This window comes from Sphingosinicella sp. CPCC 101087 (assembly GCF_004151485.1).
Classification (GTDB): domain Bacteria; phylum Pseudomonadota; class Alphaproteobacteria; order Sphingomonadales; family Sphingomonadaceae; genus Allosphingosinicella.
This window is the reverse complement of record NZ_SBFF01000002.1, coordinates 57,672-169,126: the sequence shown is the minus strand read 5'-3', so window position 1 is coordinate 169,126 and position 111,455 is coordinate 57,672. Positions and strand designations below refer to the sequence as shown.

General features: G+C 67.9%; 110 protein-coding genes (2 of these 110 cut by a window edge). 54 read left to right on the top strand and 56 right to left on the bottom strand.

Annotation, left to right across the window (positions count from 1 at the left end; all coding sequences use genetic code 11):
- Nucleotides 1-2,449, bottom strand: partial view of a YdbH domain-containing protein gene (locus tag EKM57_RS04045; protein WP_129791195.1) — the 5' portion only. The gene continues 725 nt to the left of window position 1, outside the view; 2,449 of the gene's 3,174 nt are visible here — the first part of the coding sequence; its start codon is at nt 2,447-2,449; its stop codon lies off the left edge, out of view.
- Nucleotides 2,450-2,752: 303 nt separating this feature from the next.
- Here EKM57_RS04045 and radC point away from each other — a divergent pair, with 303 nt between their 5' ends.
- The 3 genes from radC to purB all read left to right on the top strand — a co-directional run bounded on the left by radC (nt 2,753) and on the right by purB (nt 5,973).
- A complete protein-coding gene (gene radC / locus EKM57_RS04040; protein WP_243450899.1) occupies nt 2,753-3,451 on the top strand; it encodes a DNA repair protein RadC in 699 nt (232 codons plus the stop codon).
- 167 nt (nt 3,452-3,618) lie between these two features.
- On the top strand, nt 3,619-4,557 hold the full coding sequence (locus EKM57_RS04035) for an alpha/beta fold hydrolase (RefSeq protein ID WP_129791193.1): 939 nt from the start codon (nt 3,619-3,621) through the stop codon (nt 4,555-4,557).
- A gap of 96 nt (nt 4,558-4,653) precedes the next feature.
- Entirely contained in the window at nt 4,654-5,973 is a 1,320-nt protein-coding gene (gene purB, locus EKM57_RS04030; RefSeq protein WP_129791192.1) for an adenylosuccinate lyase, read from the top strand.
- 2 nt (nt 5,974-5,975) lie between these two features.
- Here the strand turns inward: purB and EKM57_RS04025 are convergent, their stop codons facing one another.
- Nucleotides 5,976-6,893 carry an alpha/beta fold hydrolase gene (locus EKM57_RS04025; protein ID WP_129791191.1) on the bottom strand — a complete coding sequence of 306 codons (918 nt, stop codon included), beginning with the start codon at nt 6,891-6,893 and terminating at the stop codon, nt 5,976-5,978.
- Nucleotides 6,894-7,057: 164 nt separating this feature from the next.
- On the opposite strand from EKM57_RS04025, the gene EKM57_RS04020 reads away from it, so the two are divergent.
- Entirely contained in the window at nt 7,058-7,762 is a 705-nt protein-coding gene (locus EKM57_RS04020; protein ID WP_129791190.1) for a glutathione S-transferase N-terminal domain-containing protein, read from the top strand.
- Nucleotides 7,763-7,799: 37 nt separating this feature from the next.
- Here the strand turns inward: EKM57_RS04020 and EKM57_RS04015 are convergent, their stop codons facing one another.
- A complete protein-coding gene (locus EKM57_RS04015; protein WP_129791189.1) occupies nt 7,800-9,245 on the bottom strand; it encodes an aminotransferase class V-fold PLP-dependent enzyme in 1,446 nt (481 codons plus the stop codon).
- A gap of 362 nt (nt 9,246-9,607) precedes the next feature.
- Here EKM57_RS04015 and EKM57_RS04010 point away from each other — a divergent pair, with 362 nt between their 5' ends.
- On the top strand, nt 9,608-10,936 hold the full coding sequence (locus tag EKM57_RS04010; protein WP_129791188.1) for a DUF2254 domain-containing protein: 1,329 nt from the start codon (nt 9,608-9,610) through the stop codon (nt 10,934-10,936).
- Nucleotides 10,937-10,969: 33 nt separating this feature from the next.
- On the opposite strand, the gene dnaJ is transcribed toward EKM57_RS04010, so the two are convergent.
- Together dnaJ and dnaK are read right to left on the bottom strand one after the other, a co-directional pair.
- The gene (dnaJ, locus tag EKM57_RS04005; protein ID WP_129791187.1) at nt 10,970-12,100 is read right to left on the bottom strand and encodes a molecular chaperone DnaJ; all 1,131 of its coding nucleotides are present in this window, start codon (nt 12,098-12,100) and stop codon (nt 10,970-10,972) included.
- A gap of 76 nt (nt 12,101-12,176) precedes the next feature.
- Entirely contained in the window at nt 12,177-14,108 is a 1,932-nt protein-coding gene (dnaK, locus tag EKM57_RS04000) for a molecular chaperone DnaK (RefSeq protein ID WP_129791186.1), read from the bottom strand.
- A gap of 133 nt (nt 14,109-14,241) precedes the next feature.
- Between dnaK and EKM57_RS03995 the strand changes: the two genes are divergently transcribed.
- From EKM57_RS03995 to EKM57_RS03970, 6 genes are all read left to right on the top strand, one after another.
- A complete protein-coding gene (locus EKM57_RS03995; protein ID WP_129791185.1) occupies nt 14,242-14,694 on the top strand; it encodes a copper chaperone PCu(A)C in 453 nt (150 codons plus the stop codon).
- Nucleotides 14,681-15,163: a vgr related protein gene (locus EKM57_RS03990; RefSeq protein ID WP_243450878.1), complete on the top strand. Its 483-nt coding sequence runs from the start codon at nt 14,681-14,683 to the stop codon at nt 15,161-15,163. The genes EKM57_RS03995 and EKM57_RS03990 overlap by 14 nt, the downstream gene beginning before the upstream one ends.
- A 60-nt stretch (nt 15,164-15,223) precedes the next feature.
- Nucleotides 15,224-15,670, top strand: a complete 447-nt coding sequence (locus EKM57_RS03985) for a DMT family transporter (RefSeq protein WP_129791184.1) — start codon at nt 15,224-15,226, stop codon at nt 15,668-15,670.
- An 8-nt stretch (nt 15,671-15,678) separates the two neighbouring features.
- The gene (guaD, locus tag EKM57_RS03980) at nt 15,679-16,989 is read left to right on the top strand and encodes a guanine deaminase (RefSeq protein WP_129791183.1); all 1,311 of its coding nucleotides are present in this window, start codon (nt 15,679-15,681) and stop codon (nt 16,987-16,989) included.
- Nucleotides 16,990-17,067: 78 nt separating this feature from the next.
- Nucleotides 17,068-17,910, top strand: a complete 843-nt coding sequence (locus EKM57_RS03975) for a cytochrome b/b6 domain-containing protein (protein ID WP_129791182.1) — start codon at nt 17,068-17,070, stop codon at nt 17,908-17,910.
- Nucleotides 17,907-18,650, top strand: a complete 744-nt coding sequence (locus EKM57_RS03970) for a molybdopterin-dependent oxidoreductase (protein WP_129791181.1) — start codon at nt 17,907-17,909, stop codon at nt 18,648-18,650. The genes EKM57_RS03975 and EKM57_RS03970 overlap by 4 nt, the downstream gene beginning before the upstream one ends.
- A gap of 24 nt (nt 18,651-18,674) precedes the next feature.
- On the opposite strand, the gene EKM57_RS03965 is transcribed toward EKM57_RS03970, so the two are convergent.
- Nucleotides 18,675-19,670, bottom strand: a complete 996-nt coding sequence (locus tag EKM57_RS03965) for a YafY family protein (protein ID WP_129791180.1) — start codon at nt 19,668-19,670, stop codon at nt 18,675-18,677.
- 85 nt (nt 19,671-19,755) lie between these two features.
- Between EKM57_RS03965 and EKM57_RS03960 the strand changes: the two genes are divergently transcribed.
- The 3 genes from EKM57_RS03960 (at nt 19,756) to EKM57_RS03950 (ending at nt 21,784) form a co-directional block, all read left to right on the top strand.
- On the top strand, nt 19,756-20,403 hold the full coding sequence (locus EKM57_RS03960; protein WP_165357164.1) for a LysE family translocator: 648 nt from the start codon (nt 19,756-19,758) through the stop codon (nt 20,401-20,403).
- Nucleotides 20,404-20,409: 6 nt separating this feature from the next.
- Nucleotides 20,410-21,201 (top strand): NIPSNAP family protein, encoded by a 792-nt coding sequence (locus EKM57_RS03955; RefSeq protein WP_129791444.1) that lies wholly within the window; start codon nt 20,410-20,412, stop codon nt 21,199-21,201.
- A 79-nt stretch (nt 21,202-21,280) separates the two neighbouring features.
- Nucleotides 21,281-21,784 (top strand): PH domain-containing protein, encoded by a 504-nt coding sequence (locus EKM57_RS03950; RefSeq protein ID WP_129791178.1) that lies wholly within the window; start codon nt 21,281-21,283, stop codon nt 21,782-21,784.
- Nucleotides 21,785-21,868: 84 nt separating this feature from the next.
- Here EKM57_RS03950 and EKM57_RS03945 read toward each other — a convergent pair whose 3' ends face one another.
- The 4 genes from EKM57_RS03945 to EKM57_RS03930 form a co-directional block, all read right to left on the bottom strand.
- Nucleotides 21,869-22,144: a hypothetical protein gene (locus EKM57_RS03945; protein WP_129791177.1), complete on the bottom strand. Its 276-nt coding sequence runs from the start codon at nt 22,142-22,144 to the stop codon at nt 21,869-21,871.
- A gap of 148 nt (nt 22,145-22,292) precedes the next feature.
- Nucleotides 22,293-22,844 (bottom strand): nucleotide exchange factor GrpE, encoded by a 552-nt coding sequence (gene grpE / locus EKM57_RS03940; RefSeq protein WP_129791176.1) that lies wholly within the window; start codon nt 22,842-22,844, stop codon nt 22,293-22,295.
- Nucleotides 22,841-23,905 (bottom strand): heat-inducible transcriptional repressor HrcA, encoded by a 1,065-nt coding sequence (hrcA, locus tag EKM57_RS03935; protein ID WP_129791175.1) that lies wholly within the window; start codon nt 23,903-23,905, stop codon nt 22,841-22,843. The genes grpE and hrcA overlap by 4 nt, the downstream gene beginning before the upstream one ends.
- Nucleotides 23,906-23,948: 43 nt before the next feature.
- Complete coding sequence (locus tag EKM57_RS03930; RefSeq protein ID WP_129791174.1) at nt 23,949-24,437, bottom strand: DUF6438 domain-containing protein; 489 nt, start codon at nt 24,435-24,437, stop codon at nt 23,949-23,951.
- Nucleotides 24,438-24,626: 189 nt separating this feature from the next.
- Here EKM57_RS03930 and rph point away from each other — a divergent pair, with 189 nt between their 5' ends.
- From rph to hemW, 3 genes are all read left to right on the top strand, one after another.
- Complete coding sequence (rph, locus tag EKM57_RS03925) at nt 24,627-25,343, top strand: ribonuclease PH (RefSeq protein WP_129791173.1); 717 nt, start codon at nt 24,627-24,629, stop codon at nt 25,341-25,343.
- Nucleotides 25,340-25,984 (top strand): RdgB/HAM1 family non-canonical purine NTP pyrophosphatase, encoded by a 645-nt coding sequence (gene rdgB / locus EKM57_RS03920; protein WP_243450877.1) that lies wholly within the window; start codon nt 25,340-25,342, stop codon nt 25,982-25,984. The genes rph and rdgB overlap by 4 nt, the downstream gene beginning before the upstream one ends.
- Before the next feature lie 68 nt (nt 25,985-26,052).
- Nucleotides 26,053-27,231 (top strand): radical SAM family heme chaperone HemW, encoded by a 1,179-nt coding sequence (hemW, locus tag EKM57_RS03915; RefSeq protein ID WP_129791443.1) that lies wholly within the window; start codon nt 26,053-26,055, stop codon nt 27,229-27,231.
- Between the two features lie 491 nt (nt 27,232-27,722).
- Here hemW and EKM57_RS03910 read toward each other — a convergent pair whose 3' ends face one another.
- Nucleotides 27,723-28,877 carry a penicillin-binding protein activator gene (locus EKM57_RS03910; RefSeq protein ID WP_129791171.1) on the bottom strand — a complete coding sequence of 385 codons (1,155 nt, stop codon included), beginning with the start codon at nt 28,875-28,877 and terminating at the stop codon, nt 27,723-27,725.
- A gap of 64 nt (nt 28,878-28,941) precedes the next feature.
- Between EKM57_RS03910 and rsmI the strand changes: the two genes are divergently transcribed.
- From rsmI to EKM57_RS03885, 5 genes are all read left to right on the top strand, one after another.
- Nucleotides 28,942-29,784 carry a 16S rRNA (cytidine(1402)-2'-O)-methyltransferase gene (gene rsmI / locus EKM57_RS03905; protein ID WP_129791442.1) on the top strand — a complete coding sequence of 281 codons (843 nt, stop codon included), beginning with the start codon at nt 28,942-28,944 and terminating at the stop codon, nt 29,782-29,784.
- Nucleotides 29,781-30,170: a hypothetical protein gene (locus tag EKM57_RS03900; protein ID WP_129791170.1), complete on the top strand. Its 390-nt coding sequence runs from the start codon at nt 29,781-29,783 to the stop codon at nt 30,168-30,170. Before rsmI ends, EKM57_RS03900 begins: the two co-directional genes overlap by 4 nt.
- Entirely contained in the window at nt 30,167-30,523 is a 357-nt protein-coding gene (locus EKM57_RS03895; protein WP_243450876.1) for a YraN family protein, read from the top strand. Before EKM57_RS03900 ends, EKM57_RS03895 begins: the two co-directional genes overlap by 4 nt.
- Before the next feature lie 72 nt (nt 30,524-30,595).
- Nucleotides 30,596-31,546, top strand: coding sequence for a glutathione synthase (gshB, locus tag EKM57_RS03890; protein WP_129791168.1), 951 nt, complete (start codon nt 30,596-30,598; stop codon nt 31,544-31,546).
- A 16-nt stretch (nt 31,547-31,562) separates the two neighbouring features.
- A complete protein-coding gene (locus tag EKM57_RS03885) occupies nt 31,563-32,186 on the top strand; it encodes a DedA family protein (RefSeq protein WP_129791167.1) in 624 nt (207 codons plus the stop codon).
- A 2-nt stretch (nt 32,187-32,188) separates the two neighbouring features.
- On the opposite strand, the gene EKM57_RS03880 is transcribed toward EKM57_RS03885, so the two are convergent.
- The 8 genes from EKM57_RS03880 to EKM57_RS03845 form a co-directional block, all read right to left on the bottom strand.
- A complete protein-coding gene (locus EKM57_RS03880; RefSeq protein ID WP_243450875.1) occupies nt 32,189-33,127 on the bottom strand; it encodes a tyrosine recombinase XerC in 939 nt (312 codons plus the stop codon).
- Complete coding sequence (locus tag EKM57_RS03875) at nt 33,112-33,672, bottom strand: DUF484 family protein (RefSeq protein WP_129791166.1); 561 nt, start codon at nt 33,670-33,672, stop codon at nt 33,112-33,114. Before EKM57_RS03875 ends, EKM57_RS03880 begins: the two co-directional genes overlap by 16 nt.
- Before the next feature lie 95 nt (nt 33,673-33,767).
- Entirely contained in the window at nt 33,768-34,517 is a 750-nt protein-coding gene (locus EKM57_RS03870; RefSeq protein WP_129791165.1) for a FadR/GntR family transcriptional regulator, read from the bottom strand.
- Nucleotides 34,518-34,617: 100 nt separating this feature from the next.
- A complete protein-coding gene (locus EKM57_RS03865; protein WP_243450874.1) occupies nt 34,618-37,548 on the bottom strand; it encodes a TonB-dependent receptor in 2,931 nt (976 codons plus the stop codon).
- Between the two features lie 193 nt (nt 37,549-37,741).
- Nucleotides 37,742-38,494 (bottom strand): SDR family NAD(P)-dependent oxidoreductase, encoded by a 753-nt coding sequence (locus EKM57_RS03860; protein WP_129791164.1) that lies wholly within the window; start codon nt 38,492-38,494, stop codon nt 37,742-37,744.
- A 32-nt stretch (nt 38,495-38,526) separates the two neighbouring features.
- Nucleotides 38,527-39,795, bottom strand: a complete 1,269-nt coding sequence (locus EKM57_RS03855; protein WP_129791163.1) for an MFS transporter — start codon at nt 39,793-39,795, stop codon at nt 38,527-38,529.
- Nucleotides 39,792-42,026, bottom strand: a complete 2,235-nt coding sequence (locus tag EKM57_RS03850) for an alginate lyase family protein (RefSeq protein ID WP_206185287.1) — start codon at nt 42,024-42,026, stop codon at nt 39,792-39,794. Before EKM57_RS03850 ends, EKM57_RS03855 begins: the two co-directional genes overlap by 4 nt.
- A complete protein-coding gene (locus tag EKM57_RS03845) occupies nt 42,023-44,263 on the bottom strand; it encodes a polysaccharide lyase 6 family protein (protein WP_243450873.1) in 2,241 nt (746 codons plus the stop codon). Before EKM57_RS03845 ends, EKM57_RS03850 begins: the two co-directional genes overlap by 4 nt.
- A gap of 297 nt (nt 44,264-44,560) precedes the next feature.
- Between EKM57_RS03845 and EKM57_RS03840 the strand changes: the two genes are divergently transcribed.
- Nucleotides 44,561-45,415, top strand: coding sequence for an alpha/beta fold hydrolase (locus EKM57_RS03840; RefSeq protein ID WP_129791162.1), 855 nt, complete (start codon nt 44,561-44,563; stop codon nt 45,413-45,415).
- Between the two features lie 181 nt (nt 45,416-45,596).
- On the opposite strand, the gene fsa is transcribed toward EKM57_RS03840, so the two are convergent.
- Entirely contained in the window at nt 45,597-46,250 is a 654-nt protein-coding gene (gene fsa / locus EKM57_RS03835) for a fructose-6-phosphate aldolase (RefSeq protein ID WP_129791161.1), read from the bottom strand.
- Between the two features lie 88 nt (nt 46,251-46,338).
- Here fsa and EKM57_RS03830 point away from each other — a divergent pair, with 88 nt between their 5' ends.
- The 9 genes from EKM57_RS03830 to EKM57_RS03790 all read left to right on the top strand — a co-directional run bounded on the left by EKM57_RS03830 (nt 46,339) and on the right by EKM57_RS03790 (nt 58,457).
- Nucleotides 46,339-47,826, top strand: a complete 1,488-nt coding sequence (locus EKM57_RS03830) for a M20/M25/M40 family metallo-hydrolase (protein ID WP_129791160.1) — start codon at nt 46,339-46,341, stop codon at nt 47,824-47,826.
- Nucleotides 47,827-47,851: 25 nt separating this feature from the next.
- A complete protein-coding gene (locus tag EKM57_RS03825; RefSeq protein ID WP_243450872.1) occupies nt 47,852-49,180 on the top strand; it encodes an MATE family efflux transporter in 1,329 nt (442 codons plus the stop codon).
- Between the two features lie 79 nt (nt 49,181-49,259).
- Nucleotides 49,260-51,461 carry a TonB-dependent siderophore receptor gene (locus tag EKM57_RS03820; protein ID WP_243450871.1) on the top strand — a complete coding sequence of 734 codons (2,202 nt, stop codon included), beginning with the start codon at nt 49,260-49,262 and terminating at the stop codon, nt 51,459-51,461.
- Complete coding sequence (locus EKM57_RS03815; RefSeq protein ID WP_129791158.1) at nt 51,458-52,288, top strand: alpha/beta hydrolase; 831 nt, start codon at nt 51,458-51,460, stop codon at nt 52,286-52,288. The genes EKM57_RS03820 and EKM57_RS03815 overlap by 4 nt, the downstream gene beginning before the upstream one ends.
- Nucleotides 52,285-52,557: a hypothetical protein gene (locus EKM57_RS03810; protein WP_129791157.1), complete on the top strand. Its 273-nt coding sequence runs from the start codon at nt 52,285-52,287 to the stop codon at nt 52,555-52,557. The genes EKM57_RS03815 and EKM57_RS03810 overlap by 4 nt, the downstream gene beginning before the upstream one ends.
- Entirely contained in the window at nt 52,554-52,847 is a 294-nt protein-coding gene (locus EKM57_RS03805) for a hypothetical protein (protein WP_129791156.1), read from the top strand. Before EKM57_RS03810 ends, EKM57_RS03805 begins: the two co-directional genes overlap by 4 nt.
- A complete protein-coding gene (locus EKM57_RS03800; RefSeq protein WP_129791155.1) occupies nt 52,844-54,439 on the top strand; it encodes a PepSY domain-containing protein in 1,596 nt (531 codons plus the stop codon). Before EKM57_RS03805 ends, EKM57_RS03800 begins: the two co-directional genes overlap by 4 nt.
- Nucleotides 54,440-54,645: 206 nt before the next feature.
- Nucleotides 54,646-56,817, top strand: a complete 2,172-nt coding sequence (locus tag EKM57_RS03795) for a primosomal protein N' (RefSeq protein WP_129791154.1) — start codon at nt 54,646-54,648, stop codon at nt 56,815-56,817.
- Nucleotides 56,818-56,942: 125 nt separating this feature from the next.
- On the top strand, nt 56,943-58,457 hold the full coding sequence (locus EKM57_RS03790) for a S1C family serine protease (protein WP_129791153.1): 1,515 nt from the start codon (nt 56,943-56,945) through the stop codon (nt 58,455-58,457).
- A gap of 331 nt (nt 58,458-58,788) precedes the next feature.
- Here EKM57_RS03790 and ada read toward each other — a convergent pair whose 3' ends face one another.
- Both ada and EKM57_RS03780 read right to left on the bottom strand, forming a co-directional pair.
- Nucleotides 58,789-59,880, bottom strand: coding sequence for a bifunctional DNA-binding transcriptional regulator/O6-methylguanine-DNA methyltransferase Ada (gene ada, locus EKM57_RS03785; protein WP_129791152.1), 1,092 nt, complete (start codon nt 59,878-59,880; stop codon nt 58,789-58,791).
- Between the two features lie 3 nt (nt 59,881-59,883).
- Nucleotides 59,884-60,351 carry a DUF1203 domain-containing protein gene (locus tag EKM57_RS03780; RefSeq protein WP_129791151.1) on the bottom strand — a complete coding sequence of 156 codons (468 nt, stop codon included), beginning with the start codon at nt 60,349-60,351 and terminating at the stop codon, nt 59,884-59,886.
- A 383-nt stretch (nt 60,352-60,734) separates the two neighbouring features.
- Between EKM57_RS03780 and EKM57_RS03775 the strand changes: the two genes are divergently transcribed.
- From EKM57_RS03775 to EKM57_RS03750, 6 genes are all read left to right on the top strand, one after another.
- Nucleotides 60,735-61,289, top strand: coding sequence for a F0F1 ATP synthase subunit delta (locus EKM57_RS03775; RefSeq protein WP_129791150.1), 555 nt, complete (start codon nt 60,735-60,737; stop codon nt 61,287-61,289).
- 32 nt (nt 61,290-61,321) lie between these two features.
- Entirely contained in the window at nt 61,322-62,851 is a 1,530-nt protein-coding gene (gene atpA, locus EKM57_RS03770; protein WP_129791149.1) for a F0F1 ATP synthase subunit alpha, read from the top strand.
- 100 nt (nt 62,852-62,951) lie between these two features.
- Complete coding sequence (locus tag EKM57_RS03765; RefSeq protein WP_129791148.1) at nt 62,952-63,836, top strand: F0F1 ATP synthase subunit gamma; 885 nt, start codon at nt 62,952-62,954, stop codon at nt 63,834-63,836.
- Nucleotides 63,833-64,129 carry a hypothetical protein gene (locus EKM57_RS03760; RefSeq protein ID WP_129791147.1) on the top strand — a complete coding sequence of 99 codons (297 nt, stop codon included), beginning with the start codon at nt 63,833-63,835 and terminating at the stop codon, nt 64,127-64,129. Before EKM57_RS03765 ends, EKM57_RS03760 begins: the two co-directional genes overlap by 4 nt.
- Nucleotides 64,130-64,257: 128 nt before the next feature.
- A complete protein-coding gene (gene atpD / locus EKM57_RS03755) occupies nt 64,258-65,742 on the top strand; it encodes a F0F1 ATP synthase subunit beta (protein ID WP_129791146.1) in 1,485 nt (494 codons plus the stop codon).
- 146 nt (nt 65,743-65,888) lie between these two features.
- Complete coding sequence (locus EKM57_RS03750; protein ID WP_129791145.1) at nt 65,889-66,155, top strand: ATP synthase F1 subunit epsilon; 267 nt, start codon at nt 65,889-65,891, stop codon at nt 66,153-66,155.
- Nucleotides 66,156-66,325: 170 nt separating this feature from the next.
- On the opposite strand, the gene EKM57_RS03745 is transcribed toward EKM57_RS03750, so the two are convergent.
- Complete coding sequence (locus EKM57_RS03745; RefSeq protein WP_243450870.1) at nt 66,326-67,237, bottom strand: DMT family transporter; 912 nt, start codon at nt 67,235-67,237, stop codon at nt 66,326-66,328.
- Nucleotides 67,238-67,350: 113 nt separating this feature from the next.
- Between EKM57_RS03745 and EKM57_RS03740 the strand changes: the two genes are divergently transcribed.
- On the top strand, nt 67,351-68,874 hold the full coding sequence (locus EKM57_RS03740; protein WP_206185286.1) for a CpaF family protein: 1,524 nt from the start codon (nt 67,351-67,353) through the stop codon (nt 68,872-68,874).
- A 42-nt stretch (nt 68,875-68,916) separates the two neighbouring features.
- On the opposite strand, the gene EKM57_RS03735 is transcribed toward EKM57_RS03740, so the two are convergent.
- Entirely contained in the window at nt 68,917-69,108 is a 192-nt protein-coding gene (locus EKM57_RS03735; RefSeq protein ID WP_129791144.1) for a hypothetical protein, read from the bottom strand.
- A gap of 43 nt (nt 69,109-69,151) precedes the next feature.
- Here EKM57_RS03735 and EKM57_RS03730 point away from each other — a divergent pair, with 43 nt between their 5' ends.
- Nucleotides 69,152-70,066, top strand: a complete 915-nt coding sequence (locus EKM57_RS03730; protein WP_206185285.1) for a class I SAM-dependent methyltransferase — start codon at nt 69,152-69,154, stop codon at nt 70,064-70,066.
- Nucleotides 70,067-70,155: 89 nt separating this feature from the next.
- On the opposite strand, the gene EKM57_RS03725 is transcribed toward EKM57_RS03730, so the two are convergent.
- The 4 genes from EKM57_RS03725 to phaR all read right to left on the bottom strand — a co-directional run bounded on the left by EKM57_RS03725 (nt 70,156) and on the right by phaR (nt 72,507).
- Complete coding sequence (locus EKM57_RS03725) at nt 70,156-70,923, bottom strand: SDR family NAD(P)-dependent oxidoreductase (protein WP_129791143.1); 768 nt, start codon at nt 70,921-70,923, stop codon at nt 70,156-70,158.
- Between the two features lie 8 nt (nt 70,924-70,931).
- Nucleotides 70,932-71,408, bottom strand: a complete 477-nt coding sequence (locus EKM57_RS03720) for an SRPBCC domain-containing protein (RefSeq protein ID WP_129791142.1) — start codon at nt 71,406-71,408, stop codon at nt 70,932-70,934.
- On the bottom strand, nt 71,401-71,742 hold the full coding sequence (locus tag EKM57_RS03715) for a helix-turn-helix transcriptional regulator (RefSeq protein ID WP_129791141.1): 342 nt from the start codon (nt 71,740-71,742) through the stop codon (nt 71,401-71,403). Before EKM57_RS03715 ends, EKM57_RS03720 begins: the two co-directional genes overlap by 8 nt.
- Nucleotides 71,743-71,952: 210 nt before the next feature.
- Entirely contained in the window at nt 71,953-72,507 is a 555-nt protein-coding gene (gene phaR / locus EKM57_RS03710) for a polyhydroxyalkanoate synthesis repressor PhaR (RefSeq protein ID WP_129791140.1), read from the bottom strand.
- Between the two features lie 91 nt (nt 72,508-72,598).
- On the opposite strand from phaR, the gene EKM57_RS03705 reads away from it, so the two are divergent.
- Both EKM57_RS03705 and EKM57_RS03700 read left to right on the top strand, forming a co-directional pair.
- The gene (locus EKM57_RS03705; RefSeq protein ID WP_243450869.1) at nt 72,599-73,585 is read left to right on the top strand and encodes an alpha/beta hydrolase; all 987 of its coding nucleotides are present in this window, start codon (nt 72,599-72,601) and stop codon (nt 73,583-73,585) included.
- Nucleotides 73,586-73,644: 59 nt separating this feature from the next.
- Complete coding sequence (locus tag EKM57_RS03700; RefSeq protein WP_129791138.1) at nt 73,645-74,820, top strand: acetyl-CoA C-acetyltransferase; 1,176 nt, start codon at nt 73,645-73,647, stop codon at nt 74,818-74,820.
- A 31-nt stretch (nt 74,821-74,851) separates the two neighbouring features.
- On the opposite strand, the gene EKM57_RS03695 is transcribed toward EKM57_RS03700, so the two are convergent.
- From EKM57_RS03695 to EKM57_RS03675, 5 genes are all read right to left on the bottom strand, one after another.
- Complete coding sequence (locus EKM57_RS03695; RefSeq protein WP_129791137.1) at nt 74,852-76,093, bottom strand: TCR/Tet family MFS transporter; 1,242 nt, start codon at nt 76,091-76,093, stop codon at nt 74,852-74,854.
- A gap of 298 nt (nt 76,094-76,391) precedes the next feature.
- A complete protein-coding gene (locus EKM57_RS03690; protein WP_129791136.1) occupies nt 76,392-77,240 on the bottom strand; it encodes a metallophosphoesterase in 849 nt (282 codons plus the stop codon).
- Nucleotides 77,241-77,296: 56 nt separating this feature from the next.
- Nucleotides 77,297-78,331, bottom strand: a complete 1,035-nt coding sequence (locus EKM57_RS03685; protein ID WP_129791135.1) for an alanine racemase — start codon at nt 78,329-78,331, stop codon at nt 77,297-77,299.
- Between the two features lie 31 nt (nt 78,332-78,362).
- Nucleotides 78,363-79,988: an MFS transporter gene (locus EKM57_RS03680; RefSeq protein ID WP_129791134.1), complete on the bottom strand. Its 1,626-nt coding sequence runs from the start codon at nt 79,986-79,988 to the stop codon at nt 78,363-78,365.
- 133 nt (nt 79,989-80,121) lie between these two features.
- Entirely contained in the window at nt 80,122-80,745 is a 624-nt protein-coding gene (locus EKM57_RS03675; protein ID WP_129791133.1) for a TetR/AcrR family transcriptional regulator, read from the bottom strand.
- A gap of 38 nt (nt 80,746-80,783) precedes the next feature.
- Between EKM57_RS03675 and EKM57_RS03670 the strand changes: the two genes are divergently transcribed.
- Nucleotides 80,784-81,233, top strand: coding sequence for an abscisic acid-deficient protein Aba4 family protein (locus tag EKM57_RS03670; RefSeq protein ID WP_129791132.1), 450 nt, complete (start codon nt 80,784-80,786; stop codon nt 81,231-81,233).
- Nucleotides 81,230-82,063: a hypothetical protein gene (locus EKM57_RS03665; RefSeq protein ID WP_129791131.1), complete on the top strand. Its 834-nt coding sequence runs from the start codon at nt 81,230-81,232 to the stop codon at nt 82,061-82,063. Before EKM57_RS03670 ends, EKM57_RS03665 begins: the two co-directional genes overlap by 4 nt.
- Here EKM57_RS03665 and EKM57_RS03660 read toward each other — a convergent pair.
- Both EKM57_RS03660 and EKM57_RS22640 read right to left on the bottom strand, forming a co-directional pair.
- A complete protein-coding gene (locus EKM57_RS03660) occupies nt 82,060-82,437 on the bottom strand; it encodes a GFA family protein (RefSeq protein ID WP_129791130.1) in 378 nt (125 codons plus the stop codon). The two genes, EKM57_RS03665 and EKM57_RS03660, sit on opposite strands and share 4 nt — an antisense overlap.
- Before the next feature lie 91 nt (nt 82,438-82,528).
- Nucleotides 82,529-82,654 carry a hypothetical protein gene (locus EKM57_RS22640; protein ID WP_256386854.1) on the bottom strand — a complete coding sequence of 42 codons (126 nt, stop codon included), beginning with the start codon at nt 82,652-82,654 and terminating at the stop codon, nt 82,529-82,531.
- A 93-nt stretch (nt 82,655-82,747) separates the two neighbouring features.
- On the opposite strand from EKM57_RS22640, the gene EKM57_RS03655 reads away from it, so the two are divergent.
- On the top strand, nt 82,748-83,287 hold the full coding sequence (locus EKM57_RS03655; RefSeq protein ID WP_129791129.1) for a DNA-deoxyinosine glycosylase: 540 nt from the start codon (nt 82,748-82,750) through the stop codon (nt 83,285-83,287).
- On the opposite strand, the gene EKM57_RS03650 is transcribed toward EKM57_RS03655, so the two are convergent.
- The gene (locus EKM57_RS03650; RefSeq protein WP_129791128.1) at nt 83,272-84,000 is read right to left on the bottom strand and encodes a 3'(2'),5'-bisphosphate nucleotidase CysQ; all 729 of its coding nucleotides are present in this window, start codon (nt 83,998-84,000) and stop codon (nt 83,272-83,274) included. The genes EKM57_RS03655 and EKM57_RS03650 overlap by 16 nt on opposite strands.
- A gap of 281 nt (nt 84,001-84,281) precedes the next feature.
- On the opposite strand from EKM57_RS03650, the gene EKM57_RS03645 reads away from it, so the two are divergent.
- Nucleotides 84,282-85,409 (top strand): FAD-binding oxidoreductase, encoded by a 1,128-nt coding sequence (locus EKM57_RS03645; protein WP_129791127.1) that lies wholly within the window; start codon nt 84,282-84,284, stop codon nt 85,407-85,409.
- Nucleotides 85,410-85,495: 86 nt separating this feature from the next.
- Nucleotides 85,496-87,490 (top strand): transglycosylase domain-containing protein, encoded by a 1,995-nt coding sequence (locus EKM57_RS03640; protein WP_129791126.1) that lies wholly within the window; start codon nt 85,496-85,498, stop codon nt 87,488-87,490.
- A gap of 16 nt (nt 87,491-87,506) precedes the next feature.
- Here EKM57_RS03640 and EKM57_RS03635 read toward each other — a convergent pair whose 3' ends face one another.
- Complete coding sequence (locus tag EKM57_RS03635) at nt 87,507-87,713, bottom strand: hypothetical protein (protein ID WP_129791125.1); 207 nt, start codon at nt 87,711-87,713, stop codon at nt 87,507-87,509.
- A 92-nt stretch (nt 87,714-87,805) separates the two neighbouring features.
- On the opposite strand from EKM57_RS03635, the gene EKM57_RS03630 reads away from it, so the two are divergent.
- A complete protein-coding gene (locus tag EKM57_RS03630; protein WP_206185284.1) occupies nt 87,806-88,843 on the top strand; it encodes an AI-2E family transporter in 1,038 nt (345 codons plus the stop codon).
- 54 nt (nt 88,844-88,897) lie between these two features.
- On the opposite strand, the gene EKM57_RS03625 is transcribed toward EKM57_RS03630, so the two are convergent.
- Nucleotides 88,898-91,219 carry a transketolase gene (locus EKM57_RS03625; RefSeq protein WP_129791124.1) on the bottom strand — a complete coding sequence of 774 codons (2,322 nt, stop codon included), beginning with the start codon at nt 91,217-91,219 and terminating at the stop codon, nt 88,898-88,900.
- 173 nt (nt 91,220-91,392) lie between these two features.
- On the opposite strand from EKM57_RS03625, the gene EKM57_RS03620 reads away from it, so the two are divergent.
- Nucleotides 91,393-92,412: a sensor domain-containing diguanylate cyclase gene (locus EKM57_RS03620; RefSeq protein WP_129791123.1), complete on the top strand. Its 1,020-nt coding sequence runs from the start codon at nt 91,393-91,395 to the stop codon at nt 92,410-92,412.
- Nucleotides 92,413-92,514: 102 nt separating this feature from the next.
- Here the strand turns inward: EKM57_RS03620 and EKM57_RS03615 are convergent, their stop codons facing one another.
- Genes EKM57_RS03615 through EKM57_RS03605 form a run of 3 tightly spaced genes read right to left on the bottom strand, consistent with a single transcriptional unit; the run spans nt 92,515 to nt 96,164 of the window.
- Nucleotides 92,515-93,867 carry a dihydrolipoamide acetyltransferase family protein gene (locus EKM57_RS03615; protein WP_129791122.1) on the bottom strand — a complete coding sequence of 451 codons (1,353 nt, stop codon included), beginning with the start codon at nt 93,865-93,867 and terminating at the stop codon, nt 92,515-92,517.
- Between the two features lie 6 nt (nt 93,868-93,873).
- A complete protein-coding gene (locus EKM57_RS03610; RefSeq protein ID WP_129791434.1) occupies nt 93,874-94,878 on the bottom strand; it encodes an alpha-ketoacid dehydrogenase subunit beta in 1,005 nt (334 codons plus the stop codon).
- A 5-nt stretch (nt 94,879-94,883) separates the two neighbouring features.
- A complete protein-coding gene (locus EKM57_RS03605) occupies nt 94,884-96,164 on the bottom strand; it encodes a 3-methyl-2-oxobutanoate dehydrogenase (2-methylpropanoyl-transferring) subunit alpha (RefSeq protein ID WP_129791121.1) in 1,281 nt (426 codons plus the stop codon).
- A gap of 117 nt (nt 96,165-96,281) precedes the next feature.
- Between EKM57_RS03605 and EKM57_RS03600 the strand changes: the two genes are divergently transcribed.
- Entirely contained in the window at nt 96,282-96,800 is a 519-nt protein-coding gene (locus EKM57_RS03600; protein WP_129791120.1) for a phosphoglycerate mutase family protein, read from the top strand.
- 153 nt (nt 96,801-96,953) lie between these two features.
- Here EKM57_RS03600 and EKM57_RS03595 read toward each other — a convergent pair whose 3' ends face one another.
- The 15 genes from EKM57_RS03595 to glmM form a co-directional block, all read right to left on the bottom strand.
- Complete coding sequence (locus EKM57_RS03595) at nt 96,954-97,187, bottom strand: hypothetical protein (RefSeq protein WP_129791119.1); 234 nt, start codon at nt 97,185-97,187, stop codon at nt 96,954-96,956.
- 234 nt (nt 97,188-97,421) lie between these two features.
- Nucleotides 97,422-97,760 carry a PspC domain-containing protein gene (locus EKM57_RS03590; RefSeq protein WP_129791118.1) on the bottom strand — a complete coding sequence of 113 codons (339 nt, stop codon included), beginning with the start codon at nt 97,758-97,760 and terminating at the stop codon, nt 97,422-97,424.
- Entirely contained in the window at nt 97,757-98,056 is a 300-nt protein-coding gene (locus tag EKM57_RS03585) for a hypothetical protein (RefSeq protein ID WP_129791117.1), read from the bottom strand. Before EKM57_RS03585 ends, EKM57_RS03590 begins: the two co-directional genes overlap by 4 nt.
- Entirely contained in the window at nt 98,053-98,718 is a 666-nt protein-coding gene (locus EKM57_RS03580; protein ID WP_129791116.1) for a PspA/IM30 family protein, read from the bottom strand. The genes EKM57_RS03585 and EKM57_RS03580 overlap by 4 nt, the downstream gene beginning before the upstream one ends.
- 77 nt (nt 98,719-98,795) lie before the next feature.
- On the bottom strand, nt 98,796-98,960 hold the full coding sequence (locus tag EKM57_RS21760; RefSeq protein WP_165357163.1) for a hypothetical protein: 165 nt from the start codon (nt 98,958-98,960) through the stop codon (nt 98,796-98,798).
- Nucleotides 98,961-99,132: 172 nt separating this feature from the next.
- Entirely contained in the window at nt 99,133-99,366 is a 234-nt protein-coding gene (locus EKM57_RS03575; RefSeq protein ID WP_129791115.1) for a hypothetical protein, read from the bottom strand.
- Between the two features lie 70 nt (nt 99,367-99,436).
- On the bottom strand, nt 99,437-99,736 hold the full coding sequence (locus EKM57_RS22395) for a hypothetical protein (RefSeq protein WP_243450868.1): 300 nt from the start codon (nt 99,734-99,736) through the stop codon (nt 99,437-99,439).
- Nucleotides 99,737-99,857: 121 nt separating this feature from the next.
- Nucleotides 99,858-100,856, bottom strand: a complete 999-nt coding sequence (locus EKM57_RS03565; RefSeq protein ID WP_129791114.1) for a DUF2891 domain-containing protein — start codon at nt 100,854-100,856, stop codon at nt 99,858-99,860.
- A gap of 55 nt (nt 100,857-100,911) precedes the next feature.
- Entirely contained in the window at nt 100,912-101,862 is a 951-nt protein-coding gene (locus EKM57_RS03560; protein WP_129791113.1) for a DUF979 domain-containing protein, read from the bottom strand.
- Nucleotides 101,859-102,533 (bottom strand): DUF969 domain-containing protein, encoded by a 675-nt coding sequence (locus tag EKM57_RS03555; protein WP_129791433.1) that lies wholly within the window; start codon nt 102,531-102,533, stop codon nt 101,859-101,861. The genes EKM57_RS03560 and EKM57_RS03555 overlap by 4 nt, the downstream gene beginning before the upstream one ends.
- A 220-nt stretch (nt 102,534-102,753) precedes the next feature.
- Nucleotides 102,754-103,890, bottom strand: a complete 1,137-nt coding sequence (locus EKM57_RS03550) for a site-specific DNA-methyltransferase (RefSeq protein ID WP_129791112.1) — start codon at nt 103,888-103,890, stop codon at nt 102,754-102,756.
- 232 nt (nt 103,891-104,122) lie between these two features.
- Entirely contained in the window at nt 104,123-104,758 is a 636-nt protein-coding gene (locus tag EKM57_RS03545) for a ribonuclease HII (RefSeq protein ID WP_129791111.1), read from the bottom strand.
- A gap of 55 nt (nt 104,759-104,813) precedes the next feature.
- Nucleotides 104,814-105,632, bottom strand: a complete 819-nt coding sequence (gene thiD, locus EKM57_RS03540; protein WP_129791110.1) for a bifunctional hydroxymethylpyrimidine kinase/phosphomethylpyrimidine kinase — start codon at nt 105,630-105,632, stop codon at nt 104,814-104,816.
- Entirely contained in the window at nt 105,629-105,880 is a 252-nt protein-coding gene (locus EKM57_RS03535; protein ID WP_129791109.1) for a DUF1272 domain-containing protein, read from the bottom strand. The genes thiD and EKM57_RS03535 overlap by 4 nt, the downstream gene beginning before the upstream one ends.
- A gap of 16 nt (nt 105,881-105,896) precedes the next feature.
- Complete coding sequence (gene glmM / locus EKM57_RS03530) at nt 105,897-107,231, bottom strand: phosphoglucosamine mutase (RefSeq protein ID WP_129791108.1); 1,335 nt, start codon at nt 107,229-107,231, stop codon at nt 105,897-105,899.
- Nucleotides 107,232-107,353: 122 nt separating this feature from the next.
- On the opposite strand from glmM, the gene EKM57_RS03525 reads away from it, so the two are divergent.
- From EKM57_RS03525 to EKM57_RS03510, 4 genes are all read left to right on the top strand, one after another.
- Nucleotides 107,354-108,625 (top strand): dicarboxylate/amino acid:cation symporter, encoded by a 1,272-nt coding sequence (locus EKM57_RS03525; protein WP_129791107.1) that lies wholly within the window; start codon nt 107,354-107,356, stop codon nt 108,623-108,625.
- A gap of 100 nt (nt 108,626-108,725) precedes the next feature.
- Nucleotides 108,726-109,133 (top strand): DUF4383 domain-containing protein, encoded by a 408-nt coding sequence (locus EKM57_RS03520; protein WP_129791106.1) that lies wholly within the window; start codon nt 108,726-108,728, stop codon nt 109,131-109,133.
- A gap of 204 nt (nt 109,134-109,337) precedes the next feature.
- A complete protein-coding gene (locus EKM57_RS03515; protein WP_129791105.1) occupies nt 109,338-110,621 on the top strand; it encodes a L,D-transpeptidase family protein in 1,284 nt (427 codons plus the stop codon).
- A gap of 117 nt (nt 110,622-110,738) precedes the next feature.
- Nucleotides 110,739-111,455, top strand: the 5' portion of a protein-coding gene (locus EKM57_RS03510; protein WP_129791104.1) for a nuclear transport factor 2 family protein. 138 nt of this gene lie beyond the right edge of the window; only the first 717 of its 855 coding nucleotides appear in the window; it begins with the start codon at nt 110,739-110,741; its stop codon lies off the right edge, out of view.

Sequence of the window (111,455 nt, the reverse complement as noted above, 5' to 3'; positions counted from 1 at the left end):
CGACGCCGCTGCGGACGATATCGACCTCGGCCACCTGCCCCGGCGCACTGACCAAGCCGAGCAGGTCGGTGAACTCGACCGTCGTGTCCAGCCCCTCGACCGGCCCGAACGGCGCCGCCAGGTTCATCCCGGCGGTGCTGAAAGTGCCGGTGCTGCGCACGCCGGCCTCGTCCCAGGCAATCCGGCCGCGACCCGTGACGTTGCCCTCGACCAGGGCGACGATCCCGACGGTGAGCGGCGTGAGCGTATCGGGCTGGAACCCCTCGCCGAACGCCAGCCCCGGAACGTCGAGCACGGCCTCGCCGGCCCCGGTGCCGAGATGATGGTCGATCGTGGCGCGGGACACCCGCGTGCCGCTCGCCGGATGGCTGAGCCAGCCGACGGCATGGATCCGGCTGTCCTCCAGCGTCAGGCGGAAATCGTCGCTCGTCAGTGGATGAAAACGCGGCGGAACCTGCTCGTCGGCGACCTGAAGGCCGCCTTCGAGCAGCAGGTTCCCGCCCGCGAACTGCCAGCGCCCGGCGCCCTCGCCGATCAGCAGCGGGACGTTGACGAGCTTCCCCGCCGCGCCCTCGAACGTCCCGGCGACACCGCCGCTTGTGAAGCGCCCGCTCAGGCTCGCAAGATCGAGCCGACTGGTCGCTTCGGTCGCGCCGAGCCGCACCGCCACGGCCGACGCCGCAAATCCGTCGAGATCGATTCGGACGCCTTCGGAGGCCAGCGTGACGGGCGATTCGCCGAGCCGCCCGGCGAGCCGCGGTCCGCGCAGCGCCGCACCGGCCTGCAGGGGCCCGCCCGGCGCCTGCCACACCAGGGCCCGTCCGGTGGGGCAGAGCGGCAGGCGAGTGGGCCCGATCCTCAGGCCCGCAATCTCGAGCGTCCGGAAAGCCGCAGTCACGCAGCTCTCGCCGATCGCCAGCCCGCCGCGTCCGAAGCGGCCGCGCACCGGCACCGTCAGCCCGGTCACCCGGCCATCGCCCAGCGGACCGTCCAGCCGAACCGCGGTCTCGAACCGGCTTATCCCGTCCGGCGCAGCGGCGAACCGGATCTCGCCGAGCGCGAGCCGCGCCTCGCCCGCTGCCATCGGCGCGATGCGCGCGATTCCTTCGAGCGCGGCTCCGGCACGCGCTTGGCGCAGGCTCAGCCGGGCATCCGGAAAGCCGCCGCCCGAAAGCGCATATTCGCCGTCGACGCCAAGGACGCCGCCCGGCCAGTAATAGGTCAGCCCCTTCCCGCCCGCCGATCGAAGCGCCAGACCGCTGTCCGCCGCGAACCGAAGCCGCTCGATCCGTACCGCACCGAAGCCGTCGCCATTGACCAGGCGGACGCCCGCCGAGGCCTCTCCGCCGCCGCGAACGGCACGGTCGAGCGCGCCGGCCAAAGCCGATCCGATCGGGCCGACCGGCGTCCCCTCGGCCGAACGCAGCATTCCGGTGAGCGCCGCGGCCGAGGCGCCCGCGAGGGTCAGGCCCTGGACCCTGGCGTCGCCACTCAACTTCAGGTCGCCGCTCGACGAGACGGCATAACGGCCGGCGAATCCGGTACGCCGGGCGGCAAAGACATCGATCGCGGCCGCTGCTGACCGGACGTCGACTTGTCCCTGGGTATTGCGGGCATTGCCGGCGAAGCTCACCCGCCCTTCCAGTCCGGCGAGGCGCTGGGCCCCGGCCTCGAACCGTGCGGCGCGGACCGCCGTCTCGCCGCGCCAGCTGTCGAGCGCCGGAGCGAACGTGGCATCGAGGGCGAAGAGCGGCCGCTCGATGGCGAGATCCGTGCCGCAATTGACCGCTTCGAGCGCCATTGGCCCAACGAAGCGGGGACGAAGATCCGCGACGCTGACGGCAACGTTCGCGCGAGGTCGAGCGATCGTGCATTCGCCGACGGCGAGCTGCGGTGAAACGAAAGCGAGGCGTCCGCGGAACCCGTCCGCCAGATTGCCTTGTCCCTCCACGCCCACGGCCACCGGCCCGGCCGGCGTTTCGAGCGCGATCGCCGCGTCCGCGATGTCGACCCTCTGGTCGGGCAGTCGGAACGGCAGGCCGCTCGGCGGCGGCAGCAGCCGGTCGATTTCGCCCAGGGTCAGCCGTCCATCGCGGATCCGGCCGACCATCCGCACGCCGCGCGCCGTGATCAGCCCCACTCTCGGACCCGTGACCCCGATCAGGATCTGCACCTCGACGCGGCGGGCGACGGCGTCGGGTCGGCTCGGATCGCCGATCACCAGATTCTCGAGCACCTGGGTGCCGAAGCCGATTCGCCCGATGTCGTAGCTCGCCTCGACGCCGCGGCGCTCCAGCTCCCGGTCGATATAGGTAGTGGCGAGGCGCACTCGCATTGCCCACAGGACGATGAGGCCGCCGACGAGCAGCACGAGGATGATGGCGAGCGCGACCCGCCACCGGCGCAGCCGTGGGCGGCGCTTCACCGTCTCGATTTCCTGCTCGTCCACCAGTCTCGCTTCCGCCCAACCTTCATCAAGCCGCGTTCCGCCGCCGTCACGAACATGCGAGGCGTAGCGGTTGGGCCTCGCCTGCGAAAGGCGCTCGCGGCGATCAACAGAACACTTGAAATGAACGCCGCCTTGTGTTCAACATTTGTTCCGAATGGCCATGCTCGCTTGAACCGGAGCCCGACGGTGGATGATCCTGCACCCGATAGCCGGCCGAACGGCTGGCCGGAACCGCGTGGCGATCACGTCGGCGAAGCTCCCCTCCCCGGCCTCGACCCACGCCCGTTCGAACTTTCGGAAGCCATTCCCGATCGCCTCGCGCCCGAGGCACGGCACCATGGCAAGGGGCACCGCACGCGCCTGCGCCAGCGGCTGATCGAAGGCGGCCCCGACGCCCTGCTCGATCATGAGCTGGTCGAATATCTGCTCGCGCTCGCAATCCCTCGCCGCGACACCAAGCCGCTCGCGAAGACGCTTCTCGATCGGTTCGGCGGCTTCGGCGCTCTCCTCGCCGCGGACGCCGGGGCGCTCGTGCGGGTCGGCGCCCTGAGCGAATCGGCGGTCGCCGCGCTCAAGATCGTTCAGGCCTCGGCGTTGCGCCTGCTCAAGGAACAGGTGAAGGATCGGCCGGTGCTCGGCTCCTGGCAGGCCCTGCTCGACTATCTCCACGCCGATATGGCGCATGAGGCGATCGAGCGCGTGCGCGTGCTATTCCTCAATTCGAAGAACTTGCTCATCCGTGACGAACCGATGTGGGAGGGATCGGTCGACGAATCGGCCGTCTATATCCGCGAGATCATGCGTCGGGCGCTCGATTGCCACGCCACCGCGATCATCATCGTCCACAACCATCCGAGCGGCGATCCCACGCCCAGCCAGCAGGACATCCGCCTCACCCGCGATCTCGCCGAAGCGGGCCGGCACCTCAGGATCACATTGCACGACCATGTCATCATCGGCGCGAAGGGCCATTCGAGCCTAAGGGCGATGGGGGTGATCTGACGACCGCCGCCTGATCGTGAACATATCGTCGGGGGCCGAGCACGCACGACCGCGGGCGCAATCACATCGGACGACAGCACGGCGAAAAAAATTCCGGGTGTCCGCCGGATGGTGTCGGATCGGGCCCTCGTCTGTCGTCCTGGAGCGGTGAAGCAGAGGAGACCGTCATGACCATCACCCAGTCGACCCGACATGATCACCCCGGCATCAGCCGGCGCACCGTGCTCGGTGCCGGCGCGGCGGCCGCGGGATTGGCCCTGAGCGTGCAAGGAAGTGCCATGCAGCCGACGCCGTCGAGGACGCCGGTCAGCGGCTATGCGCCGGTGGACGGATTGAACGTCTATTATGAGATCCACGGCGGGCCGCTCGCACCCGGCGTCACGCCGACGGTGCTGATTCATGGGGGGATGATGGCGATCGAGACCGCCTTTGCCGGGCGCAGCCTGTTGCGACTGCTCGCGGCGAAAGCGCCGGCGATCGCGTTGGAGCTGCAGGGTCATGCCCACACCGGCGACCGTCCGGGCCCGATCACCGTCGAGCGGCTCGCCGACGACGCGGCAGGCGTGTTGGCGCACCTCGGGGTCCAGCGCGCTCATTTCGTCGGCCACAGCCTGGGCGGCATGACCTCGATCGGCGTGGCGGTGCGGCATCCCGAGCGCGTCGCCAGCCTCACCGCCATCAGCGCCATGTACCAACTCGAGGGTTTTCTGCCCGAGCTTGTGACCATGCAGCGAAATCCGACTCATACGCCGTCGGCCGAGCTGGTGCCGTTGCTGCCGACCGAGGCCGACTTCATGGCCTGGAAGGCGCATTACGACAGGGTCGCGCCCGATCCCTCGGCCTTCGAGCGGGTGCTGGGCAGGCTCAACGCCATGCTGGCGCAGTGGGAGGGCTGGTCGCCCGAACAGCTCGGCGCCATCCGCGCGCCGACTTTGCTCGCGATCGGCGACAACGACTTCACTCGCGTCGAGCATGCCGCCGAGATGAAGCGCCTGATCCCGAACGCCCAGCTCGCGGTCCTGCCGGGCACCACGCACATGGGTATCATCGATCGGGGCGAGTGGCTCGCACCCATGGTGGAGGCGCGGATCACATCAGCGGGCTGATCCGGCTGCCGCGGGACGCCTGGATGGGTCGGCACCATCCCTTCCGGCGAGGAAGGGCGGTTGCGCCGCCTCCCCCGTCCCCATAAAGGCCGCGTCATGGTTCCCCGCTACGCCCGGCCCCGGATGACCGCCATCTGGGAGCCTGAAAACCGCTACCGGATCTGGTTCGAGATCGAGGCCCATGCGCTGGACGCCATGGCCGAGCTCGGCATCGTGCCGAAGGAAGGCGCCCGCAAGATATGGGAATGGTGGGCGACCGAACCGAAGATCGACGTCGAGCGGATCGACGAGATCGAGGCGGTCGTGAAGCACGACGTCATCGCCTTCCTCACCTGGGTCGCCGAGCAGGTCGGGCCGGAAGCGCGCTTCCTCCACCAGGGCATGACCAGCTCCGACGTGCTCGACACCTGCCTCGCGGTCCAGCTGAAGCAGGCCGGCGAGCTTCTGGTCGAGGATGTCGACGCCTTGCTGGCGGTGCTCGAGCGGCGCGCCCGGGAGCATAAGCTGACGCCGACGATCGGCCGCAGCCACGGAATCCATGCCGAGCCGGTCACCTTCGGACTCAAGCTGGCCCAGGCCTATGCGGAGTTCCGCCGCAACCGAAGCCGCCTGGCCGAGGCCTGCGCCGACGTCGCCACCTGCGCGATTTCGGGCGCGGTCGGAACCTTCGCCAATGTCGATCCGCGGGTCGAGGCGCATGTCGCCGCAAAGCTCGGGCTCGACATCGAGCCCATCTCCACCCAGGTCATCCCGCGCGACCGCCACGCGGGCTATTTCGCGACGCTGGCGGTGGTCGCCTCGTCGATCGAGCGGCTGGCGACCGAGGTCCGGCACCTCCAGCGCACCGAGGTGCTGGAGGCCGAGGAATATTTCTCGCCCGGCCAGAAGGGCAGCTCGGCCATGCCGCACAAGCGCAATCCGGTGCTGACCGAGAATCTCACCGGCCTCGCCCGGATGGTCCGCGGCTACGCCATGCCGGCGCTGGAGAATGTCGCGCTCTGGCACGAGCGCGACATCAGCCACAGCTCAGTCGAGCGCTTCATCGGCCCGGACGCGACCATCACCCTCGACTTCGCTCTCGCCCGCCTCACCCAGGTGATGGACAAGCTCGTCGTCTATCCCGAGCGGATGCGGAAGAATCTCGACCGCATGGGCGGCCTCGTCCACTCGCAGCGGGTGCTGCTCGCTCTGACCCAGGCCGGCGCCAGCCGCGAGGACAGCTATCGGCTGGTCCAGCGCAACGCGATGAAGGTCTGGGAATCGGACGGGGCGCTGTCGCTGCTCGAGCTGCTCAAGTCCGATCCGGAGGTCACCGCCTTGCTTGCGCCGGAGCGGATCGAGGCCGAATTCGACCTCGATTACCACTTCAAGAATGTCGACCTGATCTTCGAGCGCGTGTTCGGCCGGCCCGCCTGATCTCAGGCTGGACGCACGAAGCGGAGCAATTCCGCGTTCAACCGCTCGACATGGGTGACCGGCAAGCCGTGCGGCCCACCCTCGACCACGACGAGCCGCGCGCCTGGGATCAGCTCCGCCGTGGGCCGTCCGGTCAGGTCGAGCGGGGCCGAGCGATCCACGTCGCCATGAACGATCAGCGCCGGGACGTCGATCCGCGGCAGGTCGCGACGGAAATCGGTCTCCTGCAGCGCGCGGGCGCATTCGATGACCGCCTGCAGCGAAGTGCGCAGCATCATCGCCTTCACCCAGGCGACCATGTCCGGTGAGGTCTGCGCGGTAAAGAAGGGTCCGATCTGGGAACCGATCTGCCCCGGAAAGTCGCGGGCGATCGCGGCGCGCGACGCGGCCATGACTTCGCGCGGCAAGCCGGCCGGGTTGTCCGGCGTCTGCACCAGGAAGGGGGTGGTAGGCCCGACCAGGGCGATGCGCGCGATCCGGCCGGTGCCGTGCCGAGCGACGTAGCGCGCGATCTCGCCGCTCGCCATCGAATGGCCGACGAGGGTCACGCCGCTCAGTCCTCTTTGCTCGATCACTGCGGCGAGATCGTCGGCGAGCGTATCATGGTCGTAGCCGCCGCCCGGATCCGACGACTGCCCGTGCCCGCGCCGGTCGTAGGCGATGCAGCGCAGCCCCTGCGCCTGCAGGGCCGCCATCTGATACCCCCAGAAATCCGAAGGCAGGGTCCACCCGGCGAGGAACAGCACCGGCGCCCCGTCGCCCCAGTCGCGCACGAACAGGCGCGTTCCGTCGCGCGCACTGACCTGGTCGGGCGGGCGCGGCCTTTCGGGACGCGGCTGGGCCGCTGCGACCGCCGCCCCCGTCCCGGCGAGGACCCCTGCGCCCGCTGCCGCCATGCCGAGAAGTGTCCGCCTGTTCATCTTCGCCTCCTTGTCCATCGGGGCAATTCCTAGACCTTGGCGGGAAGCGTTGCGATTACCTGGAAGGTAAAGGGTAAGATGCGCGCGGGACTGGCGTCGCCCGCCCGCCTTTTTTCCCGGCGCGTGGGCGCTATCTACCCGCCACGCTCGCAGGAGATAGCCGCATGACCGATGTCTCCGATTTCCCGATCACCCGGCGCTGGCCGGCAACCCATCCCGATCGCCTCCAGCTTTATTCGCTGAACACGCCCAACGGCGTGAAGGTCTCGATCATGCTCGAGGAGATCGGCCTTCCCTACGAGGCGCACCTCGTCGATTTCGGCAAGGACGACCAGAAGACTCCGGAATTCCTGTCATTGAACCCGAACGGCAAAATTCCGGCGATCATCGACCCGGACGGGCCAGGCGGGGAGCCGATCGGCCTGTTCGAATCGGGCGCGATCCTCCTCTACCTCGCGGACAAGACCGGAAGGCTGGCGCCCGCCGACCCCGCTCAACGCTACGAAACGCTGCAATGGGTCTTCTTTCAAGTCGGCGGGGTCGGGCCGATGTTCGGGCAGGTCGGCTATTTCCACAAGTTCGCCGGGCGCGAGCTTGCCGACAAGAGACCGCTCGAACGCTATGTCGCCGAATCGAGGCGGCTGCTGGAAGTTCTGGACATCCGGCTCGCGGGCCGGACCTGGATGATGGGCGACGAATATACGATCGCCGACATCTCCCTGCTCGGCTGGGTTCGCAACCTCATCACCTTCTACGAAGCACGCGAGCTCGTCGATTTCGACCATTATGAATATGTCTCGGCCTGGCTCGCGCGCGGACTGGCGCGCCCGGCCGTGCAGCGCGGCCTGGAGATACCGAAACGGCCGTGACGAAGCGCTGCAGCTTCGTTCCGCGATGCTGGGCGACTCAAGCCCTCTCCTGGACCCGGGCAACGCCGCGGGCGAGCGCCTCGAGCGCGTCGTCGACATGCTCCAGATGGGTGCGGAAGGAGAGGATCGCGCAGCGCAGCGTGAAGCGGCCGTCGATCCGCGTCCCGCTCAGCATCACCCGTCCCTCTTCCACCAGGTGGCGAAGCAGTCGCTCGTTGAACGCGTCGGGATCGCCGCTTTGCGGCCGGAAGCGGAACGCAACGACCGACAGGTCCGGCGGTGGGCCGGCATCGAAGCCGTCCATTTCTTGCAGCCGCGCATGGAAATAGCGGGCCAGCGACAGCTTCTCGGCCTGGGCCGCGCGAAAGGCGGCCACGCCCGCCATCTGGAGCGGCAGCCACAGGCGCAACGCCCGGAAATGGCGCGTCAGCTCCGGCGACAGGTCGGCGGGGGAAGGCCCAACTTCGCTCTCGCCGAGCGGGCGAATGTAATCGGCGCTCGCACTGAACGATTCGAGCAGGTGGCGCCCGTTTCGCACCAGCACCGCGCCCGTCCCGTAGGGGAGGAACAGCGTCTTGTGGGGGTCGAGGGCGACGCTGTCGGCAAGTTCGATCCCGGTCAGAGTCTCGCGGCCTTCGGGGCAGAGCGCGAACAGGCCGCCATAGGCGCCGTCGACATGCAGCCACACGCCGTGCCGGCGGCACAGATGGGCAATGTCGGCAAGCGGATCGACAGCGCCGGAGTCGATGGTCCCTGCCGAGGCGACGACGAGCCAAGGCCGGATACCTTCGGCGCGGTCCCGCTCGAGCGCTTCCTCCAGCGCCTCGACCGACATTCGGTAGCGCGCGTCGGTCGCGATCTGCCGGCGCGGCGCACGGCCCCGCCCCGCAATGTGCAGGGCCTTGTCGACGCAATGATGGGCGAAGCGCGTGGTGTAGACCGCACCTCCCCCGTCGGAATCGCGCGCGTCGCGCGCTGCGACGATCGCGGTGAGGTTGGCCAGGCTTCCGCCCGAGGTGAGCGTTCCCGCCGCGCCTTCCGGATAGCCGATGACGCCGGCCAGCCAGGCGGTCGTGGCATTTTCGAGCCGCACCGCACCGGGGCTGGCCGAGGCGAAGCCGGAATATTTGTTCGAGACCGCCGCCAGAAGGTCGCCGAGCGCCGAGTGGAACAGGCCGCCGCCGGGTATATAGGCCATGAAGCGCGGCGAGGTGGTGGCGAAGCCGGGCCGGTCCACGCAGGTCGCGATATAATCGAGCACCGCGGCGGGATCCCGCCCCTCCTCCGGAAATTCGGGGTCCAGGCGGTGCGCGAAGACTTCGCCCCATGGACGATTGCTCGGCGCGTCGGGGACCTGGTCGAGATAGGCCAAGGCATGGCTCAGGGCGCCGTGGCCTAGCGCCTCGCGCGCGCCGCCGTCCGGCTCGAGCGGACGCATTTGCGCGCGGAGCTGCTCGATACGGTGCTGGAGTTCTTCGATCATCGCCCCCTCATTCCACGGATAGTGCGCCGGCGGAATAGACCGGCCGCATCATCGCCGCCGCCGGCGCTTCGGCTTCCCCTTCCCATGCCGCGCATCCGGGCCTTTGTTGAGTCCGGAAAGGCCGGCAATTGCATCGACAGCCCGGAAGGACAGCTCGAGCGGCGGGCGGGCCCTGGGTTTCCTTGCCCCGTCGCCGGGAACCGCCGGGGACGAGCCGCAGTTCTGGCCTTCGTTCCGGCTGTTCGGCGAAGGAAAATCTGTGGCAGCGATCCCACCTCACTCGGCGGCCGGCACCTCGAGCCCGGTGACCATCGGGGGGTGGGCCACATCTACACGGCCATGCTGAAAAAGCACCCCCGCCCGTGAGGAGTGCCGTTCGCGCCACCTGGCTCAGCGTCAAGGCCAGCTACTGGTTCATCCCGGCGCTGCTGACGTTCGCGTCGCTCCTGCTCGCGATCGGAACGATTCGCCTCGACCGAATGTGGGGCACGGATTGGCTGGTGGCATTCGCCTGGTTCGAAGGCATCGGACCGGAAGGCGCGCGAGCCCAGCTCACCGTCATCGCCGGCGCGATGATCGCGATCTCGTCGACGGTCTTCGCCATCACCATCGCAGCGGTCGTCTACGCCTCCGGCAATTACGGGCCGCGGCTGCTGACGAACTTCATGAACGACCGCGGCAATCAGGTCTCCCTCGGCGTCTTCGTCGCCACGTTCGTCTATAATCTCCTGGTGTTGCGGAGCGTTCGCAACCCGGCCGATTCGGCGGGCACCGGCGAGAGCCCGGCCGAGGCGGCAACCGCTTTCGTGCCACAGCTTTCGATGCTCGTCTCGGGCGCCTCGGTTCTGATAGCGGTCGCCGTCCTGGTCTATTTCCTCCACCACATTCCGGCGAGCATCCGGATCAACTCCGTCCTCGGAGTGATCGGACGTCGCCTGATCGGGGACATCGAGAAGAGGTTTCCTCTCGAAGGGAGCTCGGATGAGCCCGAGCCGCCTCCCCGGGGCCGCCCGGTCACCGCCAGGAGCGTCGGCTATATCGAGATCATCGACTTCGCGGAGCTGGATGAGCTCGCCGAGCGGCATGGCCTGCGCTTGGCACTGAAGGTCCGAACCGGAGATTTCGTCCATCCCCACCTTCCGATGATCGAAGTCGAAGGCGTGGCCCAGGAGAGCTTGGACGCCTCGCTCCTGAACTGCTTCTCCCTCGGAAATTCTCGGACGCCGGCGCAGGACCTGGAATTCCTCGTCGACGAGCTTGTGGAGATCGGACTTCGGGCCCTCTCTCCCGGGATCAACGATCCGTTCACGGCCATCACCTGCCTGCACTGGCTGGCCGCGGCCATGGCGAAGCTGGCCGATCGCAGCCTTCGTGCCGGCCCTGAACAGGAGACATATCGCCGCGGACGCGTGGTTCCGGTAGCGGACGATTTCCGCCACTTCCTTGCGCGCGGCTTCGGCGCCATGCGCCAGGGCGCGGCGACCAATCCCGTCGCCGCCAAGGTATTCGTCGATGCGCTCCATGGCGTGGCGCGCGGTGCCACCTCCGCCGTGCGGCGCGCGGCGCTCGCCGAGGAGGTCAGGCGGTTCGGCGAGCAGGTGGAGACGGCGTTGCAGGGGCCGGCGCGCGACGAGGTCCGGCAGCGCATAGCGGACCTGCGGCCCGAAGCCGGCAGCGCTTTCGGGCGCTAGGATCGCGACGCGACCGCCCGCGTGGCGTCGCGCTCAGGTCAGCTCTTCCCAGGCCGCCTTCAATTTCTGGAAGAAGCCCTTGGAAGCCGGGCATTCTTCGCCTGTCTCGGTCTCGCGGAACTGCTCGAGCAATTCGCGCTGCTTGGCCGAGAGGCTGGTCGGCGTCTCGACCTGGATCTCGATCACCATGTCGCCATAGCCGCGACCGCCCATCACCGGCATCCCGGCGCCGCGATGGCGCAGCTGCTTGCCGGACTGGATCCCGGCCGGGATGCGGATCTCGTGCATCTGCTTGTCGAGCCCCGGCACCTCGATGCAGCCGCCCAGGGCCGCCGTCGTGATGCTGACCGGGCAGCGCGCGAACAGGGTCGTGCCGTCTCGGGTGAAGATCGAATGGCGGGCGAGATGGATGAAGATGTAGAGGTCCCCTGGCGGTCCGCCGCGCACGCCCGCCTCGCCTTCGCCGGCGAGACGGATTCGGGTTCCCTCGTCGACGCCCGCGGGAATCTTGACGGTCAGGGACTTGCGTTTCTCGACACGTCCCTCGCCGCGGCAGGTCGGGCAAGGGTCGGCAATCAGCTCGCCGATGCCGCGGCAGCTCGGGCAGGTCTGCTCGACCACGAAGAAGCCCTGGCGGGCCCGGATCTGGCCGCGGCCGCCGCACATGTTGCAGGTGCGCGCCGCCGTACCCGCCTTGGCGCCGGAACCACCGCAGGGCTGGCAGGCCGCCGTGGTATCGATCTGAAGCTCGACCTCACGTCCGGCATAGGCGTCCTCGAGCCTGACCTGCAGGTCGTAACGCAAGTCCGATCCACGCAGCACGTTGCGGCGCCGGTCGCCCTGGCCGCCTTGCATGAACTCGCCGAAGATATTGTCGAAAATATCGGCGAACGACCCGAAATCCTGGGCTCCGTGTCCGTTCCCGCCGAACCCGCCATTCTTGTAGGCGGCATGGCCGAACCGGTCGTAGGCGGCCCGCTTCTGCGGGTCCTTCAGACACTCATAGGCTTCGCTGATCGCCTTGAACTTCGCCTCGGCATCCTGGCAGCCGCCGTTGCGGTCGGGATGGCACTCCATCGCCAGCCGGCGATAGGCCGATTTGATCGTGCGATCGTCGGCATCGCGCGAGACCTGCAGAAGCGAATAATAGTCGGTATCAAGCACGGCCCGGAGATCCCCCTGACGACGGCGCCCGCCTTTCCCTGGTCATGCATCGGAAAAGCGGGCGCCACGTCATCGCTCAGCCCTTATTGTCTTCGTCGACTTCGGAGAATTCGGCGTCGACGACTTCCTCGCCGGCGCCCGCCTCGCTGCCCTGCGAAGCCTCCGCATCGCCGCCGCCCGCGGCGGCCGCCTGATCCTTCTCGTAGATCGCCTGGCCAAGCTTCATCGCCACCTGGGCGAGCGCCTGCGCCTTCGCCTGGATCTCCTGGACGTCGCCGCCCTCGACGGCCTTCTTGGCCTCGTCGACGGCGCCCTGGATCTCGGCCTTGAGCGACGCGTCGACCTTGTCGCCATGCTCCTCGAGCTGCCGCTCGGTCGAGTGGATCAGGCTCTCGGCATTGTTCCGGGCCTCGGCCGACTCGCGCCGCTTCTTGTCCTCTTCGGCGAACTGCTCCGCTTCCTGGACCATCTTCTCGATGTCCTGGTCGGAAAGGCCGCCGGAGGCCTGGATGCGGATCTGCTGCTCCTTCCCGGTTCCCTTGTCCTTGGCGGATACGTTGACGATGCCGTTGGCGTCGATGTCGAACGTGACCTCGATCTGCGGCACCCCGCGCGGCGCGGGTGGAATTCCGACCAGGTCGAACTGGCCGAGAATCTTGTTGTCCGCCGCCATCTCGCGCTCGCCCTGGAAGACGCGGATGGTCACCGCATTCTGATTGTCCTCGGCGGTGGAGAAGGTCTGGGTCTTCTTGGTCGGAATGGTCGTGTTGCGGTCGATCATTCGGGTGAAGACTCCGCCCAGAGTCTCGATGCCGAGCGACAGGGGCGTGACGTCGAGCAACAGGACGTCCTTGACCTCGCCCTGCAGCACGCCGGCCTGGATCGCGGCGCCCATGGCGACGACCTCGTCCGGATTGACGCCGGTGTGCGGCTCCTTGCCGAAGAATTCCTTCACCGTCTCGCGGACCCGCGGCATGCGGGTCATGCCGCCGACCAGGACGACCTCGTCAATCTCCTCGGCCTTGACGCCGGCGTCGGCCAGCGCCTTCTTGCACGGCTCCAGCGTACGCTTGATCAGGTCACCGACGATCCGCTCGAGATCGGAGCGGCTGATCGACTCGACGAGATGGAGCGGGGTCGAGCTTCCGCCTTCCATCCTGGCGGTAATGAAGGGCAGGTTCACCTCGGTGGTCTGCGCCGACGACAGCTCGATCTTCGCTTTCTCGGCGGCTTCCTTGAGCCGCTGCAGCGCAAGCCGGTCGTTGCGAAGGTCGATATTCTCCTTCGCCTTGAACTTGTCGGCCAGGTAATCGACCAGCTTGGCGTCGAAATCCTCGCCCCCGAGGAAGGTGTCGCCGTTGGTCGACTTCACCTCGAACACGCCATCGCCGATCTCGAGAATCGAGATGTCGAAAGTGCCGCCGCCAAGGTCGTAGACGGCGATCGTCTTGCCGTCCTGCTTGTCCAGGCCGTAGGCGAGCGCCGCGGCCGTCGGCTCGTTGATGATGCGCAGCACCTCGAGCCCGGCGATCTGCCCGGCGTCCTTGGTCGCCTGGCGCTGGGCGTCGTTGAAATAGGCCGGGACGGTGATCACCGCCTGGGTGACGGTCTCGCCGAGATAGGACTCGGCGGTTTCCTTCATCTTCTGCAGCGTGAAGGCGGAGATCTGCGAAGGCGAATAATCCTTGCCGCCCGCTTGCACCCACGCGTCGCCGTTGGAGCCGCGCGTGATCTTGTAGGGGACGAGCTCCGTATCCTTCTTGGTGATCGGATCGTCGAACCGCCGCCCGATCAGGCGCTTCACCGCGAAAATGGTATTGTCGGGATTGGTGACCGCCTGGCGCTTCGCCGGCTGGCCGATCAGCCGCTCGCCGTCCTTGGTGAAGGCGACCACCGAGGGGGTGGTGCGGGCACCTTCCGAATTTTCGATAACCTTGGGCTTGCCGCCCTCCATCACCGCGACGGCGCTGTTGGTGGTGCCGAGATCGATTCCGATCACTCTTGCCATGTCTGAACCTCTTATGCCCCTGACAAAACGATTCCACCCGCTGGTCCCTTGGCGGCGACGAACGGGTGTTTCGCAGGCGATATAGGGGGCGAATTGGTTGCGACAAGAAGCCGGGTTCCTCTAGGAAGACCGCATGCGCAAAGCCCTCCCGATCATCGCCCTGCTCCTTCTCGCCCCGGCCTGCAGCCGCGAGCCCGACCCGCCGGGCGTCACGGTCGAGAACGCGGTCGCCACCCTGCCCGCCGTGCCGGGACGGCCGGGCGCCGCTTATTTCGTGCTGCGCACAAATGTGGATCCGACCCGCCTCACCGGGATCGAGAGCCCGCGCGTGGGCCGGGTCGAGCTGCACGAGACGATGGAGCATGCGGGGACGGCGCGGATGGCACCGCTTGCAGACGCCGGCTTCACGCCCGATGCGCCGCTCCAATTCGCACCCGGGGGACGCCATGCTATGCTGTTCGACATGGACCCCGCGCTTCGCGTCGGCGACCGCCTGACCCTCACTTTCCGCTTCGATCCCGCGCCGCCGGTCACGGTCGAGGCGGAAGTGCGCGGCCCGGGCGACGCCGGCCATGGCGCGCACTGACGGACGAAAGCTGACTGCCGGGGAGCGAGAGCTCGCCGCCTCGATATTCGGCTCGGCGATCGACTTCGACGCCGTCCGTCTCCACCGCCGCAAGTGGTTCCCGTTCCAGCCCAGGGCCGCCGTCATGGCGCCGGACGGCCACATCTGGGTTCACCCCGAAGGCCGGCTGTGGAGCGATGATTATGCGAAGTCGCCGATCAACCTCCAGGGCCTGTTCATCCACGAAATGACCCATGTCTGGCAGGCCCAGCAGCGCGGCCGCTGGTATCTCGTGCTGATGCGCCATCCCTTCTGCCGCTATGCTTACGATCTTCGCCCGGGGTGGCCGTTCGACCGCTATGGGCTGGAGCAGCAGGCGGAGATCGCGCGCCACGTCTTCCTGCTGCGCCGGGGCTACCCCACCGCCGCGCCAGCCGGGCTCGCCGAACTCGAGAATATCTGCCCCTTCTCCGGGGGAATCGCAGCCTAGGGACGGCCGCCGAACCGCGCTAAGGGTCGGCCGCATCGGACCTTGTCGGAAGTCGTTCTCATGAATCTCGCCGCCGTGACCATCCTCCTCGCCGTGATCGCCGGCGCATTGATGGCAATACAGGCGCCGACCAACGCCTTGCTCGCCCGCCCGGTCGACTCGCCGGTGACCGCCGCCTTCCTCTCCTTCGTCGTCGGCACGGCCGCGCTCGGAATTCTCGCCTTCCTGCTCCCGTCCCGGCCCGATGCGGCCGGCGTGCGCGCGCTTCCCTGGTATGTGTGGCTCGGCGGCCTCTACGGCGCCTTCTTCGTCGCCGTCGCGGCCTTCGGCGCGCCTCGCGTCGGGATCGCCGTGCTGCTCACCGCGGTGGTCGCCGGGCAAATGGCGATGGCGGTTCTGCTCGATCATTACGGCCTGCTCGGCCTGCCGAAGCACGAGGTCAGCCTGCAGCGCGTCGCCGGCCTCCTTCTCGTCGTTGCCGGCGTCGTCCTGGTCCGGCGGGGCTGAGCCGGAAGATGCCGCTGCTCGGCTTCAGGGCGGAGCTGCTGAGCGTGGCGGAGGATCCGGCGGCGGCCGGACCCGAGAGCGTGCGCCACGAACCGGACGGGCTGCTGGTCGTGGAGGACGGGATTGTCGTGGCGCGCGGCGCCTATGTCGATCTGGCACCGCGCTATCAGGACCTCTCCGTCGCGCATTTTCCGGGCAAGCTGCTCGTCCCCGGCTTCGTCGATGCGCACGTCCACTACCCGCAGACCGAACGAATCGCGTCGCACGGTGCGCAGCTTCTGGAGTGGCTGGAACGGCACATCTTTCCTGCCGAGGCGGCCTTCGCCGATCCGGTCCATGCCGGTTCGGTCGCCGCATTCTTCCTCGACGAGCTCCTGCGCAACGGCACGACCAGCGCGCTCGTCTTCGCGACCGTGCATGAAGCCTCGGTCGACGCCTTGTTCGAAGCGGCGCTGGCCCGAAACATGCGAATCGTCTCCGGCAAGGTACTGATGGATCTCGGCCCGCCGACCTTGCGCGACGGCCTCGTCGAGGGTCGCGCGGCGAGCGAGGCGCTGATCGCGCGCTGGCGCGGCCGCGGCCGGCTCGGCTATGCGATCACCCCTCGCTTCGCCTTGACTTCCTCGGACGCCCAGCTGGCGGACGCCGGTGCGCTCCTTTCCGAGCATCCCGAAGCGCTGCTCCACACCCACCTATCCGAAAATTTCGGCGAAATAGCCGCGGTGGCCGAGCGCTTCACCGGCGCGAAGGACTATCTCGACGTCTACGACCGCTTCGGCCTCGTTGGGCCGCGCTCGGTCTTCGCCCATTCGATCCACCTCACGGCGCGCGAGATGGAGCGGATGGCGCGCGCACGATCCGGAATCGCCTTCTGCCCCACGTCCAACCTGTTCCTCGGCTCCGGCCTGTTCGATCTCGCTCTGGCCGACAGGCACGGCGTCGGCGTCGGGTTAGGCACCGACGTCGGCGCCGGCACCAGCTTCTCACTGCTCGCGACGATGGGCGAGGCCTACAAGGTCTGCCAGATGCGCAGCCTCAGCCTCGATCCATTTCGCGCCCTTTACCTCGCCACCGCGGGCGGCGCTCGCATCCTCGGCCTCGGCGACCGGATCGGCGCGCTCGAACCCGGGCAGGAGGCGGATTTCGTCCTTCTCGATCCCTTGGCGACGCCCTTGCTCGCGCGGCGCACCGCCGGCGCCTCGCTGCACGAGCGCCTGTTCGCCCTCCAGGTGCTCGGCGACGACCGCGCCGTCGCCTTCACCTTCGTCGCCGGCCGCCCCGCGCATCGGCGCGACTCGCCGCCCGGCCGGGGGGCGTGATTGGCGCGTCCTCCGCGCCGGATGTTGTAACCGAAGCGGCATCGGGCGCGAACGGCAGGTAAGGGAGGCACGCCGCCGATGGAGTATGAGGAAAGGCCCGCCGGGCCCCCGGAGCGGGTGAAGCGCCACCGGCTTTCGACCCGGATATGGCACTGGACCAACGTCGTCGCCGTCTTCGTCATGCTGATGAGCGGCCTGATGATCTTCAACGCCCATCCGCGGCTCTATTGGGGCCAATATGGCGCCAACACCGATCCGGCCTGGCTGGAGATCGGATCGACCGAGACGCGCGGCTATCTGCGAGTCGGCGCGCTCCAGGTGACGACCACCGGCCTGCTCGGCCGCTGGACCGACCCCGATGGCAACGTCCGGCGTCGCGCTTTCCCTCACTGGGCGACCATCCCGTCCTCCTACAGCCTGTCGGCCGGCCGGCGCTGGCATCTCGCCTTCGCCTGGCTGTTCGCCGTCGGCCTCGTCGCCTATCTTATAGCGAGCCTGATCAACCGCCACGCATGGCGAGACCTGACGCCACGCCGCGACGAGCTGCGGCCGGGCGCCTTGTGGCACGAGGCGAAGCAGCACGCCCGCCTGCGCTTCCCCACCGGCGAGGCGGCCCTGCGCTACAACAGCCTGCAGAAGCTGAGCTATTTCGGCGTGATCTTCATCCTGCTGCCCGTCATCATTCTCACCGGCCTCACCATGTCGCCGGCAATGGATGCGGCCTGGCCCTGGCTGCTCGACCTGTTCGGCGGCCGCCAGTCGGCGCGATCGATCCATTTCATCGCCGCCTTCCTCCTCGTCCTCTTCATCCTCGTCCATCTGGCGATGGTCCTGCTCGCCGGACCGGTGAACGAAATCCGCTCGATGATCACCGGATGGTACCGGGTCCCCCAAGCCAGGGCGAAGGAGCCCCGCTCATGATCACGCGCCGCCACCTGCTCGTGGGCGCTGCCGGCCTGCTCCTTCCCGGCTGCGACCGTCTCAACCGAAGCGACACGTTCCGCGACGGGCTGCGCGCCTTCGAGACGCTGAACCTCAAGGCACAGCGGCTGATCACCAGCCGGACGGCGCTCGCCCGCGAATATTCGCCGGAGGACATCTCTCCTTATTTCCGGCCGAACGGCAACGTCACGCCCGGCACCGACGAGTATCGCCTCATGGCCGAAGGCGGATTCGCCAGCTGGCGGCTCACCGTCGACGGGCTCGTGCGCCGGCCGCTGTCGCTGTCGGTCGCTGAACTCGTCGACATGCCGCGGCGCAGCCAGATCACGCGGCACGACTGCGTCGAAGGCTGGTCCGCGATCGGCAAGTGGACCGGCGTGCCGCTCGCCCGGCTTCTCGACCTCGCGGGGCTCGGCGAACGGGCGCGCTATATCGTATTCCACTGCATGGATCGGTTCGGCGCGCGGCCTTATTACGAAAGCATCGACCTGGTCGACGCCTACCACCCGCAGACCATCCTCGCTTACGGTCTCAACGACCGCCGGCTGCCGATCCCGAACGGCGCGCCGTTGCGGCTGCGGGTCGAGCGCCAGCTCGGTTACAAGCATGCCAAATATCTGGCGCGGATCGAAGCGGTCGCAAGCCTCGAGGGGATCTATGGCGGCCGCGGCGGCTATTGGGAGGATAGCAACGATTACGAATGGTATGCGGGGATCTGAGTCCGGCCCGCCCGTTGGCAGGAATCAAGGCCGTTCGGGACGGTCCTGAACAGGATGACGAGGGGCATAGAGGGCGCCGATCCGCTGTGCCGAGCGGCGCATCTCCTCGCGCAGCGCCTCGGGCGCCAGGACCTCCACCTGGTCCTTGAAGCCGAGCAGCAGGGCCGCGGCATGGGCGAGGCCTTCGATCGGCACGACCGCCTGGCGGCAGCCCTGTTCGTCTGCCGGCGCCGCCCGGACCGATTCGGCGGCGTCGGCGCCGAGCTGATCGATCATGGGCAGCGCGCTGGGACGGACCAGCAAGGTCGCCGTCCCGCGGGACAGGCTCGCCTCGAACCGCGCCACCTGCTCGGCCCACCAGCGCGCCAGGTCGTAGCCGGCCGGACGCTCGAACCGGGTTTCGAGCGGCGCCGCCTCGAGGATCTGCGACACGCGATAGGTACGCACGTCCTTGCCGCCCGCCCGGGCGGCGAGATACCAGCGCCCGGCCTTCATCACCAGGCCGAGCGGTTCCAGCGTGCGTCGTGACTCGCCCTTCCAGCTCTCGTAGCGGACGTCGAGCCGCCTCTGCTCCCAGACGCAGGACGCCACCGCCGCCAGCAAGGGCGGGGACGAGGCCCGACGGTACCAGTCGACCGGATCGAGGTGGAAGCGGTCCGCCACGCGCGCCGCGCTGTCGCCGGCACCGGCCGGAAGCGACGCGAGCAGCTTCAACCGCGCGGCTGACGCCGGCTCGGCGAGCCCGAGATCCTCGAGCGGTCCGGGCAATCCCATCAGCAGCATCGCCTCGGCCTCGGCCGCCGTCATGCCGGTGAGCCGCGTTCGATAGCCGTCGAGCAAGGCGAAGCCGCCGCCGGGCCCGCGATCGGCATAGATCGGCACGCCGGCGGCGCTGAGCGCGTCGGCATCCCGATAGATGGTGCGCTTCGACACCTCGAAGCGCTCGGCCAGATCGGCCGCGGTCACCCGTCCTCGCAGCTGGAGCGTGATCAGCATCGAAAGCAGGCGGGCGGCGCGCATGAGTCATGCTTAGCGCATAATAGCTGACATGGGATGTCATCTTGGAGCACTTACAAGCGGCGCAACGATTCGGAAGGAAACGGCCTTGGGCGACGCGCTGATGATCTGGACCTTCGCGCTGCTGGTGCTGGCCATCGTCGTCACGCCCGGGGCGGACATGGCCATCGTTGTGACGAGCGCGCTCGGCGGCGGCCGCGTCGCCGGGCTGGCGGCCGTCGGCGGAATCGCGATCGGCGCCTCGGCCCACATCCTGTTCAGCGCGGCGGGACTCTCCGCGCTGGTAGCGGCGGATCCGGAGGTACTGGCGCTGCTCGGATGGGCTGGCGCCGCTTACCTGCTGTGGCTCGCGGCAGGCTTTCTGCGCGCGAAGGTGGAACCGGCGCTGCCCGCCCCGGGCGCCGCCGTCGCGCCCGGAGCGGCGCTTCGCCGGGCGATCGCGACCAACCTGCTCAATCCCAAGGCCTATCTCTTCGTGCTGATCGTCTTCCCGCAGTTCATTCGTCGCGACGGCTGGCCGATCGGGGTGCAGGCGCTGCTGCTCGGCGGGCTCGTCCTCGCCATCGCGGTGCCGGTCTATGGCGGCCTCGCTTTGGCGGCGGCGCGGGCGGCTCAGGGCCTGCTCGCCCGCCCCGCAGCGATCCTCCTCGTCCATCGCGGCGCGGGGATTCTGCTCGGCGGGATCGGGCTGACGCTCGCCATGGCGCAGGCAAATCTTTTCAATCCAGGAGGATGAGTGACCATGATATCGGCAGTCAAAGCGGCCGTACTGACCCTGGGAGCGACCGTTCCCAACGCACCGGATCGGCTCCCCGCCGCGCCGAGCGTCGTCGAGCTGCGGCAGTACAAGATCGTGCCGGGACGGCGCGACGCCTTCATCGCCCTGTTCGACCGCGCGTTTGTCGAAAGCCAGGAAGCCGAGGGCATGCGGCTCATCGGCCAGTTTCGCGACCTCGACGATCCCGATCGCTTCGTCTGGCTACGCGGCTTTGCCGACATGGCTGCTCGCCGCCGCGCGCTCGAGCATTTCTATTCGGGCCCGGTCTGGCAGGCGCATCGGGGCGAGGCCAATCCGATGCTCGAGGACAATGACAATGTGCTGCTGCTGAGGCCCGCCTGGCCCGGCGCCGGCTTCACCCTTGCGCCGCGGCCGGCGGCGAATTCGGACGAGGGGGCGGACGGGTTCGTCGTCGCGACCATCCTCTATCTTTGGAAGCCGCCGGAGGAAGGCTTCACCGAATTCTTCCGCACGCAGGTGCGGCCGGCGCTCGAATCGGCAGGCATTCCGGTCCTGGCCGTTCTGGAGCCGGAGCGCGCGCCCAACGACTTCCCGCGCCTTCCCGTCCGGAGCGACGAGAGACTGCTGGTCTGGTTCACGCGGTTCGAGAGCGAGACCGCGCGCGACGAACTCATCGTGCGGCTCGGCGCATCGGCGGATTGGCGCGAGAGGATCGCGCCCGCCCTCCAGCGCCACATGGAGCGCCCACCGCAGACGCTGCGGCTCGCTCCGACCGCGCGTTCGGCGCTGCGTTGAACCTGGCCGGCCGGAATCGGCCGGGCTTTCATTTCCCCGCCGCCGTGCTAGCCAGACCAGGCACTGCGGGGGCAAGGCCATGGAAGCAACGCTCGACCGGTTCCGCTCGTCGACTTTGGGTTGGCTGCGCGGGACGATGGCCGGACTCGGAACGATCCTGCTCGCCCTCGCCGGCATCGTCGCCGCTGCGTTCGGGGACTGGGGCCTCTATCCCCTGTTCGCCACGGCGGCGGCGCTGGCGATAGTGCTGGTCGAATGGGTCCGGAATCTCGCCGCCACCTTCGAGGTGACCGACGAAAGGCTGATCATCCACCGCGGCATCATCTTCAAGAGCGTCGACGAGATCGAGCTTTACCGGGTGAAGGACATCCGAATCGATTTCACCCTGCTCAACCAATGGGCGAATATCGGTACGATCCTGGTCAGCTCGAGCGACGAGACCACTCGCGACGGCGACCTTGTCCTCTCACATGTCGAGAATGCCCGCGGCCGGCGCGAGGAACTGCGCCGCCTGGTCGACACGGCACGCCAGCGGCGCCGCGTTCGCGAGATCGACATGATCCACGACCACGACGCGCTCTGAGCGACCGCATCCACCCGATGTAATTCCGGCGGCTGCAGGTCCGGAGCGTCCCCGATCGTCAGCGCCGGCGGTTGCCGCGGGCCTTCAGCACCCGCTGCCGTGGCAGCCGCTCGCGCCGCCATGATCGGGCCTGAGGCCCCAGCCGAACGCGGGTTGGGAGATCCGCCGTTCCTTGGCCTGCCATGCCTCTGCCGGCCTGCATACCTCCCGGGCGATGCGCGAACCCAGCCGGAGCTGCGAGCGGCAGACGAGCGCCTGCCCGCCCGACTCGGCGTCGGTGGCTTCGGCGGCCGCGGCGGGCGGCTTATCTGCAAAGGCGAACGTGCCGCTGAGCGAAAGGATCAGGATCGATGAAATCATGACGGTCCTCCTTCACCCTGGACCATAGCATGCGAGCCGGCATTTTCCCACTCGCCGCCATCGCCGGCCGCCGCGACGCAGCGCCTTTCGGGGCGAGGCTCCATCCTCGGCGCCGCAGCCGTTGAAGTCCCGCCTCTGCACCTTCCGGCTACGGCTTGCGGGCGACTCCGACCAGGGCCGGGCGCAGCAGCCGGTCCTTGATGGTATAGCCGGACTGCATTTCCTGCACGATCGTGCCGGGGTCGGACCGGTCGTCGGGCACCTCGATCATCGCCTGGTGGAGATGCGGATCGAGCTTCTGGCCCAGCGCCTCGATGCGGGCGATGCCGTGGCGCTGGAACACCGATTCGAGCTCGCGGCCGGTGGCTTCGATTCCGGCGACCAGGCTTTTCATCCGCTCGTCCTCGCGCAGCTCGTCGGCGATCGCGTCGAGCGCGCGCTCGAGATTGTCCTTCACCGACAGCATGTCGCGGGCGAAGGCGGTGGCGGCATAATTGGCCGCATTGACCTTCTCCTGCTCGAGCCGGCGGCGCACGTTCTGCGTCTCCGCCTGAGCGTAGAGAACGTGCTGGCGCACCTCCTCCAGCTCTTTCTCGAGCTGGCTGAGCCGATCGAGATTGAGCTCGACCGGATTCTCCGCGGCTTCCTGCTCGCCTTCTTCTGCTTCGTTCACGTCGCTCTTCGCATCCTGTTCGTTCATGCCAGTAATCTCGACAAAGCTTTCGCCGTGAAGTCCACCATGGGGACCACCCGGGCATAGTTCAACCGCGTCGGACCGATCACGCCCACCACGCCGACGAGCTTGCCGTCGCGGCCGCGATAGGGCGCCGCAATAACCGATGATCCCGACAACGCGAACAGCTCATTCTCGGATCCGATGAAGATCTTCATCGCGTCGCCGGAACGCGCCCGGTCGAGCAGCCGCGCAATCTCTTCCTTGCCTTCGAGTTCGTCGAGCAGCTGCCGGACCCGCTCCAGGTCGGCCGCCGCCTCGTCGTCGATGAGGTTGGCCTGGCCGCGCACGATCAGCACCGGCCGGTGCGATCCGTCTTCCGACCAGACCGCGAGTCCGCGCGCGATCAGCTCCTGCGCCGCCTGATCGAGCGCGGCGCGGCCGTCGCTGATCTCCTTGCCGAGCCGCGCCCGCGCGTCGCTCAGGGTCAGGCCGGACAATCGCGCGCTGACATAGTTTCCGACTTCCGCCAGCATCGACGGAGTCACGCCGGGCGGCAGCTCGACCACCCGGTTCTCGACGCTGCCGTCGCTGCCGACCAGGACCGCAACCGCCTGGCGCGGCGCTCCCGGATCCAGGCCCGGACCGGGGAGCGGGACGAAGGCGAGCTGCTTCAGCACCGGCTCGGCCTTGGGGACGAGGACGATCCCGGCGCAGGCCGACAGGCCGGACAAGGCGGCGGTCGCATTGCTGATCGCTTCCTCGATCGGTCCGCCGCGGTCGATCAGCGCCTCGATGGCGGCCCGGTCCTCCGCCCGCGGCTCGGCCACCTGCATGATCGCGTCGACGAACAGCCTCAGGCCGCTTTCGGTCGGAACGCGGCCGGCCGAAGTGTGGGGGGCCGCGAGCAGTCCGGTCTCCTCGAGGTCCTGCATGACGTTGCGGATCGACGCCGGCGAGAGGTTGACGCCGGAAATGCGCGAGATGGTGCGCGAGCCGACCGGATGACCGCTGTCCAGATAGGCCTCGACCACCAGTCGGAACACGTCCCTGGCGCGGTCGCTCATCTCGCCGATGCTGCCTGTCATCGAACGGATGTAGTCCGAGGAGCGGGCGCCCTCAACTCCACTGTCACCGCTGGCCGCCGATCAGCTCGCCGATCGGCAGCAGCGCAGGCGCGGCCTTGAGCCGCTCGGCGATCGGCCGGTTCCGTTCCATGTCGCAGCCATGGTAGAAATACAGGGTCCGGCGGGACCCGTCGCGGTCCGTCCAGACCACCTGCGTGGACGGCATGTCGGTCGCCGTCATCTCGCACGCCTCCCCCGAATAGCGGCGCTCGCTTTCGGTCGGGCGGAGCGGCGCGAGCTGCCGGGCAAAGGCGGCGAACTGCTCGCCCGTAACCGGGAATGCCTGCTCGCCCGAGGCGGCGGTGAAGCGGCTTCCCACGAACCGGCCCTCGCCGTCGGCACTCACGGTGAGGCGATAGACCGGACAGGCGCCGAAGCAAGGCCCGGTCTCGTAGCTGATCGACCGGACGGTGCCCGCCAGGCCGTCGGGTGGCGGCAGCGTGGCGCAGGCGCCCACGATCAACACGACGACCGCGAGCGCAAATTTCCGCATTCTCTTCTCCAGGCAGGGGCGATTCTCGTGGGCCGCTTTCCCGTGCCGCCGATGAACGGCCGCTGATCGACGGACTTTCGTCACCGGGCCGGCGCGACGTGGCAAAATCGGCGCGACCCGCCCACCGCCGCTGTTGCCTCGGCGGCGGAAGTCGCTAAGCCCGCGCGAACCCCGAAGGAAAGGAATGACATGCGTCCCTCAGGCCGCGCCCCCGATCAGATGCGCGCCATCAATATGGAGCCGGGCTATACCCGCCACGCCGAAGGCAGCTGCCTAGTCGCGTTCGGCGAGACCAGGGTGCTGTGCACCGCCTCGGTCGAGACCAGCCTTCCCTCCTGGCTCCGCGGCAAGGGCCGCGGCTGGGTCACCGCCGAATATGGGATGCTGCCGCGCGCGACCCACACGCGCGGCCGGCGCGAGGCAGCCGGCGGCAAGCAGACCGGCCGCACCCAGGAGATACAACGCCTGATCGGCCGCAGCCTTCGCGCCGTGGTCGACCTCGAGGCGCTCGGCGAGCGCCAGGTCACGCTCGATTGCGACGTGCTCCAGGCCGACGGCGGCACCCGCACCGCGGCCATATCCGGCGCCTGGGTGGCGCTTCGGATCGCCGTCGACCGGCTGATCGAGCAGAAGCTCGTGGCCCGCGATCCCATATCCCGCAAGGTCGCGGCGGTGAGCTGCGGCATCCATGGCGGAACCGCCGTCCTCGATCTCGATTATGTCGAGGACAGCTCGGCCGGCTGCGACGGCAATTTCGTCCTTACCGACGACGGCAAGCTGGTCGAGGCGCAGATCACGGCGGAAGGCGAATGCTTCGACGAGGAAGGACTGCTGCGGCTGCTGAGGCTGGCGCGGATCGGCTGCGCGGAGATCTTCACCGCCCAGGACAGGGCGACCGGCAGGTGAGGAAGCTCGGGCCCGGGCGGCTCGTCATTGCCAGCCACAATGAAGGCAAGGTACGCGAGATCTCCGAACTGCTCGGTCCGCACGGAATCACTCCCGTCTCGGCCGCCGAGCTCGACCTTCCCGAGCCCGACGAGATCGGCGCCACCTTCATCGACAATGCCGACCTGAAGGCCCGCGCCGCCGCCGACCTGTCCGGCCTTCCGGCCCTGGCCGACGATAGCGGGCTGTGCGTCGAGGCGCTGGGCGACCGCCCCGGAATCTTTTCGGCGCGCTGGGCGCTCGCCGATCCGCGCGTCTCCGCCGAGGCCGGCCCGGGCGAAGTGACCGGAGCACGGGACTTCGACCGCGCCATGGCCCGGGTCCACGAAGAGCTCGAGGCGCTCGGCCCCGAAGCCAGCCGCAACGCCCATTTCGTCTGCGCGCTGGCGGTCTGCTGGCCCGACGGGCATGCCGAATGGTTCGAAGGCCGCGTCGACGGGGTGCTGACCTGGCCGCCGCGTGGCGACAAGGGCTTCGGCTACGATCCGATCTTCGTGCCGGCCGGCCGCGAGATGACGTTCGGCGAGATGGATCCGGCCGAAAAGCATGCGATCAGCCACCGCGCGGACGCTTTCCGCAAGCTGGTCGCGGCATTGCTCTAGCCCCTTCCCCGCTTGCCGGAAGGAGCGCGTTGAGGGTCCGGCCCACGATGAACATGATGCCTGCCTCGATGGTCTCGCCCGGCGATCGCTCTCGTCTGCCCGTGCACCCTGGGGCAGAGGATGATCTCGCCCTCTACATCCATTGGCCCTTCTGCGTATCCAAATGCCCCTATTGCGATTTCAACAGCCATGTACGGGCGGAAATCGACCAGGGCGAATGGCGCGAGGCCCTGCTCGCCGACCTCGCTCATGAGGCGGATTTGCTCCCCGGCCGCCGGCTTAGCTCGATCTTCTTCGGCGGCGGCACGCCCTCGCTGATGGATCCCGCGACGGTCGCGGCCCTGATCGACGCCGCCGCCGGCCACTGGACGCCCGCGCCCGATGTCGAGATCACGCTCGAGGCCAACCCCTCCTCCGTCGAGGCGGCCCGCTTCGCCGATCTCGCCGCCGCTGGGGTCAATCGCGTGTCGCTCGGCCTGCAATCGCTCGACGACCGGCGCCTGCGCTTTCTCGGCCGCGCCCATGACGCCGCGGAAGGGCTGGGCGCGCTCGACACCGCGCTCGCCGCCTTCGAACGGGTCAGCTTCGACCTGATCTACGCCTTGCCCGATCAGGGCGCCGCCGAATGGGAAGCGGAGCTCACCCGGGCGCTCGCCTTCGGCACCGGCCACCTTTCGCTCTACCAGCTCACCATCGAGCCCGGCACACGCTTCGCCGCCCTCGCCGCCAAGGGCGAGCTCGCCCCCGCAGATCCCGATGAAAGCGCCGCTCTTTACGAGCTCACCGCCGGGCTCACCGCGGCGGCGGGACTTCCCGCCTACGAGATCTCCAACCACGCGCGACCCGGCCAGGAGAGCCGCCACAATCTCGCTTACTGGCGCTACCGCGACTATGCCGGCATCGGTCCGGGCGCCCACGGCCGCCGCGCCGGCCGCGCCACGCAGCGCCACCGCAAGCCGGAAAACTGGCTCGCTGCCCTGCTACGCAACGGCCACGGCCTTGCCGAGGAACGCGACATCGCGCCCGCCGACCGCGGCGTCGAAGCCCTCCTCATGGGCCTGCGCCTCGCCGAAGGTGTCGACCTCGCCCGCATCGCCCGCCTGGCCGGCCGCGACCCGGTCGACCGCGCGGCGATCGAGCGCCTGATCCACCAGGGCCTGCTGCATCATCAGGACGAGCAGCTGCGCGCCACGCCGACCGGAATGCTGCTCCTTGACGCTATCCTTGCAGAGATCGTCAGGGTCTAGCCACAACGTCGTCCCAGCGGAGACTGGGGCCTAAGCCGGTTGGGCGCCAGCGCAGCGTGTGATTACGCCAAACTTGATCCGACTCAGCCCGAAGAATTCGGACGATATGTCAGAGCTGGCGGCCGGCTCCGATGAGCCACCGCGCAACCTTAGCAAGCTTCTGCGTGACGCTAGTCGCCAACAGCCGAGTGCCTGTCCCCAGTCTCGACGGATCTACACCCGTTTCCTCGGCCATCAGCACGGCGAACGAGGCCCATACGCATCGTGGGTCCTGCCGGTGCGGTGGCAAGGCTGCCAGGAGCGAGGCGAAGACGTCCCCTGCCGTTACCCATCTCGAAGCTTCGGCATAGTCCAGCTTTACCCCGAAAAGGCCGCCACACGCTCGATCGCCGAAATCTCGTCTCCATCACCGCCCAGGTCGAGGCTCTCCAGCATTGCCGGTTCAGCCGCGCCATTCCGCGGACAACTGGCCGAAGAGGCGGATCGTCCGTTCAGTTGAAGCTCCGCGGCGCGGGCGACACGACGTTCGTCCCGGTCGCCGTCACCTCGCGCACCTCCAGCGCGCGTTCGGCAATGCCGTCGCGGCCGAAGCGGAAGGCGCCGTCGACTCCGGCGAAACCGGTGCGCTCGGTCAGCGCCCGGGCGGGAAAACGGGCTCCGATCGGCCAGTCGGCAGCAATCCGTACGGTGAGCAGGACCGCGTCGTAGCCGAGGCTCGACAGCCTGAATGGATCGGTGCGGTAGCGCGCCCGGTAGCGCGTCCGGAACGCGCCGTAATTGGCGTCCGTCGGCGCCGCGAACCAGGCGCCGCGTAGGCCGGGCGTGGCGCCGAGATTCCGCTCCGACGCCCACAATTCCGTTCCCATGATTCGCGGCTGCGGCGAGGTCTGGCGGACGATGGGCACCGCCTGCAGCGAGAGCTGCGGAGAATCGGCGATCAGCACCGCCTCGAACCGGCCTTGGCCGTTCAGCCGGGTGGCGGCGGCGCGCAAATTGCCGGCGGTGCGGTCGTAGCTCTGCATTCCGCCGAGCTGGCCGCCAGCCGCTTCGATCGCCGATGTCAGAGCCTGCCCGACACGCTGGCCGTAATCGCCGGTCGGCACCAAGGCGCCGAAGCGCTGGACCCCGCGCGAGCGAGCGAAGGTGACGACCCGGTCGATCGAGCGGCCCGGATCGAAACCCATCACATAGACGCCGTCGCCCGCCACGGTCACGTCGTTGGAGAAAGCGACGACCGGAACCTCGGCGCGCCGCGCGATCGGCCCCACCGCCCGCACGTCCTGAGCGAGCAGCGGGCCGAGGATCAGCCCGCTGCCGTCGGCCAGCGCCTCGTTGGCGGCCGCGGCGGCGCCGCCGCTCGTGTCGTAGGCGGTGATCCGGATACGCTGCCCGCCCGTGTCGAACAGAGCGAGATTGGCTGCATTGAGCAGTGACTGCCCGAGCGCGGCGTTGGTGCCGGTCAGGGGGACCAGCACCGCGACGCGGTTGCGGGTCTCGTCGGGCGGCAGTCGCGAGGGCGGCGCTTCCGGCTCGGGCGGCCGCTCCGGCTCGGGTGGCGGACGCTCGGGACGGCCGCGCGGAATACAGCCGGCGACCGCGACGGAGAGCAACGCCAGCCCCGCCAGCCTGAGCAACGTGCGGCCCATTCCAGGACCATGCTCAGGACATGGTTGCGGGCGATGCGGAAGCGATGCCATGACGTTGCACTCCATGAACGAGACACTCGATCCCGGCCTCTATATCGTCGCGACCCCGATCGGCAATCTCTCCGACCTCGGCCCGCGCGCGGCGTCCGTGCTGGCCAATGCCGACCTGATCGCCGCCGAGGACAGCCGGGTCACCGCCCGCTTGCTCCGCCACATCGGCGTCAAGCGGCCGATGACGCCCTATCACGACCATGTCGCCGACCGTGTCCGCCCCGGCCTGATCGAGCAGATGCGCACTCGATCCGTGGCCCTGGTCTCGGATGCCGGCACGCCCCTCATCTCCGATCCCGGCTACAAGTTGGTGCGCGACGCCCACGCGGCCGGGATAAAGGTCACCACCATACCGGGGCCGAGCGCGGCGGTCGCGGCCTTGACCCTTGCCGGCCTCCCCACCGATCGCTTCGCCTTCTTCGGATTCTTGCCCTCCAAGGCGAGCGCGCGCGCCGCGGCAATCGCGGAGGCCGCCGGCTTCCCCGGCACGCTCGTCTTCTACGAGAGCGGACCGCGCCTCGGCGCCGCGCTGGCCGCGCTCGGCGACGGCCTCGGCAACCGCGAAGCGGCGGTCGTGCGGGAGATCAGCAAGATGTTCGAGGAGACGGTGACCGGCACGCTGGCCGAGCTCGCGGCGCGCTATGCGGACGCGCCGCCCAAGGGCGAGATCGTCATCGTCGTCGGTCCCCCGTCCGCGCCCGAAACGGCAGGCGAAGCGGAGCTGGACGCCGCGCTGGGCGAGGCGCTTTCCCGCCTTTCGCCGTCGCGCGCCGCGGCGGACGTCGCGGCGCGGCTGGGCCTCCCGAAGCGGCTGGTCTATGAGCGGGCGCAACGGCTGAAGGGGGGCCAAGCATGAGACGATTCGTCGCCTTGCCGCTCGTTGCAGCGCTCGCCGCCTGCGCCACCGTCGAACAGCGCGACGCCTCCGAACCGCGCCTGGTCGGGACCTGGCTCCTGATGGAGCCCGACGTGGAATTCCCCCTCGCCTGCGCCTCGGACGTTCCCGTCCGCTACGACGCCGACGGCCGCTATCATCTGTTCGAGGAGAGCGGCACCTGGCGCCTCGACGGCGACCGCCTGACCGAGACGGCGACCGAAATCCTCGAAAGCGGCGATCCGGAAACGGCCGAGCTCGGCCGCCCCTTCGTCTCGCGAATCGAATGGCTCGGCGCGGACGCCTTCCGCAAGTTCCCGCAAGGCGCCGAGGCCGCGAACTTCCGCCGCTGCCCGCCGTCCCGGTGAGGTCGGGCCGGCGCAAGGCCGAGCTAGCCGGCCGCCGCGCCGAATGGCTGGCGGCCTGGTGGCTGCGCCTCAAGGGCTGGCGGATCCTCGCAGTGCGCGCGCGCACCAGCGTCGGCGAGGTCGACCTCGTGGCCCGGCGCGGCCGCACCCTCGCCTTTGTCGAGGTGAAGGCCCGCTCGGGCGAGGCCGCGGCCGGCCTGGCGCTCGACGACTGGCGCCTCAGGCGAGTCGCCCGCGCTGCCGAGGCGCTGGCGCCGCGCTACGCAAGGGCCGGCGACGCCATCAGGATCGACGCCCTCTTCATCGTCCCGCGCCGACTTCCCCGGCATGTCGAGAATGTCTGGCGCGGGTGACAGCGGCGCCTCCGCTCCCTAGAGCGGTCGCCAGCACCCAACCCGCTCATCCTGACTGAGAAGGCTCGGCCAATGCCCCTGCGCGTCGCTGTCCAGATGGACCCGCTGGACCGGATCAACATCGAAGGCGATTCGACCTTCGCGATCATGCTCGGCGCTCAGGCGCGCGGTCACAGCCTCTACCATTATGCCGCCGAGGATCTGAGCTGGGACGGCCGGCTGTGGGCCCGCGCGCATCCGGTGACCGTGCAGCGCGTCCACGGCGACCATTTCCGCTTCGGCGAGCCGGTGACGCTCGACCTGGGCCGTGACGTCGACGTCGTGCTGATGCGCCAGGATCCGCCCTTCGACCTCGGCTACATCACCGCCACGCATCTGCTCGAGCGCATCCGCAGCGAGACCCTGGTGGTCAACGATCCGGCAAGCGTTCGCAATGCCCCGGAGAAGGTGTGGGTGCTCGATTATGCCCGCTTCATGCCGCCGACCCTGGTCACCCGCTCGCTGGCCATGGCCCGGGACTTCCTTGCCATGCACGAGGAGATCGTCGTCAAGCCGCTGCACGGCAATGGCGGCAAGGCGGTGTTCAAGATCGGCCGCAACGGCGAGAATCTCTCCTCGCTGATCGAAGTGTTCAACACCACCTATCGCGAGCCCCATGTCGTGCAGGCCTTCCTCCCCGAGATCGCCGAGGGCGACAAGAGGATCGTCTTCGTCGACGGCGAGGTGGCCGGCGCGGTCAACCGGATTCCGGGCGAAGGCGAGATACGCTCGAACCTCGCGGTCGGCGGCAAGGCGGCGAAGACCGCCCTCACTGCCCGGGAGGAGGAGATTTGCGAGGCGCTCGGCCCGGAGCTGAAGGCGCGCGGGCTCCTTTTCGTCGGGATCGACGTTATCGGCGGACAATGGCTGACCGAAATCAACGTCACCTCGCCGACCGGAATCGTCGCGATCGACCGCTTCAACGGCACCGACACGCCGGCGATGATCTGGGAGGCGATCGATCGCCGTCTCGCGGGCCGCTGATCACAGCAGGTACCGCATGAGCGACTGGGTCATCCGCCTGATCGACGGAACCGGCTATCTCGGCATCTACCTGCTGATGCTGCTGGAAACCGTCTTTCCGCCCATCCCGTCCGAGGTGATCATGCCGGTGGCCGGCGTGCGCTCCGCCGGAGGGCCGATGAGCCTGCCGGGCGTGATCGCCAGCGGCACGGCCGGGGCAATGACGGGCAATTTCCTCTGGTATTTGGTGGCCCGCTGGGTCGGCCTCAAGCGATTCTGCCCGTTCATCGAGCGCCACGGCCGCTGGCTCACAATGGACTGGTACGACGTCGAGAAGGTCGAGCGCCTGTTCGGGCGGTTCGGATCGGTCGTCGTGGGGATCGGCCGAATGATCCCGACGATCCGTTCGGTCGTGTCGATCCCGGCGGGCCTCGTTCACATGCGGCTCGTCAGCTTCCTGTTCTGGTCGACGCTCGGGACGGCCGGGTGGAGCGGCCTCCTCGCCGCCGCCGGCTATGTGCTCGGCAGCCAGTTCGATCAGGTCGACAAGGTTCTCGGCCCGATTTCCTCGGGCATCGTCGCTGCGATCATCCTCTTCTACGTCTGGCGCCAGCTCACCTGGCGCCGGCGGCACAGGCCGGAGGCGCAGGCCGACTCCTGAGCTCAGGCCCGCGGATGGGCGTGGCGATAGACGTCCATCAAATGCGCCGCGTCGACCGCCGTGTAGATCTGGGTCGACGACAGGCTGGCATGGCCGAGCAGCTCCTGCAGGGTCCTGAGGTCAGCCCCCCGGCCGAGGAGATGGGTGGCGAAGCTGTGCCGCAGCGCGTGCGGCGTCGTCCGCTCGGACAGGCCCAGGGAGCGGCGCGCTTTGCGCACGGCCCGCCGGACGATTTCGCCGCGCAGCGGTCCGCCGCGCGCGCCCCGGAATAGAGGCTGGTCCTTTCCCGGCGCCCAGGGGCAGAGTGCGAGATAGCGCTCGATCGCCTCTCGGACCGGCACCAGCAGCGGCACGATCCGGGTCTTGGCGCGCTTGCCCGTGACGCTGATCGCTTCGCCCAGGGGCAAGGCTGCCCCGGTCAGCCCGAGCGCCTCGGCGACGCGAAGCCCCGATCCGTAGAGCAGGAGCAGCACCGCTTCGTCGCGCGCGGCGATCCACGGAAGGGCGGCATCCTCCCCCACTTCCCCGGCGAGCGCCACCGCCTCGTCAGGCGAGATGGGCCGCGGCACGCTGCGCGCCTTCTTCGGGCCGCGGATTCTGGGCAGGGCCGCCTCCCGCCCCGCCTCGGCGGCGACGAAGGCGAGGAAGCTCCGCACCGCGGAAAGCTCGCGCGCCGCCGAAGCGTTGCCGAGCCCCGCGGCGCGGCGCGAACCCAGGAAGGCGCGCAGGTCGGCCGGCTGCAGCGTGCACAAAGCTTCACCGTTCACGGCCTGGCCGAGATGGGAACCCAGGAAGGCGATCAGCCGGTGGGCGGTCGCCGTATAGGCCCGCACCGTATGGGCCGATCGCCGCCGCTCGCGGGTGAGATGGTCGTGCCAGCGCAACGCGATCCGGCTCGCCGGATGGCACAGGTCCGGATCGGTGGTCAGGGAATCAGCCACCGGCCCATGCAACGCGTCAGCACCCGCCCGAGGAAGATCAGCAATTCGGAGCCGTGGCGCGTGTCGAAATGCTGGGCGCCGCGCTGGCCCAGCGCGAGTACCCCATTGGGCAAGGGCGGCTCGCTGGCGAGGCAGATCAGCGCCTCGGCCCGGATCAGCTCGCAGGCGGGTCCGAACAGGGGATGGCCGCGCTCGACCCCGCGCAGCAGCACGCCGTCCAGGTCCCCGAGCGAGCGCTCGATCAGGCGCGGATTGACGAACTGCAGGCCGGAGGCATCGGCGCGAACGCCGGTGTCGCCGGCCCAAAGCGCCACCGCCACCGCGTCCAGACCCAAAATTTGCGGCCATTCCTGGGTGACGATGTGGATGAGATGGTCGAGACCCTCGGCCTCGATGGCGGCAAGCACCGCTTCGTGAATTGAGGCGACCGCGCCCGAATGGCCGCGGGCGAAGGCGATGAGGTCCTGATTGGCCTCCTCCGCCGCCGCGACCCGGGCGCGCAGCGTCGCCAACGCCCGGTCCTCGAAGCTGATCACCCGTCCCATGCCGGGGAAGTTAACCCGGATATGGTTAAGAAGCGATGGCCTAGTTCTCCCCTTCGCGACGGAGGCAAAAGCCGCAGTCGGGAAGTCGGAAGGTGTCAGCGCAGGTTCGCGCTGATCAGGAAACGCGCGCGGCTCTCGGCAGACTTGCGGCGCAGTTCCTCGATCTCCCGCTCTTCGGTGGCGTCGAGCATGGTTTCGAGGAGCCGGTTGAAATGTCTGCGCATCGCCAGCCGTGCGGCGGCAGGATCGCGCGCCCGCAGCGCACGCACGATGTCCGCATGCTCCTGCATCCGGGTGCTTCCGTCGTGATGACAGATGGATTCGTGCATGGCCCGTACCTGGGGGAGTTCGTTCCTCAGGCGCCAGAGCGTCTTGATGACATAGGTGATCGCCTGGTTCCCCGACGCCGAGGCGATGGTCATGTGAAACTCGCGGTCCGCTTCGTTGGCGCGTTCGTCATTGTCGGGATCGTCGCCCGACATGATCTCGAGCAGTTCGTCGAGGCGGTCGAGCAGCCCCTCGCTGATGATCGGCGCGGCCAGCGCCGCCGCTTCGGACTCGAACAGGGAACGGGCCTCGGTCAATTCGAAGGCGCTGACGTTCGGCAGCGAATCTTCCGTCGGCGCCGGACCTTCCGTCACATAGACCCCCGAACCGGTCCGGATCGTCACCTCGCCCATCGCCTGAAGCGCGATCTCGGCCTCACGGATCGTCACTCGGCTCACGCCGAACCGGGCGGCCAGCTCGCGCTCCCCCGGGAGGCGCGAGCCGCGCGGAAAGGTCCCCTCACGGATCAGCGCCATGATCTGCTCGGCAATTTCCTGGAACAACCGGCGATCAGCCATCCGTCCTACCTGCTCCCCACTGTGCCGCAAATCCATACCCGATCATGATCCCCGTGCAAGGCGACGGACGTTCCGGGCGGGCTGGCGCCGGTTCCGTGACTCAGATTCTCAGTCGGACACCGAGGAAGTAGCGCGGACCGTAATAATGATATTGTCGCACGCTGCCGCGCACAGGCATGTCGGTGATCTTCGGCTCGTCGAAGAGGTTCACTGCTTCGAACCGAAGCGACACGTTCTGAGTCAGATCGACGGACGCGCGCAGGTCGACCGTATCGTTGCCGCGGACATAGCGGAGCTGTGAGTTTCCGCCGACGAATTCCTGATAATAATTGGAACGATAGTTGTACACCGCCTGGAACGAGAACGGGCCACGCTCATAATAAGCCTGCGCCGAGAGGACATGGCGGGAAAAGCCGCTGACGTTGGCAGGCGCGAGGAACCCTTCGCTTATCTCTCCCGTCTCCGGATCGAAGACGTCGCCATAGCGTATGTCTTCGTTCTGGAAGTTGGAGTCCGCATAATTGTAGCTCAACCGAACGCCCAGGCTGTCCAGCGGCGCCGGCAGCCAGGAAAAGCGGTTCGACACGGAGAGCTCGAACCCCCAGATCCGGCTGCGTTCGTCGCTGTTCATCGTCTGCGCGACCGGGACGGTGATCGTCTCTCCGTCGATGACGAACTGCTCGTCGATCAGGACCGGTATGAATCCTCCGGTGAACGACTTGTAGTAGACCGCGCCGGCCAGGATCGAATCCGGGTTGGGATACCATTCGAGCGAAGCGTCCGCATTCCAGGACATGAGCGGCTTGAGCCTCGGGCTGCCGTTCGCGGTGATCTGCGAAATGGCATCCTCGATCGAGGAGAATTCTCCGCCGTCCTCGAGATCGATGCTGCGGCCGGCGCCCAGCGCGCTCGGGTTCGGGCGGGACATGGCACGATAGCCGGCCAGGCGCAGCAGGACGTTCGGCTGAAGCTCGAATATGGCGTTGAGGCTCGGAAGGATCCGGGTGCTCTCGCTCTCGATCGTCACCGTCTCGAACGCGCCGGTTTCCTCCAGGCTGATCGATCCGTCGGGATTGTTGACGATCTCGAGCCCGCTGCGCAGGCCCCGCGAGGTCACTCGGGTGTTCACGACGCGAACGCCGAAATTGCCGCGGATCGGCGTGCTGCCGATCTGCGACTCGTACGTGCCCATGACGTAGCCGGCGATGGTGCGCTCCTCGACGTCGCGATTGGCGACCGACCGCACGTCCTCGTTGCGGCCGGGGTCCTCGGTGCCGAGATAGCCTTCGAACAGGCAGATCGGATCGAACGTCGCCCAACTGTTGATGCTGTTGCCCGGCGCTTCGGTGAGGAACGAGCTCTGCTGGAATTCGCGCCGGCAGGCGAGGTTCACCTCGCGGTCGACCGCCCGGTCGCCCTGGGTGATTTCGACCCGGTCGTCGAAATCGTCATAGGTCAGGCGCGAAATGCGCGCGCCGATGTCGATCTGGCTGAGAAAGCCGCCGTCCAGGTCGTAGATCGCGTCGATCCGTCCGGCGATGATCTCGTTGTTGCGATCGGCCTGGTCGCGGCGAATCCGGGCATCGTCGCTGAACAGGTCGTGATTGGTGATGTCGAACCTGGGGTCGATCGTGATCGTCGGCGCGAACCCTTCGCCGATATCGTAGACATAGGGTACCCGCTGGTTGTTCAGCGGCGTGGGATTGCCGTAAATGTCCAGCGGGTCCGAACGCAGCCGCGTCGAGCGCTCGATCTCAGAGCGCCGGGTGCGCGAATAGGACAGGTCGGCGACCAGCGTGAGCCGGTCAGAAGCCTCCCATGAAATATCGAAGCCGCCGCCGAGATATTCCTCGGCCCGCGTAAGCAGGGTCGAAACCGCTTCGATCGACGTCAGACCCTCGACATGGCTCAGCACGCCATTTTCGTCGAAGACCGGGTTGGTGAGCCCGTAGCGCATCTCCGAAAGGTTGAGGTCGTTGCGCTGCTCCGAATAGGTCCGGTCGGAATATTGGAGGTCGATGTTGATATCGAGCCGGTCGCTGGGCTGCCACTGGACGGCGCCGAAGAAGGCGTCGCGCCGGTCGTTCTCCGTGATCTGGCGCCAGGCGATCGAGTTCGGAACCAGGAAATAAGGCGCTCCGGCCGCGCCCTGCTCGCGCGTGATCGCCTCGCAATTGTCGTCGGCGACGACGATCGTGGCGTCGCAGGCGGTCCAGGTGGAGCTGCCGGCGACGGTCTCTTCGGGATTGTTGGTGTCGTTGCGCTGAAATCCCAGCGAAATGCCGATCTCGCCCAGCCCGCCGACACTGAACTGGTCGACGTAGCTGACCGTCCCCCGCCAGCCGAGGCCGTTCTCCCCGACGATCCGGTCTTGATACGGGCTGTAGTTGAACTTGATTTCGCCCTGGATCCGACGGCGGTCGAAATCGAGCGGGCGCAGCGTCTCCAGCTCGATGGTTCCGGCAACGCCGCCTTCCACCAGATTGGCCTGCTGGGTCTTGTAGATCGTGATTCCGTTGATGAGTTCGGAGGGGAACTGGTTGAAGTTGACCGACCGGTCGCCACTGCCGTTCGTCGCCTCCCGGCCGTTGAAGGTGGCGTTGCTCAGGAACGGACCGAGGCCGCGGATCGCGATCTCGGTCGCGCCGCCTTTCTCGCGGTGGGTGGTCGCGCCGGTGATCGTCTGGATCGCCTCTCCCACAGACAGCGCCGGCAGGTCGCCGATCTCGTCGGACGAGAGGGCGTCGACGATTGCCGTTTCCTCGCGCTTCCTGGCGATCGAGGTCTGGATGGTCTGGCGGATACCCGTGACGACGATTTCCCCCTCGTCGGGACCTGCCGCCTGATCGCTGGCAGGCGTTTCGAGCGTTCCGGTGCCCGGCTCGGCCTGGGCTTGACGCGTCTCTTCAGCCATCTGGGCCGATGCCGGCGAGGCGATCAGCGCGAGCGGCAAGGCCGCGGTCGCGAGCAGCGCGCCGCGGAGATGCAGGCCGGAAAAAGGAATGCGGGCGCAAGTCTGCCTGACGCGCATGTGTAACTCCCCTCCTGGATTATCGTTGTCATACCAGTTGCTGACCAGATTCATCGAAACTGTCAAGTATCTGGTCATGCCAAATGTCTATACCTGTTGGTTCAGGTCTGACTGCGTTTTCTCGGCCGTCACGGCATCCTGCCGTCTCATGCGGTAGCCGAGCGTCGGCGGCAGCGGCCGCGAGGCGCCTCGCTCAGGAGAAGAAGAGCCCCCCGTTCACGTCCAGGTTCACGCCGGTGAGGAAGGAAGCCTCTTCCGACGCCAGATAAGCGACCGCGGCCGCGACCTCTGCGGCCATGCCTTCCCTGCGCAGCGGCGTGTTCCCGGCGGTCGCCTTGCGGCCCTCGGGCTTCGAGAAGGTGTCGTGGAAGCTCGTGCCGATCAGTCCGGGACAGACCGCATTGACGCGAATGCCCTGCGGGCCGAGCTCCTTCGCCCAGGCGCGCGTCAACGTCATCAGGGCGCCTTTCGCGGTCGCGTAGACGGATGCGCCGGGGCCGCCGCCGTCACGGCCGGCGAGCGAAGAGAAGTTGACGATCGCGCTGCCGGCGCGAAGCGACGGCCTGAACGCCTTGGTGACGAGGAAGGCGGACTTGAGATTCAGGGTCATGACGGCGTCGAAGAAGGACTCGTCCATCTCGTCCAGGGTCTTGCGCGCGATCATGCCGCCGGCGCAGTTCACCAATATGTCGATGGAGGGCCCGAAGGCCCGATGCGCCGCATCGGCGAGTTCCTGGACCTCGGACGCCCGAGTGACGTCCGCCCGGTGCAAGACGGCCGTGCCTCCGACGGCCTCGATCTCCGCCCGGGTGGCCTGCGCGGCGGTCTCGTCATTGGCATAGTTGATGACGACATGCGCCCCCTCGGCCGCCAGGCGCAGGGAAACCGCGCGGCCGATATCCCGGCCGCCGCCGGTGACGACAGCCACCTTGTTTTCAAGCTTCATCTATTGGTCCTTCGTTTCTATGGGAGTTGAGATCAGGCCCGCGCGATGCGCTCGACCCGTCCTCCGAGCAGCCAGAGCGAGACTATGGAAAGCGGAACGAGCGCGGCGGCGAGCGCGAAGATCGGGGCGTAGGAGATCTCGGTCATCGCCGGCACGAGCCAGGTGGTGATCAGCGTACCCGCGACCGCGGCGGTGCCGCCGATGCCGGCCAGCGAGCCGACCGCCCCACCGCCGAAATAGTCGCTGGGAAGGGTCTGGATGACTCCGATCGCCGCCTGGAACCCGAACAGGATCACGGCGATCAGAAGCACGGCCGAGAGGGGATCTGCCGCCTTCATCGTCAGCAGCAGCGCCGGAAGCATGATCGCCCCACCCGCCGTGATCACGCTCTTGCGCGCCGCGTCGAGGGACCAGCCGCGCTTGATCAGCGCACCTGATGCCCAGCCGCCGGCCAGTGCGCCCAGCATGGCGCCGACGAATGGCACCCAGGCGAACAGGCCGATCTGGACGACGTCGAAGCCGAACGTCTCCGCAAGATAGATGGGCAGCCACGAGACGAACAGCCACCAGATCGGATCGAGGAAGAAGCGGCTGAGGATGATCCCCCAGCTCTGCCGGTAGCGGAGCAGTTCGCCCCAGCCCATCGTCGGTCCGGCGGGCTCGGCGCCCGGTCCGGCCGCCCCGCCCGCATCGAGGATATGGCGGCGTTCCTCCTCGCCGAGCCAGGGATGGCGCTCCGGGTCCGCCTTGTAGAGCCAGATCCACGGCACGAGCCACAGAATGCCGAACAGCCCGACCACGACGAAGGTGGCGCGCCAGCCGAAGCCGACAAAGAGAAAGGCGACGAGCGGCGCCGAGATGATCGCGCCGATCGAGGCCCCCGAATTGAAGATGCCTTGCGCCAAAGCGCGCTCACGGGCGGGGAACCAGAGCGCGTTCGCCTTGGTGGCGCCGGGCCAGTTGCCCGCCTCGCTGACACCGAGCGTCACGCGCAGCAGGCCCAGGAGCGGCAGCGAGCGGACGAGCGCATGGGCGGCGATGGAGGCCGACCAGATGACGATCGAGATGGCGAAGCCGAGCCGCGTCCCGACCTTGTCGAAGATCTTGCCGAACAGGGATTGCCCGACGGCATAGGAGATCATGAAAAGGGTGACGAGGAGGGCATAGTCCTCCTTGGTCGCGCCGATATCGCGGGACACGGCCGGCCACATCACCGCCAGCGCGTTGCGATCGATATAGTTGATGATCGTGGCCACGGCGATCAGGCCGATTATGGCCCATCGCAGCCCTGATATCCTCATGGCATGCTCATCCCATCCTGATCCGTCGTGGCGTCCCGGACGATGTCGAAGCGCCCGACATGGCCGCGCCAGGCGAGCGGGCGGCCTTGGAAGGTGACGCTGTGCGCCGCGGCTGGGCTGGGATCGTCCGCAATGGCGATCACCAGCGTCCGCGCTCCCGGAAGATCGATCTCGACCAGGTCGGCCGCGGCGTCGCGATGATGGCGCAGTCCGCCGATGCGGCTGCGGCTGCCGACCGTTGTCTCCGCCGAAGGATCGTAGGCGCCGTGGGGCTCGAGCAGGCTGACGAAGGTCGCGTCCTCGCTGCCGCGCACGCGCTGGATCAGCATCGGCTCCCGGCGCAGGTTGAACGAGGGATCGTTGGCGCCGCTCTCGGCGAGGATCACCTGCGATCCGGCGGCCGGCAGCATCCGATAGGTGTAGAAGCGGCCGTCATTGATCCAGGTGACGAAGGCGTCGGCGGTGGTCGGCGCTCCAATGGCGTCGACCCATATGTGCTGGTAGCCATTTGCGGTGCCGAGCACCGGCCGCGACGCCGGGTTGGACTGGAGCGGAAATCCGGTCTCGATGATGTGGCCGGCGAAATGAAGCGGCAGGTCGTACTGGTGCGCCGCTCCACCTTCCACCCGAAGCAGGTCAAGCACGAGCGGACTGGAAAATCCCTCGACGCGGAGCTGCACCAGGCTGCGCCGGAAACGGACGTCCGGATAGGCGCCCACCATCTCGGCGGTGCTTACCCGGGTGTCGCCCTCCCCTTCGAAATGGATTTGTCGCGGCGCATGGGCTTCGGCCCGCTCGACCTCCCCGCCGAAATGGCTCGTCTCGTCGACCACCAGACTATTGTGGGCGATGGTCTGCTTGGCCCAGCTCTCATTCTCGGGAAGATAGCGGCCGCCCTGCTTGGCTTCGACGTTGAGGAACCGGGCGGCGCCATAGTCGGTCACGATGGCGTTGCCATTGTCGTAGAGCAGCCAGTTGAGCTTGTCGAAATGGCCGTGCCCCATGCCCTGCGCCGTATTCTTGGCGACGACGACCTGGTCGTCCGGACCGGCGCCCGATCGAAGCACCGCAAGCGCGCCTCGCTCTCCCTCGGGGCCGTCGCGCAGCAGGATCGACCGGAACGGGAAGGGCCGCGCGCGCCCGGCGGCGAGGTCGCGGGCGACGGCGAAGCCGGCCGCGGTCAGGATGGTCCGTCCCTGCATCTGCGCGATCGACAGGAGGCCCGGATCGCGGGTCCGGGCATAAGCGATGGCAACCCCCGCATAGAGCTCCTCGGTGCGCAGGCTCTTGTCCGGCATCGCATCGTTGATCGGAAAGAAATGACCTTGGTAGGTCATCTGAATCGCGGCATGCACCGCCTTCAGGAGGACTCCGTCGCGATGGGCGAAGATCCGCCGCTGCGGGTCGTTCTCCTCGACCGCCTGGGCGAACAGGACGAACGGCAGCAGGGCGTATCGCTGGTAATAGGGGCCCTCGGCGTAATAGCCGTCGGGCGAGAAGAGCAGGTCGAGCTGCCGCAGGATGCCCGAATTGCCGCTCTTGTCGAGCCCGAGCAGCGCCTTTTCGACCAGATCCGGATCACGCAGCACGTAACCGGACAGGCCCACCGCGGCATTTGCCCAGGTGGCATGGTTGTGAATCCGGTCGAACACCTCCGGCGAGCCTTTGGACAGGAAGGTCGCCATCGGGCGAAACACCTTGCCCTCGATGGTCCGTCGATCGTCCTCGCTCAGCGTCTGCCGGATCGCATCATAGCCCTGCGCGGCATGAACCAGCCACACGCTGTCGTTGAGGCTCTGCCAGAACAGCCGGCCGGGCCGCTGATTGGCGGCCGCCGGATGCGGGCCCAAGCCGGGATAGAGGTCGGCATAGGCCAGCAGCATCCGGCGCGCGAACTCGGCATATCTGGCTTCGCCGGTGAGGCGGTAGAGAAAGCCGGCGTCCTGGATCGCCTTATAGTTCCGCTTGTGCTGCTCGTGGGTCGCGCCGCCTCCCGGATCGCGCGGAACCGGCACATGCACGCCGGCGCGGATCGCCGCGTCGACGTCTTCGCGCGCCCGTTCCATCTCCTGGGCGAACAAGGGCAGGCGCGTCGCTTCCGCCCGGACGCTCGCCGGGTCGGGCCAGCGGATCAGGACCGGTGCGTCCGACTCCTGCGGCGACCGTGCGGCCGCCGGCGCGGCCACGCTCACCCCGAGCGCGAGCGCGGCGAGGGCCAGGCGCGCCTTCACTGCACCGCCTCCGTCCGGTTTCCCCGCAGCACGGCGCGAGGCGGCCCCGGCGCGTACAGTTCGCGCAGGACGACCGGCGGCGTCCGCGCGAAGAGGTTCCCGGCGACCAGCGTCTGCGGAGTCCCCACGCTGTGCGTCACTTCGATCGGAGCGCTGTCGACGAAGCGATTTCGCTCGATCGAGGCGACCTGCACGCCGGAGAGGCGGACCGAGGCACCTCGTAGCCGGCCGCTCTCCACGACGACCGAATCCGTCAGCGAGAAGATCGGGCCGAACGTGCTTTCATCGCGGCCGCCGCGGCGCAGGTCGACGACGGCACCGACCTCGCGGAATTCCGATCGGCTGATCCGGACCTGCTCGGCGCTATACAGGGGGCTGTCCTCGCCGGCGCCGCGCGCGTCGACCACCGCGCCGGAGACTCGCTCGAAGCGGCTGCCCTTGATGTCGATCGAGTCGGCGAGCGCGCTCGGCGACGTCGCCACCACGTCGAAGTCCGGCGATCCGTCCAACTCGCCGAAGCGGCTGTCCTCGATCACTATGGCATAATTGGCGAGCATCGGACGCGCGGCGGCCCGGATGACGGCATTTCCCGGGGCTCGGGGCGCACGATCGCCCGAAACGGTCAGACCGGTCAGGTGGAGGCGCCCGCCTTCCGCTATCTCGAATAGGGTCCGCCCCCCGAACCGGAGGATAGCCTCCCCTTGCGGAGCAGGACCGGTGATCGTCAGCGTCTTGCCGATCGCGAGCGGCGCGTCGACGAAATGGGCGCCGGGGCCCAGGCGGATCGTGTCTCCGCTCGAGGCCATGGCGACGGCCCGCGCGAGCGAGGCCCCGGCCGTCACCTCGGTCCGGGCGCCGCTGCCGAACGCCGCGGTGCCGGTGCCGTTCTTGGGATACCAGGCGACGCCCGTCTGCTCGCGCCGAATGGGCTGCAGGCTCCGCGGCACGCCGGCCGCGCCCGCGGCCGCACCGGTCGGATAGAGAAGGCCGTTGGCGGCACGCGCCAGGTCGAGCTCGCGCCTCTGGAAGCCGTCCTGCAGCAGCGGCTGACGGACGGGATTCTGAACATTGCCGGCAAAGGTGATGCCGCCGATGTCGCCCTCTGCACGGAAGGGATCGTCGCCGGACTCGTTGAAGATCAGGTTGCGTTCGAAGCGCGTGTCGACGGGGGGCGCGGAGCGCTCCTCGTCGGCACCGGCCGCCAGGGTGATACGGCGGCTGTCGATGACCGAATTGCCCTGGATCACCGCGCCGACCACCTGGTGGTAGCGGTTTATCGGCGAATCGGGCACGCCGTTCATGACGGTGATCGCGCTTGCGAAGCCGGTCCCGGCGAGCCCCTCCATATAATTGTGGCGGACGGTCTGCCGCGGATTGATCACGCGGATGCCGCCCGTATGCGCCTTGCCGTTGCCGAAGAAGACATTCCCTTCCACCAGATTGCCGCTGCCGTGGCGGAGGACCAGCGCGCCGCGCGACTCATGGAAGACGTTGCCGCGAAAGATGTTGCCGCCTGATTTGTTGGAGACGATCTCCACTTCGCCGTCGCAGCGATCGAAAAAGTTACTCTCGATGATGCTGTTGGAATCGCTTAGCGATTCTTCGCTCGTGCCGATGCGGACGGTCTCTCCGCCGTTGGAGCCGAGATTGGGCCTGGGTCCGAAATAATTGTGGTCGATTCGATGTCGGTTCGGCTGCGAATTGCCTCGCGGGCGGATCACGGCCAGCGTCACGCCGGCGTTGGACTTGCCTTCGAAGTGGGAATGATCGACGCGGTTGTCCTGGCCGTAGATCGCCACCCAGATATCCTCGGTGCGGCGATCCGGCTGGTTGAACCTGTCGATCACGACCTGCGTGACCCGCGAATGGCTCGCCGTCCTGCGCGAATCCCGCCGGAAGGCGATCACCTCGTCTGTTGGGCTGTGCCCGTCGCGGAACACGAGCCCCGACACGAGGAGATATTCGCCGGACAGGCGCAGGTTCGACTGGCCCGTGAGGACGACTCCGCCTGGTGTTTCGGCCCGGAGCGTGATCGGCCGGTCGGCTAAGCCGCGGCCCTCGAACAGGACCTGGAAATCGCGCCATTCGCCGTTGGCGAGCACGACCTCGTCGCCGGGGCTCAACGTCTCCGTCGCTTCGCGAAATTGCGCCTGGTCCCGGACGAGAAAACGTTCGGCACGCGCTTCGTCGGTGCGCAGGGCCGCCAGCGCGGCGATGATGAGAATGACGTAGCGCAAGGAAACCCCTCCAGCCTGGCTCTGCGGCCATTGCGGCAGAATCAGGGGCTACCAAGCTGGCAGAGCTTGTTCAACCAGTTTTCAGACCAATTCTAAGAATTGGTATTCTCAACTGGCCTATGCGGGACAGTGCAGCGCGTCTCCAGCGCGCCCGAAACAGGAAAGCCTTGGGATCGAAGGCGACCGCTGCGCCATCGCGGCTGGACCGCGTCTCACCGCATCCGCCCGCCGGGAGGTGAACCCCGAAACGACCGGCACGTTGGCGGCCTCGTCTTTCCGGCAATTCGGAGTGAATGAATGCGGCACAAGCATATCGACCTGGACGGCCTGCGCATTTTCTACCGGGAGGCGGGCGCAAGCGGGGCCCCCGCCTTGCTCCTTCCCCACGGCTATCCCTGCTCGTCCTACGAATTTCGCAACCTCATGCCCCTGCTTGCCGACCGGTGGCATCTGATCGCGCCCGACTTCCCGGGGTGCGGCTATAGCGACACGCCTGACGGCTTCCGCTACGACTTCGACGGCTATGCCGAATTCCTGGATGGGTTCGCGGATCGCCTGGAGCTCGACCGCTTCGCGCTCTATTTGCACGATTTCGGCTCGCAGATCGGGCTGAGGCTCGCGATCCGCCGCCCGGAACGAATCGCGGCGCTCATCATCCAGAATGGCGACATTTACGAGGATCAGCTCGGACCGAAATATGCGCCGCTCCAGGAATATTTCGCCGGTCCCACGCCCGATGGACGCAGCAAGCTGGCCGAGGCGGTGAGCGAAGAGGGCTATCGCGACGAGTTTCTGAACGACGTCCGCCCGGAGCTCGCCGAGCGCATCCCACCCGATCTGTGGAAGCTTCACTGGGCGCTGACGACGCCGCGCCGCAAGGAGATCGCCGTCGACGTGATCGCCGGGCTCAAGGAGAATCTGGACTGGTTTCCGCGCTATCAGGCCTATCTGCGCGAACACCGGCCGCCCGCCCTTATCGTGTGGGGGCCGCAGGACGGCTATATGCCCGAAGGCTCGGCCCGCGCCTATCTGCGCGACCTTCCCGACGCCGAGCTCCACCTGCTCGATGGCGGCCACTGGCTGCTCGAGACCAACCTGGAAGAAGTCGCTTCCATCATCCGCGACTTCCTCACGCGGGTCCATGGCGGGTGAGCTGCGCCGGCTCCGGTCGCCACGGGTGCGAAGGAGCCGTTGAATAGCTTGGGCGGGCCGAGAGCATCGCCCGGGCTCATTGACGTTCGACGCGTCGGACGAAGGCGGCGCGTTCCCGTCCACCCTTCGGGCGGTGAAAAGGGTACCTGCCCGGCGCCTTCCAACCGGAGATCGGCGCGCGTCAGCCGATCTTCTGCCCCGTCTTCTCCCAGTCGGCCAGAAAGGCCTTGAGCCCGTTGTCGGTCAGCGGGTGCTTGAACAATTGCCGGATCACGGCCGGCGGCGCGGTCATCACGTCGGCGCCGATCTTGGCGGCGTCGTGGACGTGGATCGGGCTGCGCACGCTGGCGACGAGGATTTCGGTCGGGAAATCGTAATTGTCGTAGATCAGCCGGATGTCGGCGATCAGTTCCATGCCCGGATAGCCGACATCGTCGTGTCGCCCGACGAAGGGCGAGACGAAGGTGGCGCCGGCCTTGGCGGCGAGCAGCGCCTGGTTGGCCGAGAAGCACAAGGTGACGTTGACCATCGTGCCGTCGGCGGTGAGCTTCCGGCAGGTCTTCAGCCCGTCCACCGTCAGCGGCACCTTGACCGCGATATTGTCGGCGATCTTCCGGAGCACCTCGGCCTCGCGCATCATCGACTCATGGTCGAGAGCGACGACTTCGGCCGAGACGGGACCGGGAACGATCCCGCAAATCTCCTTCACGACCTCCAGGAAGTCGCGGCCGGCCTTGTGCACCAGCGAAGGGTTGGTGGTGACGCCGTCGAGCAGGCCGGTCTCGGCCAGGTCGCGTATCTCGGCGGTGTCGGCGGTGTCGACGAAGAATTTCATTTGCGGCATGCCCTCTGGGGTGGAGAAGGATTCGCCTGCCCTTCTAGCCAGCAGAGGCGGAGGGCGCGAGTGGGTGTGGGGAGGTCGGATGCGCTGGATCGTCGTTTTGCTGTTGCTGGCCGCTGCCCCCGCGGCCGCGGCGCCGCGCGACTGGGTCGAGGCGAACCGGGCGGCCCTGCTCGAGGAGTATCTCGCGTTCCTCGCCATTCCCAACGTCGCCGGCGACCGCGAGGACATCCGCCGGACCGCGGCGCACATTGTGGGCATGATGGAACGGCGGGGGCTCTCGCCGCGACGGCTCGAAAGCGAAGACGGTTCCGCACCGCCTCTGATCTATGGCGAATGGGCGATCCCCGGCGCCGAGCGAACCTACGTCCTCTACGCGCATTATGACGGCCAGCCGGTGACGCCCGAGGCCTGGCGGGTCACCCCGCCGTTCGAACCCAGGTTGCTGACCGGCCCGGCCGATTCGGGCGGCAGACCCGCCCCGTCGGAGGAGCCGCCCCTCGACGATTGGCGGATCTACGCCCGCAGCGCTTCGGACGACAAGGCCGGCGTCATGGCGATCCTCGCGGCGGTGGACGCTTTGCGCGCCGAGGGCAGGCAGCCGTCGTTCAACCTCAAGATCGTGTTCGAAGGCGAAGAGGAAGCGGGTTCGCCGAACCTCCAGGGCCTGCTGCGCAGGCACCGAACGCTGCTCCAGTCCGACGGCTGGATCATCGTCGACGGACCCGCTTATGCCTCGGGGCCTCGGCAGCTGACGCTCGGCGTGCGCGGCATCGCCACCGGGGAGCTCACCGTCTACGGACCCGTCCGGCCGCTCCACAGCGGTCATTACGGCAATTGGGCGCCCAATCCGGCGATGATGCTGGCCGAGCTGCTCGCTTCGATGAAGGACGACGAAGGGCGGGTGATCATTGACGGCTTCTACGACGACGTCGTGCCGCTTTCGGCCGCGGAGCAAGCAGCGGTCGCGGCTGCGCCGGCGCAGGACGAGGCGCTGCGCGCGGAACTCGGCCTCGCCCGCACCGAGGGCGGCGGCGAGACGCTCACCCTCCTGATCAACCGGCCTTCGCTCGGCATCACCGGCCTCACCAGCGCCGATACCGGCGCGGCGGCGCGCAACGTCATCCCGGCCGAGGCGACCGCCAGCTTCGATCTGAGGCTGGTGCTCGGCAACGATCCGCGCCGTCAGTTCGATCGCGTCGCCGCGCATGTCCGGGCGCAGGGCTACGAGCTTCTCGACCGCGAGCCGACGATGGAGGAGCGCCGGCGCTTCCCCCGCATCGCCCGGCTCACGTACGGCGGCGGCTACCCGGCCGAACGGACCCGGCTCGATCGGCCGCTGGCCCGATCGGTGCGGGCGGCACTCGAGGCGGATGGCCCGCTCGTCGTCCTGCCGAGCCTGGGCGGGAGCCTGCCGCTCTATCTGCTGCGTCAGGAGCTGCACGCGCCGACCGTCGTGGTGAGCCTGTGGAATCACGACAACAACCAGCATGCCGAGGACGAGAATATCCGGCTCGGCCACCTGTGGGACGGGATAAAGGCCGTCGCTGCGGTGATGACGATGGAATGAGCGCGTCCGGCGCTGGAGACGGCCATTGACCGAACGATCCGAAGCCGGAGGCCTGCACCGGGCGATCTGGGCGATCGCTCTGCCCTCGATGCTGGCCAATGTCGCGACGGCCCTGTTCGGCCTCGCCGACCTGTGGGTGATCGGGCAACTCGGCCGGGCGGATGCGCAAGCCGGCGTCGAGCTTGGCGCCAAGTTCATGATGGGCCTGCTCATCGTCTTCAACTTCCTGCGGACCGGGACGATCGCGCTGACCGCCCAGGCGGCCGGCCGAGGCGACGATCCGGAGCAGGCCGCGGCCTTGGTCCGCGCCCTCGGCGCAGCCTTCCTCATCGGCCTGGTGCTGCTGGCACTGATGCCGCTGGCCATACCCGCGGGCCTGGAATTGCTCCACGCCCGCGGCGCTGTCGCCGATTCGGCGCGCACCTATGTCGGAATACGCTATTGGGGCGGCCTGCTCTGGCTCGCCAACGCCGCCCTGGTCGGATGGCTGATCGGCCGCAAGAGGGTACGGGCGGTGCTGGCGATCGAGGTCGTCGCCAACATCGTCCACATCGGGCTCGACCTGCTGTTCGTGCTCGGCTTCGGCTGGGGCGTCGCCGGCGTCGCCTTTGCCACCTTGCTCTCGGAAGGGCTGAAGCTTGGCGCCGCCGCGATGGTCGCCGCACGCGAGCCGCCGGCGGCGGGTGCGCTGCGGCTCGCCTTCCGCGCGGAAACCTGGGAACGGTCGGCCTTGCTGGCCCTGATGCGGCTCAACCGCGACCTGTTCCTGCGAACCTTGCTGCTCACCGGCGCGATCCTGCTGCTGGTTCGCGACGGCGCGCACGAGGGCGCGGTCGTCCTCGCCGCCAACGGCATTCTCTATCAGCTCTTCATCCTCTCGGCGCTGATCCTCGACGGATTCGAGAGCGCCGCGCAGGTCCTGTGCGGAGAGGCGGTCGGCGCCCGGGATCGCGCTCGCTTCGACCGGCTCGTACCCGCACTCCTCCTCTGGGGCCTGGGTTTCGGCGCAGCGATCAGCCTCGTCTACGCACTCGCCGGCGCACCGTTCGCGGCCAGTTTCAGCACCGACCCGGCGGTCGCCGCGACCACCCTTGCCTATCTGCCCTGGGCGATGGCGCTGCCTTTCGTCGGAGTCACGTCTTATGTTCTCGACGGCATCTATATCGGCGCTACCTGGACCCGCGCGCTTCTGGTGACGATGGGGGCGGCCTTCGCCCTGTACGGCCTGCTGCTGCTTGCCACCGGCCCGCTCGGCAATCACGGCCTGTGGCTCGCCTTCGCCTTGTTCCTGGTCGTCCGTGCGGCCGGGCAGATGCTGCTCCTGCCGCGCCTTCGCCGCTCCACCTTCGCTTGAACGCTCCCGGACACCGTTTGGGTGTTGCTATTGAGAATGGTTCTCACTAGCAGATCCCCCGCGACTTATGGGGGATCCGATGCGCTACGGAATATCACTGGGCTTGCTGCTTGCCACCGCCGCCGCGCCAGGCTGGGCGCAGGGCCGGGACGACCTCGCGGGCGGCGGGGAAGAGATCGTGGTCACCGCCACCGGCCGATCCAGCGCCACTTCTACCACCAAGACCGAGACGCCGATCATCGAATCGCCCCAGTCCATCTCGATCATCAGCCGCGAGGAAATCGAGCTTCGCGCCTCGCCCACCATTGCCGACGCCCTCAGCTATACGGCCGGCGTCCAGGCCGAGGCGTTCGGCATCGACAGCCGGGTCGACGAGGTGTCGGTGCGCGGTTTCGGCGCCGGCGGCTTCTCCTCGAACAACAATTTCGTCGACGGCCTCAGGCTCCCCTCCGGCGGCCAGTGGACCCGGCCGGGCTTCGACCCCTTCGCGCTCCAGCAGATCGAGGTGCTGAAAGGGCCATCGGGCGCGCTCTACGGCCAGACCGCGCCGGGCGGCGTCGTCAACATCGTCACCAAGCGGCCGACCGATACCTTCCAGGCCGACTTCCTCGCCCAGGCCATCGGCTCCACCGACCTCGACAACTGGAACTGGCAGGCGGCGGCCGATATGAGCGGCGCCATCACCGACAGCCTGTCGGCGCGCGGAGTCGGCCTGGTCCGCTTCGGCGCCACCCAGGTCGACGACGTCGACACGATGCGCCTCTATGCGTCGCCGAGCCTGACTTGGCGCCCCGGGCCGGACACGACATGGAGCCTGCTCGGCCAGTACCAGCGCGACGAAGGCGGATCGACCTTCCAGTTCCTGCCGGCGCGCGGCGCGCTGTTTCCGACCAACGGCCGCTTCATCGACAATGACGCCAACCTCGGCGAGCCGGGCTGGAACGTCTTCGACCGCAACCAGTATCTGATCGCCTCCTTCTTCGAGCATCGCTTCGGCGACAGCTTCGCGATCCGCAACAACAGCCGCTACACCCGTCTCGACACGCTCTATCGCGTGGTCGTGCTGTCAGGGGACACCCTCACCGCCTGTCCGGACAGCATCCCGGGCTGCATCCCCGGGCAGACGATCGGGCGCCGCGCCGTCCAGGGACTCGGCGAGTCCGACGGTATCGCCACCGACACCCAGATCGAGGCCAGCTTCTCGACCGGCCCGGTGCGCCACACCCTGCTCGCCGGCATCGACTATTTCCACACCGACTGGGAGCATTATCGGGATCTGGTCGACGGGGCGCGGGTGCTGCCCCTGCTCGACATCTTCGATCCGGTGCCGCGCGGCTCCGCCGATTATGCGAGCAGCCTGGCGCCGCAAATCTATACGGAGACGGTGAGCCGACAGGCGGGCCTGTACCTCCAGGACCAGATCGAGATCGGCCGGCTGCGGGTGACCTTCGGCGGGCGCCAGGACTGGGCCAAGGACAATATGTTCAACCCGGTCAACGGCCGCCGCTTCGTCACCGAAAGCGACGCCTTCACCTGGCGTGCCGGCGCGGTCTATCTGTTCGACAACGGACTCGCCCCCTATGCGAGCTATGCCGAGAGCTTCCAGCCGCAGGTCACCGACCCCTCGTCCAACCTCACCGGCGAACCGTTCGCCCCGACCACCGGCCAGCAATATGAGGCCGGCCTGCGTTTCCAGCGCGGCCGCAGCATCTACCTGACCATCGGCGCCTACCAGATCACCCAGCAGAACCTGACGACGCCCGACCCGGGCGGGACGCTGTGCGGCACGTCGACCTGCCTTGTGCAGACCGGCGAGGGCCGCATCCGCGGCCTCGAGTTCGAAGGCAAGGCGAGCTTCGACTGGGGCAGCGCGGTGATCGCGACGGTGACCCGCACCGACAGCGAGATCACCCGCACCAGCCTGCCCGGGCAGCTCGGCAATGCGTTGCCGCAGGTGCCGGACTGGCTTGCCTCCCTGTTCCTCGACCATCGCTTCCGTTCAGGTCCGCTGACCGGGCTCGGGCTCGGCGGCGGCGTCCGCTATACCGGCGAGACGTTCGGGGACACCGCCAACACGCTGGCCATCCCTGACTATGCGCTGTTCGACCTGTTCGTCCGCTACGAGCTCGGGGCCGTGCTGCCGGGGCTCGAAGGCATCACGGCGTCGGTCAACGCCCGCAACATCGCCGACAAGCGCTTCGTCGCCACCTGCACCGCCACCTCCGCCTGCTATTACGGCCAGGGCCGCAGCGTCACCGCGCGGCTGCAATTCCGGTGGTGAAGGGCCTGCTCGCGCTGGCGCTTCTCGCGCTGCCGCTGACGCCGGCGGCGATGGCGGAACCGTGGCAGATCGAGCGCTCGGCGGTCGAAACCATCGAGGCACCGGACGGCCACGCCTACCGGATCCTCGTCGCCTGGCCGGAGGGCGAGCCGCCGGCGCAAGGCTGGCCGGTCCTGTGGGTGCTGGATGGCGAGGACAATTTCGCCATCGCGGCCGTGACCGCCCGCCGCCTCGCGCGCGCCGGCGTCCGATCGGGCGTCGGGCCCGGGCTCGTCGTCGCCATCGACTCCGGGCCGCTCGCCCGGCGGGTGCTCGACTACACGCCCCCTTTGCCCGGCTATGCGATTCCGGCCGGGGCGCCGGCCCATGGGCTCGCCACCGGCGGCGGGGATGCCTTCCTCGGCTTTCTCGAAACGCGGGTACGGCCGGAGATCGAGCGGCGGTGGCGGGTCGATCCCGGCCGTCACACCCTGATCGGCCACAGCTTCGGCGCGCTGCTGGCGCTGCAGGCTCTGGCGCAAGGCAGGAGCTGGACCGGCATCGTCGCCGTCAGCCCCTCGCTCTGGTTCGGCGACGGCCGCTTCGCCGCCGTGCCGCCGTCCGAGGCCGCGAGGCCGGTCCGCGGAGTGCTCATCGCCAGCGGCGACGCCGAGCAGGGCCCGGCCGGACCCGCCGCGCCGCTGGCCGAGGCGCTGGCAGCCCGATTGCGGGCGCGGGGCCTGCCTGCGCGCCATCTTGCCCTTTCCGGCCAGACCCACGGCACGACCCTGCTCGCCGCCTTGGGCCAGGCCGTCGCCCTCGCCTTCGCCACGGAGCCGCTCCGATGATATCGCTTCTCGGCAGCCTGCTCGCCCTCGCCGGCTCGATCCTGCTCTACCTCGCCGTACCCAACCAGAAGCTCGTCGCCCGGCGCCCGGCGCCGCGATCGCTGGCCGGGCTCGGCTGGGCAGCGCTCGCCGGCGCCCTTGCCCTCATGCTCCTCTGGGCCGGCCCCGCAACCGCGTTCTTCATCGTGGCGACGATCGCCATGCTGGTGCTGACCGTCCTGCCGGTCGCCGCCGCCTGGCTGCGCCGGCCGCGGGCCCGCGCGAAATGAGCACGCCGGAGCTCTCCAGTCGCGACTGGCTCGGCAAGGCCAGCGCCGGGCTGATCCTCGGCTTCGCGCTGTCTCTGGGCCTGTCGGGACTGCTCGCCGCTGCCATTGGAGTCGGCGACACCTATTTCTCGACGCGCGGTCAGCTCACCATGTGGGTGATCGCGCCCCTTTGGTGCGGCATCCTGAGCTTCTGCTTTCTGTTCCGCTCCGGCCGTGGCGCCTGGCTGTGGCTCGGCGCCGCCGCCGCCGCCGTCTGGTTCGCTCTGTTCCTCATGGGAAGGCTGTCATGAAGCTGCGCCCCGACATCGTCCGCATGTACAAGGAGATCCACGGCTGGGTCGGCATCGTCTCCGGCCTCGCCCTGTTCATCGCCTTCTATGCCGGCGCCATCACCATGTTCGAAGTGCCGCTCCAGCGCTGGGCCTCGCCCCCCAGCGGCCTGGCGGCGCCGGTGCCACTGGAGCGGACGCCGGAACTCGTCCGCGCCGTGCTCGCGGCGCATCCGGAGGCCGCCGAAGATTATGACGTGCACCTCGCCGTCGGCCCGGAGCAGCCCGCGCGCGTGAGCTGGCAGCCCCACGAGGAGGGGGGCGATCACGGAACGCACCGGACCTTCTATGCCGCGCTCGCGCCCGACGGTTCGCTCCAGGTCGAGGAGAAAGGCCCCTCCCCCGTCGCCCAGTTCGTCGACATCCTTCATCAGCAGGTCGGCCTGCCGTTCAGCCACGAGGTGGCTATGCCGATCATGGGCGCGATCGCGCTGCTCTACGCCATCGCCCTGATCTCAGGCATCATCGTGCTGCTGCCGAGCCTCGTCGCCGACCTGTTCGCGCTACGGATCGGCCGCAATCTCAAGCGCATGTGGCTCGACCTCCACAACGTGCTCGGCGTGCTCAGCCTGCCCTTCCACCTGATCATGGCGCTGACCGCCGTCGTGTTCGCCTTTCACGACCAGTTCTACGATGCACAGGGCCTCACCTTCGCCCGCGCGGACGCCCGGCCGCCGGCCGTGGCGCGCGCAGCGGCGCCGGAACGGCCGGTGCTGACACCGGCGGAGGCGGTGCGACGGCTCGCCGTCGAGGCGCCGGGATTCACGCCCACCACCCTGAGCTACGGCGAGCGCCCCGACGGCACGCCGACCTTGAGGGCGGCCGGTCACGACCCGCGTTACGGCCTTCGCGCTTCCACTTACGGGTTCGCCGGCCTCGACCCCCACACGGGGGAGATCGTCATGAGCGACTATATGCCGGGGCGGCAGGACGGCTGGGGCGCGACCATCACCAGCTTCTTCGCTCTCCATTTCGGCAATTTCGGCGGCTCCGGAATCCGGTGGAGCTATTTCCTGCTCGGCCTTGCCGGCGCCTTCCTCTTCTATACCGGCAACCTCCTCTGGGTGGAATCGCGCCGCAAGCGCCAGCGCAAGCTCCCTTCGGTCGAGCAGACCCGCTCGACCCGGATCCTCGGCGCGCTGACAGTGGGCGTGCCGCTCGGCTGCATCGCCGGCATCTCGGTCACCGTCGCGGCAGCCAAGCCGCTCGGCCTCGCGACGAGCGAGGGCCTCCACGCCGCCATTTATTATGCGGTCTTCCTCGCCTTCGCCGCCTGGGCACTGTGGCGGGGCGCAGCGCGGGCGGGGATCGAGCTGCTCCCCGCCACTGCCGCCGCCATGCTGCTGATCCCGGTGGCGACGCTGACCAGCCTCGGCCGCCATCCCGCGTCGGAGCCGCTCGTCGACCTCGTCGCGCTCGCCGCGGCCGCGATCCTGATCCTCGCCCGGCGCGCGGCCGTCGCGCGCGCCCGGTCGAGCCCGCGCGACAGCATCTGGGCGCTTCCCGCGTCGAGGGCCCGGACCGAGCTTCGGGTCCAGGAGGAGCAGGCCTGAGCCGCGTGCGGCGCTCCCCCAACCGCCCTGAGACATCCGAAGGCGCTCGATGACGGGGTCTCCGGCCGCGCGCGGACGGATCGGCGCAGACCTTCCGCCTGCTCGCGCCTCGATGGCCCGAGAGTACCGGCGCCCGCGTAGGGCGATCGCAAGAAGCCGGTCTGGCGGCTTCCGCTTTGAATCGAAATGGCGATATGGGCCAGGCGATGAACCGCTCCCGCGCCCGCGTCATCCTGCTCAACGCCGCCCTCGGCCCGCTCGACTATCGCGTGCCGCACGGCATGGCGGTCGAGCCGGGTTCGATCGTCGTCGCGCCGCTGGGCCCGCGCCAGCTGATCGGAGTGGTATGGGAGCCGGACCGCGCGAAGGCCGAGGAGGTGGGCGACAACCGCCTGCGGCCGCTGCTCCAGGCCTATGACCTGCCGCCGCTGCCCGAGCCGCTGCGGCGGCTGATCGAATGGACTGCGGATTACTATCTCGCGCCGCTGGCTTCGGTGTTGCGCATGGCCCTGGCCTCCACCGGCGCGCTCGAAGGCGCGCGCACGGTCACCGAGTATCGCGCCACCGGCCGCGTCCCCGACCGCCTCACCCCGCAACGCGCGCAGGCGCTGGAACGTATCGGCGAGCGCATGGGGTTGGTCCGCGAGCTCGCCATCATCGGCGGGGTCTCGGATGGCGTGATCCGCGGCCTGGTCAAGTCAGGAGCGATCGAGCCGATCGAGGTCGCGCTCGATGCGCCCTTTCCCGACCCGAACCCGGACTATGACGTCCCGGCGCTGGAGCCAGCTCAGGCCGAGGCCGCCGATGCCTTGCGCGATGCGGTGGCCGCCGCGGCCTTCGCGCCGGTGCTGCTCGACGGGGTGACCGGCTCGGGCAAGACCGAGGTCTATTTCGAGGCGATCGCCGAAGCGTTGCGGCGGGGCCGCCAGACCCTGGTCCTGCTGCCGGAGATTGCGCTCACCGAGCCTTTCCTCAAGCGCTTCGCCGCGCGATTCGGCGTCGAGCCGGTAGCTTGGCATTCAGGCCTCCGGCAATCACAGCGCCGCCGCGCCTGGCGGGCGATCGTCAACGGCGACGCCCGTGTGGTCGTCGGCGCCCGCTCGTCCCTCTTCCTGCCTTATGCCCGGCTCGGCCTGATCGTCGTGGACGAGGCTCACGAGGCAAGCTTCAAGCAGGAGGACGGGGTCCAATATCACGCCCGCGACGTCGCCGTCATGCGGGCCCGGTTCGAATCGATACCGGTCGTGCTCGCTTCGGCCACGCCAGCGATCGAGACCCGGCACATGGTCGAGACCGGCACCTATGCCGAGCTCAAGCTTCCCGACCGCTATGGCGGCGCGCGCCTGCCCGACATGGCGGCGCTCGACCTCATCCAGGATCCGCCGCCGCGCGGCCGCTGGCTCGCGCCCGCTCTGGTCGGCGAGCTGGAGGCGAATCTCGCGGCCGCCGAGCAGTCGCTCCTCTTCCTCAACCGCCGCGGCTACGCCCCGCTCACCTTGTGCCGCCACTGCGGCTATCGCTACCAATGCCCGAACTGCACCGCCTGGATGGTCGAGCACCGCTTCACCCGGAGGCTCGCCTGCCATCATTGCGGCCATGTCATGCCGACCCCCAATGCCTGCATCGAGTGCGGCGAGGAGGACAGCCTGGTCGCCTGCGGCCCCGGCGTGGAGCGCATCGCCGACGAGGTCCAGGCCCTGTTCCCCGAAGCGCGCACCGCCATCGTCACCTCCGACACGATCTGGTCTCCGGCCAAGGCGGCCGAGTTCGTCGCGCGAATGGAAGCGGGCGAGATCGACATCGTCATCGGGACCCAGCTCGTCACCAAGGGCTACCATTTCCCCAATCTCACTTTGGTCGGCGTCGTTGACGCCGATCTCGGCCTGTCGGGCGGCGATCTCAGGGCCGCCGAGCGCACCTTCCAGCAGATTCGCCAGGTCTCCGGCCGCGCCGGCCGTGGCGAGAAGCCCGGACGGGTGCTCGTCCAGACCCATGATCCTTCCGCGCCGGTCATGCAGGCCCTGGTGAGCGGCGATGCGGAGGGCTTCTACGCGGCCGAAACCGACGCCCGGCACGAGGCGGCGATGCCGCCTTTCGGGCGTCTCGCCGCGATCATCGTCTCGTCGGAGGACCAGGCCGAGGCGACCGAGGCGGCGCGGATGATCGGCCGCGCCGCGCCGCGCCATGACAATATGGCGGTGTTCGGCCCCGCCCCTGCCCCGCTTGCCATGCTCCGCGGCCGCCACCGCATCCGCCTGCTCGTCCATGCCGCCCGCTCGGTTCCGGTCCAGGACATCATCCGCGACTGGCTCGGCGGCCTTCAATTCCCGCGCGGCGTCCGCGTCGCCGTGGACGTGGATCCTTATTCCTTTCTGTAGCCGCTCGCCCGCCGACCCGTTCCGGAGATTGAAACCGGGTTTTGCGACTCCTGGCGTTCGGGCGCCACTTCGCTTGCCAGCGCATGGGGAGCCCCCCTAGATTGCGCGCGAGAGCTTTCCGACCGATGACCCGCTTCCTCCTCGCCTTGCTGGCACTGCTGGCGCTCGCGCAGCCGGCGCGCGCGGACGACATCTCCGCCGCGGGCCGCGGTGTCGTGCGCGTCGTCGTCATCATGTTCGAGGATGGCGAGGTCGCCGATTTCGGCCATGGCAGCGGCTTCGCGGTCGCGCCCAACCGCGTCGTGACCAACGCCCACGTCCTCGCGCTGGCGATCGAGAATCCCGATATGGTGACGGTCGGCGTCGTCCCGTCGGAAGGCAGTCAGGCCTATCGCGCCCGAATCGTCGCCGCCGATCCGGCACGCGACCTCGCCCTCCTCGAGCTCGAGGAAGGCTCGCTGGTGCCGCTCGCTTTCTACAACGGGCGGCTCGAGGACGGCATGCCGGTGGCGGCTTTGGGCTATCCGGGCAACGTCGATCTCGCCACCGCCGGGTCGGCCGAGGATTATATCACGCCGCTGCCGCCGACCCGATCGGTCGGGATCTTCTCGAACGTGCGGACGATCAACGGCATCGCGACCCTGCTCCACACCGCGAACATCGCGCGCGGCCATAGCGGCGGGCCCCTGCTCGACCAGTGCGGGCGGGTGCTCGGCGTCAACACCCTGATCACCCGCAACATGGACGGTGACGCACCCTTCGCCTTCGCCGTGGCCAATCGCGAGGTAAGCGCCTTCCTCAACCATGCCGCTCAACCCTTCCAGGCCACGACCGCCGAATGCGTCAGCATCACCGATCGGCTGCGCCAGGACCGGGAACGCAGCGCTGCCGACGCGGCGGCGCGGGCGGAAGAGCGCGAGGCGCGCGAGCGCGAAGCGGTCGAGCGGGCGCTCGCTCGCGTCGACGAGGCGCGTGAAACCCGGCTCGCGGTCGCCGTCCTGCTGCTGGTCTTGTCCTTGCTCGCCTTCGGCGGCGCCGGCATCCTCACGATCAAGAACCGCTCGCGGCCGGCCATCATCCTCGCCATGGTCGGGCTGCTGCTGTTGATCGCCGCCATCGCCACCTTCTTCACCCGCCCGAGCCGCGAGGATGTCGATCCGGAGGCGGTTCGCGACTCCGCGACCGCGCAGGCGCAGGGCGGCGGTTTCGTTGGGCGCAACCTGTGCACCCTCGTGCCGGAGCGCAGCCGGGTCACCGTCTCCTCGGACGAAACGGTGCCCCTCCAGTGGAGCGAGACCGGCTGCGTCAACGGCCGAACCCAATATGCCCGCAACGGCGACGTCTGGACCCGCATATTGGTGCCCGAGGACGAGCAGGCGGTGACGGTGGCGGAGTTCCGCCCCTTCACGGGTGAATATGTCGTCGACCGCTACCAGCTCGGCGCCAGCGAGATGGCCCGCCTGCGCGAGTTGCGCCGCGAGGTCGACATCAAGACCTGCACCGCCGACCCTGAGGCTCGGACCGTTCTCGCCGACCAGTTGCGCGAGATCGGCGGCGTGCTGCCGGCCCTCCCCAACGAGCGTCTGGTCTATAGCTGCCGCAACCAGGGGCCCGTGCGAGGCAAGGCCAAGGCTGGATGATCGACGCTCAGGCGGTGGGCGAGCCGTTTTCGACAGCGGGATCTCTGTCTTGTTCTTGATTTGTTCACAGGATTCTGGTAAGGACGAGTCGACGGCCGGCTCTTTCTCATCGTGAATTGCTGAACGAATTGCCTCTCCGCCGAACTCCGGTCGGGGAACGCCCGCACGTGCGCCGCGGCCTCGCCGCGTGAACAGGAGTTGCTCACGCGAAGAGCGCGACGACGTTCGGAGGCGGAGGTCGATGAAGGCCTTCGTTCCGCGGCGGCGGAAGGTTCGCGCGCGTGGCACGTGTCAATTTCGTCAATTTCACGGGCGCCCGCAGGGCGGCGCTTCACGCGCCGCCCTGCCAGCCTTCCTTCTCGAGCAGCTTCGCCTTGCGCTGGAGGCCATAGGCATAGCCGCCCGGTGAGCCGTCGCCGCGCCGGGCGCGGTGGCAGGGGATCAGCACCGCCACCTGGTTGGCGCCGCAGGCGGTGCCGGCGGCCCGAACGGCCTTCGGCCGGCCGACCCGGGCGGCGAGCGCCGCATAGCTCAGGCTCTCGCCCGGCGGGATCCGGGAAAGCTCGCGCCAGACCGCTTCCTGGAAGGCGGTGCCACGCACGTCGAGCGGGAGGTCGTGCGGCTTTTCCGGCGCATTGACCGCCGCGACGGTGCGCTCGACGAGGTCGGACAGGGCCGCTCCGCCCGGCTCGATCGCCGCATTAGGGAAGCGGCGCTTGAGCTCGGCCTCGTCCTCGTCGAACGACAGGCGGCAGATGCCCCCCTCGGTCGCCGCCACCAGCATCGTGCCGAGCGCCGTCTCCGCCGTCGCCCAGCGGATCGTCTCTCCGCGGCCGCCGTCGCGCCAGGCGGAGGGGGTCATGCCCAGCCGGCCCTTGGTGTCCGCATAGAAGCGCGCCGGGCCCGAATAGCCGGCGTCGTAGATCGCGTCGGTTATCCGCTCGTTCTCGGCCAGGGCCGCTTCGACGCGCCGGCCGCGCAGCCGGCGATAATAAGCGGCGGGCGTGACGCCGGTCGCCCGCTTGAACAGCCGGTGGAAGTGATGCGGCGAGTAGCCCGCGGCCTCGGCCATCCTGTCGAGCGAGGGCGTCTCCTCGGATTCGGCGAGCAGGCGATAGACACGCTCCAGTGCCGTCGCCTCGCGTGTCACCTCGTCGGGACGGCAGCGCAGGCAGGGCCGGAGACCCGTCGCGCGGGCCTCCGCGGGCGTGGCGAAGAATCGAACATTCTCGCGCTTCGGGTGCCGCGCCGCGCAGGACGGCCGGCAATATATGCCGGTGGTGAGCACGCCGGTGACGAAACGTCCGTCCAGGGTCCGGTCGCGCGCCATCACCGCTGCCCAGGCGGACTCATCGGAGATGCGGGACGGATCGTTCACCGCGACAGATCTATTGCGGGTGGGGAGCGATGCAAGGGTGGCCATCTCTCAGTTCCTTTCTATGCAGGCGAGGAAGCAGCCGTGGACGGCATTGTGGGCATGGATGGTCGCGATCTCCGGTCGCTCGAGCAGCTCGGCGATCCTGGCTTCGGCCTCGCCGGGCATGGCCAGCAGCGCCCCCTTCAGCATGCCTTCGGCGTCGAAGCCGCGTAGGCCGAGCGTCCGGCCCTCGAACACCGGCGGCAGGGTGTCGACGAATCGGGCCGCCTCGGCGGCCTCCTCGCGGACGTAGATCGCATAAGCGGTGCGAAACGGCGTCGGCACGTCGTGCGACACGTGATTGACGAGCAGAAGCCGCTCGCCGGGCGCCGCGTTCTCGAGCGTCACGCGGCAGGGAAAGCCCTGCGGCGAATCCGCCGTCACCCGCATCGCCCGCCGCTCGGCCAGGTCCGCGTCGGAAAGGCCGAGAAACCCCTCGAACGCGGTCGGCGCCAGTCCTTCGATTCGATAAGCCATGAATAAGTCTCCTCGATGATGGGAGCTTTCTGCACCATGGCCGCGCAACCAGCGTCCCGCCCGTTGCTTTCAAAGCGAGGCGGCGATCCGCTCCACGGCAATTCATCGGGATCGGGCAGGTGGACAGCGCCCCGAATTACGGGCTGCGTTGCCTGGCGGCTCGGGGCCGTTCTCGCCTGCGTCGATTGCGGACCGTTCGGCCGCGCCGTGAGCGAACCCTTCGGACGGCGCCGGCGGAAGGCAATCCGAGCTTCGCGGCCAGCCTGTTTCCCGCTTCTTGCATCGCAGCAAAGCCCCTGCTACGGGCCGGCGACCCCATCGGGAGCGCCTTCGCGCGCCCTTTTCGCATGGGACAAAAATCCGATCCGGGAGTTAGACGGCGCGTGGATATTTCCAGCGGCATTCAGGCAAGCCTCGCGGGACGCTACGCGCTCGCTCTGTTCGCGCTTGCCCGCGACGAGAAGCAGCTCGAGACCGTCGGCAACAGCCTTGCGGCCGTTCGCCGGGCGCTCGCCGAATCGGAAGATTTCCGGGCACTGACCACGAGTCCGCTGATCGGCCGCGAAGAGAAGGTGAAGGCGATCGCTCCCGTTGCCGACGCGATGAGGCTGGACCCGCTGACCAGGAACTTTCTCGGCGTGCTCGCCAGCAATGGCCGTCTCGGCCAGCTCGGCAACGTGATTCGGGCGTTCAATCTTCTCGCTGCGAGCCACCGCGGCGAGATCACCGCCGAGGTCACCTCCGCCCATCCGCTCGACGACGACCAGGTCGAGGCGATCAAGCAGAATCTCCGCACCCGAATGGGCCGTGACATTGCCGTCGACCTCGACGTCGATCCCGCCATTCTCGGCGGGCTCGTCGTCAAGATCGGCAGCCGCATGATCGACGGCTCCATCCGCACCAAACTCAACACCCTCGCCCAGGCAATGAAGGGCTGAAAGCCCGCAACGGCTTCGATGAAAGGCTGAAAATGGACATCCGCGCCGCTGAAATTTCCAAGGTCATCCGCGACCAGATCGCCAACTTCGGCACCGAGGCGCAGGTCTCGGAGGTCGGCACCGTGCTGTCGGTCGGCGACGGCATCGCCCGCGTTCACGGGCTCGACAATGTCCAGGCCGGCGAGATGGTCGAATTTGCCGGCGGCGTGAAGGGCATGGCGCTGAACCTCGAGGCCGACAATGTCGGCGTCGTCATCTTCGGCTCCGACGTCGAGATCACCGAGGGCAGCACCGTCCGCCGCACCCAGACGATCGTCGACGTGCCGGTCGGCAAGGGCCTGCTCGGCCGCGTCGTCGATGGCCTCGGCAACCCGATCGACGGCAAGGGCCCGATCGAGGCGACCGAGCGCCGCCGGGTCGAGGTGAAGGCGCCCGGCATCATCCCGCGCAAGTCGGTGCACGAGCCGGTCCAGACCGGCCTCAAGGCCCTGGACGCGCTGGTGCCGATCGGCCGCGGCCAGCGCGAGCTGATCATCGGCGACCGCCAGACCGGCAAGACCGCCGTCGCGCTCGACGCCTTCATCAACCAGCGCGAGATCAACAAGGCGGGCGACGAGAGCCAGAAGCTCTACTGCATCTACGTCGCCATCGGCCAGAAGCGCTCGACCGTTGCCCAGATCGTCCGTGCGCTCGAAGAGAATGGCGCGATGGAATATTCGATCGTCGTCGCTGCCACCGCCTCGGAGCCGGCGCCGCTCCAGTTCCTGGCGCCCTATACGGGCTGCACGATGGGCGAATATTTCCGCGACAATGGCATGCACGCCGTCATCGTCTACGACGATCTGTCCAAGCAGGCGGTCGCCTATCGCCAGATGTCGCTGCTGCTGCGCCGCCCGCCGGGCCGCGAAGCCTATCCGGGCGACGTCTTCTATCTCCACAGCCGCCTGCTGGAGCGCGCCGCCAAGATGAACGACGCCAACGGCAACGGCTCGCTCACCGCGCTGCCGATCATCGAGACCCAGGCGGGCGACGTGTCGGCCTACATTCCGACCAACGTCATCTCGATCACCGACGGCCAGATCTTCCTTGAGACCGACCTGTTCTTCCAGGGCGTCCGCCCGGCGATCAACGTCGGCCTGTCGGTCAGCCGCGTCGGCTCGGCCGCGCAGACCAAGGCGATGAAGAAGGTGGCCGGCTCGATCAAGCTCGAGCTCGCCCAGTATCGCGAGATGGCCGCCTTTGCCCAGTTCGGATCGGACCTCGACGCATCGACCCAGCGCCTGCTCAACCGCGGCGCGCGGCTGACCGAGCTGCTCAAGCAGCCCCAGTTCAGCCCGATGCCGGTCGAGGAGCAGGTTGTCTCGATCTTCGCCGGCGTGAACGGCTTCCTCGACTCCGTTCCCACCGACGCGGTGACCCGGTTCGAGAGCGCGCTCCTGAGCCATATGCGCTCGGACCATGGCGACGTGCTGACGAAGATCCGCGACACCAAGACGCTCGACGACGACACGGCGAACTCGCTCAAGTCGATCATCGGCGATTTCGTGAAGACGTTTGCTTGACGCCGTCACCCCAGCGAGGGCTGGGGTCGATACGGCGTCGTTGAAGTGTTGAGACCGCTTGGATGCCAGCCTTCGCTGGCATGACGAAAAGTAGGGATAGATGGCCAGCCTCAAGGCGCTCAAGAATCGGATCTCGTCGGTCAAGTCGACGCAGAAGATCACCAAGGCGATGAAGATGGTCGCCGCGGCGAAGCTGAGGCGCGCCCAGTCGGCCGCCGAGGCGGCGCGGCCCTATTCGACGGGGATGGCCGCGGTGATGGCGAGCCTCGCCGGCCGGGTCGAGCCGGGCCCGCAAAGCCCGAAGCTGCTCGTCGGCACCGGCAAGGACCAGGTCCACCTGCTGATCGTCTGCACGTCCAATCGGGGTCTCGCCGGCGGGTTCAATGCCAACATCGTCAAGGCGGCCAGGCGCAAGGCCGAGTCGCTGATCGCCGAGGGTAAGACGGTCTATTTCTACTTGGTTGGCCGCAAGGCGCGGGCCGCTTTGGGCCGCCTGTTCCCGCGCCAGATCGTCCACCAGTACGACACGACCGAGATCCGCCAGGTCACCTTCGCCGATGCCCAGGCGATCGCCGCCGACATCGTCGAGCGCTACGCGACCGACGGCATCGACGTCGTCCACCTGTTCTACGCCCGTTTCCAGTCGGTGATGGTACAGGAGCCGGTCGGGCAGCAGATCATCCCCATTCCGCCGGTCGAGACGCGCGAGGGCCAAGGCGCCGGCGTCCCAGCCGCGGTCGAATATGAGCCGGACGAGGAAGAGATCCTGGCCGAGCTGCTGCCGCGCAACATCGCCGTCCAGATCTTCCGCGCTTTGCTGGAAAATGCCGCGTCCGAGGAAGGCAGCCGCATGACCGCGATGGATAATGCGACCAGGAATGCCGGCGACATGATCAACCGACTGACAATCGAGTATAATCGGACGCGCCAGGCGGCTATCACCAAGGAGCTGATCGAAATCATCTCCGGAGCCGAAGCGCTATGAAGATCCTCCTCGTCGCACTCGCGGCAATGGCCGCACAGGCGGGCGGACCGACCGTCGCCCAGTTCCAGTCCGCGCTGGCCGCGGCCTGCCCGGACCAGCCGACCCGGACCCGCAACGTCGCCTGCACCCGCCCCGACGAGGCGTCGGTCCAGTATAGCTGCGCCTATGAGATGCAGGGCGAGGACGGCCGCTGGGCCCGCCAGACCGCGATCCTCCAGCAGGCGGAGGGCGAATGGGTGTGGATCGACGGCCCGACCCGCTGCAGTGGCGAGGAAGAGCCCGAATTGAATTGAGAATGAAGGTGCCCCGGCGAAGGCCGGGCACCGGAACAGAGTTCCAGCTGGACCCCGGCCTTCGCCGGGGAACAAGAAAAGCAACGACTGGCCCTCCGCCTTCGCGGAGGAACTAGAAGGAAGAAGAGATGGCCACCGCCGCTAACACCCGCAGCAAGACCCCCGCCCCCGCCGCCGGGACCAACAATGTCGGCCGCATCAGCCAGGTGATCGGCGCCGTCGTCGACGTCACCTTCGAAGGCGAGCTGCCCGAAATCCTGTCCGCCCTCGAGACCGACAATGGCGGCAACCGCCTCGTCCTCGAGGTCGCCCAGCATCTCGGCGAGAGCACCGTCCGCACGATCGCGATGGATTCGACCGACGGACTCACCCGCGGCCAGGAGGTCAAGGACACCGGGTCCCAGATCCGCGTGCCGGTCGGTCCGAAGACGCTCGGCCGAATCATCAACGTGGTCGGCGAGCCGATCGACGAGCGCGGCCCGATCGGCAGCGACATGACCGCCCCGATCCACGCCGACGCGCCGCTGTTCGTCGACCAGTCGACGGAGAATGCGATCCTGGTCACGGGCATCAAGGTGATCGACCTGCTCGCGCCTTACGCCAAGGGCGGCAAGATCGGCCTGTTCGGCGGCGCCGGCGTCGGCAAGACCGTGCTCATCCAGGAACTGATCAACAACATCGCCAAGGGCCATGGCGGCACCTCGGTGTTCGCCGGCGTCGGCGAACGCACGCGCGAGGGCAACGATCTCTATCACGAGTTCCTCGACGCGGGCGTCATCGCCAAGGATGCGGACGGCAACGCCACGTCCGAAGGCTCCAAGGTGGCTCTCGTCTACGGCCAGATGAACGAGCCGCCGGGCGCCCGCGCCCGCGTCGCCCTCTCCGGCCTCACCCTTGCGGAATATTTCCGCGACCAGGAGGGCCAGGACGTGCTCTTCTTCGTCGACAATATCTTCCGCTTCACCCAGGCGGGTTCGGAAGTGTCGGCGCTTCTCGGGCGTATTCCGTCGGCGGTGGGCTACCAGCCGACCTTGGCGACCGACATGGGCGCGCTGCAGGAGCGGATTACTTCGACCAACAAGGGATCGATCACCTCGGTCCAGGCGATCTACGTGCCCGCCGACGACCTTACCGACCCCGCGCCGGCCACCTCCTTCGCCCACCTCGACGCGACCACCGTGCTTTCGCGCGCCATCTCGGAGCTCGGCATCTATCCGGCGGTCGACCCGCTCGACTCCACCAGCCGCGTCCTCGAGCCGCGTACGGTCGGGCAAGAGCATTACGAGACCGCCCGCGCCGTTCAGGAAGTGCTGCAGCGCTACAAGAGCCTGCAGGACATCATCGCCATCCTCGGGATGGACGAGCTCAGCGAGGACGACAAGCTGGTCGTCAGCCGCGCCCGCAAGATCCAGCGCTTCCTGTCGCAGCCCTTCCACGTCGCCGAGGTGTTCACCGGCATTCCGGGCAAGTTCGTCCAGCTCGAGGATACGGTGCGCAGCTTCAAGGCGGTCGTGAACGGCGAATATGACCACCTCCCCGAGGCCGCTTTCTACATGGTCGGCGGCATCGAGGAGGCCGTCGCCAAGGCCGAGAAGCTGGCCCAGGACGCGTAAGAGACTGCTCTCTCGCCCGGCGGGCGAGAGAGAAGAGCCGCACAGCGGCGAAGGGAGAGGGGCAGTCGGGCAAGCCGCGCTTGCATACGGACTTCCCCTCTCCCCTGCCCTCTCCCCCTGAAGGGGAAAGGGAGTAAGAGGATGATATGGCCGACCTTCATTTCGAGCTCGTCACTCCCGAACGCCTGGTCCGTTCCGAGGAGGTCTACATGGTCGTCGTCCCCGGCACCGAGGGCGATTTCGGTGTGCTGGCCGGCCACGCCCCGGTCATGTCCACGATCCGCAACGGCGAGCTCGCCGTCTATCGGACCCAGGGCGCGGAGCCCGAGCGCATCGCCATCGAAGGCGGCTTTGCCGAGGTGAACGAGAAGGGCCTGACGGTGCTCGCCGAGAAAGCGGACGCGGCCGCCTGAGTCGGCCCGCATGACCTGAGAGCTGTCCGTCGATACGCGGCTTCGACAGGCTCAGCCGCTACTCAGGATGAGCGGTTCTCCCTTATGCTCACCGCTCATGCTGAGTAAGCATTGAGCCTGGCGAAATGCCGTATCGAAGCACGCCCTCCGCCTGAACGATACCGCGTGGCCTACTCCGTCTCCGGCACTTCCTTCGGCTTTTGCGAGCGCCACAGCCACAGGCCTCCGGCCACGATCAGCGCCGCTCCGCCGAGCGTTGACAGATCCAGCGCGCTTCCGAACAACGCCCAGCCGAGCGCCGCGGCGACCAGCAGCTGAACATAGGTCATCGGCGCAACCACCGCCGCCGAGGCGCGCACCGTCGCACTGTAGATGAGCAGATGCGCGATCGTCGCGGTGAAGGCGACGGTCAGGCATTTGACGATGACGCTGAGCGGCGGCTCGGGGACGTGGAACTGGGGGTCGCCGGTAAGCGCCAGCAGTACGGTGGCGGCGATGAGGATCGGCGTTGCCATCATCGCGGCGAGGAACTGCATCGCGATCGGCGAGGCGACGCCGGCCGCCTTTCGGTTCAGCATCACCAGGATCGACATGCCGAAGGCGGCACCGAGCGGGAACAAGGCGACGGGGCCGAGCGCGAGCAGATTCGGGCGGAGCACTACCAGCACGCCCGCGAAGGCGAGCAGGGTCGCGACCCAGGTCGCCGGCCGAGTCCGCTCGCCGAGAACCAGCGGTGCGAGCAGGGCCGTCAGGATCGGGCTGGTGAACTGGACCGCAGTCGCGTCCGCCAGCGGCATCGCCATCACGCCCAGGAAGAAGCAGATGGTGGCGATCGCGACTCCGGCGCCGCGCCCCAGCTGCAGCCAGGGCCGAGGCACCGCGAAGCCGCCCCGGCCCTCGCGCAGCGCGACCACCGCGGCGAGGCCGGCCGCGCCGGCCGTGTAGCGCAAGGTCGCCACCGCCGTCGCCGGCCACTGGCCGGCCATGGTCTTCACCAGCGCGTCGCCGACCGACAGGATGGCGAAGCCGGACAAAGCGAGCAGGAGGGCGGAGCGAACCGAGGGGGCTGCTGGAGCGGGCACGCCGGCTCTCTGTGCGAACGGCCGCGGTTAGGCAATTGTCAAAGTTTCCCCCTTATTCACCAGTCGCAGCGGACGGGAACCGACTGGATGACAGCCGAGGTCAAGCGAACGACATGAGTGCTTTTGGACGACGCAACGGGATGGGCGGCGGCACTGCCGGCCGCCCGAGCTTCGGTAGCGCGAAGCCGATGAAAGGTCCGGCGCTCGGGCCGGCCGATGGCGGCAGCCAGTTCCCCCCGATCGAGTCCATCCCCCTTCCCGCCGAAGAGCCGGCCTTCGATCCCACCGCGACGATCGAGCCCATGGACGCCATGGCGCGTCTGGCCGACCGCCAGGCGCAGAGCGGCGAGCAGGGCTCGTCGCGCAACGAAGGTTTCGAGGCGGCGATCCACCGAATCAAGGAACAGGTGCTTCCCCGCTTGCTCGAGCGCGTCGACCCCGAGGCGGCGGCGACCCTTTCCAAGGACGAGCTCGCCGAGGAGTTCCGGCCGATCATCGGCGAGGTGCTGGCCGAGCTGAAGATCAACCTCAATCGCCGCGAGCAATTCGCCCTCGAGAAGGTGCTGGTGGACGAGCTGCTCGGGCTCGGCCCGCTCGAGGAGCTGCTCAGCGATCCCGAAGTCAGCGACATCATGGTCAACGGGCCCAACCAGACCTATGTCGAGCGCAAGGGCAAGCTCGAGCTCGCCCAGATCCAGTTCCGCGACGAGGAGCATCTCCTCCAGATCGCGCAGCGCATCGTCAACAAGGTCGGCCGTCGCGTCGACCAGACCACGCCGCTCGCGGACGCCCGCCTTCAGGACGGCAGCCGCGTCAACGTCATCATCCCGCCGCTGTCGCTGCGCGGAACGGCCATCTCGATCCGTAAATTCTCCGAGAAGCCGATCACGATCGACATGATGAAGACCTGGGGGTCGCTCTCGGACAAGATGGCGACCGTGCTCAAGATCGCCGGCGCGAGCCGGATGAACATCGTCATCTCCGGCGGTACCGGCTCGGGCAAGACGACGATGCTCAACGCCATGTCGAAGCTGATCGACCCGGGCGAGCGCGTCATCACGATCGAGGATGCGGCCGAGCTTCGTTTGCAGCAGCCGCACTGGCTTCCGCTCGAAACCCGTCCGCCCAATCTGGAAGGCCAGGGCGCGATCTCCATCGGCGACCTCGTCATCAACGCACTGCGCATGCGCCCGGATCGAATCATCCTCGGCGAGATTCGCGGCCGGGAGTGCTTCGACCTGCTCGCGGCGATGAACACCGGCCACGATGGATCGATGGCGACCCTCCACTCCAACTCCCCGCGCGAATGCCTGGCGCGTATGGAGAACATGGTGATGATGTCGGACATCAAGGTGCCGAAGGAGGCGATCTCGCGTCAGATCGCCGATTCGGTCGACCTGATCGTCCAGGTGAAGCGGCTGCGCGACGGCACCCGCCGCTGCACGAACATCACCGAGGTGATCGGCATGGAAGGCGACGTCATCGTCACCCAGGAGCTGTTCAAGTTCGAATATCTCGACGAGACGCCCGACGGGAAGATCATCGGCGAGTATCGCTGCATGGGCCTTCGTCCCTACACGCTCGAAAAGGCCAAGATGTTCGGCTTCGACCAGCCCTATCTCGAGGCCTGCCTCTAGCATCCTCATCCGCGGTGGGCGGCGAGTCGGGCCCGGACGCAATCAGGCGTGCACCGCCAGCACGACGAACGCCATCGCACCGAACAGACAGGCGACCTGGATCCCGCGCCACGGCACCCATCCGGGCTCGTCCAGCTCGTGACGGCGCGTCCTGCGCCATTCGGCCACTCCCGCCGCGACCGCCAGCGCCAGGGTGGCGCCCGCGCTCGTCCATAGTGTAGCTTGCGTCGTCATGCTCTCTCCGTCATGGACAGGCGACGCATGTAAGGAGATGAAGATGATCCGCCAGAGCCTGCCACTTGCGATCTTCACCGCCGCCCTCGCTATCGGCGCCGGAGGCGCCGTCGCCGCCGCCCAGCATCAGGGCCACGCGCAGCAACCGGCCCAGGCGGCCGGGCAGGCGCACCATCAGGGCATGGCCCATGGCGAAGGCATGCAGCACCAGCCCTGGCACGATGCGCTCCAGGCCGCGGTTCGCGCCGACACGCGCAATGCCGACAATGTCGCGCGCGACCGCTACCGTCACCCATTCGAGACGCTCGCCTTCTTCGGCGTCGAGCCGGACGATACGGTGGTCGAGATATGGCCGTCGGGCGGTTGGTATACCGAGATCCTGGCTCCTTATCTCCGCCAGGGCGGCGGCACTTATTACGCGGCATCGCTCGGCAATCGCCACGACGGCGTGCGGCGGCTCGCCGAAGCCAATTCGCAGCTCTACGGCGACATTCGCTACGCGGCCTTCCCCGCTTTCGAGGCCAGCGATCCCCGCGTTCCGGACGGCACGGCCGACGTCGTCCTGACCTTCCGCAACGTCCACAACTGGCAGATGGGCTACCAGCGCGACAATCAGCCCTATGGCGAGGAAGCGTTCCGCCAGATGTTCGCCATGCTGAAGCCCGGCGGCACGCTCGGCATCGTCGACCATCGCCTTCCGGAGGATGCCGACGCCGAGCGCGAACGGACGAGCGGCTATATCAAGGTGTCGACCGTTCGCCGGCTCGCCGAGGCGGCCGGCTTCCGGTTCGTCGGGGCGTCGGAAGTGAATGCCAATCCCAACGACACGGCCGACTGGCCGGAGGGCGTCTGGACGCTCCCGCCGCGCTTGCGCCTCGGCGACCAGGACCGCGAACGCTATTTCGCGATCGGCGAAAGCGACCGGATGACGCTGAAGTTCGAGAAGCCGCGGTCCTAGCGACGGCCGGCCAGGCCAGGTCCTTCATACCGCCTGCTGGCCTCGAAGACGCTTGCCGTTGCGCGCGCGCCTGTTCGCCTGGGCGCGCCCTAGCTGACATCCATGATCGAGCCGCATGTCAGATTGACGGTGGCGCCGGTCATCGCACTCGCCCGGTCGGACCCGGCGAAGGCGGCCGCGAAGGCAATCTCTTCGGGTCTCGGTAATCGGCCGAGTGCCGTGCCCGCCTCCATATAGGCCTTCGTCTCCCGCCATTGCGGCTCAGCCTCGCTCGGCCAGGTTTCGGGGAGGGCGTCCGACCTCAGGCAGACCACGCGGATCCCATGCCGCCCCAGCTCTCCGGCGAACGAGCGCGTCAGTGCCTCGATCGCTGTGCAGGCGACTGAAAAGCCGCCCGTCTTGTGGTAGACCCGGTCGCGGCCCGACAGTCCGGCCGACGTTGCCGACAATGTCAGGATAGCCCCCGCACCGCGTCGGACCATGTGCCGCGCCGCAGCACGCATCGTCAGGAAGTTCGCGCGCAGTCCAGTGTCGATCGGCGCCATGATATCGGCCAGCGGCATTTCCAGCAGCGCCGTTCCCTGCAGATGGCCGTGGATGCTGATCGCGTTGAGGCTGACATCGACCTGGCCGGTCTCGGCGACCACCTTCGTCAGATGGCGCTCGACGGCCTCTTCGTCGAGAACATCGAAGTGGGCCCAGTCCGCATTCAGCGCCTCGGCCAGTTTCCGCACCTTGCTCTGAGTGCGTCCGACGAGGAAGAGCCTTGCTCCTTCCTTCGCGAAGACGTGCGCGATCGCGCTCCCGATATTCCCGGCGGCGCCATAAACGACGGCAACCTTGTCCTGAAGGAGCATCGGCCTTCCTACTCGGATGCGCCAACCGGTTGGGCCAAACGACTACGCAGATTGTCCAAGGCCTCGCTCCAGCCATCGTGAACATAATTGTCCCCGGCAAAGCCAGCCACGCCGCGCAAGTGAAAGATCATCTCGGTCTGCGGCGCGCGATCGACGAAGACGAGCGTCATTCGAGGTGCCCCATCGACCGGGTCCGACGGATTTCCCCAGGTGAAAACCAGTCTCTCCGGCTCGACCACCTCCAGATAGGTTCCACCGGTTGGAAACGCTTCGCCCGTGGCAGGGTTGACCAGCGTGTAGCGATAGCGGCCGCCGACACGCACATCGGTCTCGATAGTGTCGCGCAGGATCGCGATGTCGCGGGGATGATGCCAGGTGGCGAGCACGGACGGATCGGTCCATGCACGCCACACCAGCGGGCGCGGAGCATCCAGCAGGCGCACCAGCGTGAATTCCGGCGGATTGCCGCTGGTTTCGTCAGACATCTCGTTCCTCCTCTTTCAGGCGCGCAAGTTGTTCCTCCAGCAGGTCGAAGCGCTCATTCCATTCCCGCCGGTGCAGATCGATCCATCGGGAGGCCTCGTCCAGCGGCTCGGCACGGATCGAAACCGAGCGCCATTGCGCGCGGGCCGTGCGCCGTATGAGGCCCGCCCGTTCGAGAACCTTCAGGTGCTGGGATACGGCCGGCCAGCTCATGTCGAACGGCTCCGCCAGCTCCCGGACCGTCGTCGGCCCGTTCAAGAGCCGCGAGAGGATCGAGCGGCGAGTGGGGTCTCCCAGCGCTGAGAATACCAGGCTGAGACGATCGGCTGCTGCCATCGAATCACTTCCTTAATTAAGGAACTTCTTCAACAGTAACCGGCGTTCAGACGCCTTGTCAAGCAGATCGCAACCGCTTCTCGGCGGGGCAGCCATTCCGCGGTCCACGACCGGCGAGTCTCTTCGGTTTGGTTGGAAGTATCGGGGGCGCTCGAACAAAGGCGGACGCCTTGCGCGCGTTCCCTCCCCCGTCGGGGGGAGGGAGAGCAATCAGCCGAGCTTGTCGAGCTTCTGCTGCAGATCGCGGAGCTGCGCCTTCAATGCAGCAAGCTCCTCCTTGGTGTCGGGCTTGGCAGCTTCCTCGGCCGGCTCCGGCGACGTCGAGGCGGCACGGCCGGACGCCGCGGCGGTGAACATTTCCATGTTGCGCCGCGCCATCTCCGCGAAGGGGTTGGTGGCGAGCGCGCCGGCCATCGCCTCGCGGAATTGGTTCTGGTTGCGCTGCAGCGCTTCCAGCGAGGCCTCGAGATAGTGCGGAACCACCGACTGCATCGAGTCGCCGTACATGGAGATAAGCTGTCGCAGGAAATTGACCGGAAGCATGGTCGCTCCGCGCGCTTCCTCCTCCATGATGATCTGGGCCAGCACGCTCCGCGTGATATCCTCGCCCGACTTGGCATCGACGACTTTGAAGTGACGCTTCTGGCGAACCATCTGCGCCAACCGCTCCAAAGTTATATAAGCGGAGCTTTCGGTATCGTAGAGGCGCCGGTTCGCATATTTCTTGATGATGACCTCATCGTCATCCGAGCGGGACGCCGCCATGCCGAGCTCCTCTGTCCCAGGGGCAAGCAGCCTAACACCAAAACTTGCCGCACCGCAACACAGGCCGCGGCCGCTTCCCCTTTTCCTGTCCTTGCTGCGCGAACAGGGTGCAGCAGAGCCCGACCGGATGCGCCGCGCGCTCGCCGGCCTGCGCCGTTACCAGGAGGCGGAGCGTCCGATGCCCTCGCCGCCGATGCCCGCAGCCGCCGAGTGCCGTGGCGCGGTGCTCCGCGATTATGGGGGGTCGGGCCCGCCCGCTGTGTTCGTGCCTTCGCTGATCAACCCCCCCAACGTGCTCGACCTCGCCGGCCGCTCGCTGCTCCGCTGGCTCGCGGCTCGGGGGCAACGCGTCCTTCTCCTCGACTGGGGCTGGCCGGACGTCGCGCGCAGCCGGCTGTCGGTCGCGGGCCACGTCGAGGAGATCCTCCTTCCTTTGATGGACGCGCTCGGCGAGGAAGCGGACCTGGTCGGCTACTGCCTCGGCGGGACGATGGTGGCGGCGGCGGCCCGACTGGCCCCGGCGCGAAGCCTCACGATGCTCGCCGCGCCCTGGTATTTCTCCGCTTTCCCAGACGAGTCGCGTGCCGGCCTCGCCCGGCTGTGGGACGAGTCCAGGGCTTCGGCGGAGACCTTGGGCGTCCTGCCGATGGAAGTCCTGCAAGGCGCCTTCTGGAGCCTCGATCCGGCGCGTACCGTCGCCAAGTTCGAAGCCTTTGCCGGCCTCGAGGGCGAGGAGGCCCGCGCCTTCGTGGCGCTCGAGGACTGGGCGAATGACGGCCCGCCGCTCGCCGTCGCTGCCGCGCGCGAGCTGTTCGAGGACTTCTTCGGACAGGACTTGCCGGGCAGCGGCCGATGGCGGGTTGGCGGCAAGCTAATCGATGTGGCAGCACTCGACCTTCCGCTGCTCGACATCGTCTCGACGAGCGACCGGATCGTCCCGGCGGCGAGCGGTGCCGGCATGGGCAGGCGGCTCGAACTCGAGCAGGGGCATGTCGGCATGGTCGTCGGCCGGCGGGCACGCCGGACGCTGTGGGAGCCCCTGGCAGCGTGGCTTTCCCGCAGTGCAGCAAGCTGCTAGTGGCGCGGTCCGGAGCGCCCCTCCCCTTTAGCGGGTGAGGGAGGAAGCAGGAGCCCATCATGACCGACATCGTCATCACCGCCGCCAAGCGCACGCCCGTCGGAGCCTTTCTCGGCGCCTTCGACGCCACGCCGGCCCATGAGCTGGGCCGAGTCGCGATCGAAGCGGCGCTGGCCCAGGCGGGCGTTGCCGCGGACGAGGTTTCGGAGGTGATCCTCGGTCAGGTGCTTACCGCTGCCCAAGGACAGAATCCTGCCCGCCAGGCCTCGATGGCCGCCGGCATTCCCAAGGAGGTACCGGCCTGGGGCGTAAACCAGGTCTGCGGGTCGGGCCTGCGCGCCGTCGCCCTCGCCGCCCAGGCGATCCAGACCGGCGATTCGCGCGTGGTCGTCGCCGGCGGTCAGGAGAATATGAGCCTCTCCGCCCATGCGCAGAACCTGCGCGGCGGTACCAAGATGGGCGGGCTCGAGCTGATCGACACGATGATCAAGGATGGCCTGACCGACGTGTTCAACGGCTATCACATGGGTATCACCGCCGAAAATCTCGCCGAACAATATCAGGTGACGCGCGACGATCAGGACGCGTTTGCCGCCGCTTCCCAGCAGAAGGCTTCACGCGCCCGAGCCGAAGGACGCTTCCGCGATGAGATTGCGGCGGTGACGGTGAAGGCGCGCAAGGGCGAGACGGTTGTCGAGGCCGACGAATATATACGCGACGGAGTCGAACAGGCGGCGCTTGCCGGCCTGCGCCCTGCGTTCAGGAAGGACGGCACCGTCACCGCCGGCAATGCGTCCGGCATCAACGACGGCGCCGCCGCGATCGTCCTGATGAGCCGGGAGGAAGCCGAGCGCCGCGGCGCCCCGGTCCTTGGCCGTGTGGCGAGTTGGGCCTCGGCCGGCGTCGATCCGTCGATCATGGGCATCGGGCCGGTACCGGCCACGAAGCGGGCTCTCGAGAAGGCAGGCTGGACGATCGCCGACCTCGATCTCATCGAGGCGAACGAGGCATTCGCCGCCCAGGCGCTGGCGGTCGGCAAGGAGCTCGGCTGGGACTCCGACAGGGTCAACGTCAACGGCGGCGCGATCGCGATCGGCCACCCGATCGGCGCCAGCGGGGCCCGCGTCCTCACCACCCTGCTCTACGAGATGGGCCGCCGCGATGCGAAAAAGGGGCTCGCCACATTGTGCATCGGCGGCGGCATGGGAATCGCGCTCTGCGTCGAGCGCGACTAGCCCATTCTCGAAGCTCCGGCGGCGCACCCGCTCAAGGGCTTGTGCCGGCCGTCTCCGTCTCCAATCTGATCTCGCGCCGGCCGACCGCATGGCCCAGGGCCGCCGCCGCGGCAAGGATCGCGGCCGCGAGTACGAAGCTGAGACCCGGCATGGCACCGGCCGACAGGCTGTAGACCCAACCGAAGAAGACCGGCGAAGCCACGCCGGCGATGCTCGCGACGCTATTGTTGGCGCCCTGAAGCTGGCCCTGCTCACGTTCCGAGACGCGCCGCGTCATCAAGGCCAGCAAAGTCGGCAGAGCGAGGCTCCAGAGCGCATTCGGCACCAAGGCGGCAATGAACAACCAGCCGGTCGGCGCCGCGCCCATGGCGAAGATACCGAGCGCTCCCATGGACAGGCCCAGCACCATCGTGCGGCGGTCGCCTAGCCAGCGCACCACGCGCGGCACCAGGAAGACCTGAACGAGCATCTCCAGGACGCCGGCGAAGGTGAGCAGCAACCCCACCTGATAGACACTCCAGCCGAACCGATGGCCGGCATAGAGCACGAAGACGGCCGAGAAGACGTGGTGGGCGAAGTAGAGGAGGAAGTTCACGGTTGCGAGCCCCGTGAGCTCGGGATGCGAACCCAGCAGCCGCAACGCTCCCAGCGGATTCGCGCGCCCCCAGGAGAAGGGCATGCGGCGCTCCTCGGGAAGCGATTCCGGAAGAACCAGAAGCCCGTAGAGAAAGGCGAGGGCCGACAGGCCGGCCGCGGTCCAGAACGGCACGCGTGGGCCCAACTCGCCCAGCACCCCTCCGAGCGCCGGGCCGGCGATGAAGCCGGCACTGAACGCTGCGCCGACGAGCCCGTAGGCACGGGAACGATTCTCCGGCGCAATGATGTCCGCGACATAAGCGTAGATGGCCGTGAAGCTCGACGACGTCATCCCGCCGATCATGCGGCCGACGGCGAGCCACCAGAGGTTCGGAGCGAGCGCCATCAGCATCCAGTCGGCCGCCAGCCCCGCCGTCGAGATCAGAATCACCGGGCGCCGCCCATATCGGTCGGAGAGCGCTCCGATGATCGGCGAGCAGACGAACTGCATCACCGCCCACAAGGCGACGAGGACTCCGTTCCACAAGCCGGCGGCGGCGTTAGACCCGGTAAACTCCTCGATGAGCGACGGGAGCACCGGGATGACGATTCCCATCGCCATGATGTCGAGCACGGCAGCGAAGAGAATGAACAGAATAGCGCGGCGATAAGGCGCCGGAGCGATATCCAGAAACATGGGTCACCTGATATTGGAGATTCAGCAGCGCCACCTGCACCGGGACCGCACGAGCGGTCGGCCAAGGGGGCATTCGGGCTGCGGTGTTGGCGGTCCGGATCCGAGTGGCGCCGGTCGGCGCTCGGATCAGCCTGAGATCAGCTCCGGAGCCGCTCCTGCGAGCGGACGTCGGACGGGGAGACACAGCAAGCCGGGTCCCGGAGGACCGAACGGATCACGACCGACTCTGCGCTGTGCATGGAAACCTCCCGAATCGAGCGGGGCCATTTAGTCTCAAGTTCCAGTCGCCGCAAGCCGATCAGCCGGCAAGCTCTGCCGCTGCCGGCCGCGGATGCCAATTCTCGCCGTCGAAAGTGAAGCGGGCCTGACTCCGCCCGGTGAAAGCCGTACCGTCCCATGCGATCACTTGCAGGTCGACCTCGTCATTGCGACGGGCATGAATGAGATTGAAGCTCTGCGCTTCCCCGGCCCGTAACCGGGTGGAAGTTGCGGTGCCGGCCTGGATCACCAGGGCCGGCCCGGCATTCTCGACCATCTCTCGCGCGGCGGCCGAGTAGGTGCGATGGAAATGGCCGGCCAGGAGGATGTGCACGCCTGCCTCGGCGACTGCCTGAAGCGCCGGTTCGTGCCGACCGACGACCCTGGTCAGGCCACCTTCCTCGCCGATCGGCATGGCAAACAGGGGATGGTGGGTCACCAGGATCTTCGTCCTGTCGTCGGGCACGGCGCGAAAGCGTTCGCGGATCAGCGCCATCTGCTCATGGTTGATCCGGCCGTGCTTGATGGTGAGCGACCGCGCCGTGTTGATTCCGAGCACGGCGAGGCGCTCGTTCTCGAACCAGGGGCAAAGATCCTCCTCGATGAAACGGCGATAACGGTTCAGCGGGCGGGCGAAGCGGCGCAGCACGTCGAAGAGCGGCACGTCGTGGTTGCCTGGGACGCAGAGCGTCCGCAGCCCGACTGCCTCGAGGCGGCGGAGGAAGGCGCGTGCCTCGCGATACTGCTCCACCCGCGCCCGCTGCGTGAAGTCGCCGCTGATGACGACCAGGTCCGGCCGATCCGCCACCAGCCACGCCTCGACGCCGGCGACGACCGAAGGGTCATGCGCGCCGAAATGGACGTCCGACAGATGAGCGATGCGGGCCACGGTGAGAGAACCGCCGACCGGGCCTGTGAGTTTCGTCGGGCCTCGAACGGGCAGCCCTACTTCCAGATCCGCTCGAACCGCGACCCGAGGGCGGTGAGCAGCTCATATTGGCTGAGACCGGATTGGGCGGAAGCGGTCGGAAGGTCGTAATCGAGCTCGATCCAGTCGCCCTCCGCCAGTTCGGGCGCCCCGTCGATACAGATCGCCGTGAGATCCATCGACACGCGGCCGACCACCGGGACGAAGCCATCGCCGACACGCGCCCGTCCCGTTCCCGAGAAACCGCGAAGATAGCCGTCGGCATAACCGATGTTGAGGATCGCGATTTCGTGCCGGCATTCGGCGACGAAGGTGGCATTGTAGCCGACGCGATCGCCCGCCTCCACCCGGCGGCGCTGGACGATCTCGGCCTCGACGCGGACGACCTGGCGGATGTGCCCTGCTGCCTCGGGCCGTGGCACGCCGCCGTAAAGGGCGATGCCCGGACGGGTGAGGTCGAAGCCAAAGTCCGAACCCAGGCAGATTCCAGCGCTGTTGGCGAGGCTCAGGCGGCGGGCGGCAACGCCGCTGGCAAGGTCGGCGAAAGCGCGCCGCTGCGCCTCGTTCGTCGGCACGTCCTCGTCAGCGGAGGCGAGATGGCTCATCAAGGTCTCGATCCGCAGGCCTTCGAGCAGTCCCGACGCGACGTCCGAGGGCGAGATTCCGAGCCGGTTGATCCCGGTGTCGACCATGACGTCGCAAGGGCGGCCGGTCTCGCGCCAGCGGGCGACCTGCTCGGGGCTGTTGAGCACGGGCCGCGCCCGCGATCGCTGCGCCGCGGGTCCGTCCCGCGGCCCGACCCCGTGCAGGACGGACAGGGAGACATCCTGCGGCAAGGACGCCAACGCCTCCGCCTCGGCCCAGGTCGTGACGAAGAAATCGCGGCAACCCGCCTGCTGGAGGCGCTTTACGACCTCGCGCGCGCCGAGCGCGTAGCCGTCCGCCTTGACCGCCGCGCCGCAGGCGGCACCGCCGCCCCGACCGGCGAGCCACTTCCAATTGGAGACGAGCGCATCTCCGTCGAGGATCAGCCGCAGCGGGAGGTGGACCATCGCCGCGCCCTAGCGGGGCCCTCGGGCCAAGTCACGCCGCGCCGGAGGCCCGGTGTTCAACCCCGTCCGGAAGCCAGAGCCAGGTGACGATCAGCGCCATGGCGACGACGCCCCAGGTGTACCAGAGGCCGGAATAGGGATCGCCGGTTGTCGCGACGATATAGCTGGCGATGAAGGGAAGGAAGCCGCCGAAATAGCCGGTGCCGAAATGGTAGGGGATCGACATCGAGCTGTAGCGGATCCGGGGCGGGAACATCTCGGACAGGAGCGCCGCGACCGGCCCGTAGGTCATTCCGGACAAAGCGGTGATCGCCAGCATCGCGAGGATGAGCAGGGCGACATTGCCCGCGCTGGGCACGACCGGTTCAAACCGGTAGCCGGCCGCCTCGAGCAGCGGGCGGATCTCGCCGGTGTCGGTCAGTACATGCGTCTCCCCGCCGATCCGGACGACCAGCGGCTCGACGGCCGGCGCCGCCTTCCCGGCGGGGAGGTCGAACTGGTAGCGCACGCCGAGGCCGGCCAGCTCGCCGATGACGCGGCCGCAGAGATCGGCCTGGCGCCTCGCGAAGGGATCGAACTCGCAACTCTGCCGCTCGATCCTGACCGGCGCCCGCGCCGCCGCGGCCTCCATTTCCGGATTGGCGGCCGATCCCATCACCCAGAAGATCGGAAAGAGCAGCATCAGGGTCAGAGCATAGCCGATCACGATCGGCTTCTTCCGGCCGACCCGGTCCGACAGGCGGCCGAACAGGACGAACCAGCCGAGCCCGCCCAGCGCGCCGGCCCCGACGATGAGCTGGGCAGTCGTCCCCTCGACCCGCATCGTTCCCTGAAGGAAGGAGAGGGTCGAGAACATCGCCGTGTACCAGACGACGGTGAGTCCGGCCGCGATTCCGAACAAGGCGACGAACAGCCGCTTGCGATTGCCGGGATAAGTGAAGCTCTCCTTGAACGGATTGGCGGTGCAGCCGCCGCTCTCCTTCATCGCCGTGAACACCGGGCTTTCGGACAGCTTGAAACGCATCCACAGCGAAATGGCGAGCAGCAGGATCGAGATGAGGAACGGGACACGCCAGCCCCACGCATCCCAATCGGCTTCGCTCATCACCATCTTGGTGCCGAGGACCACGGCGAGGCTGAGCACGAAGCCGCCGCCGACCGAAGCCTGGACGAAGCTGGTATAGAAGCCCGCCCTGCCGGGCGGCGAGTGCTCGGCGACGTAGATTGCCGCCCCGCCATATTCCCCGCCGAGCGCCAGCCCCTGCAAGATCCGGAGCAGAATGATGAGCACCGGCGCGGCAATGCCGATCGCGGCGGCCGACGGCACCAGCCCGACGCCGGCGGTAGCAAGGCCCATCAGGGTGATGGTGATGAGGAACGTATATTTCCGCCCAAGCCGGTCGCCCATATAGCCGAACAGGATGGCGCCCAATGGGCGGAACCCGAAGCCGACGGCGAATCCGGCCCAGGCGAGCAACGTCTGCAGCGTCTCGTTGCCCGCCGGAAAGAAAGTGCGCCCGATGATTCCGGACGCCGCCAGCGTGCCGTAGATGAAGAAGTCATACCATTCGAAGACCGTGCCGGCAGACGAGGCGGCGATGACCATGCGCGTGCGGCCGCTTTCGCTTGGCGCCGTATCTGCCGCCACACTGGCCATGCTCGCCCTCCCCGCTTATTTTATGGGAGAACCTAAGCGCGGACCCCGGGATCGGGCAAGGTGTCGTGATGTTGCTTCGGCCGCCTATCGCGTGCCGGCGACGGACGCCTAGGCATTCGGCGGGGCGCCTTTGTCACACGTCGAGGTGCCTGAGCACGAGCGGTAACAGCTGGTCGGCGGCCCGCTCAGCGTCCCCTGGCGCCGTTCCGAACGCACCGTCGAGCGCCAGCCGCGCAAAGCCGTGGACCATCGACCAGCTCGCGATCGACGGCGCCACTGCCGGATCCAGCGAGTCCGTCTTCCTTTCGCTCCGGCCGCGCGCCGCCTCGTCGAGAACGGCGAAGGCCCGGCGGCCCGCCTCGCGGAGATCGGGATCGTCGCCGTCGACGAGCCCGTAGCGCCACATCAGGTCGAACTTGGCGCGCTCGGCAAGGGCGAAGCGGACATAGGCCATGCCCTGCGAACGGAGCCGCTCGGTCCGGGTCTCGCCGACATCGGCGGCCGCCAGACTGTCGCCGAACCGTCGGAAGGCCTCGGTCGCGAGCGCAGTCAGAAGGCCGCGCGCATCGCCGAAATGGTGCGCCGGCGCGGCTGGCGACACCCCGGCGCGCCGGGCCGTCTCCCGTAGGGAAAAGCCGTCGACGCCGCGCTCGGCGATCACGGCCTCCGCCGCCTCGATCAAGGCCTGGCGCAGGGCGCCGTGATGATAGCCGCGGCCTGCACGCTTGGTCTTGACACTGTTTAGATCGTTGTCCATAAGGCGATCTGTACAGCGTCAAGATTGAGGATGCAACGATGCTAGACCCTGCGATGGCGTTCGATCTTGCCGGAATGCTGGCCATGCTCGGCTGGCTCGGGCTGCTGATCTCGCTCTTCCTCGCCGCCGCGCGGCCGGTCGTCTGGCCGATCGCCCAGCTGGCGATCCCGGCACTGCTCGCGATCGCTTATGTCCTGCTGATTGCCAGGGGCATGGGCGCCGAAGGCGGAGGATTCGGCTCGATCGAACAGGTCCGCGCCTTGTTCGCGGACGACAGCGCACTCGCCGCCGGCTGGCTCCATTATCTCGCCTTCGACCTGTTCGTCGGCGCCTGGATCGTCCGCGACGGGATCGGGCGAGAAATCCACCCGCTGCTGATCCTCCCTTGCCTGCCCTTGACCTTCCTTTTCGGCCCGGCCGGCCTGCTTCTCTACCTGCTGGTTCGCCTGGCCGTTCGCCCCCGAACCGACAAGGAGACCGCTCGATGAACAGCCTCGCCATCCGTCCCGTGCGATTCACCCTTCCCTTCCTGACCGAGTTGATCGAGCGGCAGCGGTCCCTCGCGCTGTACGGCCTCGCCTCGATAGCCCTGGCGGCCGTGGCGGTAGCGATGCAGGCGATCGACCCGCGTGTGCTCGAAAGCGGCGTCAACGTCTGGGTCAAGCCGGCCAAGTTCCTGTCGTCGGTCGGCATCTTCACCCTGACCGCGGCGTGGCTCTTCGGCTATATCCGGACGGAGCGCCGGCGCTCCCGCCCGATGCGCGCCACTGTCGGCTTGATTCTCCTCGCCAGCACCTTCGAACTGGTGTGGATCATCTGGCAGGGCTCGCGCGGGCTCGAATCCCACTTCAACGAGGATACGACCTTCTACGCCCTGATGTACGCCCTGATGGGCATCTTTTCCGTGCTGCTCGTCGCCACCACCCTGCCGCTGGCGTGGGAGATCGGCCGGCGCCCCGCCGCCGGCCTGTCCGGCGACTTCATCGCGGCGCTGGTGATCGGGCTGGTTCTCACCTTCGCCCTGGGGGGCGGCTTCGGCATCGCGATCGCCGCCAATGGCGGCCATTCGGTCGGCGCGGAAGCCGGCGCCGCGCCGCTGTTCGGCTGGAACCGGTCCGGCGGCGATCTGCGCATCGCCCATTTCGTCGGCATCCATGCCGAGCAGGCAATCCCGATCCTCGCCGCCGTCGCAGCCGGCGTAGGTCTCACGCTGCGGGCACGATGGGCGGTCCTGATTGCCGGAAGCCTGTTGTGGGCCGGCCTGGCGTTCGCACTCTACGCCCAGGCGGCCGCGGGCCGACCACTCTTTCCGCTCTAGAACCGGTCCGAGAGAGCGACGGCCGCCTGCTCCCAGTTGCGGCCGTCGAAGGCGGTGAAGGAGATGGCGAGGCCGGATATGTCGTCGATGGCGTTGAGATTCACGCTCCAGGAGTCCGGATGGGAGCGCGGCTGATAGAAGCTTTTCACTCCGCACCGGCTGCAGAAGAGATGATTGGCGGTGCCGGTGCCGAAGCGGTAGCTCGTCAGCGCGGTCTCGCCCTCGACCAGGCGAAAATCGTCGTGGGGGACGATGAGGTGGCGAAAGCCGGTCGCGGAGCAAAGCGAGCAGTTGCAGTCGAACACTTCGACGCCGCCCGAAACCTCCACCTCGAAACGCACCGCCCCGCAATGACAGCTTCCCGAGACCCTCATCTCGATCGCCTTCCTTCGTCCGACGCGCACGGCCTTTTGTTAGGAGTAACCGGTTCCGGTCCCGCTCGGCACCGCCCCGGCAGGCCCGTCCTCAGGTCGCGTCGTCGACCTCATTGGCGACCGACTGCAGGTCGGTCCCGACGCCGCGGACCGTGTTGCAGGCGGTGAGCGAGAGCCCGGCGCCCACGACGAAAAGCATGACAAATTTCCGTACCATATTGTGTCTCCCTCACCCCCTTCGCGTCGGCTGTCCTTCCAAATCGCACGCCCGTCAACCGGCTTCGTTGCAGGCGCGAAAGGAGCCGGCGACTTGTCGGGACCTGCCGGGATCCGCCATGTCGTGGAGGTGAGCGATTCGAGCCTTCAGCATTGCTTTGCGCCAGTCATCCGTCCCGACACCCGATTGCTGCTACTCGGCAGCCTTCCAGGCGCCGTATCGCTGGCGCAAAGCCGTTATTACGCTCATCCGCGCAACCAGTTCTGGCGCCTCCTCGAGGCGGTCATCGAACGCCCGCTGACGCCGCTTGCCTACGAGGCACGGCTGGTGACGCTGCTCGACTCCGGCGTCGGGCTCTGGGACACGGTCGCGGCAGCGACCCGACGCGGCAGCCTCGACGCCGACATCCGGCTCCACACCGCCAGCGATCTTGTTGCGCTCGACAAAACCCTGCCGCACCTGCGCGCTATCGGGTTCAACGGCGGGACGTCGGCGCGGATCGGCCGCGCCCAGCTGGGGGAGACGAGCGGATTGGACCTGATCGATCTCCCTTCGAGCAGCCCGGCTTACACCTTGCCGTTCGAGCGCAAGCTCGAGCGCTGGATGGGGCTTCGCCCTTATTTGCGGCAATAAGCGACGATCTTCTCGGCCCATTCCGGCCGGGCGATGACGAGGTCCGGAACGATCGTATCCGGCCGGTTGTAGAGGAGCGGCGAGCCGTCCACGCGGCTGGCATGAAGACCGGCGCCGATCGCGACCGCCGCGGGCGCGCAATTGTCCCATTCATGCTGCCCGCCGGCATGATAATAGATGTCGGCGTCTCCGGCGATCACCGCAGCAGCCTTCGCGCCGGCCGAGCCCATCGGCGCCAGTTCGGCGCCGAGCATGGCGGCTATATCCTCGACCTCGGCCGGAGGCCGGGTGCGGCTGACGAGCATGAGCGGCCGGGGCCGCTGTCCGCCCGGTGGCGTCGGACAGCAATCGGACCGGAACAGCCGGGCCCGCGCGGGAAGCGAGACCGCCCCCAAGCGCGGCTCGCCGCGAACAGCGAGCGCGACGTGCACCGCCCAGTCGTCGCGCCCTTCGCTGAACTCGCGGGTTCCGTCGAGCGGATCGATGATCCAGACCCGCTCTTTCTCCAGGCGCGCTTTGTCGTCGGGGCTTTCTTCGGACAGGATCGCGTCCTGCGGCCGCCACTCGCGCAAGGCCGTGAGCAGATAGGCGTTGGCGACCTTATCCCCCACCCGGCCGAGCGCAGCGCCCTCGAGGATGCGGCTCTCGCGCAACTCGGTGAGGAGCCGCCCTGCTCCCTCGGCCAGCCGCGCCGCCAGCTCTTCGTCCGTCATGCTTCCTCGCCCACCCGCAATGCCGCGTCCGAGGGGCGATGCCGGGAGGCGGGCCGGGCGTCAACCGGGGCAATTGCTTCGTTGCCGTCCCCACAAGCGCAGGGCGCCCGCCAATCCCGGCGCATTGGGGGGACATGAAGCAGGCCGCGTCGCTGCCGGCCGCACCAGGAAGCGAGCAGAGGGGAGGTCATACGCCGCGTTCCGGCCGTGACGGCATGGACGCAGGGCCGGCCCGGCTCGGAGGGTGACCAGAGCAGACAAATCCGCTAGCGGCCGGCGCCGTGAGTGACGCAGACTTCCTGATCGTCGGCGGCGGAGTCGCGGGCCTTTCGGCCGGCGCCGCGCTTGCCCGCCATGGACGCGTGGTTGTCACCGAGGCCGAAGAATCGCTCGGCCATCACAGTTCCGGCCGCAGTGCGACCTTTTCCCATTTCGGGATCGGCAACCGGATCGTCCGATCGATGACCGCGCACAGCCGTGCCTTCTTCCTGGAAGCGGGCGAAGGCGTGCTCTGCCGGCGCAGCCCTGCCCTGTTCGTGGCGACCGAAGAGATGCGCACCGCCCTCGAGATGCTGGCGCGCGACATGACGACCTTTTCCGCCTGCATCGAGCCGCAAAGCGAGAGCGAGATGCTGCGCCGCTTCCCTCCTTTGCGCACCGGCACCGACGCGATCGTTGCCGGCTTGCTCGACCCGGATGGTCTGCGGCTCGATTCCGACGCCCTGCTCCAGAGCTATGCCCGATCGATCCGCACGTCCGGAGGCGAAGTGCTGACCGGCCGGCGTCTTCGCACGGTCGAGCCGGCGGGCGGCGGATGGCGCGTCGAGAGCGAGAACGGCGAGACCTGGACCGCGCCGATCCTCATCAACGCCGCCGGCGCCTGGGCGGACGAAATAGCCCAAGCGGCGGGAGTTCGGCCGATCGGCCTCAAGCCGCTGCGGCGCACGATCATCGTCGTCGATCCACCAGCGGGCGCCGAAGTTCGCGGCTGGCCGTTCGTGAAGACCGCGGTGGACGATTTCTACATCCTCCCCGAATCCGGCCGGCTGATGGCCTCCCCGGTCGACGAAGTCGAGAGCGGGCCGTGCGACGCCCAGCCTGAAGACTATGACGTCGCCCTCGCCGCCTGGAAGGTCGAGCGCTATACGACCCTGTCGGTCGCGCGCATTGCCCATCGCTGGGCCGGATTGCGAACCTTCACACGCGATCGGACCCCGGCGGCCGGCTTCGATGCGCAAGCACCCGGCTTCTTCTGGCTTGCGGGCCAGGGCGGGTTCGGGTTGCAGACGGCGCCCGCCATGGCCGAAGCTGTCGAATCCCTCGTCACCGGGGCTGCCTGGCCCGATGCCCTCGCCCGTGCGGGTATCGAGGCGGCAGACCTCCGGCCGGAGCGGCTGCACGAGGCTTGATCATCGCCCGCGAAACATGCTGACAACGCCCGCGTTGGATGCTCTCGGTCCATGGGGACCGGACTGAAAACTTACTAGGAAGCAGGATGCCGGCAGCGCGAGACGTGGATCTGGAACGTACCGAAGCCGAAGATCCCGACGCGCCGCCGCAGCCGCCGCTCTCCCGGGTGCGGACGGTCGTGCGCGTAGCCAAGATAGGCGCCCTCCTGTTCGCGCTTGCGGTGATCTGGCTGACGGTGACCGCCCCATTGTCCCGATCGCTGCAACCGATCGGCGCGCCGGGCCTCACCATCCTTTCCGCCGAAGGGGAGCCGATCGCCCGGCGCGGCGCCGTCATCGAGGCGCCGGTCTCGGTCACCGAGCTGCCGCCGCACGTCGGCGAGGCCTTCATCGCGATCGAGGACAGGCGCTTCTACAGCCATATCGGCATCGATCCCTGGGGCATTTCCCGAGCCATGGTGCGCAACCTGCGTGCCGGGAGAGTCCGGGAGGGCGGAAGCACGATCAGCCAGCAGCTGGCCAAGACCAGCTTCCTCAGCCCCGAACGCACGGCCGCGCGCAAGCTCCAGGAGGCGCTGATCACGCTCTGGCTCGAAGTCTGGCTAAGCAAGGAGGAGATTCTCAGCCGCTATCTGTCGAACGTCTATTTCGGCGACAATGTCTACGGCTTGCGCGCCGCGGCGCGCCACTATTTCGACTCGGAGCCCGATGAACTAACCGTGGCGCAGGCGGCAATGCTTGCCGGAATCGTCAACGCGCCTTCACGGCTGGCGCCGACCAACAATCTCGACGGCGCACAGGAACGGTCGCGGCTGGTGATGCGGGAAATGGTGCAGGCCGGATTCCTCACCGAGGAGGAGCATGACGAAATTCGGCCGGCGCGCCTGCGCCTCGGCGAGCGCGACGACGTGCCGACCGGCACCTATTTCGCCGACTGGGTGATCCCTCAGGCGAGCGAGCTGGCCGAAGGCACCTATGGCGAGCGGCAGGTCCTGACCACGCTGGAGGGCGACCTGCAGCGCCTCGCGGTACGAACGATAAGGCGCGCGGGGCTCGGGCGGGCGCAAGTGGCGCTCGTGGCGATGCGGCTCGACGGACGTGTCGTCGCGATGGTCGGCGGCAAGGATTATCGTCGCAGCAGCTTCAACCGGGCGACGCAGGCGCGGCGCCAGCCGGGATCGGCGTTCAAGCCGTTCGTCTATCTCGCCGCCTTTCGCGCGGGTTATCGGCCGACCACGCCGGTGAACGACGTACCGATCCGGCTCGGCGATTGGGAACCGCGCAATTATAGCGGTGACTATCGCGGCCGAATCAGCCTGCGCGAAGCGGTCGCTTATTCGAGCAACTCCGTCGCAGTGCAGATCCAGGAGCGGGTCGGCCGAGACAATGTCATCCGCGCCGCTCGCGATCTCGGCATCACGACATCGCTTCGCCCGGATCCCAGCCTGGCGCTGGGTACCAATGGGGTAAGCCTGGTCGAGCTCACCGCCGCTTATGCGGCCATAGCGGCGGGCCGATTTCCGATCCGCCCGCACGGGCTGCCGGAACGGACGAGCTGGTTTGGCGGCGGGACCTCGGCCGACGCGCTCAACCGCGACCCGGCTTTCCCGATGCTCCGCGACGTGCTCCATGCCGTCGTGAATCGCGGCACTGGACGGGCCGCCGCGCTTTCGATCCCGACCTTCGGCAAAACCGGCACCACCTCAGACTATCGGGATGCCTGGTTCGTCGGTTTCGCCGGTGACCTGGTGGTCGGAATATGGGTGGGCAACGACGATAACAGCCCGTTGCCGGGAACCACCGGTGGCGGAATACCAGCAAGGATCTGGCGCGATTTCATGGCCGACGCGCTCGGAATTCGCCCGGTCCGGCGGCCAGCGCCGGTACCGCTGTCCCAGACCGACCGGACTCCGGAGCCGACGAACCCGGACAACGGACTGGTACCCACCGAAGCCGAGCCTCCCGTCGTGGAGCCCGGCAACGCGCCGGCGCCGGGACAGACGCCCACGCCGGACCTGGTGCTGCCGCCCGTCACCGTCCCGAGAGAGCAGCTTCCGCCGCCCCCCGAGCCCGAGCAGTAAAACTAAGGCGGCGAAGTCAGAGGTCGAGCGGAGGCGTTCGCCGAGCGCGGCGGCGATCGTAGAACTTCTTGGCGCCATAGGCTCCAAGTGCGGCAACGCCGAGGGGCGTGAAGGCGCGGCGAACCAGCCAGGGTGCCGCGGCGCCGATCAGCGCGCCCTTCAGTCCTCGATTGGAGCCGGCGAGGCGGCGGCCGATCCCGGCGCCGAGAATCTTGCCAATCATGTCATTCTCCCGTCATGAGCCAATTGGACGAAACAGCGCCGGATGGAAAGGAATGTTCCGCCGGTACGTTCAAGGGTTGGAAGGAGGCGCGGATGAGCGGCGAGCCGATCAGTCACCGGGTCTTCATCGAGCGGCTCGTCATCGCCATCATCGTCATCGGCATCGCGCTGCTGCTGTGGAATTTGCGCGACCTGTTCCTGCTCATGTTCGGCGCGATCCTGGTGTCGGTGATCCTCAACCTCGTCGCAGCGCCGATCCGCAGCCGGCTCAAACTGCCCCATTGGGCTGCCTTGCTGGCCGCCATTTTGATCGTCGCGGGGGTGATCCTGGGCGCCTTCTGGACGTTCGGCGCGGAGGTGACTCGCCAGGCGACGGGGCTGCGCGAGATGGTCCCGGCGGCGTGGCAGGCGGCACTCGATCGGTTCGACGCCTGGGGGATCGGCGAGATGATGCGCGAATGGTCGGCCAGCCTCAGCGAAAACGGTGGTGTGCTCAGCAACCTCGGCGCTATCGCCATGTCGGTCGGCAACGCGCTGGCGGACACGTTTCTCGTGCTGGTGGCCGGCATCTATCTGGCGGCGCAGCCCGGCCTCTACTGGACCGGGATGATCAAGCTCGTTCCCGAACGTGGCCGGGCGCTCGCCGCGCAAGCGATGGAGGCGAGCGCGCGCGCCCTGAGGCTGTGGCTGCTCGGCCGAATGGTCTCGATGGCGGCGGTCGGCATCCTGACCTGGCTCGGCCTGACGCTGATCGGCGTACCTTCCGCGCTGACGCTGGGACTGCTCGCCGCCCTGCTCGAGTTCGTGCCGTTCATCGGACCGATCATCGCCGCCGTTCCGGCGGTGCTGCTCGCCTTTGCCGCCGGCCCGGACGAGGCGTTCTGGACGATGCTCCTGTTCCTGCTGGTTCAGCAGTTCGAGGGCAATGTGCTCGAGCCGATCGTCCAGCAACGTGCGGTGGACCTGCCGCCGGCCTTGCTCCTGTTCGCGCTGGTGGCCGGGGGCTTCATCTTCGGCGTGTCGGGAATCATCCTCGCGGCGCCGTTGACGGTGGTGCTCTACGTGCTGGTTAAGCGGCTCTACGTGCAGGAGGCGCTTCATACGCGGACACGGATGCCGGGCGACGATTGACGTCGCGGTGTCGGCCCGGGAATCGATACGGGCGGCCGCAAGAGCCGCGACGGGTCAGGTCAGGAAAAGCTCGGCCGCCGCTTCGACGATCGCGGCGGTATCCAGCCGATAGGCGCGGTAGAGCTCGGAGAGGCTGCCCGTCTGGCCGAATCGATCGACCCCGAGCGGGCTGACCCGCTGGCCGCGCACGCCGCCGATCCAAGACAGAGAGGCGGGCGCCGCGTCGATCAGCGTGACGAGACCGGCATTCGGAGCGAGCGGCGCGAGAAGCCGCTCGACCTGGGACGGCTCCGGGTCCCTGCCGTTCCACCGGGCGGCGAGACGATCGGTCCAACCGCGGTGGAGCAGGTCGGGAGACGTGATGGCGAGCAGACCCAGTCCCGGTACGTCGTCCTTCAGCGCCTCCCATGCGGCGATCGCCTCCGGCGCGAGGGCGCCCGAGTAGACCAAAGCGGCTTCCGCGCCTTCCGCCGGAGCGCGCAGCCAATAGCCGCCGGCGAGCGCGTCGGCCTTCCAGCCGTCGCCGGTCCGAGCCGGCTGGCGGACGGTACGGGTCGAGAGCCGCAGATAGACGCTCTCGCCGTCCGGTCGCTGCATGAGGCGGAAAGCTTCTTCCATGAACAAGGCGAGCTCGTCGGCGAAGGCGGGCTCGTAATGCCTGAGACCCGGCTGGCCCATTGCAATGAGCGGCGGGTTGATCGACTGGTGAGCGCCGCCTTCCGGCCCCAGCGTAAGGCCCGACGGAGTCCCGACGAGCAGGAAGCGGGCGTCCTGGTAGCAGGCATAATTGAGCGCATCGAGCCCGCGGGCGATGAACGGGTCGTAGACGGTGCCGATCGGGAACAGCCGTTCGCCGAACAGGTCGCCCGCCAGCCCCATGGCGGCAAGCATCAGGAACAGATTGTTCTCGGCAATGCCGAGCTCGATGTGCTGGCCGGCTTCGCCGCCAGCCCATTTCTGCGCCGAAGGAATCCGAGCCTGGGCGAACACGTCCTTGAGCTCGGCACGGCGAAACAGGCCGCGCTGGTTCACCCAAGCACCGAGGTTGGTCGAGACGGTGACGTCGGGCGAGGTGGTGACGATCCGGTCGGCGAGGCCGCCGCCGGTGCGCGACAGGTCGAGCAGGATCCGGCCGAACGCCGCCTGGGTCGACTGCTCCTCCCCTGCCGGCGGCGCGATCGCCGGCGTCTCGGCCTGGTTCCAGGCGCGGTCGGGGCGCGACCGGGCGATACGGCTACGTTCGACCAATGCCCTGGCCGCGCTCGCGGCATTGCCGCCCAGCCCAGCCCAGGCTGCCCATTCTTCGCCTTCGGCAATGCCCATCGAATCGCGCAGACCAGCGATCTGGGTCGGGGTCATCAGACCGGAATGATTGTCCTTGTGGCCGGCGAACGGCAGTCCATAGCCCTTGATCGTGTAGGCGATGAACAAGGTCGGCACGTCGTCGCGCGCAGCTTCGAACGCCTCCACCAGGCACTCGACGTCGTGGCCGCCGAGATTGGTCATCAGCGCTTGGAGGGCGTCGTCGTCCCGGGCGTCGAGCAGCGGCCTGGCCTCGTCCCCCAGGTCCTTCAGCAGACGCTCGCGCCAGGCCGCGCCGCCGAGATAGGTGAGCGCGGCATAATCGGCATTGCCGGTCCGGTCGATGAAGTCGCGAAGCCCCGCCCCGCCCGGCTCGGCGAAGGCGGCCTGCTGGGCCTTGCCATATTTGAGCGTGACGACGCGCCACCCGCAGGTTTCGAAAATGTCGTCGAAACGGCTGAACATCCGGTCGGCCGTGGTCGCATCGAGCGACTGGCGGTTATAGTCGACGATCCACCAGCAGTTGCGGATATCGTGCTTGGCAGCCTCGATGAGGCATTCGTAGATATTGCCCTCGTCGAGTTCGGCGTCGCCGAGCAGGGCGACCATTCGTCCCGTCTGCTCCGACGCGATCAGGCCGTGGGCGAGCAGATAGTCCTGGACCAGGCTGGCGAAAGCCGTGATCGCCACGCCCAGCCCCACCGAGCCCGTCGAAAAGTCGACCGGTATCCGGTCCTTGGTCCGGCTGGGGTAGCTTTGCGCGCCGCCGAATCCGCGAAACGCTTCCAGCTGTTCACGGCTCTGGCTACCGAGCAGATAATGGATCGCGTGAAGCACCGGGCCGGCGTGCGGCTTCACCGCGACCCGATCGTTCGGCCCGAGCGCGTGGAAGTAGAGCGCCGCCATGATGGCCGTGATTGAGGCACAGCTCGCCTGGTGTCCGCCCACCTTCAGGCCATCGCCGCTCTCGCGAATATGGTTGGCGTGGTGGATCGTCCAGGACGAGAGCCAGCGCAGGCGCTCCTCGACGAGGCGGAGCGCGTCCAGGTCGGGGCTTTCGGTCTTCTTCAGCATGGCCGCGCTTTAGCGCCGTTCGGGTGCGCGGGGGAACCGCATTCGACCACGGAGGGCGGGGGGTCGAGGGACCTGCCCTCTCGAGGCCCGACGCTCTGGGCGGCGACGCGTGGGTGCTAAGCGAAGGGAATCTTTACGACTTCCGGATAGCGTGAAAGCTTGGGAGTGGGCTGATGAAGCGGGTTCTTGGGCGGGCGTCGACATGGTTCGCACGACATTTCGGCCCGAACGCCAGAGAGAGCCGCGAGTCCGAATCGCTGAGGATGCTGGCCGAACTGGGCGGCGAGGTCATCTTCCGCTTCGGCGTCGACGGCAAGGCGCGCTACATCTCGCCGTCGGTGGCACGCTTGCTCGGCTGCACGCCGCAGGACATCTACGCCGCCGGCGGCGACGTGGTTTCGAACAATTTCGTTTACGAAGAAGACCGTCAGCTCGTGGCCACGGCCGTTCGCCAGCATTTCGCAGGCAGCCTGCCCGAAGTGAAGCTGGAATTCCGCATGCGGCGCAGCGACGGTTCCCTGATCTGGGTCGAAACCAATTGCAGCACCGTCGAGGATCCGAAAACCGGACAACCGACGGATATCCTCTTCACCATGCGCGACATCTCGGAGAAGAAGGGGATCGAGGCCGAGCTCGAAGCGCTGGCGCGGACTGACGGACTGACCGGACTGTCGAACCGCCGAGCCTTCGACGAGGCGTTCGACCGCGCCTGGCAGCATGCGCTTGACTGTCGGGGAATGCTGTCACTGCTGCTGTTCGACATCGACTGCTTCAAGTCGTTCAACGATGCCAACGGCCATCAGGTGGGCGACGACTGCCTGCGCACCGTCGCCCGGACGATCGGCACGAGCCTCAAGCGTGCCCACTTCCTTGCCGCACGCTATGGTGGCGAGGAATTCGTGGTCATCGCTCCCGGCACCGACCAGAGCGAAGCGACGGCCCTTGCGGAGACGACGAGGCTCGCCATCGAGGCGCTCGCCCTCCCTCACCCATCGAGCGGGATCGGCCCGAACGTGACGGTCAGCGTCGGCGTGGCCACGGCCATGGCTACGGCAGGCGGAACGACGAGAATGCCGGAAGGGCTGCTTCAGGCCGCCGACACGGCGCTGTACAAGGCAAAATCGATGGGCCGCAATCGCGTCGAAACGACACTGCTTCTCGCCAAGGAGAGCGGGCTCCGCGCCGCATCGTGAGGCCCACCCGAGCGGGCACGGCAGAAACAGGTCTGACGAAGGCCGGCGGCGCGGCAAGATCACGCCACTTCCGGCCGCCTTCCCTCAGCGCGAGGCGTCGGGTCAGCGCATCGACAGCAGCCGCAGCGGATTCTCCAGCAGCTTCTTCAGATCCTGGATGAAGCTGGCCGCGTCCCAGCCGTCGACGACGCGGTGGTCGCAGGACAAAGAGAGGTTCATCATCTTGCGGATCTCGAGTTCGCCGTCGACGACGACCGGCATCTCCTTGACCTTGTTCACGGCGATGATCGCGACTTCGGGCCGATTGATGACGGGCGTGGAAACGATGCCGCCCATCGGGCCCAGGCTGCTGATCGTGATCGTCGACCCGCTCAATTCGTCTCGGGTCGCCTTGCCGGTGCGGGTCGCCTCGGCGAGCCGGAGGATCTCGCGGGCGAGGTTCCAAACGTCGCGCCCTTCGGCATTGCGGATGACGGGAACGGCGAGCCCGTGCTCGGTCTGGGTCGCCATGCCCATGTGGACCGCGCCCGAGCGATGGATGACTCCGGCATCGTCGTCGAAGGTGGCATTGATCTGCGGATAATCGACCAGCACCCGGCACATCCCGCTGATCAGGAAGGGCAGCATGGTGAGCTTGGGATTGTCGCCCTTGTCCATGTTCATCATCGCGCGGGTCTGCTCGAGCGCGGTGACGTCGACCTCGTCGACATAGGTGAAATGCGGAATACGCCGCTTCGCTTCCTGGAGGTTCTCGGCGATTCGCCGGCGCAGGCCGACGACCTTGACGTCCTCGTCCATGCGACGCGGCGCCGGCCCGCGCGCGACGGCGCCGCCCTGGTAGAGAAGAAAAGCGTCGAGATCCGCGTGGCGGATCCGGTCGCCGGAATATTTGACCTGGGCCAGATCGATGCCGAGATCGCGCGCCCGCTGCCGCACCGCAGGCGAAGCGAGTATCTTGGGTGCCTGCGCCGCGGCGGCCTGCGCGCGCTCCGCGGCAGGCGGCGCTCCCGCCTCCGCCGGCGCTTCCCGGGCACGCCATTCGCCGACGCGTCGATCCTCGCCTCCGCGGTCCTCCGTACGGCGATCCTCCTCGGCGGCGCGCCGGTCCTCGCTCGACCGTCGCTCGACCGGCTGGACGTCCTCGGTGGGGATCATCTCCTCGGCGACATCGCTCATGCCGTCGGCCAGCGGGGCTTCTTCTGCCTCGACCTCGCCTTCGGTCTCGAACACCACCAGTACGCTCCCGATAGGGATCTGGTCGCCGACGTTCCCCGCGACCTGGACCACCTTGCCGGCGACCGGGGATTCCATCTCGACCGTCGCCTTGTCGGTCATCATGTCGGCGATCTGCTGGTCCTCGGCGACCATGTCGCCGACCTTGACGTGCCAGGCGACGATCTCGGCCTCGGCAATGCCCTCGCCGATGTCGGGCAGCTTGAATTCATAGCGCGCCATGGCGGGTCAGTCCTCCAGTGCCTTCCTGAATGCAGTTCCGAGCCGGATCGGCCCGGGGAAATAGGCCCATTCCAGCGAATGCGGATAGGGCGTGTCCCATCCGGCGGCCCGCTGCACCGGCGCCTCGAGATGGTAGAAGCAGCGTTCCTGGACGAGCGCGCTCAGCTCGGCGCCGAAGCCGGCCGTCCGCGTCGCCTCGTGGACGACCACGCACCGGCCAGTCTTCTTCACCGATTCCTCGATCGTCTCGATATCGACCGGAACGATCGTGCGAAGGTCGACCACCTCGGCGTCGATGCCGTTCGCCTCGGCCGTGGCGATCGCGACGTGGACCATCGTTCCGTAGGCGAGCACGGTGAGCTCGCTCCCTTCGCGGGCGATCGCCGCCTTGCCGATCGGCACGGTGTAATGCCCCTCCGGCACGTCGGCCATGGCGTGCTGCGCCCAAGGCGTCACAGGCCGGTCGAAGAAGCCGTCGAACGGACCATTATAGATTCGCTTCGGCTCGAAGAAGACGACCGGATCGTCATCCTCTATCGCCGAGATGAGCAGGCCCTTGGCATCATAGGGGTTGGACGGGATCACCGTCTTCATGCCGGCAATGTGGGCAAACAAGGCCTCGGGCGACTGGCTGTGGGTCTGGCCGCCGAAGATACCGCCGCCATAAGGCGAGCGGATCACCATCGGCACATACCATTCGCCGGCGGTGCGGTAGCGGATCCGCGCCGCCTCCGACACGATCTGGTCGAAGCCGGGATAGATGTAGTCGGCGAACTGGATCTCGGCGACCGGCCTGAGACCGTAGACCGCCATGCCGATCGCGACACCCATGATGCCGCCTTCGGAGATCGGCGCGTCGAACACGCGCGAGCGGCCATACTTCTTCTGCAGTCCAGCGGTGACGCGGAAGACTCCGCCGAAATAGCCGACATCCTCCCCCATCACGACGACGTTGTCGTCGCGCTCCATCATCACGTCATGGGCGGAATTGAGCGCCTCGATCATGTTCATCGCGGTCATTTGCGCTTCGCCTCCAGCTCCGCGACCATCTGCGCCTGCTGCTCCTTCAAATGCCAAGGCATCGTCTTGTAGACGTCCTCGAACATCGAAGTGACGTCCTGCGGAAAGTCGATCGTCGAGGCGACCAGCACGCCCTGCTTCTCCGCTTCCTTCTGCGCGGCGCGAACCTCCTTGCTCAGATCTTCCTGGAGCGCGTCATGGCGGGCATCGTCCCATTCGCCGAGATTGACCAGGTGGCGCTTCAACCGCTCGATGGGATCCCCCAGCGGCCATTTGTCGCCGGCACCCTGCGGCCGGTAGGCGGACGGGTCGTCGCTCGTCGAGTGGCCTTCCTTGCGATAGGTGAAGAGCTCGATCAGAGTAGGGCCGAGGTTCGAGCGGGCCCGGTCCGCTGCCCACAGGGTCGCGGAATAGACGGCGAGCGGATCGTTGCCGTCGACGCGAAGCCCGGCGATGCCATAACCGACCGCGCGCGCCGCGAAGGTCGTGTTCTCGCCCCCGGCAATGCCGGCAAAGGAGGAGATCGCCCACTGGTTGTTGACCAGGTTCAGGATCACCGGGGCGCGGTAGACGCCGGCGAAGGTCATCGCGCTGTGGAAGTCGCCCTCGGCGCTCGACCCCTCGCCGATCCAGGCCGAAGCAATCCGGCTGTCGCCCTTGATCGCCGAGGCCATCGCCCAGCCCACGGCCTGAGGATATTGAGTGGCGAGGTTGCCCGAGATGGTGAAGAAGCCGCGCGCACGGTCCGAATACATGATCGGAAGCTGCCGCCCCTTGAGCTTGTCGCCGCGGTTCGAATAGACTTGGCACATCATGTCGACGAGCGGATAGTCCCGCGCCACCAGCAGGCCCTGCTGACGGTAGGTCGGAAAGCACATATCCTCGCGGTCGAGCGCATGGGCGGCACCCACCGCCACCGCCTCCTCGCCGGTCGACTTCATGTAGAAGCTGGTCTTGCCCTGGCGCTGGGCGCGGTACATTCGATCATCGAAGGTGCGCACCATCATCATGTCGCGCAGGATCCGGCGAAGCGTTTCCGGATCCAGCCGCGGATCCCAGGGCCCGACGGCGTTGGAGTCGTCGTCGAGAACCCGGACCAACGTGAAGCAGAGCGGGTGCGTCTCGGCCGGCGCCGCAGCGACGTCCGGGCGGGGCACGCTGCCGGCCGCGGGAATCTCGATGCGGCTGAAGTCGGGCTCGTCGCCGGGCCGCGCATCGGGCTCGGGAACGTGGAGGGAGAGCGCCGGCCGGTTGCGGCGCTCGGACTTGTCGGCCATTCTCGAACCTGTGGTGTTTGCGGTACGCGGCCGCGTTAGTCGATTTTTCGGGGCTGTGCACCCCCATTGCCAGACGTCGTCCGGCAGACGAGGAAGCGGGAAAGGGGAGGATCATCCATGTCGTTCGGCCGCCTGCTCGCTCCAGCCCTGTTGGCTCTTGGCGCCGCCTGCGCCACGCCGGCCGCCGCGCCGCCGGGCGAGCTGCCCATCTATCATGTCGTGCGACACCTACACACGCCCGAGGGCGAGCGCGACCCGGATCTGACCGCGGAGGGACACAGGCAGGCCGTGTTGCTGGCGGATCGGCTGGCCGAGGCCCCGCCGGCCGTCATCTATGTCAGCACCTACAAGCGCACGGTCCAGACCGCGGCGCCAACCGCGGCACGGCTTGACCTTATTCCGATCGTCTACGATCCGCGCGACACGCCAGCCCTGGTGGCGCGGGTGCGGGCAGGGCCGACCCCTGCCCTCGTCGTCGGACACAGCAACACCGTGCCGGACATCATCGAGCAGCTCGGCGGCACGCGGCCGGAGCCGCTGGTGCATGAGGATTTCGGGGACCTTTGGTCGATCCGCTCGGATGGGACGACCGAGCGGTCGCGGATCGACGGCGAGGCGGCGGGCGCAAGAGATTGAGCATAGTGTCGACGGAGGGCGTTCCCGGCGCGGAATAGGGATGCCGCAATAGTCGTGCTGTTCCTTCGAAATGCCGGTTGGACAAGCTCACCGCTCATCACGGTGACCCGGTGAGTGAAGGGCGGGATGCGCCGTCAGGCGTCACCCCGGCCCTCAAGGGTCGATGCAGGCGGCGATCGATTCGAGCTTGCGGACCCGTTCCTTCAGGTCGGCAATCTCGATGCGGTCCATTGCCGAGCTGCGCGGCTCCTGCCGGCCCTGCCCGGTCAGCTCGAGCCTCTTCACCTCGAGCCAGCCCTGCCATCCCTTGAGCGCAGCCAGCGTCGGTATGCCGAGCGCCAGCAATCCGAAGCTCGACAAGGTGATCGTCATCATCGCTTCGTTCATCTCTTCCTCCTTCATTCCCGCTGCGCCTGGACGCAGTCTTCCAATTCCCTCGGACGTTCGGGGCGTCGGCCCCTGTTCGGGGCCCGGGCCGGCAGGGTGCCGGACGGCGGGAGTCGCTCCCGCTCGTTCCCAAGACGTTGCGGGCGGCGGAGATCAGCAACGTCCCGCAGGCAATCCCAGGATGAACACCGATCCCCACTCCAACTTCCTCCTTCCCCTCGCGCCCCACGCCACTCAACGCAGATCCTCGATCTCGCGGGCGAGGCGGCTGTTCGCGCTGGTCGCACAGGTCTCGACCGCCCGCATCCGCAGGTCGAGGTTGCGCATCCGCTCCCTCGTCTCCTCGCGTCCGGCGAAACGAACAGGGTCCGTGTCCGCCCGGCGGCGGCGATGCCCGATCAAGGCGGCGGCGCCATAAGCGACGACCGTCCAGGGAAATGCGCCCATCAACGTGATCAGCACCAGGCCGACGCGGATGATCGTGACGTCTATGCCCGTATGGTTGGCGAGGCCGGCACAGACGCCCAGCAGCTTCCCCTCGGCACGATCCAGCTCAAATCTTCGCGTCCTCATTTCGTCCTCCTCGTCTCGGGGCGATCGCCGCCCGTGAGCATCCTGTCCTCTTCCCTCGCTTCGACGGCGACGGCGCGTTCCAGAACCTCGAGCCGCTGCTCCATCCGGTCGAGCAGCCGCATCATCTCTTCGGCGTCGAGCCCGTCGGGCTCGGCAGGCCGGACCCGCTCCCGGCGCGGCGGCCGAACCATCACCCAGACGATCAGGCCGATCACCAGCATCGCGACGATGCTGCCGATCCAGGCCGCAATCTCGATCGCGTTCATCACGTCGACGCCGTCGATCTGGAGGGTCATGCCGCCTCCTTCATCGCCGCCTTCATGGCGGCGAGCTCAGCGTCGACCCGTTCGGCAACCTTCAACTCGGCAATCTCCTCCTCGAGCGACTTGGGCGCGGCCAAGGCGAGCGCCTCCGCATGGCCTTCGGCGAGGTCCGCCTGGCGTTCGAGCAGCTCGAACTGGGAGAAGGCCTCCTCGACCCGCTCCCCGGCATACATTTCGCGCATCCGCACGCGGTTCTGCGCGCCCTCGAGCCGGGCCGCGATAGCGGTCTGGCGAGCGCGGGCCTCGCGCAGCTTCGCCTGTAGCTTGGCGATATCGACCTCGGACGCCCGCAACTCGGCATCTATGGCCGCAATCTCGGCGCGCAAGTCCTCGGCGAGGCCGGAGAGCTTCTCCTTCTCGACCAGGGCGGCGCGGGCAAGATCGTCACGGCCTTTGCTCAGGGCGAGCTCGGCGCGCTCGGTCCAGCTGCCTTGAAGACCGGCGAGCTGGGCGACCTGGCGCCTCTTCTCCTTCTGGTCGGCGATCAGGCGCGCCGCCGAGGCGCGAACCTCGACCAGCGTCTCTTCCATTTCGAGGATGACGACGCGGATCGTCCTCGCCGGATCGTCCGACCGGTTGACCAGGTCGATGACGTTGGCGGCGATGATGTCGCGGGTCCTGGAAAAGATGCTCATGGCGGCTCCGGTGGGGGGTGAAGGGCTGGAAGCGGCGGCCGGGAGACGTCGAGGTCAGGCCCTGCCGCCGCGGCGGGTCAGGCCCGGACGGCGTGGTCCGACGCGGGGATCTGGGCCACCTGGGTGTAGGTGGCCGGGGCCTTGCCGGCGGTGGTGGCGGGGCCGACCGCGGCGCCGACGAAGGCGGTGGAGATGACGATCGCGCCGACAGCTGCGGTGACGATGTTGGTGATGTTGGCCATTGTGTCGCTCCCTTTTGAAACCTTGTGACTTAAGATGCCCACAAGGTAACAAGAGGCGTGCCAACTCGAATTTTTCGCAGAATTCCGCGGATTTCCAGCCCAGTCGGTCTATTGGCGGATGGCGTGCTCGCGCCGCCAATTGGCAATTCTCACCACTAATTGGGAGCGTTTGTCAGCGCGGTTCGGGCTTGGTCCCGGACGCGGGCGCGTTGGCGTTCTTTCCGACCTTCTTCCGGCCCAGCCGGCCCGAACCGTGATATTCCATTTCGGACTGGCCGCCATGGCCCTGAAAGCCATCCGCCGGCTCGCCTGACTTGCCGTCGTGCGGATTGGGATAGGGGCCGCCGCCCGATTGGCCGCCGCCGCGCACGCCGGTCTCGCGCTCCGCCTTCGCCTTGTCGGTCATGCTGGGCTCCTGCTGCTTCGCCTGCATCAACCGGCGGACAGGGGAAGCCGTTCCCGCAAATGCTCGTCGGTTACGATTCAGTCGAACCGAAGGGGACCTTCCTCATCGACCCCTCGCCGGCGGCCGGCCGCTCGAGGTCGCTCTTGCGTCGGCGCTCGCCATTGTCCTTGCGAGTCATGTCGAGCAGCTTCGCGCCCGCCATGAAGACGACGCCGGTGCAGGCGGCGAAGAGAAGCCATCCGCCGACGCCGGGGTATCGCTCGAGATAGTGGAAGCCCCGATCCACAGAGCCGAGCGCGAGGGCGTAGATCACCGCGATCGCTTCCCACCGGGTCTTGATGACGAACAGTCTGCCGAGCCGCTTGAGCATGATTCGAAAGGCAGCAAGAAGCGGGCCAGCAACGCAAATGCGCGGCTCTCAAGGTTAATGCGGTAAGGATTTGTAAACCATACCGACAGCGGCGTGCCGTGCGACGGCAGAATGTCGCCGATCAGGCGGGTGGCTCGAGCGCGAGCAGGGCGAAGGTGGCGAGCCAATGCTCGCCCATATAGTCGCCGGCGACGTGCGGAAGACTGGCATCGAGATGCTCGTCGGCGGTGCGGTGGGCGAGTTCGGCGCGTTCCGGATCGAGCGCGGCGGCGATGCCGCGCCAGCACCAGGCGCGGCTGAGATTGACGCCGTCGAGATGGGCTATCTTGCCGTCCGAGCGATCCGAAACGAAAGCCGGCCGGAACAGGCTGCGCGGTTCTCCGGCGGCGATGTCCGGCAGGAAATCGTCGAACCAGAGGCGGAAGTCCTCCGCCGGCAAGGTGCGGCGCATCAGCAGCGCTTCGGTAAGCGCCGGCGAGAGGAAATCATCGCCGCCGGGCTCCCAGCCGGGACAGCCGCGATCCTCGCCATAATAATGGCGCGCCCGGGCAGGAATCAGCTCGGCAAGGCCGGGGTCGTTCGCCTCGGCCCAGTCGAGCGCCAGAATCATCGCGAAGGCGCTGTTATAGTGGGTGCCGGTGCGGATCGGATAGGTGAGGCGCGGCAGATGGGCCTTGAACCGATCGGCGAAGGCGCGGGCGAGCGGCTCCAGATTCTCCGCCCAGTGCGATTCCGGATGGCGCTGGGCCTCACGGTGCAGGGCGAGCAGCCACGCCCAGCCATAAGGCCGCTCGAACCCGCCCGTATAAGCTCGGTCGAGATAAGCGAGTTCGCCGGCGACCCGCACCTCCGTGAGCATGCCGTCGAGCAAGGCGGCGACCCGCGGCGCCACGGCGAGATCCGGCACCAGCCGGCGCGTGCGCAGCAGCAGCCAATAGCCATGCACGCAGCTATGCCAGTCGAAGCTGCCGAAGAAGATCGGGTGAAGCGCGCGCGGCCCGAGCGCATCCTCCGGCCCCTCCATCACATGATCGAGCTTGTGCGGATATTCCCGGGTGACATGGCCAAGTGCGATCTCGGCAAAGCGGTTGGCGGTTTCGGCGGTGAGGTGGTGGCGCATGGCTATGTCCTACCGGGTCGGTACAGGTTGAGGGAGCGGCGATCGGCTCCGAAGATCAAAAGGCGAGCATGTAGATCAGCAGGATGTTGGCCGCGAGCAGGGGCAGAGCGGTGCCGACCTGGGCCTTGATCACGCCGTTGCGGTCCTTGAGCTCGAGCAGGGCGGCGGGCACGATGTTGAAGTTGGCGGCCATGGGAGTCATCAGCGTCCCGCAGAAGCCGGCCAGCATGCCGATCGCGCCGACCACGGCAGGGTTGCCGCCATAGCCGGAGATCAGCAGCGGTACGCCGATCGCGGCGGCCATCACCGGAAAGGCCGCGAAGGCGTTGCCCATGATCATCGTGAACAGCGCCATGCCCAGCCCGAACACCAGAACGGTCAGGAAGATGCTCCCTTCCGGAATCACCGCCTGGACTGCGCCGCCGATAATGTCGCCGACTCCCGCCGCGGCGAAGACGACTCCCAGAGCGGCGAGCATCTGCGGCAGCACGGCCGCCCAGCCGATCGCGTCGATCAGGCGGCGCCCTTCCTGCAGCGGCGCCACCGCCGGGGGCCGAAGCCAGGCAAAGATGGCGGCGAGCGCGAGCAGGGCGCCGAGGCAGAGGAAGATATAGGTTTCGCGCCGTTCCTCGATCCAGCCGAAAGCGCCGAGCGGGGTATAATTGTAAGCGAGCGTTCCGATCAGCGCCGTTGCGGGGATGATCAGGGCAGGAAGGAACAGTCGGTTGCCCAGGCGCGCCGACCAGGCCCTGCGCTCGTCCTCGCTGCTGGTGGGTGGATTGCCGCGGCCGATGAGCCCGAAGCCGGCCAGGCCGACAAGGCCGAGCACCAGCAGCCCGTTCACGAAATCGCCCAGCTGGCCGCCGGCGAGCAGGCTCAAGGCCATCAGGCCCCAGAAGGCGGCATTGCCGAACCGCTTGCGGTTGGAGCGGTCGAGCGCGCTCAGCAGAGCAAAGGCCGCGAACATCGCGCCAGCGAGGGTGTAGGCCCAATGCAGCGTGATCATCGGTGTCGCCTTCCCAGGGACCTGTCGAGCAGCAGCAGACGGGTACCATGGATCAGGAAGGCAATGATTGCGGTCGGGATCGCCCAGATTGCGAGCTCGAGCGGCGCGAGCTGATAGCCGTAAGGCGCGAGAGTCTGCTGGATCAGAATGATCGAGCCGATGGCGATGAAGATGTCCTCGCCGAAGAACAGGCCGACATTGTCGGTGGCGGCAGAATAGCTCTTCACCTCTTCCGACGCTTCCTCCTCGAGTTCGCCATGCTGCTGCTCGGCCGCGGCCAGCGCCATCGGCGCGACCAGCGGCCTCACCGTCTGGGGGTGGCCGGCGATCGACGTGAGGCCGAGGGCGGCCGTCACCTGCCGGAAGAGCAGGTAGACGATCAGCAGTCGGCCCACCGTCGCCGCCCGGATCCGGGTCACCACCGCTGCGGCGCGCTGCTGCAATCCGTAGCGCTCGAGCAGCCCGACCACGGGAAGCACGATCCACACGATGGCGATGATCCGATTGTCGTTGAATGCCTTGCCGAAGGCAGAGATCACCTCGGCTAGGCCCATGCCGCCGAGCAGCCCGGTAGAGAGCGCCGCAACGGTGACGACGAGCATCGGATTGAACCGAAGCAGGAAACCGGCGACGACGATCAGTATGCCCGCAAGCGGGAGATATTGCTGCATCATCCCCCCGTCGCGATCGGCCGTGCAGTCATCGCCTCGGTCCGCGCCGCCGCTCGAGTTGCGGCCCCGAGAGCGCCGGCCAACTTCCCAACCCGCCGCTCATCCGGCGCGTCTCATACCCAGCGGCGCCGGAGCTGTCGATTCAACGGGAAACGGGCTTCATCGTCGGCGAGGAGGTCGGTCGCGAGAGCATGATCCGACCGGAACGGATCATGCTCGATCATGCTCCGACCAGGTTCGCCAGATAGCGTTGCCGCAGCGCGTCCAGCGGAAGCAGGGTCCCGGCCTCCTCGAAATGCCAGAAGGTCCAGCCATTGCAGGAGGGCGCCCCCTGCACGACCGCGCCGATCCTGTGGATCGAACCCTGCTCCCCGCCGAGGTCGAGCGAGGCGTCGGCGAGCACGCGGGCCTGCCAGCGGCGCTTCGAATCGGTGACCAGCGCGCCGGGCGCGATCAGGCCGCTCTCGACGATCGAGCCGAACGGCACCTTGGGCTGCGCCCGCGGCGAGGCCATCGTCTTCATCGCGCTTTCGTCGAGCGGCAAAGTCGAATCGATCCGCTGCCGTGCCACCTTGATGTAGCGCGTCTCGCGCTCGATCCCGATCCAGTGGCGGCCCAGCCGCCGTGCCACGGCGCCGGTCGTGCCGGTGCCGAAGAAGGGATCGAGCACGACGTCGCCCGGACGCGTGCAGGCGAGCAGGACGCGATAAAGCAGAGCTTCGGGCTTCTGGGTCGGATGAGCCTTGATGCCGTCGGACTTGACCCGCTCGCCACCCGCGCAAATCGGGAGGGTCCAATCCGAGCGCATCTGCAGATCGTCGTTGAGGGCCTTCATCGCCCGGTAGTTGAAGGTGTAGCGGCTCTCCTCGCTGCGCGACGCCCAGATCAGGGTCTCGTGCGCGTTGGTGAAGCGGGTGCCGCGAAAGTTCGGCATCGGGTTCGACTTGCGCCAGATGATGTCGTTGAGGATCCAGTAACCCGCATCCTGCAGCGCCGCGCCCACCCGGTAGATGTTGTGATAGCTGCCGATCACCCAAAGGGTGCCGTTCGGCTTGAGGATCCGGCGCGCCTCCCTGAGCCAGGCACGGGTGAAGGAGTCGTAATCGGCGAAGGTAGCGAACTTGTCCCAATCGTCGTCGACGGCGTCGACCCGGCTTCCCTCCGGCCGGAACAGGTCGCCGCCGAGCTGGAGATTGTAAGGAGGATCGGCGAAGACCATGTCGACGCAGGCGTCGGGCAACCGGGCCATGGCCGCCACGCAATCTTCCTGGATGATCTCGCCGAGGGGCAGGTTCGGCGCTGCCGGCTTCGCCTTTGCCGGCCTCACGACCGTCCCGACACGCCCCATCACACTCATTCACCGCCCCCTTCGTATCGACCTTCCGGCACGGCAGCGTCGTGCCGTCCCTGCTCGAGACCATGCTGAGTCACGCGGACTCCCCGGTCAAGAACAGACGCTTGGCCAAAGCGCTTGAGATTGCGTCTCGCGCGTGGGGAACGAAAGGAGCCCCCGCTACATATTGTGTCGGAGCCGGAAGTTCAGACTCAATCTGAAGTAGGTGTGGCCGGAAAGACTCAGCAATTCCGATTCAGGCAGGCACGGCGGCCAGAACCGGCTGCGGCTCCAGTTCCAGCATATATTGCCGCACCGGGGCAAAGCTGCGGCGGTGGAGCGGCGTCGGTCCCAGCGCAGCGAGCGCCCGGATATGTTCGGGCGTGCCGTAGCCCTTGTTGGTCTCCCAGCCATAGCCGGGATGCTCGCGCGCATATTCGGCCATGATTCGGTCGCGGGTCACCTTGGCGACGATCGAGGCCGCGGCGATCGACCGGCATTTGGCGTCGCCCGCGACGATCGCGACCGATGGCCGGTCCCAGCGCGGACAGCGATTGCCGTCGACCAGCACCATCGCCGGCTCGATCCCAAGCGAATCGACGGCGCGCTGCATCGCCAGCATGCGGGCCCAGAAGATGTTCAGCCGATCGATTTCCTCGACCGAAGCGATGCCCACGCCGACCGCGGCGATCTGCCTGAGCCGCGTATAGAGGGCCTCGCGAACCGGCGCCGGCAGCGCCTTCGAATCGTCGATACCGCGGGGAAAGCGGTTCCGGTCGAGGATCACGGCCGCTGCCACGACCGGGCCGGCAAGCGGCGCGCAGCCCGCCTCGTCGACCCCTGCCAGCGGTTCGGGATGATCCTTCTCGAGCTTGAAGCAGGGACGCGCCATTGCCCGAAAGCCTATTCGGCGCGCCGGCTCGCGGCCAGGAAAAGCTGAAACTTCCTCATATTTTCCTGTGGATATGTTCGAAGGGGACGGTCCCGAGCGCATGTCCCATCGGCCCATGGCCTGCACCCAGCCCCGGCGGCGCGCGGAGCGCCGCCTGTAGATAATCGCGGGCTCGCGAGATCGAATCTTCGAGGTCCAATCCCTGGGCAAGACCGCAGGCAATTCCGCTCGCCAGGGTGCAGCCGGTACCGTGGCTGTGGCGGGTCTCGAGCCGCGGCGAAGTCCAGCGGCACAGCGCGCCGTCCGGCCGCGCCAACACGTCGACGACGGGATCGCCGGCGAGATGACCGCCTTTGGCGAGCACGGCCCTGCCGGTCGTTCCGGCCATGATAAGCGCGGCCCCCTCCAGCTCGTCGAGCGTGCCAATCGACCGGCCGGTGAGCCTTTCCAGCTCCGGAAGGTTGGGCGTGGTCAGTTCCGCGATCCGCGCCAGCCGGCCGAGCGCGGCGATCGTCGCGGCATCGGCCAGAGCCGACCCGCTCGACGCGATCATCACCGGATCGAACACGACCGGCACGCCGGACAGAGCGGAGAGGCGGCCGGCGAGCTTTTCGGCCGTGTCGGCCGAGCCGATCATGCCGATCTTCACCACATCGGCACCGAGATCGGCAACGACCATGTCGAACTGCTTCAGCACCATTTCCGCAGGGATCGTCAGAACGGCCTCGACACCGAGCGTGTCCTGCGCGGTGATCGCGGTGATCGCGGTCATCGCGAATCCGCCGAGCATGGTGACCGTCTTGATGTCGGCCTGGATTCCCGCGCCGCCGCCGGAATCGGAGCCGGCGACGATCAGCACGCGGCCCGGGATCATTCCGGTCCGCCCGGAGCCTCGCCCGAAGGACCCTTGCGGACTGCCGAAGCCGGATATTTGTCGAGCAGGTGGCGCGGCCGGATCGGCCGGAGTTCGAAATTGCCGCCGCAATTGGGACAGACGCCGCCGAGCGGGCCTTCGACGCAGCCGGCGCAGAAGGTGCATTCGAAGGTGCAGATGCGCGCATCGGCGCTGTCCGGCGGCAGATCCCTGCCGCAGCGCTCGCAATCGGGTCTCAGCTCGAGCATCGGGGATTCTCCAGCATCAGGCCGCCTTCACGGCGGCACAGATCGTGTCGATCACCTCGTCCACGAGACTTTCGTCCTCGCCTTCGGCCATCACCCGGATCAGCGGCTCGGTTCCCGACTTACGGATCACCAGGCGGCCCCGACCGGCCAGCCGCGCCTCGGCGTCGGCAATGGCCGCCTGGACGGCGGCATTGCCGAGCGGCGCGCCACCTTCGAAGCGAACATTTTCCAGCCGCTGCGGCAGGGGGTCGAACAGGTTCAACAGCTCGCTTGCCCGCTCGCCGCTGCGCACCAGGCAGGCGAGGACCTGCAGGGCCGCCACCAGCCCGTCGCCGGTCCGCGCATGATCGGTGAGGATGATGTGGCCGGACTGCTCCCCGCCGACATTATAGCCCTTGGTTCGCATCGTCTCGAGAACGTAGCGGTCGCCCACCTTGGTGCGCTCGAGCGACAGCCCCTCCCCTTCGAGAAATCGTTCGAGGCCCAGGTTCGACATGACGGTGGCGACGATTCCACCGCCCTTCAGCTGCCCGCGCCGGTGCCACGAGGAAGCGATAAGCGCCATCAACTGGTCGCCATCCACCTCTTCGCCTTTCTCGTCGACGACGATCAACCGGTCCGCGTCTCCGTCCAGCGCCAGGCCGAGATCGGCGCCGCTCTCGACTACCGTGCGGCGCAGCAGCGCGGTGTCGGTCGAGCCGCACTGGTCGTTGATGTTGACGCCGTTGGGCGAGACGCCGATCGCCTCCACCTCAGCGCCCAACTCCCAAAGAGCCGAAGGAGCCACCTGGTAGGCGGCGCCGTTGGCGCAATCGATCACGATCCGAAGGCCGGACAAGGTGAGTTCCGGCGGGAAGGTCAGCTTGGCGGCATGGATGTATCGGCCACGCGCATCCTCGATCTTCTTCGATCGACCGATCTCGGCCGCCGGCACCAGTCGCGGCGCCTTTTCGAGCAGTGCCTCGATCGCCGCCTCGTCCTCGTCGGACAGCTTGAAACCGTCCGGCCCGAACAGCTTGATGCCATTGTCGACGAACTTGTTATGGCTGGCCGAGATCATCACGCCGAGGTCCGCGCGCATCGAATGGGTCAGCAACGCCACCGCCGGAGTCGGCACCGGGCCGACCATGACCACGTCCATGCCGACGCTGGTAAAGCCGGCGATCAGCGCGGTTTCCATCATATAGCCCGACAGCCGGGTGTCCTTGCCGATCACTACCCGGTGGCGGTGGTCGCCGCGCAGGAAGTGCGCGCCGGCCGCCTGGCCGATCCGAAGCGCCATCTCGGCCGTCATCGGCATCGTGTTGGTCAGGCCTCGAATGCCGTCCGTGCCGAAGAACTTACGCGTCATACTCTCGTCCGCCCCTTTTGGGATCCAATCCAAGGGCCTGATAGCGCGTGGTAGGCCGGGGTGAAAGCCGACCCGGCGGCGGGATGCTTTCGCAGAGGCGCCGAGCCCGGTAAGGACTGCGCATGGCGCAACCGACCCGCATCCTGCTCGCCCTCGTCCTCGGCCTGTTGCTCGGCATCGTCAGTCCCGGGCTCGGCCCGAACTGGGTGGCCGGGGCTACGGCCATCGCCGAACCGATCGGCGGCATGTGGCTGAACGCGCTGAGAATGACGATCGTGCCGCTTGTCGTCTCCTTGCTGGTGACCGGGATCGCGGCCTCGGCGGAGGCGGCGCGGGCCGGAAAGCTGGCGACCCGCGCTTTGGTCCTGTTCGTCACCTTGCTGTGGATCTCGGCCCTAACCGCAGCGCTGCTGACCCCGCTCTTCCTCGAGATGTTCCCGCTTCCGGCAGATTCGATCGCTGCCCTGCGAGCGGCCCTGAGCGTGAGCGCGCCGGTAGGAGAAGTGCCCGGATTTGCCGACTTCCTGACCTCGATCGTGCCGGCCAACCCGGTCGCCGCGGCGGCCGAGGAGGCGATCCTGCCGTTGATGCTGTTCACTCTGGTCTTCGCCTTCGCCCTTACCCGTCTGCCGACCGAGCCGCGCGAGCTGCTGGTCGGCTTCTTCAGGGCGGTCGCCGACACGATGCTGGTGGTGATCGGCTGGGTACTTTGGATCGGACCGATCGGCGTTTTTGCGCTGGCTTATGTCGTTGGCGCTCGCGCCGGCGGCGAGGCGTTCGGCGCCTTGCTCCATTATGTCCTGATCGTCTCGGCCGTCGGCGTGGTCGTCTGGCTCGCATCGTGGCCGGTCGCCTGGATCGGTGCGGGCATTTCACCCGTCCGATTCACTCGTGCGATCGCGCCGAGCCAGGCAGTGGCGCTCAGCACCCAATCCTCGCTGGCCTCGCTGCCGGCGATGCTCCGCGCTGCAGCGAAGCTCGACATTCCCGTCGCCGCTTCGGGCGTGCTGCTGCCGATGGCCGTCGCCGTGTTCAGGATGACCGGGCCGGCGATGAACCTCGCGGTCGCGATATACATCGCCTACTGGTTCGGAACGGAATTGACTCCGGGCGTGCTCGCGATCGGTATCGCCGCGGCGGCGACCACCACCATGGGCGCAGCAGGAATTCCAGGCCAGGCCAGCTTCGTCACGTCGATCGCGCCAATCTGCATGGCGATGGGCGTGCCGATCGAGCCCCTCGCTTTGCTCATCGCTGTCGAGACCCTGCCGGATCTCGTGCGAACGCTCGGAAATGTCAGCATGGACGTCGCCGCCACCGGGACCGTCTCCCATCGCAGCGGCTACACCGAAGCTGAAACCGAGGAGGACCGGCTGCTGGAGCAGGGCGCCTGAGATATCGCCCTGAAATCACTTCCGGAAAGCCGGCGCATGCCGTATTTTCCAGTCTCCTGAAGGCGTGTGCGTAGAAAACAGCCAAACTAGGAGAGGCGGAATGAACACTCGCACCTTTGCGTTGATTTTCGGAATCGTCTTCCTCGTCGTCGGGGTGGCCGGCTTCATACCCGGGCTCGTCCAGCCGCTACATGAAGGGCATCCCGAAGTGATGGGCAATGGCAGACTGTTGCTCGGTCTGTTCCCGATCAACGAGCTCCACAACGCCGTGCACATCCTGTTCGGGATCTGGGGGCTGGCGGCTTCGCGTTCGACCGGCGGCGCCGTCCTCTATGCACGTAGCGTCGCGATCATCTACGCGCTGCTGATGGTCGCCGGCTTCATCCCGACACTGAACACCCTGTTCGGACTGGTGCCGCTCTATCAGAACGACATCTGGCTCCACGCGCTGCTCGCGCTCGTCGCCGCCTATTTCGGCTGGGTGCATCGCAACCCGGTCGCGGTCTGACCCGGCCCTCGGGAGGGTGCCGTCGCGCCCGACGCGGCAGCACCTTCCCCGGCCGGCGGGACGCTGAGGCCCCTACTTTTCGCGTGCCGGCGGAAACGGCATCAATAACAGCGCGTTACATTGCGAGGATCGTGCGACGGAATATAGCGTCGCGGACGATCATGCTCTAGCGCGAAGCCGCCCGGTCTCGTAGGAGAAGAGGTCATGAACCGATATTTCCGACCCGCCGCGCTTGCCCTTCTGCTTGCTTCGCCCACCATGCCGGGGGCGATCCAGACGGCTGCCTTCGCCCAGTCCGAGCCACGGACCGAGGCGCCGGCTACGCCGACGCCCACCATGCCCGTGCTGACGCCCCGCTCCCCGGTGGCGCCACCGATGGCGCATGTCTGGCAGCCGCGTGCCGCCGAAGCGTTGCTCGAATATGTCGAGGGAATCGGAAAGGAAGGGCTCGACCCGGCCGCCTATCAGCCCGAGCGGATCCGCACCGCTCTGGCGCAGGGCGACCCCGGCGCCCTCACCTCCGTCGCCAACCAGATCTTCCTGCGCCTGTCGGCAGACCTCAGCGGCGGGTATGTCCGCGGCGACGGCCGCGTCGACTGGCACATGCCGGACAGCGCGCTGGACGGAAACCGTCAGCAGCTCCTGCTCTCGCAGGCCTCGCAAGGCGACGTGGCCCGGCTGCTCGATTCGCTGCTTCCGACCCATCCGCAATATACCGGACTCAGGGAGGCGTTGGCCCGGACGCCCGAAAGCGACGAGGCCCGCCGCCACCTCATACGTGCGAACATGGAGCGCTGGCGCTGGATGCCGCGGAACCTCGGGCCGCGCCACGTCATCGTCAACGTCCCGGCCTTCACCGCTGCAATCGTCGAGGACGGCCGGGTGATCGCGCGCCACCGGACCGTCGTCGGCGCCCGGCGCACGCCGACGCCGCAGCTCATGGCCAATGCCGTGGCGGTGACCTTCAATCCATGGTGGAACGTACCGCAGAGCATCGTGCGCGAAATGGGCGGAAGCTTCGGCGGCTACCAGGTGCGGCGCGGCGACGACGGCAAGGTCTATGTGCGACAGCCGCCCGGCCCTCGCAACGCCCTTGGGCGGCTGAAGATCGAGATGCCCAACGATCACGCCATCTTCCTGCACGACACGCCGGCCCAGAACCTGTTCGCGCGTCCGGTTCGGGCGTTCAGCCATGGCTGCATCCGCACCCAGAACGTCCGTGATTTCGCGGCATTGCTGCTCGGCCCGACCGGTCAGTGGGACCGGGCGGAAATCGACGAGACGATCGCGACCGGCGAGACGACCCGCGCCGACTTCGTCGAGCCGGTGCCGGTCTATATCGCCTATTTCACCGCGGCCGCCACGACCGACGGGGACATCGTCACCTACGCCGATATATACGGCCGGGATGCGCCGGTCCGGCAGGCGCTGAACAGCGCGACGACCGGCGGCGTGCAGACCGCCGCCTCGGAAGAGGCCGCCCCCTAGGAAGGGCGACTCCGCCTTCATCGAAGAACGGCGCCGCTTGGCCGAATAGGCCGCCGCATCCCGCGACCGCCGTGAAATGCCCGCGCTGTGGCCGAGGCCGCACGCAGGAGCTTCACGATGGCCGGGTGGATATTGGGACTAATCGCAGGCGTGGCCGCCGCCGGCATGGGCCCGGCCGCCTCATCATCGCTTGCGCAGCCGGCCGTGGAGGAGGTGATCGCCGCCGAGCGCGCCTTTGCCGAGGAGACCCGCAAGCATGGCTTCAAGCGCGGCTTCCTTGCCTTTGCCGCCACGGACGGCTTCATCTTCCAGCCCGGTCCAACTCCCGCACGGCCCCTTCTCCAGGCCTTGCCGGACGAACCGCCCGCCGGACCGCCGCTCTCCTGGTCGCCGCAATTTGCGGGAGCTGCGGTCAGCGGGGATCTCGGCTTCACGACCGGTGGGGCCAGCATTCCGGTGCGCTATTTCACCGTGTGGCAGCGCCAGCCCGGAGGCGAGTGGCGCTGGATCTATGACGGCGGGCCCGGCCTGGACTCGGTGATGGCAAGCGATGGCGACGGCGAAGTGGTCCGCCTTGCGCCGGCCACGGCCGCCGCGGGCTCGCCGCAACGCGCGCTGGCCGAGCTCGCGCCGATCGAGGCGGATTTGGCGGCCGCGGCCGAGCGGGACGCGGTCCGCGCCCGGCTCGACCTTCTTGCCGAGGACGGGTTGGTCGGAGGCTCGCGCACCCCCTCCTTTTCGGGCCGCACGGAACAGGAAATGGAACTTGCCCGCCAGCCGCGCCGGCTTTCGCTGCGTCCGCTCGGCGGCGTCGCGTCGCAGGCCGGCGATCTG

What these genes read in the sequence shown, in the direction of transcription:
- EKM57_RS03995 (WP_129791185.1), top strand. Translation starts at nt 14,242, where the DNA reads ATGCGCAAAGCCCTCCCGATCATCGCCCTGCTCCTTCTCGCCCCGGCC.
- EKM57_RS03885 (WP_129791167.1), top strand. Translation starts at nt 31,563, where the DNA reads ATGAGCGACTGGGTCATCCGCCTGATCGACGGAACCGGCTATCTCGGC.
- fsa (WP_129791161.1), bottom strand. Translation starts at nt 46,250, where the DNA reads ATGAAATTCTTCGTCGACACCGCCGACACCGCCGAGATACGCGACCTG.
- guaD (WP_129791183.1), top strand. Translation starts at nt 15,679, where the DNA reads ATGCCGCTGCTCGGCTTCAGGGCGGAGCTGCTGAGCGTGGCGGAGGAT.
- atpD (WP_129791146.1), top strand. Translation starts at nt 64,258, where the DNA reads ATGGCCACCGCCGCTAACACCCGCAGCAAGACCCCCGCCCCCGCCGCC.
- EKM57_RS03990 (WP_243450878.1), top strand. Translation starts at nt 14,681, where the DNA reads ATGGCGCGCACTGACGGACGAAAGCTGACTGCCGGGGAGCGAGAGCTC.
- EKM57_RS03525 (WP_129791107.1), top strand. Translation starts at nt 107,354, where the DNA reads ATGGCGCAACCGACCCGCATCCTGCTCGCCCTCGTCCTCGGCCTGTTG.
- EKM57_RS03765 (WP_129791148.1), top strand. Translation starts at nt 62,952, where the DNA reads ATGGCCAGCCTCAAGGCGCTCAAGAATCGGATCTCGTCGGTCAAGTCG.
- EKM57_RS03855 (WP_129791163.1), bottom strand. Translation starts at nt 39,795, where the DNA reads ATGAGGATATCAGGGCTGCGATGGGCCATAATCGGCCTGATCGCCGTG.
- rsmI (WP_129791442.1), top strand. Translation starts at nt 28,942, where the DNA reads ATGAACGAGACACTCGATCCCGGCCTCTATATCGTCGCGACCCCGATC.
- phaR (WP_129791140.1), bottom strand. Translation starts at nt 72,507, where the DNA reads ATGGCGGCGTCCCGCTCGGATGACGATGAGGTCATCATCAAGAAATAT.
- EKM57_RS03660 (WP_129791130.1), bottom strand. Translation starts at nt 82,437, where the DNA reads ATGAGGGTCTCGGGAAGCTGTCATTGCGGGGCGGTGCGTTTCGAGGTG.
- EKM57_RS03875 (WP_129791166.1), bottom strand. Translation starts at nt 33,672, where the DNA reads ATGGGACGGGTGATCAGCTTCGAGGACCGGGCGTTGGCGACGCTGCGC.
- EKM57_RS03535 (WP_129791109.1), bottom strand. Translation starts at nt 105,880, where the DNA reads ATGCTCGAGCTGAGACCCGATTGCGAGCGCTGCGGCAGGGATCTGCCG.
- EKM57_RS22395 (WP_243450868.1), bottom strand. Translation starts at nt 99,736, where the DNA reads ATGCTCAAGCGGCTCGGCAGACTGTTCGTCATCAAGACCCGGTGGGAA.
- EKM57_RS03790 (WP_129791153.1), top strand. Translation starts at nt 56,943, where the DNA reads ATGACCCGCTTCCTCCTCGCCTTGCTGGCACTGCTGGCGCTCGCGCAG.
- hemW (WP_129791443.1), top strand. Translation starts at nt 26,053, where the DNA reads ATGGTCTCGCCCGGCGATCGCTCTCGTCTGCCCGTGCACCCTGGGGCA.
- EKM57_RS03805 (WP_129791156.1), top strand. Translation starts at nt 52,554, where the DNA reads ATGAGCACGCCGGAGCTCTCCAGTCGCGACTGGCTCGGCAAGGCCAGC.
- EKM57_RS03740 (WP_206185286.1), top strand. Translation starts at nt 67,351, where the DNA reads ATGAGTGCTTTTGGACGACGCAACGGGATGGGCGGCGGCACTGCCGGC.
- EKM57_RS03670 (WP_129791132.1), top strand. Translation starts at nt 80,784, where the DNA reads ATGCTAGACCCTGCGATGGCGTTCGATCTTGCCGGAATGCTGGCCATG.
- EKM57_RS04025 (WP_129791191.1), bottom strand. Translation starts at nt 6,893, where the DNA reads ATGAACAGGCGGACACTTCTCGGCATGGCGGCAGCGGGCGCAGGGGTC.
- EKM57_RS03585 (WP_129791117.1), bottom strand. Translation starts at nt 98,056, where the DNA reads ATGACCCTCCAGATCGACGGCGTCGACGTGATGAACGCGATCGAGATT.
- EKM57_RS03865 (WP_243450874.1), bottom strand. Translation starts at nt 37,548, where the DNA reads ATGCGCGTCAGGCAGACTTGCGCCCGCATTCCTTTTTCCGGCCTGCAT.
- EKM57_RS03820 (WP_243450871.1), top strand. Translation starts at nt 49,260, where the DNA reads ATGCGCTACGGAATATCACTGGGCTTGCTGCTTGCCACCGCCGCCGCG.
- EKM57_RS03810 (WP_129791157.1), top strand. Translation starts at nt 52,285, where the DNA reads ATGATATCGCTTCTCGGCAGCCTGCTCGCCCTCGCCGGCTCGATCCTG.
- EKM57_RS03830 (WP_129791160.1), top strand. Translation starts at nt 46,339, where the DNA reads ATGCGCTGGATCGTCGTTTTGCTGTTGCTGGCCGCTGCCCCCGCGGCC.
- EKM57_RS03735 (WP_129791144.1), bottom strand. Translation starts at nt 69,108, where the DNA reads ATGACGACGCAAGCTACACTATGGACGAGCGCGGGCGCCACCCTGGCG.
- grpE (WP_129791176.1), bottom strand. Translation starts at nt 22,844, where the DNA reads ATGAACGAACAGGATGCGAAGAGCGACGTGAACGAAGCAGAAGAAGGC.
- glmM (WP_129791108.1), bottom strand. Translation starts at nt 107,231, where the DNA reads ATGACGCGTAAGTTCTTCGGCACGGACGGCATTCGAGGCCTGACCAAC.
- EKM57_RS03615 (WP_129791122.1), bottom strand. Translation starts at nt 93,867, where the DNA reads ATGGCGCGCTATGAATTCAAGCTGCCCGACATCGGCGAGGGCATTGCC.
- EKM57_RS03860 (WP_129791164.1), bottom strand. Translation starts at nt 38,494, where the DNA reads ATGAAGCTTGAAAACAAGGTGGCTGTCGTCACCGGCGGCGGCCGGGAT.
- EKM57_RS03565 (WP_129791114.1), bottom strand. Translation starts at nt 100,856, where the DNA reads ATGCGCCACCACCTCACCGCCGAAACCGCCAACCGCTTTGCCGAGATC.
- EKM57_RS03555 (WP_129791433.1), bottom strand. Translation starts at nt 102,533, where the DNA reads ATGCAGCAATATCTCCCGCTTGCGGGCATACTGATCGTCGTCGCCGGT.
- EKM57_RS03870 (WP_129791165.1), bottom strand. Translation starts at nt 34,517, where the DNA reads ATGGCTGATCGCCGGTTGTTCCAGGAAATTGCCGAGCAGATCATGGCG.
- EKM57_RS03800 (WP_129791155.1), top strand. Translation starts at nt 52,844, where the DNA reads ATGAAGCTGCGCCCCGACATCGTCCGCATGTACAAGGAGATCCACGGC.
- EKM57_RS03560 (WP_129791113.1), bottom strand. Translation starts at nt 101,862, where the DNA reads ATGATCACGCTGCATTGGGCCTACACCCTCGCTGGCGCGATGTTCGCG.
- EKM57_RS03760 (WP_129791147.1), top strand. Translation starts at nt 63,833, where the DNA reads ATGAAGATCCTCCTCGTCGCACTCGCGGCAATGGCCGCACAGGCGGGC.
- EKM57_RS03780 (WP_129791151.1), bottom strand. Translation starts at nt 60,351, where the DNA reads ATGGCTTATCGAATCGAAGGACTGGCGCCGACCGCGTTCGAGGGGTTT.
- EKM57_RS03910 (WP_129791171.1), bottom strand. Translation starts at nt 28,877, where the DNA reads ATGGGCCGCACGTTGCTCAGGCTGGCGGGGCTGGCGTTGCTCTCCGTC.
- EKM57_RS03725 (WP_129791143.1), bottom strand. Translation starts at nt 70,923, where the DNA reads ATGCTCCTTCAGGACAAGGTTGCCGTCGTTTATGGCGCCGCCGGGAAT.
- gshB (WP_129791168.1), top strand. Translation starts at nt 30,596, where the DNA reads ATGCCCCTGCGCGTCGCTGTCCAGATGGACCCGCTGGACCGGATCAAC.
- EKM57_RS03685 (WP_129791135.1), bottom strand. Translation starts at nt 78,331, where the DNA reads ATGGTCCACCTCCCGCTGCGGCTGATCCTCGACGGAGATGCGCTCGTC.
- EKM57_RS03650 (WP_129791128.1), bottom strand. Translation starts at nt 84,000, where the DNA reads ATGACGGACGAAGAGCTGGCGGCGCGGCTGGCCGAGGGAGCAGGGCGG.
- EKM57_RS03955 (WP_129791444.1), top strand. Translation starts at nt 20,410, where the DNA reads ATGATATCGGCAGTCAAAGCGGCCGTACTGACCCTGGGAGCGACCGTT.
- ada (WP_129791152.1), bottom strand. Translation starts at nt 59,880, where the DNA reads ATGGCCACCCTTGCATCGCTCCCCACCCGCAATAGATCTGTCGCGGTG.
- EKM57_RS03970 (WP_129791181.1), top strand. Translation starts at nt 17,907, where the DNA reads ATGATCACGCGCCGCCACCTGCTCGTGGGCGCTGCCGGCCTGCTCCTT.
- EKM57_RS03945 (WP_129791177.1), bottom strand. Translation starts at nt 22,144, where the DNA reads ATGATTTCATCGATCCTGATCCTTTCGCTCAGCGGCACGTTCGCCTTT.
- purB (WP_129791192.1), top strand. Translation starts at nt 4,654, where the DNA reads ATGGTTCCCCGCTACGCCCGGCCCCGGATGACCGCCATCTGGGAGCCT.
- EKM57_RS03700 (WP_129791138.1), top strand. Translation starts at nt 73,645, where the DNA reads ATGACCGACATCGTCATCACCGCCGCCAAGCGCACGCCCGTCGGAGCC.
- EKM57_RS22640 (WP_256386854.1), bottom strand. Translation starts at nt 82,654, where the DNA reads ATGGTACGGAAATTTGTCATGCTTTTCGTCGTGGGCGCCGGGCTCTCG.
- EKM57_RS03550 (WP_129791112.1), bottom strand. Translation starts at nt 103,890, where the DNA reads ATGAGTGTGATGGGGCGTGTCGGGACGGTCGTGAGGCCGGCAAAGGCG.
- EKM57_RS03640 (WP_129791126.1), top strand. Translation starts at nt 85,496, where the DNA reads ATGCCGGCAGCGCGAGACGTGGATCTGGAACGTACCGAAGCCGAAGAT.
- EKM57_RS03930 (WP_129791174.1), bottom strand. Translation starts at nt 24,437, where the DNA reads ATGCGGAAATTTGCGCTCGCGGTCGTCGTGTTGATCGTGGGCGCCTGC.
- EKM57_RS03965 (WP_129791180.1), bottom strand. Translation starts at nt 19,670, where the DNA reads ATGCGCGCCGCCCGCCTGCTTTCGATGCTGATCACGCTCCAGCTGCGA.
- EKM57_RS03950 (WP_129791178.1), top strand. Translation starts at nt 21,281, where the DNA reads ATGGAAGCAACGCTCGACCGGTTCCGCTCGTCGACTTTGGGTTGGCTG.
- EKM57_RS03580 (WP_129791116.1), bottom strand. Translation starts at nt 98,718, where the DNA reads ATGAGCATCTTTTCCAGGACCCGCGACATCATCGCCGCCAACGTCATC.
- EKM57_RS03695 (WP_129791137.1), bottom strand. Translation starts at nt 76,093, where the DNA reads ATGTTTCTGGATATCGCTCCGGCGCCTTATCGCCGCGCTATTCTGTTC.
- EKM57_RS03605 (WP_129791121.1), bottom strand. Translation starts at nt 96,164, where the DNA reads ATGGCCGACAAGTCCGAGCGCCGCAACCGGCCGGCGCTCTCCCTCCAC.
- EKM57_RS03520 (WP_129791106.1), top strand. Translation starts at nt 108,726, where the DNA reads ATGAACACTCGCACCTTTGCGTTGATTTTCGGAATCGTCTTCCTCGTC.
- EKM57_RS03675 (WP_129791133.1), bottom strand. Translation starts at nt 80,745, where the DNA reads ATGGACAACGATCTAAACAGTGTCAAGACCAAGCGTGCAGGCCGCGGC.
- EKM57_RS03635 (WP_129791125.1), bottom strand. Translation starts at nt 87,713, where the DNA reads ATGATTGGCAAGATTCTCGGCGCCGGGATCGGCCGCCGCCTCGCCGGC.
- EKM57_RS03720 (WP_129791142.1), bottom strand. Translation starts at nt 71,408, where the DNA reads ATGTCTGACGAAACCAGCGGCAATCCGCCGGAATTCACGCTGGTGCGC.
- atpA (WP_129791149.1), top strand. Translation starts at nt 61,322, where the DNA reads ATGGACATCCGCGCCGCTGAAATTTCCAAGGTCATCCGCGACCAGATC.
- dnaK (WP_129791186.1), bottom strand. Translation starts at nt 14,108, where the DNA reads ATGGCAAGAGTGATCGGAATCGATCTCGGCACCACCAACAGCGCCGTC.
- EKM57_RS04020 (WP_129791190.1), top strand. Translation starts at nt 7,058, where the DNA reads ATGACCGATGTCTCCGATTTCCCGATCACCCGGCGCTGGCCGGCAACC.
- rph (WP_129791173.1), top strand. Translation starts at nt 24,627, where the DNA reads ATGCGTCCCTCAGGCCGCGCCCCCGATCAGATGCGCGCCATCAATATG.
- EKM57_RS03840 (WP_129791162.1), top strand. Translation starts at nt 44,561, where the DNA reads ATGCGGCACAAGCATATCGACCTGGACGGCCTGCGCATTTTCTACCGG.
- EKM57_RS03600 (WP_129791120.1), top strand. Translation starts at nt 96,282, where the DNA reads ATGTCGTTCGGCCGCCTGCTCGCTCCAGCCCTGTTGGCTCTTGGCGCC.
- EKM57_RS03610 (WP_129791434.1), bottom strand. Translation starts at nt 94,878, where the DNA reads ATGAACATGATCGAGGCGCTCAATTCCGCCCATGACGTGATGATGGAG.
- EKM57_RS03665 (WP_129791131.1), top strand. Translation starts at nt 81,230, where the DNA reads ATGAACAGCCTCGCCATCCGTCCCGTGCGATTCACCCTTCCCTTCCTG.
- EKM57_RS03620 (WP_129791123.1), top strand. Translation starts at nt 91,393, where the DNA reads ATGAAGCGGGTTCTTGGGCGGGCGTCGACATGGTTCGCACGACATTTC.
- EKM57_RS03900 (WP_129791170.1), top strand. Translation starts at nt 29,781, where the DNA reads ATGAGACGATTCGTCGCCTTGCCGCTCGTTGCAGCGCTCGCCGCCTGC.
- EKM57_RS03575 (WP_129791115.1), bottom strand. Translation starts at nt 99,366, where the DNA reads ATGACCGACAAGGCGAAGGCGGAGCGCGAGACCGGCGTGCGCGGCGGC.
- EKM57_RS21760 (WP_165357163.1), bottom strand. Translation starts at nt 98,960, where the DNA reads ATGGCCAACATCACCAACATCGTCACCGCAGCTGTCGGCGCGATCGTC.
- EKM57_RS04015 (WP_129791189.1), bottom strand. Translation starts at nt 9,245, where the DNA reads ATGATCGAAGAACTCCAGCACCGTATCGAGCAGCTCCGCGCGCAAATG.
- hrcA (WP_129791175.1), bottom strand. Translation starts at nt 23,905, where the DNA reads ATGACAGGCAGCATCGGCGAGATGAGCGACCGCGCCAGGGACGTGTTC.
- EKM57_RS03590 (WP_129791118.1), bottom strand. Translation starts at nt 97,760, where the DNA reads ATGAGGACGCGAAGATTTGAGCTGGATCGTGCCGAGGGGAAGCTGCTG.
- EKM57_RS03975 (WP_129791182.1), top strand. Translation starts at nt 17,068, where the DNA reads ATGGAGTATGAGGAAAGGCCCGCCGGGCCCCCGGAGCGGGTGAAGCGC.
- EKM57_RS03795 (WP_129791154.1), top strand. Translation starts at nt 54,646, where the DNA reads ATGAACCGCTCCCGCGCCCGCGTCATCCTGCTCAACGCCGCCCTCGGC.
- EKM57_RS03985 (WP_129791184.1), top strand. Translation starts at nt 15,224, where the DNA reads ATGAATCTCGCCGCCGTGACCATCCTCCTCGCCGTGATCGCCGGCGCA.
- EKM57_RS03730 (WP_206185285.1), top strand. Translation starts at nt 69,152, where the DNA reads ATGATCCGCCAGAGCCTGCCACTTGCGATCTTCACCGCCGCCCTCGCT.
- EKM57_RS03630 (WP_206185284.1), top strand. Translation starts at nt 87,806, where the DNA reads ATGAGCGGCGAGCCGATCAGTCACCGGGTCTTCATCGAGCGGCTCGTC.
- EKM57_RS04035 (WP_129791193.1), top strand. Translation starts at nt 3,619, where the DNA reads ATGACCATCACCCAGTCGACCCGACATGATCACCCCGGCATCAGCCGG.
- EKM57_RS03625 (WP_129791124.1), bottom strand. Translation starts at nt 91,219, where the DNA reads ATGCTGAAGAAGACCGAAAGCCCCGACCTGGACGCGCTCCGCCTCGTC.
- EKM57_RS03545 (WP_129791111.1), bottom strand. Translation starts at nt 104,758, where the DNA reads ATGGCGCGTCCCTGCTTCAAGCTCGAGAAGGATCATCCCGAACCGCTG.
- EKM57_RS03680 (WP_129791134.1), bottom strand. Translation starts at nt 79,988, where the DNA reads ATGGCCAGTGTGGCGGCAGATACGGCGCCAAGCGAAAGCGGCCGCACG.
- EKM57_RS03715 (WP_129791141.1), bottom strand. Translation starts at nt 71,742, where the DNA reads ATGGCAGCAGCCGATCGTCTCAGCCTGGTATTCTCAGCGCTGGGAGAC.
- EKM57_RS03515 (WP_129791105.1), top strand. Translation starts at nt 109,338, where the DNA reads ATGAACCGATATTTCCGACCCGCCGCGCTTGCCCTTCTGCTTGCTTCG.
- EKM57_RS03595 (WP_129791119.1), bottom strand. Translation starts at nt 97,187, where the DNA reads ATGAACGAAGCGATGATGACGATCACCTTGTCGAGCTTCGGATTGCTG.
- EKM57_RS03750 (WP_129791145.1), top strand. Translation starts at nt 65,889, where the DNA reads ATGGCCGACCTTCATTTCGAGCTCGTCACTCCCGAACGCCTGGTCCGT.
- thiD (WP_129791110.1), bottom strand. Translation starts at nt 105,632, where the DNA reads ATGATCCCGGGCCGCGTGCTGATCGTCGCCGGCTCCGATTCCGGCGGC.